This window comes from Streptomyces sp. NBC_00038, from assembly GCF_026343635.1.
Classification (GTDB): domain Bacteria; phylum Actinomycetota; class Actinomycetes; order Streptomycetales; family Streptomycetaceae; genus Streptomyces.
The window spans coordinates 9,507,941-9,618,682 of sequence record NZ_JAPELQ010000001.1 but is presented as its reverse complement, the minus strand read 5'-3'; the positions used below and the strand labels follow the sequence as shown (position 1 = coordinate 9,618,682).

Genomic DNA, 110,742 nt, shown 5'->3' with positions numbered 1-110,742 from the left:
CAACACAGCATCTTCGACGACGACTCGGCGCACCCATAGAGCGTCGTGCTTCACCTTGCGTCGATTTCGAGCCGCGCAGCGGTACGCCTTGCCTCGTGCTTTCGCGGTCTGATGGATCGCGGCCGCACTGTCGCACAGTCCGCAGCGCACGAGTCCGGCAAGGGGGTATACGGGCGCGAGTGCACGTCGCGGCGTTCCGGCCCTAGTGGTGCGCACGTCTAGGAAGTTGTCCCACTCATCACCCGTGACGAGGGACTCGTGTTCGGCGGCGAGGTAGGTGAAGTGGTCGGTCCTTTTGCAGTTGGCTGAATCGCCGCACGACGCTTCCGGGTTATGCACGTACAAGAGGCCGGCGGCGAATCCGCTGTTCATGTAAATCTTGACGCTCTGGTCCTGCCATGGGGTGCCGCGAGTGGTGAAGAACCCGAGGTCGTTCCAGCGTGAAGCGATCGAACCGAACCCGGTTTTCCCCTTGTTGTAGACCTGGAACGCCTCGACGGCGAGTTCAGCCTCGTCGGGCAGCACCTCGTACCGCTCTTCCTGCACGCGCCACCCGCCGAGCCCGTCGGGAATGCGGCGCGGGAACCAGCGGTACCCGTAGCGGCGGCGGCCGGTTGCAGGTAGGCCGAGGCGGCGGCGTAGGTCGTGGGTTTCCTTCCACTGCTCGCCCGCTCGGTCCGACTCGAACGCCGCGACTTCGAGCAGCATGCCGCGGGTGAAGCGGCCGACGGCTGTCTTTGCGTCGACGTCCTCGGTTGCGCTGACGAGTTCGCCGCCGACGTTCTCGATCCGGGCGAGATTGATCGCGACGCCGTGCCGGTTGCGGCCGAACCGGCTGAACTTCCATGACCACAGCTCGCGCTCGGGGCGCTCGTGATCCTCGACGATCTCGATCGCTCGCATGACTTTGCGTTTGAAGTTCCGGCCGGTCGCGTCCTCGTCGATGATCCATTCGGCGACGTATCGGTTTCGGCGGGCTGCAGCGTCCTCGACGACACCCTTTTGAATGTCGATGCTGATCATTTCCTCGCGCCACGTGGAAACGCGGGCGTACCCGATTACGGGAATGAGCTCGGACGCTTTTACGATCGAACGGGCCGGAGGGACGAGAAGTGTCCCGCTTCCGGTTGCCATGAAACCCCCAGATTTACGCGCTGCCGTCTCGGCGCATCTGGTGAGCATGGCGGGCGTGCGGAAGAATGACTATTTCCGCATCGCCCGCCCTCTCAGGAATTTCGGTGCTCAATGCGTCGAGCCGGGCAGCTTTATATCCCATTTCTGCGTACGCCTGCCGTTCTTGGACGGTCAGGCGCGCGACGTGCGCTTGCTGCGCCATGATCACTTGGGTGTTGTGTCGAGAGTTGAGGTGCAGGGACGCGGCCGCCGAGACGACCAAGGTGATCATTCCGATTCGGTAGGTCGCTGCTCGATCTGTGACTGTTCCGTGAAGGGCGCACACAATCCCCACAACTGCGAAAGCCTTGGCCAGAACTGTCACTCTCCGCTGGTCCCGCATCGTTCACCCCTCTGCGGCAGCACCCCCCGCAGCGCTGTCGCCCTTGTCGATACCGTCACGCTTAAGGCGTCGAACCATGGTCGCAAACCACGCTTGATCTTCTTCAGGGACACCTGCAGCCACAGCTACCTCTTCCGGTGTCAAGCGCTTTCCGGACTGTACCCCGAACTGACCGAATTCCTCCTCTGGAAGAGCAAAGTCGGTTTTCGTTGCCTTGCCTGTTCGAATGAGCAGCTCTACGACGGGAATGCCAGTGCTGCGCCCGAGCGCGAGCAGCGTCTCGTACGAGACAGATTGACCAGACATTAGGCGCGCGATGATTGACGCCGATAGTCCGGTATCCCGCGCGAGCTGTGCGCGGCCGCCGCTGCGCTCCGACGACAGGTCGTACCCCTTGTCAGTCAGGACGCCAACTAGCCAGACAAGCCACTCTGGCCGCTCCCCCGTGCTCTCGATCTCGTCATCTCGTCTCCGCATGCGCGCAGGCTACCGCTACTGGAAGGTCGTTATGCCGACATTCCACTAGCGGAAGCGCAGGTCAAGGCGTTCGGCGTACAACCTTCCGCCATCGCCGCACGTCGCTCCCATACTCGAACATCTGTGCGTTTTCCGCAATCGGAAACCGGATGTTGAGAACTTCCAGCATCGGAACTTCCACCATCGGAAGGACCGTGCTACCTTCCTTCCATCAAAGGAACTTCCACTACTGGAAGGAAGCCGATGCACACCATCGTGCTCAAGGTCGACGACTTCCTCGAACTGGCCAAGACCCGCGGCGACATCACGTACGAGCAGCTGTCGGCAACGACCGGGCTCGGCGTCGCGACCCTGCACCGGATGCGCAACGGCGGGCCGGCGAGCTCGACCGCGATCGCCGCGATCTGCAACGCGTACGACGTCGCGTTCGAGGACGCGTTCACGTTCGGCACGGTCACCCCGAAGCGAGTTCCCGCTCAGCGACCGGCCCGACGCGTGAAGGCTGCCGCCGCATGAGCACCGCCGAGACTCCGTCGCTGGTCCGCACGCGGGCCGTACAGGCGGCCGCCGCCGCCCTCGTTGACGCCGTCGCCGAGCGCGCCGCACGCACCCCTCGCGAGGCGGCCGAAGCGGCGTACTACCCCGGTCACCGGCTCGGCTCGGTCGAGGCGATCGAGGCCGAGATCATCCGACGCCGCGACGCCGAGGCGGCCGAGCAGCCGCTCGCCGCGTAGCTCCCCGCACAGAACAGAGGGGCCGTCCCGCAACGGCCAAGGAGCGGAACGACCCCGGGGCGCACGCCCCACTCAATCCAGCTAGGAAGAAAGCGAGGCGACGCCGTGAGCGTCCAGCCTATCCCGCTGCACCGTAAGCCCCGGCCGATGACCGCCGAGCAGCAGCTCGTCGCCGTCGAGTCGACGGTCTCGTACCTCAACCTGCCGACGGCGCGGCCGCCGATCGTCCGCGACGACGCCGTGCACGTGGTCGTCGTCGACGGCGAGCAGTTCGCCGCGTGGGTGTTCGCCCTCGGCGGCGACGTGAACCGTGCGCCGCAGATCGACGGGGCGTCGCTGTGGTCGCTGCGCACCGAGACGCCCGCCCGCGGCGACGGCTCGAAGGTGGCGATCCGCGTGCACGTCCCGCTCGTGCACGACGAGTTCGTGCCCGCCGAGTTCCGCGGGGCGGTGTCGGCATGACGAACCCGAAGATCGAACGGGCAGCCCGCACGATCGCGGCCGCCGTCGTGCACGGCACCTCGGGCGACCCCGCCCTCGAAGCGGCGCAGGCGCTCGACGAGTTGGGACTGCTCGCCCCGTCGACCGACCCGTTCTCGGTGCCCGGCAAAAACCGGCCCGCGCCGAGCCCGGCCGCCGTCGCCGCCCTCGACCAGTGCCGCAGGGCGAAGAGCGTCGCCGACAGCGCGCGGGCGCAGGCCGACGGCATGCCGGGCAAGCCCGACGTGTCGGCCGCCGGCGGCGAGGTCAAGTTCGTCGTTCATCCGCGATCGCTCGCTGACTGGCGGCAGTGGATGCATGCGCTCGGCGTCGGCGACGCCCGAGCCGACTCGACCGGGGTGTCGATGACCGTCCGCTGCACGGTCGGCGGCGTCCGCGCCCGCCTCGTCGGCATCGGCGTGCCCGCCCTGTACGGCGAGCAGCTCGCCGACCTCGGCCGCCGGACGGCGGTCCGCCCGTGATCGAGAACGCACTCGTCGCTGTCGTGCTGCTGCTCATCGCCGCGGCGCTCGTACTCGCTTCTTCCGGGGGGTCCCGATGACCAAGCCGAACACGCCCGTCGACGGGCCGTACCGCATCACCGTCGAGCCGCTGCCGACCGGCGTAACCCTCGACGTCGAGGCGTTCGTGCAGGGCGTCGTGCACGACGTCGTCGAGGCGCTGCTCACCGACAAGTACGCCGACCGCTTCGACGCCCTGCACGAGCTGCAGCCGCGCGACCCGCACGTGATCGAGCGCCCCGCCGACCTGCCGTTCGAGCAACTCGTCGAGGACCTCGTGAGCGAGGTGCGCACGAAGCTGCCGGTCTACGGGCTGCAGACGCTCAGGCTCGCCGGCCGGATCGAGCAGCTCGCGACGCCCGCGATCGCCGCCCTGCAGGCGCAGGCCGCGGTGCACGCCGTCGCCGTCGACTCGATTGTGCGCGGCGAAGGGAGTGCGGCCGCATGATCTCGCTTCCCAACGCCCGCCGCGCGGCCGCCGACGTGCTGCGCGAGTACGACCTCGACGGGCTGCCCGAGTGGCGGCTCGCCGCCGACGACGACACCGGCCGGACCGAGCCGCAGTGCATCGCGCCCGTCTGCCCCGACTCCGAACACGAGCGGGTCGACGCGAGCGTGTACTCGTGCTGCCCCGGTCCGGTCGTCGAGGTCGGCGACCGGCTGCTCGCCGAGTACCTCGTCGCGCTGCTCAACGACGACCGCGGGGCGGGTGAGTCCGCGTGACCAACTACATCAGCGAGTGCGGGTACTGCCGCGAGACGCAGTTCACGGGGTGGTATAGCAAGAGCGCCCCGCACGACATGTACGGGCGTGTCGACCGCGATTACTGCGACGGGCGGCCGGTCGCGTACTGCTCGGAAGAGCACCGCGACGCCGCCGACGCGCTGCGCGAGTCGTCCGCGGCCGCCGCGGCGGCGCTCGCCGAGCTGCTGACCGCGCCGCCCGCGTGGCTGCCGCCGGTCGACCATTGGGAGATCGCCGAGGACGACGGCGCGTGGCTGTTGTCGGCGTCGCTGCGGGGCGCCGACGACCTCGGCGAGAGTCGCCGGTATCACCTGATCGAGCGGATCGCCGCGGCGTCGAAGCTGCCCGTCGAGGACGACGGCCGGATCGTGAAGGCGCGGTTCGTCGTCGACGGCGTACAGGCGCAGGTGTGGTACCTGCGCCCGATCGAACGGTGGATCGTCCCCGAGCAGTGCGCGACGTGCCCGACCGAACTCGGGGCGCCCGACGTCAAGTTCGTGCGCCTCGGCGAGGGGCGCGACGCCCCGGTCGTCTGTGTCGCCTGCCGCGACCGCATGTACGCCGCATGGATCCGGGCTGCACGGAACGAGACGCTCGTGAAGGCACGCGAGGCGGCCGCCGGCATGTTCGAGGTCGAGGCCGGCGAGCGCCGCCCGATGTGGCGGGTCATCATCACCGACAGCGAGTCGCCGACCGGGGTCGCCCTGGTCTGCACCGCCGAGGGCGACGACGACTTGCACCTGTGGGCCAACTTCGGGAACGGGATCGAGCGTGTCGTCGACGGCGTGTGGGACTGCTGCCCCGACACGCAGTTCGACACGTACTCGACTGTCCTCGCCGAGTACCTCGTCGAGCTGCTCAACGCGGACACCGAGGCGGGTGAGCAGCAGTGAGCGCCCGGACCGTGATCGAGCACGCGTTGCGCGTCTACTACGCCGACAGCCGCGACCCGAACGGGCTCGTCGAGACGCTGCTCGCGAAGTACGACGCCGAGCGCGCCGCGATCCCGCCGCTGTGGGTCGCCGACTACGACGGCGCCCCGCTCACCCTGCACCTGACCCGCGAGGCTGCCCGAGACGCTTGTGACGACGTCGCCAAGGTAGACGCGCACGGTCAGTGCTGGGACTGGCGTACCGAGGACGGCGACGTCGACCGGCAGTTCTGGACGCACGCCGACGACGACCGGCCGACCGGTTACACCGGTGGCTCTGTCTGGCAGGTAACCGTCGAGGGGGGTGAGCAGGACACCCGCGGCGGATCGCCGCAACAGGGCGAGTCCACTCACCGGCACCCGCGCCCGTGCGAGTTCCCGACCGTGCTGCCCTGCAGGTGCCCGCGCCCGTCGGCGCTGCCCGAGGCATCGTTCATCCGCGCCCGGCATCGCGGCCGCATCGCCGCGTTCTTCCGCGGCGCTGCCGAGGGGCACGCCGCTCGGTCGGGGGCGGCGGCATGACCGACCCGAAGTGGGCTAAGTCGACCGAGCGGGGTCGGTACTACACCGACCCCGCCGGGGGGCCGGACCTGATCAGCGTGACGAACGCGCTCGGCAGCATCGCGAAACCGGCGCTCGTGCCGTGGGCGGCCGGGATGGCAGCCGACGCCGTCATCGCCGACCCGATCGCGACTGCCCGGCGGGCGCGTACCGAGCCGACCGAGCTGCGGAAGGAACTCGTCGCCGCCTCACGGGAGTACAGCGAGCGGGCGATGGATCTCGGGACGCGCGTGCATGTGCGGGCCGTGTCGCTCGTGCTGAACACCCCGCACCCGTACGACCCCGAGGTCGAGGCGTACGCCGTGCAGCTCGCCGCATGGTTCCGGCTGTGGCGCGTGCAGTTCGACCGCGACGTGCTCGCGATCGAGACGACCGTGATGCACCGCAAGGCGGGTTACGCCGGCACGGGCGATCTGTGGATATGGCTTCCGACCGGCCGGTACCGGCGGCGGCAGTTGTGGCTCGTCGACTACAAGACGAGCGGGCCGAAACCCGACGGCACGGTGAAACCGGACGACACGGTGTACGACGAGCAGCCGCTGCAGCTCGCGGCACTGCGGCACGCGCCCGAGTGGCTGCTGCCTGACGACACGAGCGAGCCCGCGCCGCGGGTGCACCGTACGGCGCTGCTGAACCTGCGGCCGCGGTCGCACCGGTTCATCGAAGTGCCGTCCGGCCGGGCGGAGTTCCGAGGCTTCCTCGGCGCGATGCGCACCCGTCAGTACCTCAACGACGCGCCCTCGGCGTACCCGACGGTTGTACCGCCGTGGGCGCCGGGCGCCGACCGAAAGGCAGCGTGACCCATGGGATCGCGCATTATGACCATGAAGCGGCAGGCGGCCGAGCTCGGCCGTATCCGCACCGGTTACAGCCGGCCGAACCCGAAGCCGAACGGGCGGCCGATCCCGGTCAAGTCCAAGACGTTCATTCTCACCTCGCACTCGCGCGAGTACATCGCGGCCGCGGCCGAGCTGTACGGCGGCCGGGTCGAGCAGTGGACGCCGCAGGGGCAGCCCGTCGCGCAATGGCGGGTGGTCACGGAGGCGACCGAGCTGCGGGCGATCCTGCCCGCCGGCGACCCGCTCGACCAGGCCAACGAGAAGTGGACCGCGGGCGGGTGTGAGCGGCGCTGCGACGGCGTCACCGAGAAGCTCTCGGGCCGTCCGTGCATCTGCCTCGCGCAGTACGGCGACGAGTGGCATGAGCGCAAGCCCGAAGAGGTGTGCCGGCCGACGTCACGCGTCGGCGTGTTCCTGCCCGACCTGCCCGACCTCGGCGTGTGGCGGCTGGAGACGAAGTCGTATTACGCGGCCGACGCGCTCGCCGGCGGGCTCGACACGGTGCTGCAGGCGACCGGCGGTAAGGGCATGTTGCCCGTCCGCATGTGGATCGAGCAGCGCAAGGCGGTGCGCGCGGGTAAGACGAAGCAGTTTCAGGTGATCGTCGTCGTGCCGTCGCTGCCGAAACTTCGGCACGCGCTGTCGGGCCCGATCTCGACCGCGGCCGCCCTCGACCCGGCGAGCCTCAACCGTGCTGCGATCGAGGCGGCGCCCGCCGAGGCGGTCGACTACCGCGCCGAGGCGGTCAACTGCCGTACCGCCGAGCAGGTGTTGCAGGTCTGGCAACGGGCGCGGGCCGAGGGGCACGCCGACGACCTCGTGCTGCGCGACGACCTCAAGAAGATCGCCGAAGACATCGCGGCCGGCGTCGACCCGCGTACGGGCGAGCTCGGCGACCAGGACGGCGACGCCGAGGCGGACGACGAGGGCGTCGTCGACGGCGAGTTCGTCGACGAGGGCGGCGAGGACGACGAGGACGGCGGCGAGGAACCGCCGGCCGCGCACCCCGAGGCCGCGTGGCCCGAGGCAGCGACGCCCGGCTCGAAGGGTGCCGCGCGATGACATGGCACCTCGGCCGATGGGCCGCGTTCGACCTTGAGACGACCGGCGTCGACGTCGAGAACGACCGGATCGTGACCGCCGCCGTACACGCCCGCGGCGGCGGCATCGAGCCCGAGGCCGGTGAGTGGCTCGCCGACCCCGGTGTCGAGATCCCGGCCGAGGCGTACGACGTCCACAAGATCAGCACCGAGCACGCTCGCGAACACGGCGCCCCGGCCGAGCAGGTCGTGCGGGAAGTCGCGGCCGAACTCGCCGCGCAGGTCACCCTCGGCGGGGCGGCGATCGTCGGGCATAACGTCCCGTTCGACCTCACGCTGCTCGACCGCGAGTGCCGCCGGTATGGGCTGCCGACGCTGCTCGATCTGCTCGACGGGCGGCCGCTGTACGTGATCGACACGCGTGTGCTCGATCAGCGGGCCGTGCCGTTCCGCAAGCGCGTGAGCGAGAAGCAAGGGGCGCGGCAGCTCATCACCCTCGCGCAGTTCTACGGCGTGCCGTGGGACGAGGAGAAAGCGCACGGCTGCTCGTTCGACGCGATCGCCGCCGCATCCATCGCGTACCGGATCGCGCTGCTCGCGCACATGCGGCGGGCGGACTGGCCCGACCACGTGCGGGCCGAGCGCCGCGTGTCGTTCATGCCGTTCCGCGACCTCACGGTCGCCGAGCTGCACGAGCAGCAAATCGAGTGGGCTGCCGAGCAGGCGGCCGGGCTGCAAAAGCACTTCCAGAAGACCGACCCGAACGCCGTCGTCGACGGCGCGTGGCCGCTGCGCCCGTGGGTCGAACCGACTGCCGCCGAGGGGGCACTCGCATGACCGACCGGTACATCATCGGGTTCGACGGCGCCAACAACGGCGACGCCGCGATCGTGGTCGCGGTCGAGCGCGACGGCTCGTACAACGTCAGAACCAAGGGCGTGTGCGATCACCTCGCCGCCGATCTGCTGCGCGGTATCGCCGACCGACTCGACGCGCGACACGGCCCGTTCCCCTGCACCCCGCCGCCCGAGCAGCACGACCGGCCGGCCGACGACGAGCCGATCGAGTACGAGCACGCCGACCCGCACGGCGGCCGCCTCGACCGCGAGCGGGGCGTGTGGCGCGACCCGCGCGGCGACGCGTTCGATCTGTCGCTCAGGTGGGCCGACTGGTTCGAGCGCGCGTGGCAGTGGGACGGCGCGACCGGGCAGTTCGGCGAGCCGATCCTGCGGGCCGAGGACGACGGCGAGCAGCAGCCGCTCAGTCTGCTGCGCACCCTGTACGGGCCGATCAGTCCGCTGTCGGGCGGTGCGGCATGACCGACATCATCCCCGGACTGATCGCGGCCGACGACGTGCCGGTCGACGACCGCACCGCCGCCCCGACCGAGCTGCAGGTGATCGGGTTCGATCTGTCGATCACCTCGACCGGCGTCTGCCGTACCGACGGCTCGACGTTCCGGATCCGGACCCGGCAGAAGGACGGGCCGCGCCGACTCACGATCATTCGCGACGTGCTGACGGTCGAGGTCGCCGAGCAGCGGCCGCACCTCGCCATGATCGAAGATCTGCCGACCAAGATGCACCCGCGGTCACTCAAGCCAGTCGCCGCACTGCACGGCGTCGTGCAGGCGCTGCTCGTCGACGCCGGCGTGCCATGGGCGTACGTGTCGCCGGCGACGTTGAAGAAGTTCGCCACCGACAACGGCGGCGCCTCGAAACGAGACATGACCGCGGCCGCATTCCTCGCAGATGGCGCGACGTTCGAGGACGACGAGGGCGCCGATCAGGTCGACGCATGGTGGCTGCGCGCCGCCGGGTTCGACTGGCTCGGGCTACCGCTGTTCACCATGCCCGAGGCGCAGCGCGAGTGCCTGAGCAAGGCGGATTGGCCGGACACGTACGCGCAGCGGTACGTGATGGGGGCAGCAGCATGAAGCCACCGTTCCCCTACTACGGCGCGAAGGGGCGACTCGCCCCGTGGATCGTCGGGCTCATGCCGCGCGAACACCGCGTGTACGTCGAGCCGTTCGCCGGCTCGGCCGCGGTGCTCTTCGCTCGACCGAGGCCGGCGGCGCACGAGGTACTCAACGACCTCGACGGCAACGTGACCACGTTCTTCCGCGTGCTGCGCGACCGCGAGCAGGACCTCGTGCGGGCGCTGTCGTTGACGCCGTACAGCCGCGAGGAGTATCGGGCGGCCGACCTCGAGGCCTCGCCCGATATCGACGAGATCGAACGCGCCCGCCGGTTCTTCGTGCGCACAACGCAGTCGTACAACGCGGCCGGCGCCGCAGCGAGTAAGCGCGCCTCGTGGTCGAACGGGATGCGCCGCGGCTCGTCGCAGGCGACGACCGTCGCCGACCTCGTCGACCGGCTGTACGCCGCGGCGAGCCGGCTGCGGAAGGTTGTGATCGAGAACCGGCCGGCCGCCGAGATCGTGCGGCTGTACAGCGCTCCCGACGTCGTTCTGTACTGCGACCCGCCGTATCTGGACTCGACCCGATCAGGGTTGAAGGCGCACAAGCGGGGCGACTACGCGCACGACACGAACACCGAGTCGGATCACCGCGAGCTCGCCGAGGTCCTGCACACGTCCCGCGCCGCGGTGCTGCTCTCGGGCTACCCGTCGCCGCTGTACGACGAGTTGTACGGCGATTGGGAACAGGTCGAGGTCGCCGTGCAGCGGCCGACGACGAACCGGCGCGGCAGCACCGGATCGGCAGGCATCGAAGTCGTGTGGTCGAACCGGCCGCTGTCGAGGCAGCCGGCGCTCTTCGGCGACGCACTCGACGAGGCGGTACCGGCATGAGTGCCGCGGTCACGCCGACGATCGGCGGTCGTCACCCCGGATTCGGTCTGCGGGTCCGGAAGGACGGTAACCGGGCGCTCGCCGTGGCCGATGCCGACTGCCCGTGCGGGAAGTTCAGCGAGGCGGCGAGCGGCGACGTTGACGTCGAGGCGCTCGTGATCCGGTACGGCCGGCACCGCCGCGACCAGTGTTCGAACCCCGTGATCCGTGCAGTTGCTGCTCGGCAGTACGCGGCGCTGCAGCAGTCCCTCAACAAGCGAAGGAAGTGATCACCCATGCCCAGGTTGGAAGAAGACGCAGAGGTCGAGGTCAAGCTCGACAGCGCAGCCGCATCGCTGGAAGGTGCGATTCCCGCGATCCTGCGCCGCGGATTGTTCGAGGCGCCCGGCGCCCGGATCGTCGCGGTCGTCGAGTTCGCGAGCACGCAGTACACCGGGCACGCGTCGGGCGAGGACAAGTCGCCGCAGGTGAAGCTACGGATCAAACTCGCCGAGGTCGCCACCGAGGGCGACCAGATCAGGCAGCTGCGCGAGGTCATGCGCGCCATGTACCGGCAGCGCAAGATGAACGGCACTCTCGACGAGCTCGGACCCGGCTCGCACGACGTCGACGCCGCGGTCGAGCTGCTGCTCGCCGAGCACCCGACCGAGGGCGAGTTCGAGGCGCACGAGGCGCAGCAGCGCGCCGCGAAGCAGGGTCACGGCCGAGTCGAGCAGTACGGGTGACCAGGCAGCCCAAGAGCAGCGGTGGCGCGCGCCGAACGCGCTGCCGCTGCGGGCGCCCCGTATATCGGCAGATCGTCGGCGCCCTCGACGTGACCGCGGACGCCGACGGGCTCACCCTCGCCGAGGCGCGGCAGCGCACCACTCCGAACCGGCTCGCATGGTGCCTGTACCAGCGGGGGGAGTGGTCGCCGCAGAACCTGCGGAGCGCGCACCCGAGCAGCCACCCCGCGGACTGCCCGCACCCGCACGTCGTCGACCACGTGTGCACCGGCCCGCCGCCTGCCGCGCCGCCCGCCGGCCGCAGAACCCGAAAGACGTCGCCGTCTGTCCACCCCGGACAGCAGCAACTCGCGCTCTGATCACAGGAGTTCACCCGATGGCATGGCTCGCCGTTGACGACAGCGCCGACACCCACCCGAAGATGATCGCCGCCGGTAACGCGGCGCTCGGGCTGTGGCTCAAGGCGGGCGCGTACGCCGCGCGTCATCTGACCGACGGCATCGTGCCCGGCGCCGTCGCCCGGATGTACAGCAACGGGTCGAAGACACAGATTGCGAAGTTGGTCGCGGCCGGTCTGTGGCACGAGCACGGGCACGCCTGCAGGCACCCGAAGTGCAAGCAGCCGGCCGCCGGCGACTACGCGATTCACGACTACCTCGTTTACAACCCCTCGCGCGCCGAGGTCGAGCGCAAGCGCGAGCGAGCCGCAGAGAAGAAGCGGAAGCAGCGCGCGGTGCAGTCCAGTGATCAGCCGTTGCCTGATCCCGACGAGGAGCGGCACGGCGACGACGGCGACCAGGACGCCCCGCCCCGGCCGGCGCGGCGCGACATGCACGAGCAGCGCCCGATCGCCGAGGACTGGCAGCCGAGCGACGCGGACGTGCAGGCGGCGCAGCTCGCTCGCGCCGACGCCGGCCGGCCGCAGCTCACCGCGCAGCAGCTCGACGCCGTGACCCGCAAGTTCGTGCGCCGCATGGCAGACGAGGGCAAGCGGGCGGCCGCGTGGGGCGGTCGCTGGCAGCAGTGGGCCGAGACCGAGCGCACCGAGCAGCCGGCCGTCGGAAGCAACGTCGTGCAGCTCGGATCCATGACCAAGGGAGCGCAGCAGCGAGCCGGGCTCGACGCGCTGCGGCAGCAGATGAACGGAGGGCACTCCGCATGAACCTCGACGAGACCCTCGACCTACTCGGGCAGATCTCGCTCGTCGACGACCGAGTCGTCAAGGTCGACCACATCGAGCAGCGGGCGCAGGTCACCATGTGGGCCGCGGTGCTGCGCGACGTGCCGCTGCAGTTCGCCGGCGAGGCGGCCGGCCGCCACTACGCCGAGCAGCCGTGGCCGATCAAGCCGAGCGATATCGCGACCCGTTGGCGGGATGCCGTACGCGACCGGCTCGGCCGGGCGACGGGCACGTTCGAGCCGACCCATCACCCGCACCTCGACCCCGACGACGTCGGCGGGTACGTGCAGGCGCTGCGCGCCGACCGCGGCGCCGTGGCCGGCGGCGACTCGCAGCCGGTCGCAGTCGCCGAGTTGATGCCTGCGGTCGGCGACAGGTTCGGCAGCCGGCTCGCCGAACTCGTGCCTGCGAACGCCGAGTTCACCGAGGCCAAACAGCAGCGTTACCCGCGCCGCGAGCAGCCGAAGGGGCCGCCCGAGCGGGCCGTGCACTGCCCGGCGTGCGGCGCCTCGGCGGGCCGACCGTGCAAGACGACGAGCCGAGGCCGGCAGATGACCGGCACGCATCCATCGCGCCGCGATGTGTACGAGGCGGCGCAGGCCACCGACAGCAAGGGGGACCAGTCGTGAAGGTGTACACCGACCCGCTACTCGCCGAGACCGTGCCCGACGGCACGTTCGGCGGCGCCCGCCCTCGCCGCGGCCGCGTTCGCGAGCAGCAGCGCACCAACCCGGCCGAGGGGCGCCGGCGCCTCGCTGAACTCACATCCGAGATCGCTGCCGCGAGCGCATCCCGTCGCGCCCGCCTCGCCTCGACCCCGACCGCCCGCCGCGCCGCATGACGCGTGCACACCTCGAAGGGACACCCGCGATGACCGAAGATCGACAGCCGCTCACCGCCGTCGAGGCGCTCGCCGCGTTCGCCGGCCGCCACACCGACCCGGCCGCCGTGCAGGCGCTGATCGCCGAGGCGACCCGCGAACTCACCGGCCGCACCGTCGTGTGGCCCGAGGACAACGTGACACCGCTGCGGCTGTACTTCCGGCGTCACGAGGACGTGAGCGGGGTGAGCGGCGAGGGGCGCATCGCCGACGGCGTGCAGTGGCCCGACGGCTCGCTGTCGATCCGGTGGCGCGGGCCGCACCCGAAGATCGATTTCTGCGATCGCGGGGTCGACACCGCCGAGTTCGTGCACGGACACGACGGGCTCACCGAGCTCGTGTTCATCGACCAGCCCGGCGAGACGCCCGCGCCGGCCCCGGCCGCAGCCGGCTCGGCGGCCGCCCCGCTCGTCGTCCGGCGGGTACTCGAACACGCCCTGAAGAAGCCCGTTCCCTGCCCGAAGTGCTCGCGCACCGCGCAGTGCAGGTGCATCGCCGACCGCACCGAGGGGCGTATCGACGCCGTGCTCGGCGCGCTCGCCCCGTGGCTCAACTCCGGTACAGGCGGGGCGGAATGAGCGCGTTCGATCACGACGACGTCGCCGACCTCGACGTCGCCGACCTCGACGTCGCCGACCTCGACGTCGCCGACCTCGACGTCGCCGACCTTGACCTCGACCCCGAGGACGTCGAGCAGCTCGCCGAGCTGACCGACGAGGACCTCGCGGCCGCCCTCGACTGGCTGCACGAGCGGAACCCGCTCGACGGTTACGGCACCCCCGTGACCAGGCCCCGCAAGCCGAACGCAGCCGGCCGCCGCATGGAAGACCTACCGCCCCTCTAACTCGCCCGCCATCCACAACCTGTGAGGTAACCCGTGGAAAACTCCAGTGCTCTCAACGGCCCGACCCAAGAGGCGTACGACGCCGCGTGCGCTGCGCTGTGGGCACACCGCGACCGCGCCAATGCCCTTGAGGCCGCCCTCGACGCGATCCGCGTGTGGCGGCACGGTGTGCCGACCATTCACCCGGCCGAGTTCGCCGGTCTCGACGCGGTGCTCGACGCCGCGGTCGACGGCGTCGCGACGCCCCTGCAGCGGCTGCGGCCGCCGAGCAGCCTGCAGGAAGCGGTCGCCGCTCACCGCGCCGTGATGCGCGAGCGGAACACGTCGCTCGCAGCGACGCGCGTCGTGTGGGATCAGATCGAGGCGGCCGCGCTGCGCGACATCGACCGGCACATGCACCCCGAGGTCGGGTGAGTGCCGATGCCCGCCTCGCAGGCAGCGTTCGAGGCGCTCGCCGTCCGGCTGCGGTTCGCGAGCGATCCCGGCTCGGTCGACATGCTGCTCGACACGTGGCTCGACTACCGCGACCGGGCGACCGAATGGGACGCGAAGCGGTGGGGGTTCGAGGACCCCGACCGATGGTGCGAACGCGAGCGCGCCGAGCTGAACCGAAGAGCCCGCCTGTACGTCGGGCCGCCACCCATGGATCACGAAGGGGAACGACTGTGAACATCCCGTTCCGCGTACGCATCGCGTGCGAGCAAGCCTCGAACCGCACCCTCGACACCCTCGCCGTGCTGCTCGGCTACTGCAACGACCGCTCTGTGAACAGTGGCGTACCGGGCGACGGCGGCGGTTACCTGCACTGGCGGTGCGCGTTGCGCCGCGGGCACGAGGGTCTGCACCGGTACCGCAACTACGTGTGGAACGAGCAGCGCGACGTCGAGTACGCGCCGGTCGCGCTGGCCGACCGGATGCCGTCGCAGCCGTGGGATCGCAGGTGCATCGGCACCCGTCGACAGTTCCGGCAGGCGATTGAGTGGCACAAGATCCAGGACGAGAAGCGGGCCGCGCTCCGCGCCGAACGGCGCCGCGCCCGCTGACACGACGGCGGGGCGCCCCGAGCCGGCAAGCATCGGGCGCCCCGTCCCCCTTCGCGGTGTGATCAGCCTACGCCCCACGCACCACAGGAGCGCTCACCATGCAGCACGCCGCCCGCCGCAGCACTGCCGACGACCTGCAGGTCGTCATTGACCACTGGACACACATGCGCGACCTGATCGACACCTCGCAGACCGCCGACACGTGGCCGCCCGCCATGGGTAAGGGCGAGTACCTGCACGACCTCGACCGCGCCCGCCGCGAGTTCGAGATCGCGATCGAGCACGCGCAGCACCTCATTACCAAGACCGACGAGCACGGCCGGCCGCAGTACGAGTGCGTGCACTGCGACTACGTCGGCGAGGGCGGGCCGCACACCCCGCGCGCCGACCGCGACGGGCTCGTGCTCGGCGAGCGCCCGGTGCCGTTGCGCCTGCACGTCGTCGACGCGTGCCGCGCCGTCGAGAATGCGCTGTGCGCGCTCGCCGACGAGGTCGCCGCCGCGGTGCAGCTCGGCCCTATGTCGCCGATGCGGCCGGTCAAGCACGGCGGGTACGCCACGCTGCGCGAGGCGCAGGTCGCGGCCGCCGACCGCGCTCGCCGCGATCTGCTCTCGGCCGCGGACGCCGCGAGCCCGGCTCGCTGGTCGTACACCGGCGGCCGCAGTGCAGTGCGCGCCGCCGAGTGGCTGCTCGCCCGGATCGAGGGGCAGCCCGGCCCGTTCCTTCCGCTGCGCGGGCTACACCGGGCGCACATCGCGGTCGTGGCGGCCGAGGCGGCGCGGCGGGTCGAGCGGACGATCGGCGGCAGCGTCGACCGGTACTCGGTGCCCATGGATGAGCCGTGCCCGTACTGCGGCGGCCGGCTCACGATGCACGCGGGCGGCGGCGAGAACGACGCCGTGACGTGCTCGGGTCCGGACTGCGAGGCGCCGGTCGGGCTCGACGGCGGCCGGCGTACCTGGTCGACGGCCGAGCAACTCGCCGCCCTGCAGCGCGAGGTCGAGGCGGCGGCGCGGCGCCGTAAGCGCGCGACGGATCGGGCACGGCAGCGAGCAGCAGCTCGCGCTCGGCGCTCGGCCGCGTAGTCGTACGACAGGACGCAAACGACCCCGCCGCGGATCACGGCGGGGTCGTCGTCGTTGGCCTACTGCTCGTCGTCCTGCAGGTCGGTTCGGGCGCCGGGGCGCAGGTCGCGGTTGTCCCAGTAGGTACGTACCTCGTCGAGGTCCCACTCGTCACGGGTACTGCCGGGGCGGCGTCGAGCCGGCGGGAAGTCGTCGTGCGTGCGACGCCAGTTGTGCAGCGCCTGCCGCGTTACGCCGAGTTCGGTCGCGAGGGTCGACATGTTCACGAGCCTCGGTTCCCCCTCGGCCGCATCCGTCGACTGCGGCTCTTCCCGCTCTGGCATGTCGCTCATCCTGCCCTAACCTCGTTGACACTGTAAAGCAGGTTCACGTACCGTCGAACCCGCACAACGGAATGCCTCGGCCGGCGCTGGCACGCCATACGGCCGGGGCGGACCGTGCCCGCAACCGTCACGAAGAGGGCTGATCCGCGTGGCCGATGGTAACGGCGAGCTCAACAGCTCGCCCACCAGCACAGACCGACCCAAGTTCACCGACCTGCAGCGCCGACTCATCGCCGGCGTTGCGACCGGTGCCGCCCTGATCGCAGTGATCGGGTTCGTCGGCTCGTACGCCGCCGTTCGCCGCCTCGCGGAAGCGAAGCACTTCGGCGCGTTCGCAATGATCTTCCCGGTCGGCGTCGACGCCGGGATTCTCGTGCTGCTCGCCCTCGATCTGCTGCTCACGTGGCTGCGCATGCCGCTCGGCATGCTGCGTCATACGGCATGGCTGCTGACCGCGGCGACGATCGCGTTCAACGGGGCGGCCGCATGGCCCGACGCGATCGGCGTCGGCATGCACGCCGTGATCCCGATTCTGTTCGTGGTCGTCGTCGAGGCGGCACGGCACGCGATCGGGATCGCCGCGGATATCAGCGCCGCCAAGCACATGGAATCGGTACGGCTGTCACGGTGGCTGCTCGCTCCGATCGGGACGTTCCGGCTGTGGCGGCGTATGAAGCTGTGGGAGCTGCGGTCGTACGACGAGGTGATCGCCCTCGAACAAGAGCGGCTGATCGAGCGGACTCGGCTGCGCCGGCGGTACGGGTGGCGGTGGCGGTCTAAGGCTCCGATCGAGGCGGTGCTCGCGCTGCGCCTCACGCGGTATGGGCGCCCTCTCGCCCCGGTCGAGGTCGCCCTCGACGTCGACGACGCCCCGGCCGACGAGACCGCCCTCGCCCCGCAGGGCGCCCCCGAACTGCCGCCCCCGCCCCCGGTCGCCCCCGAGCCGAGCGCCCCGCGGCGCCCCGCCCTCGACGACCAGGGCGCCCCGAAGGATCCCGCCCCGGACGACGAGGGCGCCCCCGAGCGCCCCGCCGACGAGGGCGCCCCCGACAGCGAGGCGCCCCGCGACGAGACGAACCCGCCCTCGCGCACCGAGGCGAAGCGCAAGGTTCGCGCCCTGTACGACACGCTCAACGCCCGCCCGAAAGAGGGGCAGATCGTCGATCTGCTCAAGAGCCTCGACGGCTACCCGCACACCTCGCGCCGCCACGCGCAGAAGCTGCGCGACGAGATCGAGCGGAAAGAGCCGACGCTCGCCGCACGCGGCTCGGACAACGTCACTGCGCTAACCGGAACCTGATCAGGAAGGCACGCGCCATGACCACTCCCAAGCGAGCATCACGCGTCCGTATCAACCTCACCGGCGCCCCGCAGCAGCCGGCCCAACCGCCGCCCGACGAGCCCGTCGGCAAGCCTGCGTCGCGCGTCCGTATCAATCTCACCGGCAAGCGCACGACGGAGTGACAGCACCGTGACTGTGACTGCGACTGCAGTCACAGCTCGACCTCACCCCCCTCTCACCCGCCCGAATGCACGCGGACACACACCCCCGCAGCACCACGACCGCAGTCGCAGTGAAGGAGCAACCCCGGTGTCAGACACCACAGCACCGCCCGCGCCGACCGCGGCCGCGCCCGCACCGCCCGACTCGGCGACCGCCGCGCCGCCGATACCTGCGCCCGCACCCGCCGTCGAGCCGGCCGCCGAGACCGAGCCGCGCACCCGCCGCCGTCGTGGCGGCATACCGATCGAGCCACTCGTGATCGGCGTCCTAAACGGAACCGCGACGGCGACGACCGCCGCCTACCAGGCAGCCGGCCCGATGGGGATCGCGGCCGCGGCGGGCACGGCTGTCGTCCTCGCGGCCGGCGGCGTCGTGCAGCGGCGCCGTACTGTCCGACGTCGCGCGACGACCGCCGCGGGGCGCACCCGGGGCGGGGCGTCCGGATCGCCCCGAGGGCGTACTCGGGGCGGGGCGTCGAGCGGCTCGTCGGGGCGGGGCGCCGCCTCGGGGCGGGGCGGGGCGTCTCGCCGGGGCGGCAGCTCCGGGGCGTCCGGGGCGGGTTCCGGGGCGCGGGGCGGGGCGGGGCGTACCCGTCGGGGCGCCCTCGGCTCGCTCGGCGGGCGGGGCGCGGGGCGCCTGAAGACGCCCCGGCTCAACTCGCCCAAGAACGGCGGGAAGCACAAGCGCCCCGGCAAGGGCGGCACGTCGCCCTCGAAGCAGAAGCGCACGCCCCGCACCCGCAGCCGGCTCGGCATGGTGCGCCCCGCCGCGAGCGCTGCCCGCCGCGGCATGGCGGGCGTCGGCCGCGGGCTGCGCGCCACGGGGCGCGGCATCCGTGGCACGGGGCGAGGTATCGCTGCGGGTGCCCGCGGTGTCGGCCGCGCGGCGCGCTGGACTGCCGCCCCGGCTCGCGCACTGTGGCGCGGTACCGCCGCCGCGCGCCGAGGTGCCGGCCGCCGGATCGCCCGAGCCGCGGGCGCGGTGTGGGACGGCGCACTTGCCGGGCTCGGCGGGCTCGCCGCCGCGGTGTGGCGCTGGAGTGGCCGAGCCGGTCTCGACACGCTGCGCGCCATCTGGCAGCGCCGCCGCCGCAACCGCGCCGCCCGTCAAGCGGCGAACGGACCCGCCATGACCGGTCCGACGATCGCGGCGACCCCGCCGCCGGTCGCCCCCTACGTACGCCGCCCGGCGACCGCCGGCGGATCCCCCTCGACCCTTGGAGGACGCATGTCCGGCGGACACCACTTCCTTGCACCCGCAATGGAGCTCGAACGCATCGCGACGACCTACACGCCCGACGGCATGATGCAGGTCGGCCGCGACTTCGGGGCGCTGCCCGACGCCCTCGAACACATCGCGAACGCCATGAAGATCACGACGGCGCGCGCCGACGCCGAGCAGCCGCTCGACCCGAACATCGTCGAAATCATGAAGCAGATCTATCTACTGCAGATGAAGGCGTCGACCCTCGCGCGCGACCTCGCGCCCGCATTCAAGCGGCTGCACCACGTCGACATCACGCGCCTGCAGAACCCGCGCAAGGGCGCCAAGGCCGAGGCCGAGTGGGACGTGCGCGCGAACGCCGACACGAGCCTCTGAAAGGGCAGACAGTGCAGATCGATTGGGAATCGGGGCACGGTCCCTTCACCGCCCCGATCAGCGCCGCCGGTTCGATGCTCGCCGCCTCGTACGCGGCGAACTCGGCCGGCGTCACCCCCTGGTGGGGCGCCGGGATCGCAGGCGCCGGGCTCGTCGGCTCGCACATCGCGGGCCGGCAGTCCGGCGCCGGCCGGGGCAGCCTCGTACTCCGGGCGGCCGCATGGGTCGGCGCGGGCGCATGGTGCTCGTGGGCGCTCAACGTCGGCCCGTGGACGATGAATTGCCTCAGCGCGCTCGCCGCGGGCGCGGTCGGGCTCGGCGCAGCCATGGCGGGCAACCGTGCCGCGCAGCGCCGCGCCGAGGAAGCGCAGGCGGCCGCGTACGCGGCCGCCGCGCACGCCGCGGTGCAGCACGAACACCGGGCGCTCGCCGGCGAGTGGTCGGCCCGTTTCTCCCGCGTGTCCGGCATCGAGGGCGTACAGGTCGTCGGCGTCGAGATGTGGGATCAGGGCGGGTTCACCCTCGAAGGGCGGTTTCCCGAGGGCGGGTACACGTGGCGCGACATGCAGCGCTGCGCCGACGGGCTCGCCGGCGACGCCCGCCTGCCGAACGGCTGCAGCGTCGAGATCACCGAGGGAATCGACCGCGGCTCGTTCCTGGCCAACGTCGAGACCGTCAATCTCGTCTCGGGCAACCCGAAGACGTACCCCGCCGACTACTCGCCCCGCTCGTACAACGACGGGCTGCAGATGGGAACGCACCGCGACGGGTCCGAGTGCGCGCCGGTCTGCAGGCAGTTGACCGGCATCGGCACCGGTCGCCGAGGCTCCGGTAAGTCGAACCTGATGCACGTGTGGATCGCCGGGCAGGTGCGCATGGTCGACGCGCTCGTGTGGGTCGTCGACCTCAACGGCGGCGGGCTCGCGCTGCCGTGGCTGCGAGCCTGGCACCGCGCCGGGCGCCCCGGCCGGCCGCCGATCGATTGGGTCGCCGACACCCCCGAGAAGGTGCGCGACATGGCGGGCGCGCTGCTGCGGATCGCCAAGGCTCGCAAGCCCGGATACGCCGACCTGATGATCGAGGCCAACGACGACAAGCTGCCTGTGTCGCCCGAGGTGCCCGCGATCATCACGAACGCCGACGAGATCGCCGAGCTGTACTCGAACAAGGCACGCCGGAACCCGGTCCTGCGGCAGGCGGGCGACTGGTTGATTCACGTCGTCGAACTGGCTCGCGCCGTCGCCTGCAACCTGATGATGAGCGCGCTCCGGGCTACGCAGGATGTGCTCGAAGAGCCGCAGCTCGTCGTGCAGTCCGGTCTCAAGGTCGGCATGCAGAGCGACGAGCGAGAGATCAACTACCTGATGGGGTGGAACGACAAGATCTCGCCCGAGGACATGCCCGAGCCCGGAACGGGCGTCGTGAAGGAACTCGACGCACCCGCGCGCCCCTTCCAGGCGTACCGGATCACCCCGGCCGAGATCGCGAAGATCGTCGTCGCGGTCGCCGAGATACGGCCCGAACTCGACGAGCTGTCGCGGCTCGCGGCCGGCGAGGCGTACGAGCGTAGGTGGGAGAACACCGACCACCTGTTCGGCATCGCCCCGCAGCCGGCCGCGGTCGCGGTGGCCGAGCGCGAGCAGCCGGTACGCGAGGGATGGGCCGACCCGACAGCCGATTGGGACTCGCCCGGCGCGCAGTCTGCGGCCGACGTGCCGATCTCGTCCGGCGACGAGGCGCTCGCCGACGCCGACGCCGCCATGCGCCGGATTCACGAGCGGATCGACGACGCGACCGCCCGCGGCGGCGACGCCGACCTCGACGCCGAGGTGCGCGGCATCTTCGAGGCGAGCGGGCTCGGTTCCACCCCGCCCGAGCTCGGCGCCGCGGCCGCCGACGTACAGAACGGCGAACGCGACGACCCGCGCAAGCAGATCGTGTTCGAGATCGTGCTCAAGGCCGGCCCCGCCGGTATCGGACCCGAGGCGATCCGCGACGTGTTCGCCCGCCTGTACCCCGCCCTCGAAGCACCGCACGCCGCCACGATCGGCCGATGGCTCGGCGCCGACCCGCGCGTGCACCGCCCCAAGTTCGGCCGCTACGCCGTGCGCCCCTCGAATGGAGACAGCCCGTCATGAACCGACACCTCGTCCGCCTCATGAACCGCCGTACCGCCCGACGCGTCGCCGGCGTCGTGATTCTCAACGTCGGCGACGTGATCCGCGTGTGCGCGCTGCTCGCGATCGTCGTCGTCATCGCCGCGTACATCGACCCCGTGAGCGCGTGGAAGATCGACGCCCCGGTGTGGGGAGTCGTCGTGATCGCGTTCGCGCTGCTCGGCGTCGAGCGCGTCGGGCTCGCGCTGTACACCCTCGGCGACCGGCTCGCGCCCGCCCGCCCGAAGCGCACCGCGCACTGACCACAGCAAGGACGCCTGCCATGCAGCCCGAGCCGTACACACGCCCCGCCGCCCCGCCCGCCCGCATCGCCCGCGTGACCGAGGTCGTTCCCGCGGGCGAGCAGCAGCTCGCGCCCGCCCCGCCGCCCGGCATGCGCGTGATCGGGTACGTGCTGATCGACGGCATGATGCACCCGCAGTACGGGCCCCGGTACGAGCCGGCCGCGCCCGTTGCGCCGCCCGCGCCGTCCGGGCTCGACCCGCAGGCACAACGCACCGCCGCGCGCGGCGTGTTCGCGGTTGGGGTAGGCGCCGGCTCGTACTTCGGCATGCTCGGGCTGCAGATACTCGTCGACAGCCTCGTGCGGCTGCTCGCCGCCGCGGCAGTCGTGGGCGTCGTGTGGGTCGCGGCCGGCGGCCGACGCCGCGGCGGGTCGACGTACGTTACGAACAACCGCGGTTTCCTGGCAGGCTGGAAGTCGCAGAACGGCCCGCGCCGATGAACACCGGAGGAAACGCCTTGACCGAGCACACCGCCGACCAGGACGACCAGGAACCGCGCGTACGGCGCCCGTTCGGCTACCGGCCGCGCCTCGTGCCCAACGGCAAGGGGCGGGCGCTCGGCGAGCTGCTCACGATGTACGCCGACGGCGAGGTCGACCTCGAAGAGATCGCCCGGATCATGAATTCAGCCGACGCCGCCGCCCCCACTGCGAAAGATCTCACCCTCAACGTGCTCGACACGCTGCGCACCGACGGTGACCTCGACGCCGAGACGTACGACCGGCTGCGCGGCGCCGTCGAGCGGGCAGGCGCCGAGCAGCACGACGAGGCCGGCACGTACGTCATGAGCACCCGCGACCGGACAGACGAGCCGGTCGTCGAGGGCGGGTTCGTCGACGACTTCACCTCGCCCAAGGCAGACTGACCCGCCATGCCCCAACTGACGCCCGAGGACGCCGCCGACCGGCTCGGCATCGCCGACGAGAACGTCGAGGTGTTCGTGCGCCTCGTCGACGCGCTGCGTACGCCCGAGGCGCGCGACGCCGAGGTCGACCGGCTGCGCGCCGAGCTCGCCGCCGTCGACGAGGCGCTCGTGCAGGCCGGGATCACGTACCCGCTCGGCGCCCGCGGCGTGCGCGACCTCGGCGGCGCGCTGCGCATGGCTCGGGAAGACGAGGAAGGGGCGGACGATGCCTAAGAAGATCGAGCACGTGCCCGCGGGCAAGTTCATGACCCTCGACGAGATTGCACAGTTCGTCGCTGACGCATTCGCCGCCGGCGCGAACGGCGCCGACGTCCCCACGGGCCGGCTGTCGTTCGGCGGGAAGCTGCAGCAGCTCGTCGTCACCGTGGCAGACACCGACCAGTAGTACGCCCCGCCTCGCTACGCCCCGTTCGGCACCTCGCCGGGCGGGGCGTTTCGCTGTCTCCGCATGGTTTTTCACTGAGAATCGCGAGCATTTTCAACGGAAAACGCATGGAAAACGCTCGCGAATCCCTCGCGATTATTTCGCGTTCCCGCAGGTCAACGCGTTGTGTCCCTGGGGGACTCCATCGGGACTCGCGCGCGCGCGTTCCCCTCCCCTCCCATATATGGGGGGGGTGGCCGTAGAGAGAGCACCTACCGGTAGTAGGCAGCGCGCACGCGAGCGCTCTCTCTCCACACCCCCGATGTCACAGGGGAGAGGCATCATGGCGCCATGACCGCCGTACACAAGATCACCAGCCTTGACGACACATGGCACCCCGGCGACATCGTGCTCGACGCCGCCGGCAATCTTCGGGTGCGCTCCGAGCATCCCCGGTGGGTGTGGGACTACCCGAACGAGGGCGGCACGCGAGACGCGCTCGGCCGGCTCGCCGTCCCCGAGGGCGGGCTCGAAGAGCACGACGTACGGCGCCCGTTGACGCTGCTCGTACGCGACGGGCAGGCAGTCGCCGGACGCGTGATCGAAGAGCCCGAGCACCCCGCGACTTGACTGTCGGCGATCACGTGTCGCATTCTTGGCCGCAAGTCCGCCATGCCCGGACACACAAACTCCCCGAACGCCCCGCCCCTCCGCGGGGCGTTCGCCATTTCCCCCCCAATGCCGGTCGGGCACCCCACCCTCGACCGGTACGGCGCCGCCTCGACACCCCCAGAGAGGCGGCGCCGCCCCCACTCGCGCGGGGCGGGATCACTACGGACCATGGCGGGTTTGCTGACCGCCCCGCGCGTGCCACCCCCCGTCGAGAGGACCTCGCCCCATGCGCGTACGCCTCACCGACGGGCAGCACGAGGTCGAGATCAGAGCGAAGGGGTACAGCCGACGCCGGCTCGACGACGCCGAGAACGCGGCGCTGCGCATGCTCGACGCGCTGCGCAGCGAGCAGCCGACCGAGCGAGGCACGACGTTCGGGTTCGCCCCCGACGCCGCCCTCGACAGCAGCACCGAACGAGCCGAGCCGTACGACGACGGCCGCGACCAGGACGACGAGGACGACGACGCATGAGCGGCGGTTGGGCAGGCAGCAACCGGCGGCACGAGCTGCCGGCCGACTGGTACACCGTCATACGCCCGGCCGTGCTGCAGCGCGACGAGTACCGGTGCCGCAACCGCATCGAAGGGCGCGTGTGCGGACGCCACGCGAATCAGGTCGACCACATCGGCGACAAGCACGATCACCGGATCGAGATGCTGCAGGCGATGTGCGCCGACTGTCACGCGGTCAAGAGCAGCAGACAGGGTAACGACGCACGGTGGGCCGAGCGCATGCGACGCCCCCCGGAGAGACACCCCGGTCTGATCTGACCCCCGGCAGCAACTGCACCCCCCGCCCCTAAATCGGTACCCCCCGCCCCGAGTTGCACCCCCCTGACCTGCACGTATGCGCAGCCGCGTACATCGCTGCAGGTCAGAGCAGTGCACACCGAGGCGAGCCCGACATGCTGCTCGATCAGCACGTGCACCACACGATCGAGGCACGAGAGACATGCACAAAGCTGCAGGTCAAAGGCTCGCAACTCGCCGACGAGGCGCACGATTTGAGGACCGAGGACACAAGTACCGGACCGTCGGGCAAATCGAGCAGCCTGCACGACGATCGCAACGCTCTGACCTGCACGTTTATGCATCGTTGAGCCGCACGTGCAGGCACGACGAGCACGTACGACGAGGCATGCGCGGCGTATCCGCCTGCACCTCTCTGACCTGCACGTTTACGAGCACATGCACATATGTGCAGGTCAGGGGCTTGCAACTGTCGTGTGTGCGCTGCGATTTGAGGACCGACCCGGAAGTGCGCAGCCATGGACGCGAGCCGCTGTATGGCGATCTCGCGGCCGATCTCGCCCCCTGGGGGGTGACTCCCCTCCCCGCCCCGTCTGGGGCTCGGGAGGTGCTGTGGCTGTCCGTCTGTACGGGTCTGGGGAAAACGGCCGCGCTGCGGGGCGCGGGCGGCTCGCTGGCGGGCGAGCAGGAGGTCGGCCGGCTGATTTGATGGCGCGCGGTTGAGGGGCCGCAGATCGCCTCTCAGCCGGCCGCACTTCCGATACGAACCTGATACATGCAGGTCAGAGCGCTAAAAGCGTACGCGGCTGTATCATGGACACATGACGACGAGCCGCGACTGCGAGCACTGCGAGGGACCGATGCCGATCACGGCTCGGTCGCACGCGCGGTTCTGTCGGCCGGCGTGCCGCGCGGCCGCGCACCGAGCAGCGCGCACGATCCCGGCCGAGCTGACCAGCCGGCCGCGATGGATCCGGCGCACCTCGCGGAAGGTTCCCGTCGCCGTCGACGGCTCGGTCGCGAGCAGCACCGACCCGGCAACGTGGTCGCGGTACCGGAACGCCGCGGCGAGCGACGCCGGCGCCGGGCTCGGGTTCGTCCTCGACGGCGACGGGATCGTTTGCCTCGACCTCGATCACTGCCTCGACGACGAGGGCGCCGTCGCGGGTTGGGCGCAGGGCGTGCTCGACGCCGCCGGCGACACATGGGTCGAGGTGTCGGCGAGCGGCGACGGGCTGCACGTTTGGGGGCACGGCCGGCTGCCGGGCGCGGGGCGCCGACTGCAGCTCGGCGAGGGCTCGGTCGAGGTGTACGCGACCGGCCGGTACATCGCGGTCACGGGGCGGACGTTCGGCGGCACGCCGCAGCGCCTCGGCGACCTGCAGCACGTAATCGACTCGCTGCTGTAGCGCCCGACACGGGTGTGCGGCGGCGCACCCGACACGGGAGGTACAGCCATGGCAGGCAACGGGCCGGCGCCGAAGGATCCGAACCGCAGGCAGCGCCGGAACAAGGAAGCGGTACCGCAGACCGTACTCAGGTGGGAGCGCGCCGAGGCGCCCGAGCTGCCCGACTTCCGGATCGAGCAAGACGGCGACCTCGTCGAGTTCGTGTGGCCCGAGCGCACCCGTGAGTGGTGGCAGTCATGGATCGACTCGCCGCAGGCCGAGCACTTCGGCTCGGCTGACTGGCAGTACCTGCTCGACACCGCGCTGATTCACGCCCGGCACTGGAAGGGCGACAAGACTGCGGCGGCCGAACTGCGGCTGCGAGTCTCCGAGTTCGGATCGACGCCGTCGTCGCGGGCGCGGCTGCGCATGGTGTTCGCCGAGGCGGACGACGCCGACCAGGGGCGCGGCAGCTCGGGCGTGCCGTCGGCGCGTGAGCGGTACGGCAACCTGCGCTCGATCAACGGCGGGCGGACCGAGCCGGGCAAGAGCACGTAGCAGGGGGGCGTCATGCCGTGGCGCGGCCCGGAGTACGAGGGCGAGCGGCCGACGCTCGGGTACTACGTCCTCGACTGGATGATGCAGAACCTCGCGCAGCCCGGCCGCGACGTCGACGACCCCGCCCCGTTCCTGCCGACCGCCGAGCAGGCCGAGTTCTTGCTGCAGTTCTACGAGGTAGACCCGGTTACCGGCCGGCGGGTGATTCACCGCGGGCTGCTGTCGCGGCCGCGCGGTTGGGGGAAGTCACCGTTCGTCGGGGCGATCGCGCTCGCCGAGGCCTGCGCCGATGTGGTCGGCGCCGGGTTCGACGCGTACGGCGAGCCGATCGGCCGGCCGTGGCACTCGATCCGTACGCCGCTCGTGCGTATCGCCGCCGTGACCGAGGCGCAGACCGACAACACGTGGCTGCCGTTGCTGGAGATGGCGCGCGGCGGGTCGGTCGCCGCCGACTACGGGCTCGAATGCCTCGACACCGTGATCTATCTGCCACGCGGCGAGATCTCCCCGATCACGTCGAGCGCGACGTCGACGAAGGGTGACCCCGCCTGTTTCGCGTCGCTCGACCAGACCGAGACATGGACCGCTTCGAACGGCGGCGTACGCCTCGCGAAGGTGATGCGCCTCAACGCCGCCAAACTCGGCGGGTCGCTGATCGAGACGCCGAACGCGTACACGCCCGGCGAGGAATCCGTCGCCGAGACATCGGCGGCCGCCTATCAGGCGATCATCGACGGGCGGTCGCGGGCGCGCGGCATCCTCGTCGACCACCGTGAGGCGCCGCCCGAGACCGATCTGACCGACGAGCAGTCCCTCGTCGACGGGCTGCGGTACGCGTACGGCGACAGCAGCGATCACCCCGACGGGTGCGTGCTGCACGACCCGCCGTGCGAGCCGGGTTGGTCGCCGATCGAGCGGCTCGTGTCTGAGTTCTGGGACACGTCGAACGAGCCGCAGGATCTGCGGGGCGACCTGTTGAATCAGGTCACGCACGCGGCCGACGCGTGGCTGTCCGAGCCCGAGGTGCGGGCGACGTCCGACCTCAACCGCGCCGTGCAGCCCGGCGATCGCATCGTGATCGGGTTCGACGGCTCGCGGAAGCGCAACCGCAAGGTGACCGACGCGACCGCGCTGATCGGCTGCCGGCTGTCCGACGGGCACCTGTTCACGCTCGGCGTGTGGGAGCAGCCCGAGGGTAAGGCCGGCGAGGGTTGGCAGGTGCCGGTCGTCGAGGTCCTCGCCGCGGTGCACGAGGCGTTCGCGACATACGACGTCGTCGGCATGTACGCCGACCCCGCCAAGTGGGAAAGCCACGTCGCCGATTGGGAAGCTGCGTACGGGCCGCGCCTGCAGGTGCAGGCGACCCGGAATCACCCGATCGAGTGGTGGATGACGGGCGGCCGCAGCGTGCTGATCGTGCGGGCGCTGGAGAAGTTCCACACAGCGTTGACCGAGGGCGAGCTGACGCACGATGCCTCGTCGGCGATCGTGCGGCATCTGTGCAACGCGCGCCGCCGGCCCGGTCGTTCGGGCATGCAGATCGCTAAGGCGCACCCCGACAGCCCGAAGAAGATCGACGCCGCGGTCGCCGCCGTGCTCGCGTGGCAGTGCCGCCTCGACGCGATCGCGAAGGGTGTCGCGGCCGAAGAAGAAGAGATGTTCGGCGGCACGTTCTGACAGAGAGGGGGCGACATGCTCGACGAGACGCCCGAGCTCGACAATCCCGATTTCATGCTGCTGCGCCTCGGGCGTCGGCTGCGCAAGCGGCAGGGTGTGCTCGAAGGGTGGTGGATGTACTACCGAGGCCGCCCGCCCCTGCCCGAGCTGCCGAAGAACGCCGAGGCCGCGTTCCTCGACTTCCAGCGCAAGGCGCGCACGAACTTCTGCGGACTGATCGCGAACGCCTCGGTTCACCGGCTGCTCGCGCTCGGCGTGACCGGACCGGACGGCACGCCGGACGACAACGCGTCGCGCTGGTGGCAGGCGAACCGCCTCGACTCGCGGCAGAAACTCGTATGGCGATGCGGCATGGCGCAGTCGGTCGGGTACATGCTCGTCGGGCCGCACCCGACCCGCACCGAGGACAGCGGCCGGCCGAGCCCGCTGATCACGCCCGAGCACCCGAGCGAGTGCATCGTCGAGCATCACCCCGAGACCGGCGAGCCGTACGTCGGGCTCAAGGCGTTCACGAACGACATTGACGGGTACGGCTACGCGCGCGTCATGTACGACGACCGCTCGTTCCCGTACCGCACGAAGGAACCATGCGGTCACCGGCTGCCGTGGGGGCCGGACTCGTGGGAGTACGTCGGCGACCAGGACGACGGCGAGCCGCACGACCTCGGCGGGCTGCCGCTCGTCGAGTTCGCCCGCATGCCCGATCTCGGCGAGCACCCCGAGCCCGAGTTCGCGTGCGTCATGGACACCCAAGACCGTGTGAACCTCGGAGTGTTGAACCGCATGGCGGCGAGCCGGTACTCGGGATTCCGGCAGAAGTGGGTGCGCGGGCACAAGTTCGCGCGCAAGGTGGACCAGGCAACCGGTATCAAGGTCGTCGAGCAGCCGTTCACGCCCGGACCCAACACGGTGTGGGTATCCGAGGGTGAGAACGCACAGTTCGGGCAGCTCGACGCGACCGATCTGACGGGTTTCCTCAAAGAGCACGAGTCCGACGTGCGCGACATGCTGATCTTGTCGCAGACACCCGCGTACTACTACGCGAGCGACCTGATCAATATCAGCGCCGACACGGTCGCCGCCCTCGACCTCATGCACGTCGCGAAGTGCCGCGAGCACATCGCGTCGTTCGGCGAGGGACTCGAAGAGGTGATGAGCCTCGCCGCGGCGCAGGCCGGCGTGACCGACGACTACACCGAAGCAACGGTGCGGTGGGCCGACCCGCAGTACCTGAGTCCGGCCGTGATGGCGGACGCCGCGACCAAGCTGAAGAGCATCGGCTATCCGCTCGACGTCATCGCCGAGCAGCTCGGCGAGACGCCGCAACAGGTACGCCGCATCACGGCGGGCGCCGCCTCGCAGGCACTGCTCGCCGCCTCGCTGCTGCCGGCGAACCCGGCGCCGACGGCGGGCAACCTGCCCGACGAGGGGGCAACCGGTGGGTGAGGCGCTGCAGGCGGCGCTCACCGAGCGGTACGACGCACTGTCGACGTCGCTGCGCGACCGCGTGATCTCGTTCGTGCTCGCCGCGTTCGACAGTCTCGGCAACTACCGCGACAGCGACGCAGCGACGTTCCTCGAACGCGTGCTGCCGACCGTGCTCGCCACACAGCAACGCATGGGGCAGATCACCGACGCGTACCTCTCGGCGATGATCTCCGACATGCTCGGCACCGCGACGGCGGCGGCGGGCGTCGAGCTGCCCGAGGCGCTGCGCGGCGTCGAGCCGGCCGAGGTGTATCACCGCCCGTTCGTCACCGCGTACACCGCGCTCAGCCAAGGGAAGTCGTACGCGGAGGCGCTCAGCGAGGCGCGCACGCGGCTGCTGTCGATCACCGAGACCGACATGCAGCTCGCCCGCACGCACGCCGCGCGACAGTCGATGGAGCGGGGCGGCGTGAAGTTCTTCCGGCGAGCGCTGCGCGGGCCGGGCAACTGCGCGCTGTGCACGATCGCCTCGACGCAGCGGTACCGGGTCCAGAACCTGATGCCGATTCATCCGGGCTGCAACTGCAAGCCCGAGCCGATCATCGGCAACAAGGATCCGGGACAGGTGATCGACGAGGCGCTGCTGCGCGAGGCGCACGCCGCCGTCGCGAAGGAAGTCGGCGCCTCGGACGCCGGCGGCCGCGCCCCTGACTATCGCGAGGTGATCATCACTCGCGAACACGGCGAGTACGGGCCGCTGCTCGCGGTTCGTCGACACGAGTTCACCGGACCGGACGACGTTCCGAGCCCGTGATTCCCGCGCCGACACGGCGCACCCCACGCTCACCCAACCCGACACGGGAGACACCACCATGCGCACGCGCACTCTGCCCAACCTGCCCGGTATCGAGTCGGCGGCCGGCTGGTCGCACCCGTACCCGTCCGGCCCGTTCTCGCCGTACTGGTACGCCGACGGCGGCGACGGAGACGGCGGAGACGGAGACGGCGACGGCGACCAGGACGGCGACGGCGACGGGTCCGGCAAGGGCGACCAGGACGGCGACGGCGACGGGTCCGACAAGGGCGACGGCGACGGTACCGACTGGAAGACCGAGGCCGAGAAGTGGAAGACGCAGGCGCGTAAGCACGAGGGCCGCGCGAAGGAGAACGCGAACGCCGCGAAGGAACTCGCGAAGATCAAGCGCGACGGCATGCCCGAGCAAGAGCGCGCGGTCGCCGAGGCGGTCGCAAAGGCGCTCGCCGAGGCCAACGCGAAGAACGGCGCGAAGCTCGCGCGGCAGGCGTTCCTCGCCGCCGCGAAGGGACTCATCCCGAACCCCGGCGACGTCGCCGACGACGTGAACCTGCAGAGGTACGTCAACGACGACGGCGAGGTCGACGAGGAAGGGCTCGCCGAGCTCGTAAAGCGGCTCGCGCCGAAGCAGTCCGACAAGGACGAGAACGACGAGGACGACGACCGCGAGGGCGGGCGCGACACGCGCCGGCGCCGCCGCGGCGGCGGATTCGACCAGGGCACCCGCCGAGGCAAGAGCGGCGGTAAGGGCGGCGTCGAGGCAGGCGCCGAGCTGTACCGCAAGTACCTCGGCGCGGGCGCCGACAAGAGCTGACAACACGGAGGAATCGACCATGATTCTGGCTCAGACGACTGAGTCGTTCGGGTCCGATGATCAGTCGTGGCTCGGGTCCGCGCATGGCACGGACGCGACCGAGACGATCTCGCTCGACACGAGCCTGTTCACCGCAGGCACCCACTACCCCGACGGGTATTTCAAGTCGGGCATTCCGCTCGGCGCCATCACGGCGACGCCGGGCAAGTTCGGCCCGTACGACAACGCCGCGGCCGACGGCCGGCAGACCCTCGTCGGGTTCCTGTACGCCGCCGTCAAGGCACCGACCGTCAACACGATCGACCCGTCGGCGGCGATGCTCACGCACGGCAAGGTGCGCGAGTCGCGCCTGCCCGTCGCTGTCGACGCCGCCGGTAAGACCGACGTCGCCGGCTCGATCCGGTTCGTCTGAGAGGGGATGATCTGAGATGAGCTGGACTCTCGACACCGAGTTCATTGAGCCGACCGAACTCACCGGACTGATCCGGGCGGCGCTCGCCGACCTGCAGGTGAACCGCTTCACGCTGTCACGGTGGCTGCCGAACGTGTCCGTCGACGACATCGCGTACGAGTTCACCAAGGGCGGCGGCGGGCTCGCCGAGACCGCCTCGTTCCGCTCGTGGGACGCCGAGTCGAAGATCGGCCGCCGCGAGGGGATCGCGAAGGTCATGGGCGAACTGCCCCCGATCTCCGAAAAGATCCCGCTGAACGAGTACGACCGGCTGCGGCTGCGGAAGCTGGACACGAACGACGAGCGCGTGCTCGCGCTGCTCGCGCGGGATGCGCAGCGGATCGCCCGCAACATCGGCGCGCGGTTTGAGGTCGTGCGCGGGCAGGTGCTCGTCAACGCGCAGGCACCGATCACCGAGCTGCAGCAGACCGTCGACTTCGGCCGGCTCGGCGCGCACTCGGTCGTCGCCGCCGTGCTGTGGAGCGATCACACGAACGCGGCGCCGCTCACCGACCTGCGGTCGTGGGTGAACACCTACGAGGACACGAACGGCGAGACGCCGGCCGTGATCCTGGCACCGGTCGGCGTCGTGACGCACTTCGGCATGTGTCAGCAGGTGATCAGGCAGGTCTACCCGCTCGCTCCGGCCGGCACGGCGCCGATGCTGAACACGGATCAGGTGAACTCGGTTCTGCGTTCGCTCGATCTGCCGACGTTCGAGGTGTACGACGCGCGGGTCAAGGTCGACGGCGTGTCGACCCGGATCACTCCGGCGAACGCGATCGCGCTGCTGCCCGCGGCCGGCGCAACGACCGCGGCGCAGCCGACCGACCTCGGCGCGACGCTGCTCGGCACGACCGCCGAGGCGCTCGAATCCGAGTACAGCCTCGTCGCGAGCGAGCAGCCCGGCGTCGTCGCGGCGACGTACAAGTCGAAGGATCCGATCCGGCTGTGGACGCACGCCGCGGCGGTCGGTCTGCCGATCCTGCGCGAGCCGAACCTCACGTTCAAGGCGCAGGTGATCGCATGACCCGGCGACTGATCGCGTATGTGCACGTCGACGGCGTCGCGTACGGACCCGACAGCAAGGTACCGGCGGGCGTCGCGAAGAAGATCGGCGATCACGCATGGACCGACGGCGACGAGCCGGCCGTCGACGAGCAGTCGACCGGCGGCGGGCAGTCGACCGGCGACGAGGCGCCGCCCCGTTCGGGCCGCGGCTCGGGCGTCGACGCGTGGCGGGCGTTCGCCGAGCAGCACGAGCTCGACGTCGCCGCCGACGCGAGCCGCGAGGACATCATCGCGGCCGCCGAGTCGGCCGAGCTGATCGAGCGAGAGGAGTAGGGCGGTGGCGGCGTACGCAACGGTCGAGGACTACGAGGCGCGCGCCGCCGTCACCCTCGCCGAGGGCAGCCCGAAGCGGGCGCAGGTCGCGGCGTACCTCGACGACGCGACCGCGCTTATGCAGCGGCACATACCGACGGGCTACACGCCCGACGAGTCGACGCTGCGCGCGGTGTGCGTCGCGGTCGTCCGTAGGGTCATGGCCAATCCGGGCGGCCGCCGGCAGCGCACGATCGGGCAGTACAGCGAGACGCTCGGCGAGGACGGCGGTCTATACCTCACCGAGGACGAAAAGGCGCAGCTGCAGCCCGAGGACACGACCGACCCGGACGCCGACGCCGCGTACTCGATCGGCGTCGCCGACGAGGGGCTGCCAGGGTGGCGGCGGGATCCGTACCCGTACAGCCACTGCGACCCGACGCCCGGACTATGGGCGGAAGGTGTGTGGTGATCCCCGACGATCTGCTGCTGCACCTCGTCGACGTCGAGCACCCCGGTACGACGACCGACCGGTACGACAACCCGGTCGCCGACTGGTCGACGTCGACGCACGCCGCCGTCGACGCATGGCTGCAGCAGAACACCGGAGCCGAGGACACCGACCAGCGCGACGCGCAGATCGGCGAATGGCTCATGATCTGCAACCCATGGACGACCGCCGGCGACCCGCTCACGGTGTACGGCAACGATCGCGTGCACTGGTCCGGACTCGACTTCGAGGTGATCGGCCCGCCCGGTCCCGCGTACACGCCCGACGGGCTGCACCACTACGAGATCAGGCTCAAGACAGTCGAGGGGTGATCGGCCGTGGCAGGTTCGAGGTTCGTCCCCAACCGGCAGAACATCGCCGGGTTCTTGCGCACCCCGGAAGTGCGGGCGCTGATCGAGCGCAAGCTGCGGGCCGTCGAGGCGGCCGCGAGCAGCGCCGCACGCGCCGAGGGGGCGGGCGGACTGTTCCGGGTCGACGTCGAGACCGGCGAGCATCGCGTACGCGGCGCCGTGATCGGCGACTATTCGACCAGCGACCCCGAGGTGTCGCGGCGGGCGCTGCTGCGCGCCCTCGACGCCGCGCGAGGGGCCGACTGATGGCGGCGCCGGTCGAGTTCCCCGACGCCGTCGACGTCGTACGCGGATACCTGCGCGAGGCGCTGCTCGCGCGCGGGCTCGACGTACCGGTGCGTACTCGCGTGCCGGATCCGCGGCCGGCGCAGTTGGTGCGGATCGAGCGGGTCGGCGGCAGCCGGCTCGACCGGATCACGGACCGGCCGCGCCTCAACTTCGAGTGCTGGGGGCCCGACGAGGGCGCCGTCGCCGACCTCGTCAAGGTCGTGCGGGCGCTCGTGTTCGCGATCCCCGGATGGCGCGGCGCCGTGGCGTACGACGTCGTCGACGTCGGCGGGCCGAACACCGCGCCCGACCCGGTCTCCGGGCAGGAACGCAGCTCGTTCGCCGTCGAGGTGTCACTGCGCGGCAAGGCGCTCGCCGCCCCCTGATCGGCTCACCCGCCACCAGACATCGCACCCCCGGACCGCTCGGCGGCCGGGGGTTTCCCATGGAGGAACCCGAGCATGAGCACACCCCTTGAGACCGGTCTGCACAACGAGTACATCCGCAAGCAGCTCGTGCAGGCCGTGTTCGCCGCGGACTACGCGACCGCGGCAGTCACGGCACCGTTCAGCGCGATCGACGGCACACTGTCGGCGATCCCCGCCGGGTACGTGCCGGTCGGCTACACCACCGACGACGGCATCACTTTCACGTCCGATCTGTCGATGTCCGATGTCACCTCGTCGCAGTCGGTCGAGCCGACCCGATCCGACGTCGAGTCGGACGTGTTGAGCGCGCAGTTCGCGCCGCAGGAGACGAACGCTGCGACCGTCGCCCTGTTCGAGGGCATCGCGCTGTCGGGCACGGGCGCGCTGCCCGCGATCGGTACCGCGTGGCAGTGGGACCGGCCGTCGACCCCGGTCAACCCCTTCCGCAGGCTGCTGTTCATCGGGCTCGACTACGGCGACGACGGCGGAGAGATCTACGTCGTCAAGTTCTTCCCGCGCGCCCGGCTCACCTCGAAGGACGACGAGCAGTGGGCGCGCAGCTCGGAGACACAGCGGCCGGTCACGTTCAACGCCTACCGCGACTCGGTGCTCAACACCTCGTGCCGCAACTGGGTCGACGGTCCGGGTTGGCGCACCCTCGCGTAGCGCCGCCCCCCTGATCGGGCGAGGGGCGGCGGTTCTGGGTGAGCCCCGACCGCCCCTCGCCCTCACATGCTCACCCGCAGCTCACCCAAGAAAGGCACACGATCATGAGCAAGCCCGGCAAGGCGCGGTACCGGCTGGAGACCGTCAAGCGGTCGTACGTCGACGCGGTCGGCGGCGAGCGCGTCGAGTTCGAGGTCGGTCCCGAGGATGACCCGCAGGTGTTCAGCTTCCCGCACCCGATCTTCACGCCCGACGACATGCAGAGCGACCTCAACGACGCGCAGGGCAAGGGCGACGAGGCCGGCGCGCGCATTCTGCTCGGCGACCAGTACCCCGAGTTCATCGCCGCGGGCGGCGACCCGACCTCGGTCATGCTGCTGTACGTCGGCGTCCGTAACGAGGCGCAAGACACGGTGCAGAAGGTGCGCCCTACGAGGGGGTAGGCGACGGCGACGACGTCGTCGACACCTACACGTACGACGCCCTCGACGTCCTCGGCGAGCATCCCGAGGCGGTCGAGGCGGACCTCGCGCACCACTACCCCGGTTACGGACCGGGCGGGCCGCTCGCCGCTTACTGGCGAGGCGAGATCTCACTTCGGCTGCTGCGCGTCATGGTCGAGCACCTGCCGCCGGACGGGGCGACCGCCCGCGCCGAGAACGGCCACGCGTGGCAGCAGGGCGACTACGCGGCCGCCGACAGCCGAGATCTGCTCTCGCTGCTGCTGACCGCGTTCGTCAACGCGAACCGCGACCCGAAGAAACCGGCGATGCCCTACCCCAAACCGTCGTGGCGGCCGGGCGATCCGGTGCCCGACGAGGCGAAGAACGACGCCGACAAGGCGCGGGCGAAAGCGGCGTACGAGCACATCGTCGCGCAGGTGAAAGGGAGTTGAGCGATGTCGGTCGAGGTCGGCGTCGGGTACGTGTCCGTCGTGCCCGAGGCACGCGGGTTCGGCCGGCTGCTCAATCAGCAGATCAGCGGCGAGTCGGCGCGGGTCGGCACGAGCGCCGGGCAGGATGCCGGCGACGGGTTCCTCGGCGGGCTCGGCGGGAAGTTGAAGGCGGGTGTCGCCGGCGTCGCGGTCGCAGGCGGCGCCCTGTTCGCTGCCGGGTTCGCCGAGGCGGTCGAGCAGGACAAGGCAACGGCCAAGCTCGGCGCATCGCTCGGGCTCAGTGAGAAGGACACGGCACGCGCCGGCAAGATCGCGGGTTCGATCTATGCCAAGGGGTACGGCGAGTCGATCGATCAGGTCGACGACTCGCTCAAGGCGCTGCAGCAGAACGGCGTCGCCGCACTCAGCGCCCCGAAGAAGGAACTCACCGGGCTGTCGTCGGCGGCGCTCAACTTGGCCGAGGTGTTCGACGCCGACGTCGGCGAGTCGACGAAGGCTGTCGGGCAGCTCATTCGTACGGGCCTGGTCAAGAACGGCAAAGAGGGTTTCGACCTGTTGACGGCAGGGTTCCAGTCGGGCGCCGACAAGGCGGGCGACTTGATCGACACGGTCAACGAGTACAGCACCCAATGGAGGAAAGCCGGTCTCGACGGCGCGACCGCGATCGGTCTGATCAATCAGGGTCTGCAGGCGGGCGCCCGCGACGGCGACGTCGTCGCGGACTCGATCAAAGAGTTCACGATCCGTGCCGTCGACGGCAGCAAGACGACCGCCGACGGGTGGAAGGCGCTCGGGCTCAACGCCGACGACATGGCGGCGAAGTTCGCCAAGGGTGGCAAGGCGGCGAACGGTGTACTCGCGCTCACCCTCGACCGGCTGCGCGGCATCAAAGACCCGGTCAAGCAGTCGCAGGCCGCGGTCGCCCTGTTCGGTACGCAGGCCGAGGACCTCGGGCAGGCGCTGTACTCGCTCGACCCGACGACCGCAGCGAAGGGGATCGGCAAGGTCGGCGGTGCGGCCGGCAAGATGGGCAAGACGCTGCACAACACTGCCTCGAATGACATCGAGGTGTTCAAGCGGCAGGCGCTGCAGGGGCTCGCGAATTTCGCGAGCAAGTACGCGTTGCCTGCGCTGCGCGACTTCGGCTCGTTCCTGACCACGTACGTACTGCCGCCCGCGCAGACCGTCGGCGGCGCGCTGCTCGACTACCTCGTGCCCGCGGTGCGGGGTGTCGGCGACGCGCTCGCCGGCGGTGTGCAGTGGGTGAAGGACTACGGGGCGTGGCTGCTGCCGCTCGGCGTCGCGATCGGCGGTATCGCCGTCGTGGCGGGCGCCTCGGCTATCGGCACGTGGGCGATGACTGCAGCGTTCACGGTGTACCGCGGCGTGATCCTCGCGACGACCGCCGTCACCCGCGGGTGGGCGATCGCGCAGGGCGTGCTCAACGCCGTGATGAGCGCGAACCCGATCGGTTTGATCATCGTCGGGATTCTCGCCCTCGGCACGGCGCTCGTCGTCGCGTACAAGAAGAGCGAGACGTTCCGGGCGATCGTGCAAGGCGCGTGGGCCGGCATCCAAGCGGCCGCGATGACCGCGTGGAACGGGTTCATCAAGCCTGCGTTGTCGGGCATTTGGACGGCGATTCAGGCGGTCGGCACGGCCGCTACGTGGCTGTGGTCGAGCGTGCTGTCGCCTGTGTTCTCGGCGATCGCCCTCGCCGCGAAGGTGCTGTTTACGGTCGTCGCGGTGCTCGTGATCGCCCCGATCGTGATCGCGTTCAGGACACTCGGCGCGGTCGGCTCGTGGCTGTGGACAAACGCCCTGCAGCCGGCGTTCAGCGCGATCGGCGCGGGCGCAACGTGGCTGTGGAACAACGCGATCGGGCCGGCGTTCCGCGGGATCGGCGCGCTGATCTCGCTTTGGTGGACCGGCGTAAAGGTGATCTTCGGGTACTTCAAGGCCGGCGTGCAGGCGCTCGGCGCCGTCGGCATGTGGCTGTGGCACAACGCCCTGCAGCCGGCGTTCCAAGGGATCGTGACCGTCGTCGGCTGGTTCTGGGGCGGCGTGAAGGTCACGTTCGGGTACGTCAAGGCCGGCATACAGGCGCTCGGCGCGGCCGGCTCGTGGCTGTGGCACAACGCCCTGCAGCCGGCGTTCACCGGGATCAGTTCGGCCGCCTCGGTGCTGTGGTCGAAGGGGCTGAAGCCTGCGTTCGACGCTGCGAAGACCGGCGTAAAGCTCGTCGGCGACGCGTTCGGTACCGCGAAAGACGCGATCGGCACGGCGTTCGGCAAGATCCAGGACATCACGAAAAAGCCTGTGAACTTCGTGATCGATTCGGTGTACTCGCATGGGATTAAAGCCGTTTGGGATAAGGTGGCCGGTTTTGTCGGGCTCGGCAAGCTGCCGGCCGCGCCGAAGCTGCTCGCCGACGGCGGCCGCACGCACGGCGGCGTGCCCGGTAAGGACTCGATCCCGGCGCTCATGATGGCCGACGAGTTCGTCGTCAAGCGGTCGTCCGCCCGGAAGCTCGGGTTCGGCACGCTCAACTACATCAACCAGTACGGCGAGTTGCCCGTACAGCGGTTCGCCGGCGGCGGCATCGTCGGCGACGTCGCGGGGTGGATCGGCGACAAGGCGAGCAAGATCGGCGGCGCCGTGATGGATGGCGTCGACTTCCTCGCCAACCCCGGCAAGCTGTGGGACAAGGCGACCAAGTTCATCCGCGACAAGATCGCGCAGATCGGACAGAACAGGTTCGCACAGATGATCGGGAAGGTTCCGATCAAGATGCTGTCGAGCCTGAAAGACAAGGTCGTCAACTCCGCGACGAGCATGTTCGGCGGCTCGTCGGGCGACATCGGCGGGTCGGGCGTCAAGCGCTGGTCGTCGGTCGTGCTGCAGGCGCTCAAGTTGGTCGGGCAGCCGGCGAGTCTGCTGCCGACCGTGTTGCGCAGGATGAACCAAGAGTCGGGCGGGAACCCTCGCGCGATCAACAATTGGGACATCAACGCCCGCAACGGCACGCCCTCGAAGGGCCTGATGCAGGTCATCGACCCGACGTTCAACGCGTACGCCGGCAAGCTGCGCGGCCGCGGCGTGTGGGATCCGCTCGCCAACATCTACGCGAGCATGCGGTACGCGATGTCGAGGTACGGCTCGCTCGCCTCGGCGTACAACCGCGCGGGCGGGTACGCGAACGGCGGCCGGCCCCGGCCGGGCGAGGTCGCGTGGGTGGGCGAGAACGGGCCCGAGCTGCTGCAGTTCGGCGGCGGGCAGACCGTGCTCGACAGCGACTCGTCGATCTCCGCAGTCGGCGCCGCAGTGGTGCGCGGCATGGCACGGAGCATGCCGCAGTCGGTACCGGCCGCCGCGGCGGTACGGGCTGCACTCGGCTCGGCGGGCGGGCAGCAGTCGGCGGCGCCGGCCGGCAACACGTACAACCTGTATCCGCGCACGCTCGACATGACCGTGCGCGACCTTGAGGTGCTGCAGCGCCGACAGGATGCTCTCGCTCGGGTGGGGAGGCCGCGTTAAATGCCGCTGATTACCGCGCCGGTCACCACCCCGCCCGACACCGGGGGAGGCACCCCGACACCGGTACCGTTCCCCGAGATCGGGTTCGCCGTCGCGAGCTACACCGACCCCACGGGCAAGGTGTGGCCGCTCACCGACGAGGCGGCGGGTTGGTTCACCCTGGCCGACGGAGTATCCGGGCTCGGCGCCGCACCGTACGCGCTCACCAGTGACGCGCACCCGCGGGGCGGCGCGCGGCTGCGGTACGTGCAGCCGCAGGCGCGGGCGATCGTGTGGCCGCTGTACGTGTACGGCGAGACGCACGACGAGTTCGTCGGCCGATGGCGGGCGCTCGCGACGGCGTTCACGCGGACGCTGCGCGAGAACCCCGACGGCACCCGCACGCCGGGCGTGCTGGAGATCGCCCGGCCGGACGGCACGCGCAGGCACGTGCGGGTGTTCTATCAGGAAGGGTTCGAGGGGCGCGGCACCAAAGGGTCGGGCATTGTGTCGGATGCCGCGGCGCTCACGCTGTGGTGTGAAGACCCGTATTGGTTCGACCCCGTCGACGTGTCGGTGCACCAGGAGACCGGCGCACTGTCGAGCTTCTTCACCCCTTACCCGACGGTCTCGTCGTCGCAGGTGCTCGGCGCGACAACGGTCAAGAACCCCGGCGACGTGACCGTATGGCCACAGTGGACCGTCACCGGTCCCGCGAGCCTGATCACGTTCACGCACGAGGGAACCGGCGAGTCGTTCACCGTCGACCCGACGGCGGTCGGGCACGGCAACTTGCTCGCCGGGCAACAGGTCACGATCACGACCGACCCGCCCTCGGTGCGCTATCAGGACGGCTCGAACTGGGTCGGCGCGCTCGACTGGCCGAGCGCCGTTCTGTGGGGACTCGCGCCCGGCGACAACCCCGTGACGTTCCAACTCGACGGATCCGGCCCCGGCAGCGCCGTCGATCTGACGTACAACCCGCGGTACGAGACCGCCTGATCGGAAGGGGGCGGCGGTCGGGTGGCCGTGCAACTGCTCATCACCGACAAGAACCTCGACGTGCAGGGCGACCCGCTCGACGGCTGGACGAACCTCGACGCGACGAAACGCTTCAACGAGCCCGGCTCGGGCACGGTCGACATACCGGCGCGGCCGGACGTCATGGCGCAACTGCAGCCCGGAAACCGGCTGATGATCATTCGCGACGGCGCGGTATGGATGGCTGGCCCGCTGGAGATCCCGAGCGATTTCTCGTGGTCGGTCACCGAAGAGCCGGGTTGGGGAAAGGTCACGGTCAGTTTCTCCGACGACCTCGCGGTCGTGGCGGGCTACATCACGTGGCCGAGCCCGGCGAACGCGTGGACGGCGCAGCTCGCCAACACGTACCGGCAGCTCACGAGCACGAACGCGGAAACCATCATCCGCACCCTCGTGAACGAGAACTGCGGACCGGGCGCCCGGTCCGAGCGCCGCATGCCGAATCTCGCGCTCGGCGCCGTGGCGGGCGTCGGCTCGGCGACGACCATGAAGACACGGTTCGAGCCGCTGCTCGACGTGTGCAGGCGGGTTGCGCAGAACGGCGGGGCGATCGGGTTCCGCACGCGGCAGACCGCCGGGCAGATCGTGCTCGACTGCTACGCGCCCGCCGATCTCACGGCGACCGCACGGTTCAGCATCGGGCTCGGCAACCTGCGCTCAGTGCAGGCCAAGCTATCGGCGCCGACGGTCACGCACGCTCTGGTCGCCGGAACCGAGCCGGACACCGGCACGTCGGGGCGCACGTACGTGCAAGTCGCCAACGCCGGCGCGGCGTCGTCATGGTGGCGGGTCGAGAAGTACATCGACGGCTCGGCCGCCAACGATACGAACGGCGAACTCACGCAGGGCGGGAACGAGGAACTCGCGAGCGGCGCCGCCCCGGTCGAACTCGCCACGGTCACCGTTGACACCGAGGACCTCAAGGCGGGCAGAGACTTCGATCTCGGCGACAGGGTGACTGTCGCGCTCCCGACCGGTGTCGAGGTCGCCGACCTCGTGCGCTCGATTCACCTGCAGGCGACGCCCGATTCCGGCGAGTACGTGTCGACGCTGATCGGCTCGCCCGAAGCCACTTCCGACCCCGAGATGGTCAAGGCCATACGCACGCTCGGCCGCCGACTCGGCCGGCTCGAAACGCGATAAGGAGGCGCCCGCGTGGCTCAAGATTCCTGGCCGAGTCCGGCACACAACGGCAGGGCGGTCACTGACACCGAGTACGAGAAGATCGCCGCGAGATTCAGTGGCGACGGCGTGTACGGCGACCCCGTGAGTAGTACGCCAGTGGTCACCGCGGGTATCGGATGGTCGGTCAACGTCAAGGCGAACGCCTACGCCTCGGTGCGCGGGCACGCTTGGTACTCCGGGTCATCCGTCGAGAACCTACCGATCACCGCGAACGTCTCGGGCTCGACTCGCGTCGACCGCGTTGTGCTGCGGCTCGACCGCGCCACATGGACCGTACGGGCCGCAGTCCGGCAAGGCACCCCCGGCGGCGGCGCCCCTGCTCTCGTGCAGGACACCGGCGACACCGGTCTGTACGAGGTCCCCCTCGCTCAGGTGACGATCCGCAATGCCGCATCGTCCGTGACAGTCAGCCGCGAAGAGCTGTACGTCGGCGTTCGCATCCGGCCGTGCACCTCGACGACCCGGAACCCGAACCCGACGCCGGGCGAGATGTGTTTCGAGACGAACACCGGACGCGTGCGGGTGTGGACCGGCGACACGTGGGCCGGACTGTTCGACGACTCGGGCGTGATCGGTATCAACTCCCCGCTGTCCGCGTGGACGATCGGCACCGAGAGCGTGCTGCAGAAGCGCAACGGCAACGTTCATCTACGCCTCGGATCCTTCCAGCGCGCCGCGGGCACTCTTCAAGGCGCCGACGAGTCGCGACTGCCCGTACTGATCCCGTCCGCCTACCGGCACCCCAACCGCGACCAGTACGCCATTTGCTACACAACGGGCCTGCAGGTGAGCCGCGCAGTCATCTACTCGGCCGGCTCGGATCGCCCCGGTCAGGTGTGGCTGACCAACCATCCCAGCATCGAAAAGGGTGAGAACGTGCTTCCCGGATCCGGCGTCAGTTGGGTGGTGGACTGATCATGGCTCGCCACGAGTTCGGCTCAGGAATCGGCGACTTCGTTGTGCGCCCGTCCGACGGGCTGTGGGGCGTCGCCTCGGGCGCGGTCGTCACCTTCTACGACCAGTCAAGCGGCGGCACGCAGTACACCGACCTACTTGACGCAGGCAGCGCCGCGATCACGTCCGTGACCGCCGACGAGTACGGGGCGCTGCCTCGATTCTTCGGGCCCGACAACGTCGAGGGCATGTGGGCCGACGCCGGCGGCAGTTCCCGCGCGTGGATCGAGGCGCACAACGTCGGCGACAGCGAGACGGCGGCCGGCTCCGTACGTGACTGGCTCAACGTCCTCGACTTCGGCGCGAAGGGTGACAACGTCACCGACGACACCGCGGCGATTCAGGCAGCGCTCGCCGCGGCGCCGATGGGCGGCATCGTGTACCTGCCGGCGGGCGCGTACCGCACGTCGGCGCCGCTCACGATCCCGCCGGCGGTCACCCTGCAGGGCACGCACACGAACCTCATGACCGTGCCCGGACTGACCGACCCGCCGTGCTACCTCAAACCGCTGCCGTCGTTCGTGGGCACCTCGGTGATCTCGCTCGTCGACGCCGCGACGGGCGGGTACTCGACGATCAGCGCCGAGCACCGGATCTTGAACGTGATGATCGACGGGTCGGGCGTGATAGCGCCGGGACTCGACGGCATCCGAGCCGCAGGCAACATTCAGAACGTGGGATTGAGGGACGTCACCGTTCGGCGGGTGAGCGGCGCCGGCGTGCACACCGAGTTCAACGCCGGGTTTCATCCGTACAGTTGGCGCTGTCACCGCGTCATGATCGACAACTGCGGGTGGCACGGGTTCGCCATGCAGGTGATGACCGACCTCACCCTGATCGACTGCCAGGCGATCGGCAACGGGGCGAACGGGTTCGAGATCGACAACGCGGCGAACTCGCACGCGATCGGCTGCCGCGCCGAGTGGAACGTCGGCAACGGCTATCACCTGACAGGCGATTGGGCGACCGGCACCGGCTCGGGCGGGATGCTGCTGTCGGGCTGCTCGACGGACCGCAACGGGCAAAACGGGGTGCTGATCGACGCGGTCGGTAACCCGCCGCTGCAGATCGAGAACCTGCTGACCCGGCGCGACGGCCGCAACAACGGCGCGGGCGGCGGCGGGTATGCCGGGCTCAAGGTCGACGGCGCCGAGGTACCCGTGATCGTCGGCATGATCACGTGTTACCCCGGCGTCGACGACGACGGCACACAGACACTCTCGCCGCAGTACGGGGTGCGCGTCGAGGATTCCGAGTACGTGTCGGTCGCGTCCGGGTTCCTGCACGCTGCTGCTGCAGGCTGGTCGGACGGCGGCGGGAACAACGTGCTCCGGCGCGGGCTCAACATCGCCGAGCGCACCGGCCCGACGGCGGCGCCCGTCGACGCGTTCGCCGGCCCGACCGACGTCGCCGGAAACCTCAACGTCGGCGGGTACCTCGCCGCATCGTCCGGGCAGTCCGGCGGCGTGTGGAACATCTGGGACGGCACCCCCAAGGCGCTGAACATCGGCTCGCCCGGCGGCGGCGTCGCGATCAAGGAAGGCGCCAACGCACGCATGGGCGTCGCCACCCTCGCCGCGGGCACGGTCACCGTGCCCAACACGTCGATCACGGCGAACACGCGCGTCGCCGTGATCCGGCAGACGCTCGGCGGTGCGCCCGGACACCTGTCCGTGACCAAGAATGCGGGCGTCGGGTTCACCGTCAACTCGAACAGCGGCACGGAAACCTCGACCGTGCTGTACGTCCTGTTCGAGCCCGCGTAGCAGCACGCCGACGCACCTCACGCTCGCCCCTCGCCGACCGGCCGGGGGCGTTTTTCATGCCCGACAGGAGGGGCTCACCCATGGGTGACACAGAACGGCCGATCCCCGAGCGGCTCGGCGACCAGGAAGAGCAGGCGCAGCACCTCGTGCGCACCGGCAACGGGCCGACCGTCGACGACGAGGCCGAGCTGCTCGCCGAGCAGTACGGGCCGGCAGACATGGCCGGGTTCTACAGCGGCGCCGCGGTCGCCGACGAGGACGCCGAGGCGCCCGTCGACGAGCCGGCCGACGAGCCGGCCGACGAGCCGGCCGACGAGGGCGACGCCCCGACCGCGGACACCCCCGAGGGGGGCGAGTCCGCATGAGCCTCGAAGCCATGGTCAAGGCGGTCGAACGCTGGATCGGCACCGCCGAGCCGAACGAGATACAGGCCTGGTACCGGCAGCGCAACGGCTCGCTGTACAACGGCAACTTCGCATGGTGCGACGCCACGATCACGCTCGCCGCCGTCGAGGCCGGCGAGTACGACGCGGTGTGCTTCGGGACCGACTTCGCGTACACCGTGGCGCACGCCGCCCGCTTCAAGGCGGCCGGTCAGTGGACCGCGATGACCAACGGGATCAAGGCGAGCGGGATCCGTCGCGGCGACATCGTGTTCTTCGACTGGGCCGGTACGAGCGAGATCGGCAAGATCGATCACGTCGGCATCGTCACGGGAGTCTCGGCCGACTACAAGTACGTGTACACCGTCGAGGGCAACACCCTCAACGTCTGCGCGAGGCGCGTGCGCGTCGTGCAAGACATCGCCGGGTTCGGCCGGCCCAAGTACAAGCCGGCGCCGAGGCCTGCGACGAGCAGCGGCTCGTCGGGCTCGAAGCGGCCGCAGGTGTCCCTCAAGGCACTCGTGCAGGCATTCAAGGTCGACGCCCCGAAGAAGGGCACGCCAGTCTCGTACGCGCCGACGAAGTACGTCGAGCAGGCACTCGTCGCCGAGAAGCTGCTCGCCGCGCAGTACGCCGACGGTCACGCGGGCACGGCCACGCGCAGCGCGTACGCGCTGCTGCAGCACCGGTACGGCTACAGCGGCAAGGACGCCGACGGCATGCCGGGTAAGGCGTCGCTCACGCGGCTCGGTAAGGCGCACGGATTCGACGTCGTCGCCTGATCTCCACTCACCGACCGGCCGCTGCCGGTCTCTCACCACAAGGAAGGGGGCCGGTTATGCCTGCCCTGTTCGTCAGTTACATGCGTACGGTCGTGCCGCTCGTCGCCGGGTATCTGCTCACCCTCGCCGTGCGCGCCGGGTTCGAGATCAACTCGGCGACCGTCACCAGCGCCGTGACCATCGCGCTCGCGGCCGCGTACTACGTCCTGTTCCGGCTGCTCGAATGGATCGGCGAGCGGCTGCGCGGCAGCGCCCTGCAGAACCTCGCGGGCGTGCTGCTCGGGTGGGCGCGGCCGCCGGCGTACCCGCGGTTCGAGGCGCTCGAACCGGTCGACCCGAGCGGGTACACGAGCGGCTCGTCGACAAGCGGGTGACGTCGGCCCTACGGCCGCTCTTACCTGCCACTGCACAACCGGAGGTAGCGCGTGGACGCTGCGACGCTCGGCGCCGTCGGAACCATCGTCGTCGGGCTCGCGGCGGCCGCCGCCGCACTGGTCGGGCACCGCGGCGCGAACGCCGCCTCGCAGTCCGGCGTCGTGATCACAGGATCCCTCGGGCTCGTCAACGAGCTGCAGGAAGAGCGCGACAAGTTGCGCGACCGGATCGTCGAGAACGAGCGGCTGCTCGCCGCGGCGTACGCCGAACTCGCCAGTGAACGGGCCGATAAGGCAGGCCTGCACGAGCAGATCGCGGCACTCACGAACGAGAACCGGCAGCTGCGCGACCGGATCGCCGAGCTTGGAGGACAGACCACGTGACGCGACGTCATGCTCAGCCGATCCTCGCGCAGCGGTGGCGGTCGCTCGCGGTCGCCGCCGTGCTGCTCGTACTGTCGGGCGCCGTCGTCCTGGTGTGGCTGCGGATCGACGCCGAGTCGTCCGCCCGTAAGGAAGCGATCGCCGAGGCAAACCTGCGCGGCGACGCGGTAACGACGCTCGCCGGCGACGTGCGCGTGCTGCGCGAGCAGATCAAGGCAGAGGGGAAGACACCGGCCGCGCCGGACCCGGCGCGGGCGGTCGAGAACCTACCCGCGCGAGCCGAGGTGCCCGTACCGATCCCCGGTCCTGCAGGACCCCGCGGACCGCAGGGCGAGCCGGGCAGTCCGGGGCCGGCCGCGACAGGGTCGCCCGGACCGTCCGGCGCGCAGGGCGAGCCCGGCGCCACAGTGACCGGCCCGCCGGGTCCGGCCGGTCCGGCCGGTCCGACCGGACCCGCCGGCCCGCCCGGTCCTGCAGGCCAGGACGGTAAGGACGGCACCGACGGCCGCGACGGGCAGACATGCCCGGATGGGTACAGCCTGCAGGCGCCGTCATGGGACCCCGACGCCCTCGTCTGCAGGCGCGACGGCGCCCCGCAGCCGAGCGACCCGTCGCCGAGCCCGACCTCGTCGCCGCTGCTCGGGCTGCCTGCCGAGCGCCGCCGCATCGCATAACAGAACTGCGCCCCTGTCTGGCCTCACGGCCGGGCAGGGGCGCCTTTCTCGTTCCTCGACGTGACTGCGCCCCCCACAACTTCAGCCGCGGGGGGCGCATTCGGCGTACCGTTCTAAGTGCGACCAGAGAACGGAGCACCAGTATGCCTCTAAGCACAGATGAGCACATCGGCACCCGCGTGAAAATCGCCCGACAAGCGGCAGACCTGACACAAGCCGAAATGGCTGGGCTACTTGCTCGCACCGAGTCATGGCTCGCCAACGTCGAGGCCGGCAGGATGCCGCTCGATCGCTATTCACTGATCACCGCGATCGCCGATCTGTGCGACGTCGACGTCGTATGGCTGCTCGGACAGCCCTACCGACTGCAGCGCAGCGGCGGCAACCTCGCTCACGCCCACATCCCGGCAATGCGCACCGGGCTGCGCCGGACCGGGCTCATCCTGTCCGGGCACCCTGGGCTCGCTCCGCAGGGCGCCCCGGTCGACCTGGCCGACTTGCGCAACCGCTCGCGGAAGGCGAACCAGGCACGGCAGGCGGCCGATCTGCCCGCCGTCGCGACACTGCTGCCCGGAATGATCGAGGATCTCAATACGGCGCTGCTGCAGCACGCCGACGCCCGCGACGATGCGCTGCGCCTCATGGTGGACACCGCTCGCACGGCCCGTATGTGCCTCAACCAACTTGGATACCCCGACCTCGCATGGGTCGCCGCCGAGGTCGGGGCGGGCGCCGCAACCGAACTCGACGACCCCCTCGTCAAAGCCGCTGTCGCCTGGGACCGGTGCGGCGCATTGCTGCATCAAGCGTCGCTGCCGGAAACCGTGGCTGTCGCCGAGGCCGCGCTGCGCGATCTCGAACCGCTCGCCGAAGCGAGCAACCCGCAGCGCGAGGCACTGTCGCTACGGGGCGCGCTGCACCTGCGGGCGGCGATCGCACACGCCCGCGGGAATCAGGGCACCGACGCGTGGTCGCGGATCACCGCCGCATTGGAGGACGCCGACCGGCTCGGAGAAGGGTTCTACGACCTCGACAATCACACCGTGTTCGGCCGCGGAACCGTCGCCGTGCACGCCGCCGAGGCAGGTGTCGAGGTCGACCAACCCGACACCGGTCTGAAGAAGGTCAAGGGCACGTCCGTCGACGAGGTGCCGAGCAAGGAACGCCAGACTCATTACAAGATCGACAAGGCGCGGGCGTACGAACGCATGGGTCGACGGCCGGCCGCCGTGGCGACGCTGCGGCAGGCGGCGAGCGATGCCCCGTACTACGTGCACGCCGACCCCATGGCTCGCGCATTGGTCTCGAACCTCGCGAGGGTCGGCGTTCCCTCGCAGGCGGCGGCGCTGTCGTCGCTGATTCGGAACATGGAACTCGTCCACTGACGGTCGCTCAACTCCCCCTGAAAAGCGCCCCCTAGGAAACCTAGGGGGCGCAGTCCTTCGTGCGGTGCACGCTCAATGGACAACGCTCCGTATGCGACAGATCACATGGGGGAAGTCAGATGGAACCCATCGACGCCCGACGCCCCGTCGACGCCGCACGCATCTACCTGCGCATGCTCGACTGGCCGATCGCGTTAGGGCACCGACACCGGCCCCGAGCCGGCTGTACCTGCGGCAACGTCAAGTGCCCTACGCCCGGCGCTCACCCTCTCCCCGGACCCTTCACCCCGATCCCGGCCGACAGCATCGAGGCGACCCTCGAAACCGCGCCCGGCGCCGGGCTCATCGCGCCGTGCGCCGCATTCGACGCCCTCGTGATGCCGCGGTGGCTCGGTCTGGCAACCATGGTCCCGCTCGACCGCGTGAGCCCGGTCCCGTTCATCGACTGCGGCACGTACTGCGCGCTGCTCGTGCTGCCGTCGACCGGCCGCTATGCGCTCGGCGAGCGGCCGCCGACGGTCGTCAAGTTGCGTACCTCCCCGCAGCAGTGGGTCGCGCTGCCGCCGACGCACGGCACCCGTTGGGATCCTCCGCCCTGGCAGGAGCAGACCGGCGCACGGCTGCCCCTGCTGCATGGCGGAGACGTGGGCCGGCACTTGCACGCTGCGCTGAACCATGTGGGGGCGCTGTGAGCACTGCCGAAAATGCCGCCCTCGGCTGGATCGGCGGCAGCATCGACGCCGCACTGACGATGTGGGGCAGAGGCGATCTCGCCGAGCTGCCCGTCGGCACCGCATGGGACGTCGTCCGCATGCCGCGTGCGCTCGGCTGGAAAGCCGTGCAGCAGATGCGCAGGAGCGATATCACCGTCGGCCCGGCGCAGCACAGCCCGAACGGCGTTGACGTCCTCGTGCCGGTCGGCTCGGCCGCCGCATGGGATCTGCCCGACTCGCAGGTTCTGACCGCCGACGCCCTCGTGCGGGTACCGCACCCGTCATTCGTCGCCCCCCGGACACAGCGGGGGCACACGTGGATCGTCTCGCCGCAGGACTGCGGGCCGCTCACCGACGCCGACATGCTGCACGAGGCGTACGCCGCAGCGCTCGCGGCATCACATATGGACGCCGCGAGGTGATCGTGATGGAGCAGGAGACAGGGACAGACAGAGTCGAGAGTCTGATCGGCGAGGCGTTCGACGCCGGACGCCAGCACGTCCCGCACGAGCGGTTCGTCGACCTCGACAAGCTGCTGCGCGAGGAGATCGACCGGCTCGTGCCGATGGTCGAGCAGCTCGCCGGATCGAGCAGCGTCAAATACCGGTCGCGCGAGTGGTACGCCTGCGATCACGCCTTGTTCAGCGCCGACTATCAGAAGTCGTTGCGACTGCCCGACTTCGGCCCGCTCGCTTGCGCGCTGCAGGTCGCAGAACTCGCCCGGCGTATCCGCGAACTGCAGAAGGTGCTACGGGAAGTAGGGGGCGTGCAGCCGTGAAACTGTGCACCATCTGCGACGAGCCGATCAGGCCTGACGAGCCGCACAAGCGGCACACCAGCAGCAAGCCGTCGGGGGGCATGCTGCCCACCTTCTTCACGCACGACCGCTGTCGACAGCGCCCGACGACCGTGCCGTTCATCGCAACGTGGTCGGCCGAGAACACCCTCGCCCCACCGACGATCGTCTCGCGGCTGGCAGGCGGGATCGGCTACGTCGGCGAGGTTCCCGACGACCGCGACCGCGGCGTGCTGTGGCGGCGCTCGATCGACCTGCGCGGCCGCGGCCGCCCGCTGTACGGCGACGTGCACCCCGGCCGGCAGCGCCTCGCCATGCGGCACGAGTTGTGCCAGGTGTGCGGCGAGCCCGCCAACTTTGACCCCCGCGGCACGCTGTGGCTGCTCGAAGACCGGCGCACGGACTACCCGGCGTGGCCGAACGATCTGATGACCACGCACCCGCCGATCTGCCGGCCGTGCGTACGCATTGCGCGGGCGCAGTGCCCGCACCTGTGGGCCGGCGCCGTGGCGGTGCTGGTCGGCCGCTCCGAGGTGTGCGGCGTCGTCGGGCAGCAGTACGCCGTCGGCCCGTTCGGGCCGCGCCACGTACGCGACGACACGGTTCTGTTCGAGGAACCGGCGATCGACTGGACGATCGCGTCACAGCTCATCCGGGCGTTGTACGACTGCACGTTCGTGAGCCTCGCCGAGCTAGCGGCGGCTCGCCCATGACCGAGGGGTGCCCGGCGGTCGAACGCTCCCCCCGTATCCCGCCGGGCACTCCTCACTCAGCGTTAAACCGGTCGTGCGGGATGTAACAGTCCCGTGTTGAAATATGCCCCCTGCACTTACTTCGCGTAGGTCCGGGGGATGATGACCCCGCTCCCTCTCTTGCATAAATGCACGGGAGCGGCTCGCCGTCGCCGCTCCGTGCCCCACACTGGAGAGGTGACAGCTGACGCCCCGACCCCCTCGTCTCCGCAAAGACAAGGGTCGGGGCGTCGGTGTTTCTGCAGGTCAACCCCTGGTGTGTTATTGAGTGTCAGACAAGTGACAGCTACGACACCTTCGCCACCTGGAGCGCCCCGAAGGCGCTGCCGGTCGTCTCCGGCACCGCCCGCCACTTCACCGTGATCAGGGAGACGGTCTCCGGCGGCGTGACCCTGCCGACCGGCGTCACCCGCTCCTTCCGGTCGGGCAACTACACCACCCGCCACTGGCAGGAGCAGTCCGCCCTGCTCAACCTCCCCGTGGTGACCAGCTCCAGCACGACCGCGGAGAAGCAGGCGTCCACCTTCACCATCGTGGCGGGCCTCGCCGACGCGAACGGCTACTCCTTCCGGGACGCGGCCGGCAACTACCTGCGCCACTGGGACTTCCGCGCCCGCTTCGACGCTAACGACGGAACCTCGACGTTCGCCAAGGACGCCACGTTCATCGCCCGGGCCAGTGCGACGACCGGCGCCGTCCGCCTGGAGTCGTACAACTACCCGGGCTACTTCCTGCGCCACTACAACTACCAGCTCCGTGTGGACCTGACGGCCGGCACCGATCTGTTCCGCCAGGACAGTTCCTTCGTCCCCGTCACCGCCTGGGCATGACCGACACCGCGAGAGAGAAGACCAGGATGAGCAACGGCTCGAACCCGTCCCGCCGCGGTGTACTCGGCGCGATGGCCGCCCTCACCGCCGGGATGACCATCGGTGGTGCCCCGTCCGCACGCGCCGCGGACGCAACTGCCTACGTGATGGGCTACTTCACCGAGTCCCCGGACTTCAGCGGCGCCGACTACGGCCTCCATCTGGCCGTCAGCACCGACTCCCTCCAGTGGACCCCGCTCAACCAGAACAATCCCGTCGTGACCCCGACGGGCGGCACCGGCGGCCTGCGCGACCCGTTCATCATGCGCAAGCAGGACGGCACCTTCGTGGTGATCGCCACCGACCTCAAGGGCACCGACTGGAGCCTGCAGAGCCAGTACATCCATGTCTGGGACTCCGCCGACCTGCGCACCTTCACCGGTTACCGCCGGCTGAAGCTGCACGAGATGGCCACCCACAGCTGGGCGCCCGAGGCGTACTGGGACGCGGGCCGCGGCCAGTACGGAATCATCTACTCGGCCGTCAACTCCAGTGGCCACAACGTCATCATGGTGAACTACACGACCGACTTCGTGACGGCGTCGGCCACGCAGGTCTTCTTCGACCCCGGCTACGACGTGATCGACGGCGACCTGGCCGTCGGTGTGAACGGCGTGAACTACCTGTACTTCAAGAAGGATCAGACGCTGGTCGGCGCCAGGTCCACGTCCCTGAACCCGGGCAGCTTCACCGTGTTCAGCACGCCGGTCGCCCATGGCGGCACCGAGGCCCCGACGCTCGTGAAGTCGCTGACGTCCAGCGCCTGGTACCTCTGGGGCGACACCTACACGCCCAACGGCGTCTTCTACGCCTGGCAGTCCACCGACCTGGCCGCCGGCACCTGGACCGCGGTCGACCAGCGGCTCTACACCCAGCCGCTCAACTCCAAGCACTGCACGATCCAGTCGATCACCACGGCCGAGTACAACAACCTCGTGGCGAGGTACGGGACTCCGTCCTGGAACCGGATCAAGTCCTACAACTACCCGGCCCGTTACGTCCGCCACTCCGACTACACCGGCAGGATCGACGAGTACCCGTTCGACCCGTTCGCCGACTCGCAGTGGAAGCTCGTGCCGGGTCTCGCCGACGCCGCGGGAGTGTCCTTCCAGTCGGTCAACTACCCGACCCGCTACCTGCGGCACTACAACTACCAACTGCGGCTGGACGCCACCGACAGCACGACGGCGTTCGCGCAGGACGCCACGTTCTACCGGACCGCGGGCCTGGCCGACACCTCATGGTCATCTTTCCGCTCGTACAACAACCCGGACCGTTACATCAGGCACGCAAACTACGTGCTGCGCATCGATCCCATCTCCACCGCCACCGCCAGGGCCGACGCCACGTTCTCCGTCGGCTACTGACCCTCTCGCCCCCAGGAGACACCCCCATGTCACCCCACCGCAGACTTCTCGCCTGTCTGGCAGCGGCAGCCGCCACCCTGGGCGGACTCACGGCGGCCGCTCCCGCCGCGGCGGCCGCCGACTCGGGCACCTTCAACGTGCTCTCCTACAACGTCGCCGGACTCCCCGAGGCCATCTCCAGCGCCCCCACGCCGCGCGAGTCCGCCACCACGACGATCGGCCAGCGGATAGCCCCGTACGACGTCGTCCAGGTACAGGAGGACTTCAACTACCACGCCTACCTCTACGCCGCCGACACCGCGCACGCCTACCGCACCGCGACCAGCGGCGGCGCGGGCATAGGCAGCGGTCTCAACACCCTGTCGAAGATCTCCTACGACGCCGACGACTTCGAGCGGGGCGACTGGAACTCCTGCCAGCTCGACTCGGGCGACTGCCTCACCCCCAAGGGCTTCACGTTCATGCGGGAGCGCCTCGCCGAGGGCGTCTACGTCGACTTCTACAACCTGCACACCAACGCCGGTACCAGTGACGGCGATCTGGCCTCGCGCGCGGACAACCTCAACCAGCTCACCGCCTTCATCCAGAGCCACTCGGCGGGCAACGCCGTCGTGGTCATGGGCGACACCAACACCCGCTACACCCGCTCCGGCGACACGATCCGCGAGTTCAACGCGGCCAACGGTCTGACCGACGCCTGGGTGCAGCTCATCCGCGGCGGAACTCCGCCCGCCAAGGGCAGCGACGCGCTGGTCTGCGACCAGACGGGCACGACCGTGCCCAACACCTGCGAGGTCGTCGACAAGATCCTCTACCGCGGCAGCAAGCTGGTCTCCCTCAACGCCACCTCGTACAACAACGAGCACGCCAAGTTCCTGGAATCCGGCACCAACCTCATGCTCTCCGACCACGACCCGATCACGGCCGGCTTCACCTGGTCGCGCAACTCCGCCTTCCAGCTGAGCGACCAGTTCGGCGGCCCGCACGGGAACTACTTCACCGACATCGACAGCGTGCCGGCCGGCGCCCGCGCCACCACCGTCTCGCTGCGCGCCGGTTCACGCGTCGACCAGATGGCGCTGACGCTGAGCAACGGCACGACGCTGGCGCACGGCGGCACGGGCGGCACCGCCTCCTCGCTCACCCTCGGCAGCGGCGAGTACATCACCTCTACTCAGCTGTGCCAGGGCGTGAAGGACAGTCAGACGCGGATCTTCTACACGAAGTTCACCACCAACCTCGGCCGCACCCTGGCCGGCGGCACGACCACCTCCGACTGCGTGACCCGCACCGCGCCGTCCGGCTGGCAGATCGCCGGCTTCCACGGCCGCACGGGCGACGAAGTCGACAAGATCGGGTTCATCTACACACAGCGCTGACCGGTTCCCCGCCACGCCTCGATGGGCGTGGCGGGGTCCCCGCTAGCTCACGAAGCTCATGAGGAGAGCCACTCGGTGGCGTTCAGGGCGAGGGCGGCGTTCGTCGCGCCGGTGTCGTTCCAGCCGTCGTAGAGCGTGTTGCCCGACTGCCCTGTGCCGTCGTCGATCGGCGAACTGTCGCCCCAGAAGGCGACCTTGCCGCTGCCGAAGGTGCTGGTCGCGAAGAACGCGCCGGTGTTGCCCGAGTAACCGCTGCGGTAGAGAAGCCCCTTGGCGGCCGAGTTGTCGCCCGGCTTGAGCGTGGCGGTCGTACCGCTGGCGATCAGGCTCTTGGTGACCGTGCCGAACGAGCCGTGCAGGACAGGGTCGGTGCTGTCGGAGATCGCGGCCGGGTAGCCGGAGCTGATGCTCAGCGAGTCGATGGAGAAGCCGAACGGGTCGGTGCTGTCGACACTGTTGCTGCTCATCAGGTCGTTGAGGACCTCGACCGCGTCCTCGCCGTCGTTGTTGCGGTCGGCGCCGGTGTGGTCGGAGATCAGGAAGAGGCCGCCGCCGTTCTTGACGAACGACATGATCGCGGTCTTCTCGGCTGTGGTGAAGAGGGTGTTGGGCTCGGGCAGCACCAGCGTGTCGAAGTTCGACAGGTCGGTCGCGGCGGAGCCGCCGTAGGTGAGCCCTGAGCCCGAGGGCAGCGTGTCCAGGGAGTAGTCGCCGGTCTTCTGCAACGCCACACCCCAGGAGGAGAGGGCACCCGTCCAGTCGGTCTCCGCGGACGGCGAAGCGTCCTCGCCCAGCGGGTCCGGCTGGCTGGTGGAGACGACCCAGTCGGCGTTGCCGGCCGTCTCGGCATGGGCGTTGTCGAACAGAACGCGGTGGGGGGTCGCCGCGTGGGCGGGTGCGACGGTGGCCGCCTGGAGGGCGGCGCCCGTGGTCAGGAGGGCCAGCACCGTGAGAGCGGTGGTGAGTCTGTTCCGGGGCTTTGCGAGGCCGAGCATCCTGCGTTCCTCCATGAGTGGGGGGATATGGGGGGAGGGCAGTGCGGGTGCCAATCTGCGCGCGTAGAACGGCAGTTGGGGAAGCGCCGTTCGACACGAGGGTGGACGGTACACACAAGATCCGGACCTCCGGCAGGCCTCGCCGCGAGTTCACGTAGATCTCTTACCTACACACCCGGTCTCTCCGCCCCGGCCCACGGATCCGTCACGAAGCGTCCACGAGCCAGGGCCTGACCTGCTTGCGCGCCTCGTGCAGGCGGGACTTGAGCGTGCCCAGCGGGATACCGACGCGCTCGGCGACCTCGGCGTAGTCCAGCTGGCAGATGTCCCGGTAGACCAACGGCGCCACCAGATGCGGGTGTTCACGCTCCAGGCGCTCCAGTGCCTCCAGGAGGTCGACCCTGGACCCCGCGATCACACTCGTGGTGCGCGGGTCGACATGCTGCGACGCGTCGATCTCGGCCGGCTGCTCGGCCGCCCGGCGCTTCAGCTCGCGGTACTTCTGGCGGGCGCAGTTGGCGACCACCGTGTACAGCCAGGTGCTGAAGCGGCTGCGGCCCTCGAACGTGGTGATCTTCCGCGCCACTTGAAGAAGCACGTCCTGCGCCGCTTCCTCGGCGTCCTCCCGGCAGGGCAGGAAGCGCCCGCAGCGCCGCAGGACTTCGGGCCGGATCTTGTGGAGCAGCACGTCAAGGGCCGCCCCGTCACCGGCGGCCGCACGCAGAGCGAGCTGCTCGGTCTCCGCCGCGTCCTGCACCGCGTGCTCCCCTCGGGGTCGATCAGAGCCAGGTCAGAGGCCAGGCATGATAGTCGCATGCATTCCCTGCAGCGGATCGGCCGCTACCGTCTTGACCGGCGGCTGGGCTCCGGCGGCTTCGGCGTCGTCTGGCTCGCCCACGACGACGTGCTGGAGGCAGCCGTCGCCGTGAAGGTGCTGTCCGAGAACTGGGTCGACCACCTCGACATCCGGGAGCGCTTCCTCTCCGAGGCCCGGCTGCTGCGCCGCGCCGACTCCAATCGGGTCGTCCAGGTCTACGACATCGGTGAACTCCCCGACGGCAGGCCGTACTTCGTGATGGAGTACGCCGACGGCGGCACCCTCGCCGAGCGGGTCGCCGCCGGACCGCTGCCCGTCGCCGAGGCCCTGCGTCTGACGGCGCTCGCGGCCCGGGGAGCGGCCGCACTGCACGAGGCCGGCATCGTGCACCGGGACATCAAGCCGTCCAACGTGCTGCTGCGCACCTCGCCCGGCGGCTCCGACCGCGTCCTGCTCGCGGACCTCGGCCTGGCCAAGAGCCTGGCCCAGGCGTCCGGGCTCACCATGGCGGCGGGTTCGGCGGGTTACACGCCGCCCGAGCAGGCCGAGCCCGGGTCCGGGATCGACGCGCGGGCCGATGTGTACAGCCTGGGCGCCCTCGGCTACCACCTCGTCACGGGCTCGGTCCCCGGGCCGCCCGGCAAGGTCGTACGGCCGGACCGGCTCCGTACGGATCTGGCCCCGGACGTCCAGCGGGCGTTGCTGCGCGCCATGGAGCCCGACCGCGAGCGGCGCTGGCCCACCGCGCTGGGGTTCGCGGCGGAACTCGACCGGCTGGCCGTGCAGGTGTCGCCCGGAGCGGCACCCGGGCCGCGCCGCCGTCGCCGGACCGTGGTCACGGCCCTGGCCGCCACGGTCGTCGTCGGCGCGGTCGGGGTCACCGCTGCGATCGTGCTCCGCGAGCCCGCCGACAAGACCGTTCAGGTGGCGGACAGTTCCGGCCGGGTCACGGCCGAGGTGCCCCGTGCGTGGGGCCGTCAGCTGCGTGACTCCGGATGGAATCCGAAGACCCTGGGCCTGCGGGACGGGACGGAACCCGGTCTCGCCGTCGCGGACGATCTGGCGAAGTGGCAGGACCTCCGATCCGGCGTCAACGGAGCGTTCATCGGTCTCAGCGAGCACGGCGACGTCACCACCGAGGTCGGCGCGATCACGCACACCGGATGCCACTACGACGGCAGCCGCACTTACACCGGCACGCGCTGGCACGGGCTGATACGGACCTGGATCGACTGCCCGGGCAGCGGCGGCTCCCTCACGGAGGCAGGGCTCACACCGACGGGCGGCGCCGAACAGCCGCAGGTGTACGTGCAGATCCGGCAGGACGACGGCAGTGACGCGATCGACAGTGTGCTCGGCTCGGTGCGGGTCGGGGCCTGATCCGCCTCTGGGCAGGTACGTGACCCGCTTCCGTGCGGTGAAGGGCCTGGCTCGAAACTCCGTCCGATGAAGGCCTGGCTCGAAATCCCCGCCGAACCCGTGAACTTTTCCGTGGCCCGGTGCATCGGACCTTGATGACGGGGCATTTGGCGCCGTGCGTACGCGTCAGGACGCGTGCGGTGATCCTCGAAGAGATTCTCAAGGAGTGGTGAGATGGCGACCTTCCGGCATGGCACGGCGGACCGGTACCGGCCCGGCGCGGTTCCCGCACGCCGTACCTCGACCCCGGCTCGCCTGGCGGCGCTGGTCGCGGGCATCGCGATGGTGGGCCTGCTCTCGGGCTGCGGTTCCGACAACGGCGCGAGCAGTGCGCCGCAGACGCTGCCGGGCACCGCCCAGCCCGCCTCCGGCGACGGGAGCACGGAAACCGGCGGGAGCACCGCCGCCGACCCGACCAGCACAGCGACGGAGAGCGCCATCGTGCCCGGTTCCGGCACGACCACCCCGGCCTCTTCCACGACCGGCTCCTCCAGCACCCGCTGCCACACCTCCGAACTGAGCGCGTCGGTCGGCGACAACGACCCCGGCGCCGGGCAGGAGAACTTCCCCATCGTCCTGACGAACACCTCTCAGCGCACCTGCACCCTGCGCGGCTTCCCCGGAGCGGCGTTCGTCGACGCCTCCGGCAAGCAACTGGGGCCCGACCCCGAGCGTTCCTCGGAGTCACCCGCGACGGTGAAGCTCGCTCCGGGACAGCAGGCGTGGGCCGGCCTCACCTTCTCCAACCCGGAGATCAGCGGGGCTCGTACGGCCACTCCCGCCGCGCTGCTCGTCACACCGCCCGACGAGAAGGACTCGCTCAAGGTGAAGTGGACGCAGGGCAAGGTGCCCGTCTCGGGCAATGCCTCGACGGTGTCCCTGACGGTCGTGCGCCCGGGCACTGATTCCTGACCCCCACCCGGGCCGGTGGAGTGGCTGGAGGCTCAGGATCCGCTCACCGGCGGTCTCCGCCGCTTCCGTCGTGTCCGTCTCCGTAGCCGTCTCCGTATCCGTCGCCGGACCCATCGTGCTGCCCGTCCCCGGAGCAGTAGTAGTTGTAGGGGTAGTAGCAGGAGCCGTACGTCGGTGACGCGGACGACGGGGTCGTCTCCGGGGTCGAAACTGTCGCCGAGGGCTTGGGGGTGGTGGTGGGCGACGGGGTATTCGAGGGAGTGGCAGCGGGGTCGGCCACGGGCGCCCTGGACTCACTGGCGGCACCCCAGTTGACCACCTCGAGCTGGAGCGAGGGCGAGGTGGTGTCGAGCGTCCAGCGCTGGGCCGGCTCGTCCTCGCGGACCTTGAGGACGAGGGCCGCTTCTTCCTCGGCTGAGGCGGGGGTGAGGGCCAGGTCCTGGTTCCAGCGCGGCACCAGGGCGCCCTGAAGCGTGAAGTCGTAGCGCACGTTCTTGGTGTCCGGCTGCGAATCGCCCGTACACGGGGCCAGTTGGACCGAGTAGCCGAGGTGGGAGTCGAGGCAGAGGTCGGGTTCGGCCACGTTGCGCAGCTGTCCGTCCTCCTCGTACGACCACTGCTGGACCGACTTCGAGGTGCACGAGGTGAGTTGGGTCTCCGCGCCCTTCACGGGCTTGTCGCCGACGACGCCGATGCACAGCCCGTTGCCGGCGTTGCGCAGCCGGCCCCCCGTGGTGATCGGCTGGTCACCGGATCCGATCCAGGACGGGTTCGCGCCGGGCGCCTTGTCCGGGCCGGAACTGGGCGCCCCGGAGGTCCCGTCGGCCACGCTGTCCTCGCCGGAGCCGAGACCGGCCCACACGACGAGCGGGACCACGATCAGCGCGCTCACGGTCAGCACGGCGAGGGCGACGTTCCGGCGGCGGGAGGCGCGCCGGGGGGCCTTGTGCGTCGGCGGGCGGGAGTCGGTGTGCGCGTGACCGCGCGGCGTGGGCCGCGGGGGGAAGCTCGGGGGGCGCGGGGCGTCGGCCGGAAGGTGGGGGTGTTCGGTCTGGGCGGTTTCCGCGGGCGCGGGGGGTTCGGTCACTTCGACGATGGCGGTGGTGCGTCCCCGCCGGGTGTCGAGGTAGGTGTGCGCGCCCCAGCCGAGTACGGCTTCGGCAAGCGGGCGGGCGAGTCTGCCGTTGAACTTGTTCAACTGGTCGGCGGCGTGACGGCAGTGCGCACATCTGGTCATGTGGCGCCGCAGGTCGGGGTCGAGGTCGGCGCCGCCGCGCCGGAGGGACACGTCGAGCATGCGGTTGTAGCGGCGGCACACCTCCGCGGGGGCCAGTTCGCGATGGATTTCCAGGCAGCCCTCGCGCAGGCGCTCGCGGGCCCGCCGCAGTTCCACGGCGGCGTCGTCCTCGTCGAGGCCCAACAGGGCGGCGGGCACCTGCAGTTGCTCCGCCTCGGCCTCGGTGTGCCAGAGCAGGCAGCGGGCCGGCTCCGGCAGCCGCTGGAACGCCCTGGCCAGCAGGCGTCTGCTCTCGGGCGGAAGGAGCCGCGCCGCTGCCCGCTCCTCACCGTCCGGGCCGGACCGCAGTTCGGGATGGAGCTGTTCGCTGCGCCGGTCCGTGAGCCACTCGGCGGCTATTCGGCGCACCGCGACCAGCAGTTGTGGGCGCCATGCGGCCGTCGGCCCGGTCTGCCGAAGCGATTCCCCGAACAGTCTGGTGAATGCGGCAGTGGTGAGCATTCCGGCGGGGCGCACACCGTCGGTGCACAGTCGCGCGTAAGAGAAGACCGCTTCCCAGTGCCTGTCCAGGAGTTCACCGACGGGATAGTTCGCCGGAGCGTTCCCCGGACTCTTCTTCAGGTCGGCCGCGAGCCGCTCATCCGAGACCTCGAACAGACGAGCGGGGGTTGGAGAATTGGACAGAGCTGTGTCATTCACGTCCGCTTTCCTCCCAAAGGTAACGCAGGAATAAGTCCATACCAATGGGTATGTAGTCCACCCGACGAAGCGGAGGGACTACCCATGGGGGGTTGCACCACGCACGACCACCTCAGGCGGCTCTGGTGAAGCGAGGGGCGGACGAGTGCACCGTATGCGTACAGAAGGAAGCGAATATTGTCTGCACGCCGACAACGCACACCTTTGCACAGAGTGACGAGTCGGAACAAGCGCTCTCGCGATTTTCCCTTTTCCTTCGAGAGCGTGAATATTGACGGAAGGTCAGGACGGGTGCCCGTGCAAATGAAATTCGGATTCCCGCGGCAGCCGGAGCCGGGTCCGCTCCATCGAACTCACGACCCCACCCACCAGGCGAACACCCATCCGCCCAAAAGTCGCCCAGCCGTCAATGGCACCCCTGGCATGCCCATGCAATGCAGGACATTGGGAGCGCTCCCGATGCCGTTTTCCATTCACCGCGTCACGGGGCAGCCGGCCCATCGGCCGCGGGTTGCCGCATCCCGCGGTCAGTGGCCCCTGATCGCCCGGGGCGCGTAGGGCTGCTCCAGTTCCTCGATCTCCTTCTCCGTCAGTTCCACGGCGACCGCGGCGACCGCGTCCTCGACGTGGTGCGGCCTGGTCGCGCCGACGATCGGGGCAGTCACCGTGTTCTGGTGCAGCAGCCAGGCGAGGGCGATCCGGGCGCGCGGGACCTCACGCGCGGCGGCGATCCGGGCGACGGCGTCGACGATCTCGCGGTCGCCCTCCCGGTAGAGCCTCTTGCCGTACTCGTCGGTCCGGCTGCGCGCGGTGACCGCGTCCCAGTCGCGGGTGAGCCGGCCTCGGGCCAGCGGGCTCCAGGGCAGTACGCCGACGCCCTGGTCCGCGCAGAGCGGGAGCATCTCGCGCTCCTCCTCCCGGTAGAGGAGGTTGTAGTGGTTCTGCATGGACACGAACCGCGTCCAGCCGTTCAGCCGCGCCGTGTACTGGGCCTTGGAGAACTGCCAGGCGTACATCGAACTCGCCCCGATGTACCGGGCCTTGCCCGCCTTCACCACGTCGTGCAGGGCTTCCATCGTCTCCTCGACGGGAGTCGCGGGGTCGAACCGGTGGATCTGGTAGAGGTCCACATAGTCGGTGCCCAGTCGGCGGAGGCTGTTGTCGATCTCCGTCATGATCGCCTTGCGGGACAGACCACGCGCGTTGGGGCCCTCGTACATCGCGCCGTTCACCTTGGTGGCGATGACGATCTCTTCACGGCGCGCAAGGTCCGCGAGGACCCGGCCGACGATCTCCTCGCTGGTGCCGTCGGAGTAGACGTTCGCGCTGTCGAAGAAGTTGATGCCGGCTTCCAGCGCCTGGCGGATCAACGGGCGCGTCGCCGACTCGTCGAGGGTCCACTCGTGGACGCCACGGTCGGGAATCCCAAAACTCATGCAGCCCAGGCATATCCGGGACACGTCCAGGCCCGTCGAACCGAGCTTCACGTCCTGCATGCTCACTCCTGCTCTCGGCGGCGGTGGGGGTGAGGCTCGGCACGGCGGCCGTGGCAGGCCGCGGTCAAGACCTTCGGGGGAGCCATTCCCGATCGGGGACGCCTTAGTCGCGCGGCCGCCGCCGACGGAACCGGCGGGGCTGCCCCCAGCCATGACGGACACGCTCTCAGCCGCCGCGCCCCCGTGCCATGGCCCGGAACTCCAGTGGCGTACGCCCGTCCCTCTTACGGAAGAACTTGCTGAAGTCGCCCGGGTCGGTGAAGCCGAGTCGGGTGCCGACGGCTGCTGCGGAGGCGTCGGTGTGGACGAGGAGGCGCTTGGCCTCCAGCAGGATGCGGGCGTCCAGGTGCTGCTTGGCGGTGTGGCCGGTGGCGGCGAGGGTGGCGCGGGTGAGGGTGCGCACGCTGTAGCCGAGGGAGGCGGCGTGGTCGGCGACGCGGTGGGTGCGGGCGAAGTCGCGTTCGACGGCGGCGTGGTAGCGGCGGAAGGTGTCGTCGGCGAGCACGGGGGACGCGGGCGCCGGGCCGGCGTGCGCGAGGCGGAGCAGCAGTACCGCCAGCAGGTGGCGCACTGCCTCGATGTGCGCGTCGAGCGGGATGGACGCCAGGTCGGCGTACTCCTGGGTGAGATGCCGCAGCGCGAGTTGTACGGCGCGGGCGTGCGGGCCCGTCGGCAGCAGCGGTGACTGGTCGTACGGCGGCTCGGCGGCGACGAAGCCGGGCTGCCAGATGACGAAGGTGCCGCGTGCGGTGGCGAGGTCGGCCGGGGTGTACCGGTGGACCTGCCCCGGCCTGATCCAGATCCAGCTGCCCGCCGGGAGTTCGTGGTCGGTGAAGTCCACGGAGTGGTGGAGCGTGCCGGCCCGTACGTGGATCAGGTGGTGGAAGGCGGGCCGCATCGGAGCCCCGAGGTCGATGCCCCGGCGGCGGCCCCGGGCGCGCAGCTCCGTGAAGTCCAGGACGTCCATGCCGATGGGCGCGCCCAGCTCCGGCCGGTAGGCGACGTCCGTGATGGAAGTCTGTCCGTTTTTCACCATGATCAGTCCCCAGCGTACCCCTGGACCTGCGTAAACGCTCTTAGCGTCGAAAGGGACGGACGAGCGAAGGGGTTGAGCGGTATGCGGCTGACCGTGGGGATGACCGGGGCGACGGGCGCCGTGTTCGGCATCCGTCTGCTGGAGAACCTGCGTGAACTGCCCGGGGTGGAGACCCATCTCGTGCTGTCCCGCTGGGCGCGTACGACGATCGAGCTGGAGACCGGCCGCAGCGTCCGCGAGGTGGCGGAACTTGCCGATGTCGTGCACCGGCCGGACGACCAGGGCGCCACGATCTCCTCGGGGTCGTTCCGGACCGACGGCATGGTCGTCGTGCCCTGCTCGATGAAGACCCTCGCCGGGATCCGGCTCGGCTACGCCGACGGGCTCATCGGCCGGGCCGCCGACGTGGTCCTCAAGGAGCGCCGCCGGCTGGTGCTCGTCCCGCGGGAGACCCCGCTGAGCGAGATCCACCTGGAGAACATGCTCGACCTGGCGCGCAAGGGCGTGCAGATCGTGCCGCCGATGCCGGCCTTCTACAACCACCCGGCCTCGGTCGACGACATCGTCGATCACATCACCGCCCGGATCCTCGACCAGTTCGAGCTGCCGGCGCCCGCGGCCAGACGCTGGGAGGGCATGCGCGCCGCCCGGACCGTCCGCCCCGTCGCCTGAGAGAACACCTGCCTGAGAGATGGAGCCACCCATGGCATACGACGACCTCCGTTCGTTCCTGGACACCCTTGACAAGGAGGGCCAGCTGCTGCGGATCACCGACGAGGTGCTGCCCGAGCCCGACCTCGCGGCCGCGGCCAACGCCGCGGGGCGGATCGGCGAGGGTGCCCCGGCGCTGTACTTCGACAACGTGTCGGGCTTCACCGATGCCCGGATCGCGATGAACGTGCACGGTTCGTGGCGCAATCACGCGCTCGCCCTGAACCTGCCGTCCGCCACCTCCGTCAAGGACCAGGTGGAGGAGTTCGCGCGCCGGTGGGACGCCTTTCCGGTGACGCCGGAGCGCCGCGAGGACGCGCCCTGGCGCGAGAACACCGTGGCGGGCGAGGACGTCGACCTTTTCCGGATCCTTCCGCTGTTCCGGCTGAACGACGGCGACGGCGGGTTCTACCTGGACAAGGCGGCCGTGGTCTCCCGCGATCCCGAGGACCCGGAGGACTTCGGCAAGCAGAACGTCGGCACCTACCGGATCGAGGTCATCGGCCGGAACAGGCTCGCCTTCCAGCCCGTCCCGATGCACGACGTGGCCCAGCATCTGCGCAAGGCCGAGGAGCGCGGCGAGGACCTGCCGATCGCGATCACCCTGGGCAACGACCCGGTGATGACCATCGTGGCGGGCATGCCCATGGCCTACGACCAGTCCGAGTACGAGATGGCCGGCGCCCTGCGCGGCGCGCCCGCGCCGATCGCCACCGCGCCGGAGACCGGCTTCGACGTGCCGTGGGGCTCGGAGGTGGTCATCGAAGGCGTCATCGAGAGCCGCAAGCGGCAGATCGAGGGCCCGTTCGGCGAGTTCACCGGGCACTACTCGGGAGGCCGCCGGATGCCGGTGATCCGTATCGACCGGGTCTCCTACCGCACCGACCCCGTCTTCGAGTCCCTCTACCTCGGCATGCCGTGGACCGAGGTGGACTACCTGGTCGGCCCCAACACCTGCGTCCCGCTGCTGAAGCAGCTGCGCGCCGAGTTCCCCGAGGTGCAGGCCGTCAACGCCATGTACACCCACGGGCTCGCCGTGATCATCTCCACGAAGAAGCGGTACGGGGGGTTCGCCAAGGCGGTCGGTATGCGTGCGATGACCACGCCGCACGGGCTCGGTTACGTCGCTCAGGTGATCCTGGTCGACGAGGACGTGGACCCCTTCAACCTGCCGCAGGTGATGTGGGCGATGTCGGCGAAGGTGAACCCGAAGGACGACGTCGTGATCATCCCGAACCTGTCGGTCCTCGAGCTGGCTCCGGCCGCCGATCCCGCGGGTATCACCAGCAAGATGATCATCGATGCGACCACGCCCGTCGCCCCTGACGTACGCGGCAACTTCAGCACTCCGGCGAAGGACCTGCCGGAAACCGCCGAGTGGGCCGTCCGCCTCCAGTCGCTGCTCGCCGCCCGCTGACCGTCGTAGGAATCGAGGAACCCCCGGATGATCTGCCCCCGTTGCGCCCACGACACCATCGAGACCGTCACCACCTCACCGGTCCCCGGCGTCTGGGACGTCCTCCAGTGCGCCCGCTGCCTCTACATGTGGCGCACCACCGAGCCCGCCCGCCGCTCCACCCGCGAGGCCTACCCGGCCGAGTTCCGCATGACCCGGTCCGACATCGACAACGCGATCGAAGTCCCGGCCGTTCCGCCGCTGCTGCCGCGCTAGCAGACGGACCCTCCCCCTTTAACGCCGAAGTATCGGATTAACACCGACGTATCGGATCCCACCCTTATTACGTAAGGGTGGGTTTCGGCAATACGGCGTAAAACTTGTTGCAAGTTCAATTTACCTGACCGAAAACTGTCCTTGTTCAAGCAGTCTGTGAGTACTAGTTTCTGACGATCCGTCAAGTCAGTTTCCTGTCAGACTAGTTGGGACGAAGGTGGACAGGTGTGAACGACTCCCAAGCTCTGTGTGTGCTCCCGGTGGGAGTCTGGTTACCAGCTGGTAAGTCAGGCCCTCGAAGCTGTGTCGGCGACGTTAAATCCCGCACGCCAACCGCCCTTTGAGAGTTTGACTTTCACATGTGTGCGCAATGACTATGAGCGGGCCGCGCACCGAAGTCGCTGCGCGTTCCAGCGCTCTCCCCCACCTTTCCTCACACTTGTGTGATTTGGAGCGTTCGCGTGCCTGTGCCGAATTTTGATACTTCCGGGCTGTTTGCCGTAGAAGACATCGTCATCGCCGTGAACCCGTTCGCCGTCCCGTCGGCACGGCTCACCGCGGCCGCCGTACGGGCCGGTGGTCTGGGGGTGCTCGACCTCACCTCGGGTGGGCGCCGTGCCGCGGCTCAACTCGCGCTCGCCGAGGAGTGGTCGGCCGCCGGATTCGGCGTACGTGTGGCTGACAACGATGCCTTTCCCGCGCGGGATCTCCCCGCCTGCGTGCACACGGTCCTGCTGACCACCGACGCCGCGTGCACGCCCGCCGACTTCCCCGGCCGCCGCGTGCTCGTCGAGGTGACCGGCCGTGAACAGGCTCTGCGGGCCGCGTCGGCCGGGGCTCACGGACTGATCGCCCGGGGCCACGAGGCCGGCGGTCCCGTGGGCGAACTGAGCACCTTCGTACTGGTGCAACAGCTGCTCGCCGACGCGGAGTTCCACCTGCCGGTCTGGGCCTGCGGCGGTGCCGGACCGCACACCGCGGCGGCCGTCGTCGCCGGTGGCGGCGCCGGTGTCGTGCTCGACACCCAGCTCGCGCTGCTCACCGAGACCGAGGCCGAACTGCCCGCCGGGACCACCGCACTGCTCGCCGGGCTGGACGGCTCCGAGACCACCGTGGAGGACGGCCGACGCGTCGTACGGCGCCGCAGACCCGGCGCCGTCCCGGCCGAGGACGGCTCCCCGGCCCCCGAGATCGGCCAGGACGGTTTCCTCGCGGCCCGCTTCCAGGAACAGTGGGGCACCGTCCACGCGGCGGTACGCGGAGTATGCGACGCGGTACTCGACACCCTCAAGAACGCGGGCCCCGCTCTCGCCCCAGGTGGCGCGGGCAGCCGCGCTCTCGGAACCCGACTGCCGGTCGCCCAGGGGCCGATGACCCGCGTGAGCGACCAGGCCGCGTTCGCCGCCGAGGTGAGCGGCGCGGGCGCGCTGCCCTTCATCGCCCTCGCGCTCTCCGGCGCCGACCAGACCCGCGCCATCCTTGAGGAGACCCGGGACGCGCTGGGCGACAGGCCGTGGGGTGTCGGCGTCCTCGGATTCGCCGACGAGGAGATCAAGGCCGCCCAGTTGGAGGTCGTACGGGAGATCCGCCCCTCGCACGCGATCATCGCGGGCGGCCGTCCCGCGCAGGCCGCCGCGCTGGAGGAAGTGGGCATCTCAACGTTCCTGCACGTGCCCTCCCCCGGTCTGCTGAAGCAGTTCTTGGAGGCGGGCGCACGCAAGTTCATCTTCGAGGGCGCCGAATGCGGCGGCCATGTCGGCCCGCGCAACAGCTTCCCGCTGTGGGAGGCGCAGCTCGGCGTGCTCGACGACTTCCTCACAGGGGCGAAGAAGGGCACGGCCGCCGAGCTGCAACTGCTGTTCGCCGGCGGCGTGCACGACGAGCGGTCCGCCGCCATGGTCACCGCCCTCGCCGCGCCGCTCAGCGCGCGGGGTGCCGCAGTGGGCGTGCTGATGGGCACGGCGTACCTGTTCACCGAGGAGGCCGTGACCGCGGGCGCGGTGCTGCCCCTGTTCCAGCGGCAGGTGATCGACGCCGAGCGCACCGATCTCCTGGAGACCGCTCCGGGACACGCCACCCGCTGCGTGCGCAGCCCGTTCACCGACGAGTTCGCCGCCGTCAAGGAGGAGCTGGCCACCCGCGAGATACCCGGCCGCGAGGCCTGGGAGCAGTTGGAACAGCTCAACGTCGGGCGGCTGCGGCTGGCCAGCAAGGGCATCGAGCGGACCGACGGCGGGTTGAGTGCGGTAGGCGAGGAACGGCAGCTCGCCGAGGGCATGTTCATGGCCGGCGAGGTCGCCGTGCTGCGCTCGGAGGTCACCACCGTCGCCGCGCTGCACACCGCGGTCACCACCGGCGCGGCGCACTTCCTCACGGCACGGCTGCGCAGCCTGGGCATCGAGGAACCGGCCGCCCCGCCCGCCCCCGAGCCGCTGGACATCGCCATCGTCGGCATGGCCTGCATGTTCCCCGGCGCCCCCGACCTCGCCACCTTCTGGGCGAACGTCCTCGCCGGAGGGGACGCGGTCACCGAAATACCCGCGACCCGCTGGGACGCGGACCTGTACCACGACCCGGACGGCGCGGGCGAGAAGACGCCGTCCCGCTGGGGCGGATTCCTCCCCGAGATCCCCTTCGAGCCGCTGCGGTACGGGATTCCGCCCGCCTCCCTGCCCGCCATCGAGCCCGTGCAGCTGCTGGCCCTCGAAGCCGCCCGCCGTGCTCTGGAGGACTCCGGCTACGGAAGCCGGGCCTTCGACCGGGCCCGCGCATCCGTCGTGTTCGGCGCGGAGGCCGGCAGCGACCTGTCGAACGCCATGACGCTGCGTTCCGTACTGCCGTCCTACCTCGGAAGCCTGCCGCCCGCGCTCGACGAGCAGCTGCCGCGCCTGACCGAGGACTCCTTCCCCGGCATCCTGGCCAACGTCATCTCCGGCCGGATCGCCAACCGCCTCGACCTCGGCGGCGCCAACTACACCGTCGACGCGGCCTGCGCCTCCTCCCTCACCGCGGTCGACGTGGCGTGCAAGGAACTGGTGAGCGGGACCAGCGACCTGGTGCTGTGCGGCGGCGCCGATCTGCACAACGGCATCAACGACTACCTGCTCTTCGCCTCCGCCCACGCCCTCTCGCCCTCCGGCCGTTCGGCCCCCTTCGACAGCGCGGCCGACGGCATCGCGCTCGGCGAGGGCGTCGGCTGTGTCGTGCTCAAGCGGCTCGCGGACGCCGAGCGGGACGGCGACCGGGTGTACGCGGTCATCAAGGGCGTCGGCAGCGCCAGCGACGGCCGGGCGCTCGGCCTCACCGCGCCCCGTCCTGAGGGCCAGTACAACGCGCTGGCCCGGGCCTACCGCAACGCCGGTGTCTCCCCCGCCGAGGTGGGCCTCGTCGAGGCGCACGGCACCGGAACCGTCGTCGGCGACCGCACCGAACTCGGCTCCCTCACCCGGGTGTTCGAGGACGCCGGTGCGCTGCCCGGCAGTTGCGCGCTCGGCTCGGTCAAGTCGCAGATCGGGCACACCAAGTGCGCCGCCGGACTCGCCGGGCTCATCAAGACCTCGCTCGCCCTGCACACCGGCGTCAAGCCGCCGACCCTGCACCTCACCGAGCCGAACCCGGCCTGGGACGCGCAGAGCAGCCCGTTCGCCTTCCACACCGAGGCCCGCCCCTGGGCGGCGGCTCCGGCCGAACGGTTCGCGGGAGTCAGCGCCTTCGGCTTCGGCGGCACCAACTTCCATGTCGTGCTGCGCGCTTACGAGGACGGTCCGCCACCCGTCACCTCGGCCCAGCAGTGGCCTGCCGAGCTGTTCACCTTCCGGGGCACGGACTGCGCCACGGCCGTACGTGCCGTCGCCGACCTGCTCGCGCTCGTGGAGGCCGATCCCGGCCCGTACGAGCCATGGCGGCTGCGGGACTTCGCACTCGCCGCGTCCCGGCGCGCCGAATCCGTCGCCGCTCGTGGCGCGCGGACCTGGATCGCACTCGTGGCCGGTTCGACCGAGGAACTGACGGCGCTGCTGCGCCGTGCCGTGGCGGGTGAACATGCCCCGAAGGAGGGCCTGTTCGCGGCCGACGACACCGAACCCGGCGATCTGGCGCTGCTCTTCCCCGGACAGGGCAGCCAGCGGCCCGGGATGTTCGCCGAGTTGTTCGTGGCCTTCCCCGAACTCCAGCGCCATCTGCGGCTCGACGAGGAGACGGCCCGCATACTCTTCCCGCCGACCGCCTTCGACGACAAGAGCCGCAAGGAGCAGCAGGAGCGGATCACCGACACCACCGTCGCGCAGCCCGCCCTCGGCCTCACCGCACTCGCCGCGCACCAGCTCCTCACGCGGGCCGGTGTGCGTCCCGCGATGGCAGCGGGACACAGCTACGGAGAGCTGGCCGCCCTCGCCGCAGCGGGCGCCTTCGCACCCGACGCACTACTGCAGGCCAGCCGCGACCGGGCCGCCGCGATCCTGGGCGCGACCGGCGACGGCGACCCTGGCACCATGGCCGCCGTCGCCGGGGGCGAGCCGGAGGTCGCGGCGGCGCTCGCGGAGGCGGGACTCGCGGGATCGGTGGTGACGGCGAACCGCAACTCGCCTCGCCAGACGGTGATTTCGGGCCCCACGGAAGACGTACTCACCGCCGTGGAGCGCTTGCGGGCCAAGGGGCTGAGCGCGAAGCGGATCCCGGTGGCCTGCGCGTTCCACAGCCCGCTGGTCGCCGCGGCGGGCGAGACGTTCGCCGAGGTGCTCGCCGGCGTCCCGGTCGGCGCCACCGACTTCCCCGTGTGGTCGAACCGCACGGCCGAGCGCTACCCCGAGACCCCCGACACGATCCGGGCCGAACTGGCCGCCCAGATCGGCGCACCGGTCCGGTTCGCCGACCAGATCGAGGCCATGTACGAGGCCGGGGCCAGGCTCTTCGTCGAGGCCGGCCCCGGCTCGGTGCTGACACGGCTGGTGGGCAAGGTGCTCGGCGACCGGCCGCACCGGACGGTCGCGCTGGAGGACGGCCCGCGCACCGGGCTGACCGGATTCCTCGGCGCGCTCGCCCAACTGGCCGTCGCCGGCGCGGACATCAGGACCGCCTGGCTCTTCCAGGGCCGGGACGCGATCGCGGCCGACGCCCGCGCTCCGCGCCGCAAACGCGCCGCCTGGACCGTCGACGGCCATCTGCTCCGCACGGCGGACGGCACGCTCCCCGCCACCGCTCTCCATCCCGCCCAGCGTGTCCCGGAGGCCCTGGTGACCCACAGCACGTCAGCCGCACCGGTGGCCGCCACCGGATCCGAGGCCCTGATCAGCGAGTTCCTGCGGACCAGCCGGGAGATGATCGCCGCTCAGCGGGATGTGATGCTGGGGTATCTGGGGGCGGATCCTTCGGTGCACCCCGCGGCTGCGGCCCCGGTCACGTACACGGAGGCTCCCGTCGCGGTCACCGCGCTCCCCGCCGTCCCGGCACCACGGCCTGCCTCGGAGCAGATGACGGTCGCGACGGCGGTGCCCGCCGGTGGCTCGGTGCTGTCGGTCGTACTCGACGTGATCGGTGAGCGGACGGGCTATCCCGTCGACATGATCGAACCCGACCTCGACCTGGAAGCAGACCTCAGCGTCGACTCCATCAAACGAGCCGAAATCGCCGGGGAGTTGGCGGGACGATTGGGCCTGACCGCCACGAGCGACACCGACATCGAGGAACTGGCCAAGGCACGCACCGCCGCCGCCATCACCGCGCTGGTCGAGCGGGTCACCGGGCCCGGATCGGCTCCCGCCCCGGCTCCGGCTGACTCGGCCGCCGCCGGCGCCGTACCGACCGCCGAGTCCGTCCTGGCGCTGGTGCTCGAAGTGATCGGCGAACGCACCGGCTACCCGGTCGACATGATCGAACCCGACCTCGACCTGGAAGCCGACCTCAGCGTCGACTCCATCAAACGGGCTGAGATCGCCGGGGAGTTGGCGGGGAGACTGGGTCTGACCGCGACGGGTGATACCGACGTGGAGGAGCTCGCGAAGGCGCGTACCGCTGCGGGTATCGCCGCGCTGGTGACGGGCGTTCGGGGTGAAACGGCCGGGACGGCCGGGGCCCTGGCCACTGGTGGCGGAACGACATCCCGTGCGGCGGCCGGCGCCGGTGCGGCAACCGAGCCTCAGGCCCAGGAATCCGCCCCCGTCGTCGCAGCCCCCAAGCGTCTCGTCATGCAGGAGTTCGACCTCGCCCCGGCAGCCCCCGCGCCCACCGACGGCGAACTGACCGGCCGCACCTTCCTGGTGCTCGGCGACGGTCCGGTGGCCGAAGCCCTGGCCGCCCGCCTCTCCACGCTCGGAGCCGAGACGCTGACCGCCGACGAGCCCCCGGCCGACCGGACCTTCGACGGACTCGTCCACGTCGTCGCACCGGATGCCCCGCCCGTCCTGCCGGCCGTCTTCCCCGCGTACCAGCATGTTCTGGCGGGCAACCCGCGCTGGGTGCTGGCCGCCGGTGTCTCGGCCGGGCTCCGTGGCTTCTTCCGGTCGATCGCACGCGAGTACCCCGACACGGTCGCCCGGGTCGTCGAGCACTCCCTGGGCACCGCGCCCGAGGACATCGCCGCCGATCTCGTCGCCGAACTCGCCGCGCCCGACCGCGAACCGGTCGTCCTGCGCTCCCCCGGCACCCGGCGCGGACTGCGCATGGCCGAGGAGGGCCTGGGCCTGCTCGGCAGCACGGGCGCGGGCCCGGCCGGCGACGGTGCCGCCGAGGCCGCCGCGCTCGGCCTCGACCCGGAGTCCGTCGTGCTCCTGGTGGGCGGCGCACGCGGGATCACCGCCCGCTTCGCCGCCACCCTCGCCGGGGCGAGCCGCTGCCGGATCGAGCTGTTCGGCCGTACCGCCCTGCCCGAGGGCGAGGAGGACCCCGCTCTCGCGGCCGCGGGCACCGCGGGCGAACTGCGGGCCGCGCTCATCGCGGGCGGGCTGCGGGTGCCGGCCGAGATCGAGCGGGCGATCGGCCGGGTCCAGGCCGAACGCGAGGTACGCGGCACCCTGCGCAAGCTCGCCGGGCTCGGCTCCCAGGTGCGGTACCGCACCGTCGACGCGCTGGACGGCGACGCCGTACGCCGGGCGGTGAAGGAGATCCACGCCGAGCACGGCAGGCTCGACGGCGTCGTGTACGCGGCGGGTGTGATCGAGGACAAGCTGATCGCGGAGAAGAGCCCGGAGTCGTACGACCGGGTGTTCCGTACGAAGGTGGACGGTGCGCTCGAACTGCTCGACGCGGTGGGTGAGTTGCCGGACGGACCCCGGTTCGCGGTGCTGTTCGGCAGCATCGCGGCCACCCTCGGCAACCGCGGCCAGTCCGACTACGCCGCCGCCAACGACGCCCTGGAGACCCTCGGTACCCGCTGGGCGCGCGCGGGCGCCGACCGCCGCGGGCTCACCGTCCACTGGGGCCCGTGGGCGCCGACGGGCGACGACAACCACGGCATGGTCTCGCCCGAGCTGATGCGGCACTACGCGGGTCGCGGCATCCAGCTCATCGACCCCGACGAGGGCACGATGAGCCTGCTGCGCGAACTGGCCTGGGGTCCCGAGGGCGACACCGCCGTCGTCTACACCGCCTCCGGCTGGTGACACACGTGACAGGAACGCGCGCCGAGCCCATCGCCATCGTCGGTATGTCGGTGCTCTTCCCCGGCGCCCCCGACCTCGCCACGTACTGGCAGAACCTGGTCTCCGGCGTGGACGCCATCACCGAGGTGCCGCCGGGCCGTTGGGACGCCGACGATCACTACGCACCCGGCGCCGAGCCCCGCGCGGACCGGGTCTACTGCCGGCGCGGCGGCTTCGTGGACGAGCTGGCCGAGGTGGACGTCACCGAGTTCGGCATCATGCCGGCCGCGGTGCCGGCCACCGAGCCCGACCAGCTCATCGCGCTGAAGGTGGCCGCGCAGGCCATCGCCGACGCGGGTGGCGCGGACCGGCTGCCCGCCGACCGGCACCGGGTCGGCGTGGTGCTCGGCCGGGGCGGCTATCTGACCCCCGGTCTGGTCAGGCTCGACCAGCGGGTCCGCACCGCGAGCCAGCTCGTACGGACCCTCGGCGAGCTGCTGCCCGACCTGGGCTCCGACCAACTGGAGGCGGTACGGCAGGCGTTCACCGACCGGCTCGGGCCGGAGGCGCCTGAGTCCTCGATCGGGCTTGTGCCGAACCTCGCCGCGTCGCGGCTGGCCGGCCGGCTCGACCTGCGCGGTCCCGCGTACACCGTGGACGCCGCCTGCGCCTCCTCGCTCATCGCCGTCGACCACGCGGTGCGCGAACTCGCCAGTGGGCGTTGCGACTTGATGCTCGCGGGCGGGGTGCACCACTGCCACGACATCACCTTCTGGAGTGTGTTCAGCCAGCTCGGGGCGCTCTCGCCGAGCGAGCGCATCCGGCCGTTCCACAAGGGTGCGGACGGGGTGCTGATCGGTGAGGGCACCGGCGTCGTCGTCCTCAAGCGCCTCGCCGACGCCGAGCGGGACGGCGACCGGATCTACGCCGCGATCACCGGGACCGGCGTGGCCTCCGACGGACGTACGACCAGTCTGATGGCCCCCGACTCGGGCGGCCAGGTCCGCGCGGTCCGGCAGGCCTGGGAGGCCGCCGGGCTCGACCCCGCCGCGCCCGGCTCGATCGGGCTCCTGGAGGCGCACGGCACCGCCACCCCGGCCGGTGACGGCACCGAACTCACCACGCTGGCCGAGGTGTTCGGGCCGCCACCAGAGGAAGCCACCGCGGACCGGCCCGCCGCCGTCATCGGCTCGGTGAAGTCGATGATCGGCCACACCATGCCCGCCGCGGGCGTCGCCGGGCTCGTCAAGGCCGCGCTCGCCGTCCACCACGGGGTGCTGCCGCCGACGTTGCACTGCGACGACCCGCATCCGGCGCTGGCCCGGACCCGGTTCACCCCGATCGGCACCGCCCGCCCCTGGCACACCGACGTCCGGCAGCCCGTACGCCGCGCCGCCGTGAACGCCTTCGGGTTCGGCGGCATCAACGCGCATGTGGTGCTCGAACAGGTCGCGGCCAGGGCAAAGGTGGAGGTGTACGAGCCTGAGCGGGTGCTCCGGCTGACCGCGCCGACGACCGAGGCGATGGCCGCACTCCTCGACCGCGACGACGCGACGCTCCTCGCCGTCGGTCTCGACGAGCGGGCGGCCACGACGGGCGCGGACCCGGTGCGGCTCGCCGTCGTCGGGCCCACGGCGAAGCGGCTGGCACTGGCCCGGAAGGCGGTCGCGAAGGGCAAGGGCTGGCGAGGACGCAACGACGTGTGGTTCGTGCCGCGCCCGCTCCTTGGCCCCGGCGGCGGGAAGCTCGCGTTCGTCTTCCCCGGCCTGGAGGCCGAGTTCACCCCCAACTCCACGGATGTCGCACGGCACTTCGGACTGCCCGACGTCGCCGACGCCACCGTGGGTGACGTGGGCCGACAGGGCACCGGCGTTTTCGAACTCGGCCGGCTCCTGGATGCCACGCTGCGGCGGCTCGGTGTCGTACCGGACGCGCTCGCCGGACACAGTCTCGGCGAGTGGACGGCGATGGCCGCCGCCGGGATCCACGCACCGGACGAGGTCGACGCCTTCCTCGCCGGTTTCGACCCCGACGCGCTGAGCGTTCCCGGCCTTGCCTTCGCCGCGATCGGCGCGCCCGCGGAGCAGGTGCTGCGGGAACTGTCCGGCCGCGGCGACGTGGTGCTCTCGCACGACAACTCCCCCAACCAGTCGATGATCTGCGGCCCGGAGCCCGCCGTCGGAGAACTCGTCGACCTGTTCCGGTCCCGGGCGGTGATCTCGCAGATCCTGCCGTTCCGCTCCGGCTTCCACACGCCGATGCTGGAGCCGTATCTCGATCCGATCAGGAAGGCGGCGGAGGCCTACTCCCTGCACCCGGCGCGGCTGCCGCTCTGGTCCGCGACGACCATCGCCCCGTACCCCGCCGAACCCGCCGCGATCCGCGCCCTGTTCACCCGCCATCTACTCGAACCGGTCCGCTTCCGACCGCTGGTCGACACCATGTACGCGGCGGGCTTCCGCGCCTTCGTCCAGCTCGGCGCCGGACAGCTCGGCTCGCTCATTGCCGACACACTCCACGGGCGCGAGCACCTCGTCGTCCCCGCGCACTCGCCCCATCGGGCGGGGCTTCCCCAACTGCACCGAGTGGCAAGCGCGTTGTGGGCGGACGGAGCGGCGCCGGAGCTCGCGCCGCTGCTGGGCATCCCTGAGACCGCGGCTCCTGTGGTGCGGCGCCGTCCGATCAAGCTGGACCTCGGGAGCGCGACGGTCTCCCTGGACGCAAAGACGCGCAGCCAGGTGGGCGCCGCGCTGACCCGGCACCGTACGCCCGACCCGGAAGCGAGCCTGAACACGGCCGAACTCGGCGAACAGGGCGCACTGGGAGCGGAGTTGTCCGCTCTGCTGCGTGACGCGACCGCACTCGCCTCGGACGTGGTGACGGCGAGCCGCCTCAGGCGTCGCCCGGGCCCGCCGAGCATCACCGCCTCGCGAACCCCCACCGAACCGGATACGCGGCCCCGTCCACTCCGCCCCCTGGAAGCCACCCTCCAGGTCTCCGTCGACACCATGCCGTACCTCCTGGACCACTGCTTCTTCAAGCAGCCCGCCCAGGCCGAACCGGCCGACAGCTGGCCCGTCGTCCCCGGCACCACGGTGATCGCCCACCTCATGGACTTCGCGGAGCGGGCCGCACCCGGTCGGCACGCGGTGGCCGTCCACGACGTAGGGCTGCATCAGTGGGTGACCGCCACTCCGGCGGTCGAGATCCCGGTACGGATCGTGCCCGAGGGCCCGGACCACCCGGACCGGGTCACCGCCTCGCTCGGCTCACACGCGCGGGCCGTCGTCGAACTCGCCGCCGAACACGGGCAGTTCGCGCCGGCCGCTCCCTGGACCTTCCCCGCCGCGCTGGAGCGGAAGCCCGACCTGACCGCGGCGGAGCTGTACACCCGCCGCTGGATGTTCCACGGCCCGCGGTTCCAGGGCGTGAGCGAGCTGACGGCGATCGGGGACCGGCATGTGCGTGGCGTTCTCGTCACCCCGCCGGCGCCGGGCGCGCTGCTCGACAACGTGGGGCAGCTGCTCGGCTACTGGATCATGTCCAGTCTCCCGGTCCGCACCACCGTGTTCCCCGTCGGTATGAAGGAGATCCGCTTCCACGGACCGCAGCCCGCCCCCGGCGAACCGCTGGAATGCCTGATCAAGATCACGTCCGTCACCGACGCCATGCTCGAAGCGGATATGCAACTGGTCCAACGGGGGCGGGTGTGGGCGGAGTTCACCGGCTGGCAGGACCGGCGCTTCGACAGCAATCCGCGTATCCGCGCGATGGACCGGGAGCCCGAACTGCACACCCTGTCCCTGATGCAGCCCGGCGGCTGGGCGCTGGTCCACGAGGAGTGGCCCGATCTGGCCACCCGTGAACTGATCATGCGGAACATCCTGGCGGGCGAGGAGCGCGAACAGTACGCGGCGCACGCCCCCCGCGGCCGACGGCAGTGGCTGCTCGGGCGGATCGCCGTCAAGGACACGGTGCGCCATCTGATGTGGGACGGCGGTGCGGGTCCGGTCTTCCCCGCCGAGGTGCGGGTGGGCAACGACCCGGCGGGCCGCCCCTTCGTCACCGGCGGCTACGGCAGGACCCTGCCCGCGCTGCACGTCTCCCTCGCCCACCGCGGCGAGACCGCCGTGGCGATGGCCAGGACCGACGGGCCCTGCGGCATCGACATCGAGGAGATCACCGACCGCCCCGAGGGCACGCTCGCCGTCGCCCTCACCCCGCGCGAACGCGAACTGCTCCGCGCGCTCACGGGAGAGACCGCCGAAACGCTCTGGTTCACCCGGTTCTGGGCCGCCAAGGAAGCCGTCGCGAAGGCGCGCGGCACCGGACTCGGCGGCGAGCCAAAGCAGTTCGAGATCACCGCGGCCGACGGCACCCTGCTGACCGTCCGTGCCGCGGGCGAGGAGTACCGCGTCCGGCACTGTGAGCTGACCGCCCCCCAGCCGTCCGGCCACCCCGGCAAGGAGTACGTCGTGGCCTGGACGGCCGTCAACGATCAGGAGAACGAAGATGACCACTGAACTCGAAGGCGCCGCACCCCGGTCGGCCCCGGACGAGGCGACCGTACTCGCGGAGATCTCGGCCATCCTGCGCACGGTCCTGGAGGAGTACGGGCTCGACGACTCCGAGATCGGCCTGGAGACGTCGTTCCACGACGACCTGGAGCTGGAGAGCATCGACCTCGTCACGCTCTCGGCGCAGCTGCGCGAGTACTACGGCGAGCGCGTCAACTTCGCCGCGTTCATAGCCGACCGCGGCCTTGAGGAGATCATCGCGCTGACCGTCGGCGACCTCGTCGGCTACGTGGTGGGCTCGCTCGCCGTCGCGGAGGTGGGCTGACCGTGGCGACGATCCGGGTGAACGGACTCGACGTCCACGTCCAGCGCCTCGGCCACACCGGTGACGCGCCGCGCCCCGTCGTCGTCCTCATCCACGGCCTGCTCATCGACAGCCTCGCCAGCTACTACTTCAGCCTGGCCCCGCGGCTCGCCGAGGAGGGCATGGACGTCGTCATGTACGACCTGCGCGGGCACGGCAAGACCTCCCGGCCGCCGACCGGCTACCTCATGGAGGACTTCGTCACCGACCTCGACGAACTGCTCGACGCGCTGGCGGTCGACCGTCCGGTGCACCTGGTCGGCAACTCCTTCGGCTGTGCCGTCGCGTACGCCATGGCAGCCGCGCACCCCGAGCGGGTCGCCAGTGTCGTCGCCATCGAGGGCGAACCGCCGGCGCGGTCCTGGCAGGAGAGCATGTACGCGGGCCTGGTGGAGGGCGACCTGGTGATCGAGCGGGTCACCGAGTGGCTGCGGGAGAACCCGGGCGAGCGCAACACCCGGCCGTTCCGGGCGGCCGGAAAGATGCTCGACGAGACCACCGTCGCCCAGGAGATCCCGCAGAGCCGCCTCATCGACGAGGACCTGTCCGCGATCCGCTGCCCCGTCTTCGCCCTCTTCGGCGGCGCGTCGGTGCTCGCCGCACAGGCCGGCCCGCTGGAAGCCCGGCTGGCGGACTGCCACACGGTCGTCCTGCCCGACCGGGGCCACTCCGTCATGGTGGAGGCCACCAAGGAGACGTACGACCTGGTGCGCGACTGGCTGTTCGGCCAGGAGACGCGCGCCCTGCGGGAGGCCCGCTAGATGGGCAGATTCCTGTTCGTGGTGCCTCCGCTCGTCGGGCACGTCAACCCGGCGGTGGGCACCGCGGCGACCCTCGCGGCCCGCGGGCACGACATCGCCTGGGCCGGGCACCCCGAGCTCGTCCGGAGCCTCGCGGGCCCCGACGCCGTCGTCTTCCCGTGCGGGCTGCCCGAGGGCGCGCCGTCCCGGCCCGCCGAGCTCAAGGGCCCTGCCGCCTTCCAGTTCCTCTGGGAGAGCTTCCTGATACCGCTCGCGGACGCGATGGCGCCCGGGGGGCGCGCGGCGATCGAGGCGTACGGTCCCGATCTCGTCGTCACCGACCAGCAGGCGGTGGCGGGCGCGCTGATCGCCGAGTCCCTCGGGCTGACCTGGGTGACCTCGGCCACCACCTCCGCCGAACTGGTCGACCCGCTGGCCGGCATGCCCAAGGTCGCGGCCTGGCTGGACGGACTGCTGGCGGAACTGCGCGGACGGATCGCGGGCGGCGCGGGCGAGTCCGATCCCCGTTTCTCGCCGCACGGTGTGCTCGCGTACACCACGCGCGCACTGCTCGGTCCGGCCGAACTCCCGGACCGGGTCTGGCTGGTGGGCCCGTCCGTGGCCGCCCGCCCGGCGCGTCCCGACGACTTTCCGTGGGCCTGGCTGGACGCGTCCGCGCTGCCCACCGTCCTCGTCAGCCTGGGCACCGCCAACACGGACGCGGGAGCCCGCTTCCTCAACACGGCCGTCGCGGCGCTCGCCGGGATGGCGGACCGGGTGCGCGCCGTGCTCGTCGATCCCGGCGGGGTCGTCGAAGGCCCGGTCGCCGAGAACATCCTCGTACGCCCACACGTGCCTCAACTCGCCCTGCTGGAACGGCTCGACGCCGTCGTCTGCCACGCGGGCCACAACACCGTCTGCGAGGCGCTGTGGCACGGCGTCCCCCTCGTCGTCGCCCCCATCCGGGACGACCAGCCGATCGTGGCCGCTCAGGTCGTCGAGGCGGGCGCCGGGGTGCGGCTGCGCTTCGGGCGGGCCGACGCGGCGAAGATCGCTGCCGCGGTCGAGGCCGTGCTCGATCCGGCGGGCGGGTACCGCAAGGCGGCCGAGGCGATCGGGGAGTCCTTCCGGGCGGCGGGCGGCAGCACGGCCGCCGCGACCCGGCTCGAAACCGTACCGGCCGTGTCGGCCTCGACCGGAGTACGAGGCGCATGACCGAGAACAGCACGGCCGCCGCCCGACCGAGCACGCCCGTCTCCCAACCAGACGCCCCCGTCGGCACGTTGGCCGCCCTGATCGGCTACGCCAGGCCGCATTGGCGGGTGTTGCTCCTCTCACTCGTCCTCACTCTCCTATCCAGCGTCGCGGGCCTGGTCCAGCCGAAGTTCGCCCAGGCGATCCTGGACCGCCTCGACAAGGGCGCCGATGTGTCCGCACCGGTCGCACTGCTCGCCGCCTTCCTGGCGGCCGGCGCCCTGCTCACCGGGGTCAACGCCTGGCTCCAGCAGAGGACTTCGGAGCGGGTGGTCCGTCAGGTCAGGACGGGCCTGGTGCACCGGCTGATCCGGCTGCGGGTCTCCGAGCTCGACCAGCGGGCGCCCGGCGACCTCATCGCCCGCGTCACCTCCGACAGCACGCTGCTCAAGAGCGCCGCCACCGAGGGCCTCATCATGACCGTCAACGGCGTACTGACCTTCGCCGGGACCCTGATCATGATGGCGACGCTGGACGCCCGTCTCCTGGGCATCACCATGCTGGTCCTGGCCCTGGTGGGCATCGTGATCACGATGATCCTGCCCCGGATCAAGGCGGCGGTGGCCCGTTCCCAGACGTCCGTCGGCGCGGTCGGCGCCGTTCTCGACCGCACCCTCGGCGCGGCCCGCACGGTCAAGGCCAACGGCGCCGAGGGCCGCGAGACGCGTGCCGCCGAGGCTGCGGTCGACGAGGCGTACGCGGCCGGGCTCGTCGGCGCCCGCTACAGCGCCCTGGTCGCCATGGTCGGCGGCGCCTCCATCCAGACCGCGTTCCTCGTGGTGCTCGGTGTCGGCGGCGCCTTCGTCGCGAACGGCACCATGTCCGTCTCCGAGCTGATCGCCTTCCTGCTGTACGTGTTCTTCCTGGCGATCCCGGTCTCCCAGCTCGTCGGCGGCGCCGCCCAGCTCCAGCAGGGACTGGGCGCGGTGGGCAGGATCCAGGAGGCCGCCGGACTGCCGGTCGAGGACGACATCGACTCCCCGGCCGTCTCCGGCTCCCCGGCCGCCACCGTCTCCGGCCCACCCCCGGACATCGAGCTGACCGGGGTCGAGTTCACCTACCCCGGCCGCGCCCCCGCCCTGCGGGGCGTGAGCTTCACCGTCCCCGGCGGCACCCAGACCGCGCTGGTCGGCCTGTCCGGCGCGGGCAAGACAACCCTCTTCTCCCTCCTCCAGCGCTTCTACGAGCCGACCGCCGGCACCATCAGGATCGGCGGCCAGGACATCTCCACCCTTCCCCGGGGCGAGGTGCGACGCCGTATCGCGTACGTCGAGCAGGACTCCCCGGTGATGGCCGGCACCTTCCGCGAGAACCTGCTGTACGCCGCGCCCTCGGCCACCGCCGAGCAGCTGGCCGAGGCCCTGGCGGTCACCCGCCTCGACGGCCTGGTCGCCCGCCTGCCCATGGGCCTGGACACGGCGGTGGGCCCGCGCGGCGTCACGCTGTCCGGCGGTGAGCGGCAGCGCCTCGCCATCGCCCGCGCCCTGCTGCGCCGCCCTGAGGTGCTGCTGCTCGACGAGGCGACGGCCCAGCTCGACGCCCGCAACGAGCAGGCACTGAGCGAACTGATCGGCCGCACCGCCGGACGGTGCACGGTCCTCCTGATCGCGCACCGGCTGTCCACGGTGACCGAGGCCGACCAGATCGTGGTCCTGGAACACGGCGACGTCCGCGCGATCGGCACCCACCACTCCCTCGTCGACGACGACGAGCTCTACCGGGAACTCGCGTCGACGCAGCTCCTGGCAGCCGAGCCCCGGCCCTGACCGCCGCGGGACCGGGGACGGGACCGGGGAAGCACCGGAGGAGATCCGTGGTTGACGGTGGAGACGACAGCGACCGATCTCCACCGGAGCACCCATGCCGAGCCCGCACCAGCAGGCCCCCTCACCGGGGCCCCACGCCGAAGCCGTCCGCTTCTCCGTGCTCGACCGCTCCCGTACCCGCGAGGGCCACGACGCTCCCGAGGCTCTGCGCGACACCGTGCGGCTGGCCCAGGACCTGGAGGCGCTCGGCTACCACCGCCTCTGGGTGTCGGAACACCACGGCGTCCCCGGAGTCGCCGGGTCCGCGCCGACCGTGCTGGCCGCCGCGGTCGCCGCCGCCACCCGCAGGATCCGGGTCGGCACCGGCGGTGTGATGCTGCCGAACCACCAACCGCTGGTCGTGGCCGAGCAGTTCGGAGTCCTGGAGTCCTTGTTCCCCGGCCGGATCGACATGGGACTCGGCCGTTCCGTCGGCTTCACGGACGGCGTGCGCAAGGCGCTCGGCCGGGACAAGGACGACGCCGATGACTTCGCGGCGCAGCTCGCCGAACTGCTCGGCTGGTTCCGCGGGACGTCGTCGACCGGGGCGCACGCCCGCCCCTCCGAAGGCCTGACCGTGCCGCCCTTCGTCCTCGCCATGGGAGAGGGCGCCACGATCGCGGCGCGGGCAGGCCTGCCCATGGTCATCGGCGACCTCCGGAACCGGGACAGGATGCGGCGCGGTATCGATCACTACCGCGAGACGTTCCGCCCCTCCGTCTGGGCCCGGGAGCCGTACGTCGTCATCTCCGGCACGGTCGCGGTGGCCGCGACCCCGGAGGACGCCCGCCGCCTGCTCCTCCCCGAGGCCTGGTCGATGGCGTACTCCCGCACCCACGGCACGTTCCCGCCGCTGCCGCCCGCCGAGCGCGTCGAGGGCCTCACCATGACCACCAAGGAGCGGGGCTTCTACGAGTCCGGCCTGACCGGGCACATCGCGGGCACCGAGGAGCAGGTCGCCCATGAACTGGAGACGGTGATCAAGGAGACCGGCGCGCAGGAGGTGCTGGTCACGACCAGTACGTACGACCGGGACGCCCTCCTGGACTCCTACCGGAGGCTCGCCCGGGTCGCGGGACTCGCCTCGACCTAGAATCGTGGGGTTTGCCGCAACGCTCACGGGAGTCCCGCCGATGTCCACACCGAACGGCCTTCACGACTCCTACGTCCGCGTCCGGGGCGCCCGCGAGCACAACCTCCAGGGCGTGGACGTCGACATCCCGCGCGACGTCCTGGCGGTCTTCACGGGCGTCTCCGGCTCCGGCAAGTCCTCGCTGGCCTTCGGGACGATCTACGCGGAGGCCCAGCGCCGGTACTTCGAGTCGGTCGCCCCGTACGCCCGCCGCCTGATCCACCAGGTCGGAGCGCCGAAGGTCGGGGACATCACCGGTCTGCCGCCCGCGGTCTCGCTCCAGCAGCGCCGCTCGGCGCCCACCTCACGCTCGTCCGTCGGCACGGTCACCAACCTCTCCAACTCCCTGCGGATGCTGTTCTCGCGCGCGGGCGACTACCCGGACGGTGCGGAACACCTCGACTCGGACGCCTTCTCGCCGAACACTGCGGCCGGTGCGTGCCCGGAGTGCCACGGACTCGGTCGAGTCCACCGTACGACCGAGGAGTCGCTGGTCCCGGATCCCTCGCTGTCGATCCGTGAGGGCGCGATCGCCGCGTGGCCGGGCGCCTGGCAGGGCAAGAACCTGCGCGATGTCCTGGACACGCTGGGGCACGACGTGGACCTGCCGTGGCGCGAACTGCCCGCCGAGGAACGGGAGTGGATCCTGTTCACGGACGAGCAGCCGGTCGTCACCGTGCATCCGGTACGGGACGCGGGACGGATCCAACGCCCCTACCAGGGCACGTACATGAGCGCCCGACGCTATGTCATGAAGACGTTCTCCGATTCGAAGAGCCAGACCTTGCGGGCCAGGGCCGAGCGCTTCCTCACCAGCGAGCCCTGCCCGGTGTGCGGTGGCAGCCGGCTGCGTCCCGAGGCGCTGGCCGTGACGTTCGCCGGGCGGACGATCGCCGAACTGGCCGCGCTTCCGCTGACCGAGCTGGCCAGGTCACTCACGGCCGACTCCGAACCCGCCCACGTCCTCACCGAGGATCTGAAGGCCCGTATCGCGCCCGTCCTCGAACTCGGCCTCGGCTATCTCAGTCTCGACCGCGCCACCCCCACCCTCTCCGCGGGCGAGCTGCAACGGCTGCGGCTGGCAACGCAGTTGCGGTCCGGTCTCTTCGGAGTCGTGTATGTCCTCGACGAGCCGTCCGCCGGGCTGCACCCGGCGGACACGGAGGCCCTCCTCACGGTCCTGGACCGGCTGAAGTCGGCCGGCAACTCGGTGTTCGTCGTGGAGCACCATCTCGATGTCGTCCGCGGCGCCGACTGGATCGTCGACGTGGGCCCGCACGCGGGCGAGCACGGCGGACAGGTGCTGCACAGCGGTCCGGTGGCCGGTCTGGCCGAGGTCGAGGAGTCGGCGACCGCCCGTTTCCTCTTCGACCGCTCACCCGCGCCGGTGCGTGAAGTGCGGGCGCCGCGCGGCCAGTTGAAGGTCGGTCCGGTCACCCGGCACAACCTGCGCGGGGTCACGGCCGAGTTCCCGCTCGGTGTGTTCACCGCGGTCACCGGTGTGTCCGGCTCCGGCAAGTCCACGCTCATCGGCGAGGTGACGGAGGATCTGGCGGGCGTCGGCCGGCTCGTGTCCGTCGACCAGAAGCCCATCGGCCGTACCCCGCGCTCGAATCTGGCGACGTACACGGGTCTCTTCGACGTCGTACGCAAGGTGTTCGCCGCGACGGAGGAGTCGCAGAGGCGTGGTTACGGTGTGGGGCGCTTCTCCTTCAATGTCGCGGGCGGGCGCTGCGAGACCTGCCAGGGCGAGGGGTTCGTCAGCGTGGAGCTGCTCTTCCTGCCGAGCACGTACACGCCGTGCCCGGACTGCGGCGGGGCGCGCTACAACCCCGAGACGCTCGAAGTGACGTATCGCGGACGGAACATCGGCCAGGTGTTGGACCTGACGGTGGAGGCCGCGGCGGAGTTCTTCGCGGACACGGACACGCCCGCCGTCGCGCGCAGCCTGGCCACGCTCCTCGATGTCGGGCTCGGCTATCTGCGACTGGGCCAGCCCGCGACCGAGTTGTCGGGCGGCGAGGCCCAACGGATCAAGCTGGCCAGCGAGTTGCAGCGGGTGCGCCGTGGTCACACGCTCTATCTCCTCGACGAGCCGACGAGCGGGCTGCATCCGGCCGATGTCGAGGTGCTGCTGCGCCAGTTGCACGGTCTGGTCGACGCGGGCCACACCGTCGTGGTCGTCGAACACGACATGGCGGTGGTCGCGGGCGCGGACTGGGTGATCGATCTGGGTCCGGGTGGTGGTGACGCGGGCGGCCGGATCGTCGCGGCGGGGCCGCCGGCCGAGGTGGCACGGGCGGAGGGGAGCACGACGGCTCCCTATCTCGCCCGCGCGCTGCCTCAGGCCCCGTAAGGGTGTGCGTGCGGGCCCGGTGACCGCAGCCCTCCTTGCGCGGCGTGGGCCAGGTCGCGGCGGTCGGCGTGGTCGCCCGGTGCGAGTACGGGCCGCACGTCCAGCTCCGCGACCAGGGAGCGGGCCGACACGACCCGCCACACCGAGGTGAGCAGGGAATCGCTTCCGACGAACGCGGGCGCGGTGCTCGCCGCTCCCCCGTCCTGCCGGTAGTGGATGCGTACCGGCTGGACCGGCACGCCGGCGTCGAGGGCGGCCTGGAAGACGGCCCGGCGGAAGTACCCCTGTGCCCGTCCGCACCATGTGCTGCCCTCTGGGAACACCACCATCGTGGACCCGTCGCGGAGGGTGTCCGCGATCCGCGCGACCGTCTGCGGCAGTGCGCGCAGCCGGTCGCGTTCGATGAACAGCGCGCCGCTGCTCGCGGTCAGCGCGCCTGCCACTGGCCACTGCCGGATCTCGGCCTTGGCGATCATGCGGCCGGGACGGACGGCGGCGAGCAGCGGGATGTCCATCCAGGAGATGTGGTTGGCGACCACCAGCAGGCCGCCGGCGGGCGGGGCGGCGCCGGTGATCCGCAGGCGCACGCCCGCGGCACGCACGATGGTCCGGCACCACGTCCTGATGAGGCGGTCGCGCGGCGCGGCCGGAATCCGTCCGACGACCGGGATCAGCACGATCCCGAAGGCGAGCACGAACAGGAGGGTGGCCAGCCGCAGTACGGCGCGCGGCACGCCGGCCATGGACCCCGTGGACTCCAGGCAGAGGCGCGGGGTGCACGGTGCGCTGGGCAGCCAGGCGCTGGTGGACGTCTGGACGGGCCGGAACGCGACCGGCCGCACGCCGACGCGGCGCGGCGACGGCACCTTTGTGGTGGCGGTCGGGAAGGACGCCGTGGCGACACCCGGGTTGACGAGCGCCGCCGTGTCGCGGCGAGGGCGCAGTATCACGCCCACGCGGGACGCGCGGATGACCCCGTTGCGAGTGGCGCCCAGGACGCCGGTGCGGGAGGCGTTCATCAGGCCGGTACGAGCGAGAGGAAGTGCCGCAGATAGCGCAGGTTGACGTTGCGCATCGACAGCAGCACGTACAGGTCGGCGACGCCGAAGTCGGCGTCGTGCGCGGGCTCCGCGCACACCCAGGCGCCGAGCCGCAGATAGCCGCGCAGCAGCGGGGGGAGCTCCGTGCGCGCGGGACGGGCGATGCCCTCGGCGCTCCAGGGCAGCAGCGGCCGTACGCGGTACTCCTCGGGCGCCAGGTGCTTGGCCTGGACGCGGTCCCAGGTGCCCGCGGCGAGCGCGCCGCCGTCGGCGAGCGGGATGGAGCAGCAGCCCGCCAGCCACTCGTGGCCGCCCTCGACCATGTAGCGCGCTATCCCGGCCCAGATGAGACCGATGACGGCGCCGTCGCGGTGGTCGGGGTGCACGCAGGAGCGGCCGACCTCGACGAGCCCGGAGCGGATTCCGGCCAGCGGGCCGAGGTCGAACTCGTTCTCCGAGTACAGGCGTCCGGCGACCGCGGCCCGCTCGGGCGGCAGCAGCCGGTAGGTTCCGACGACCTGACCGGTCACCGTGTCACGGACCATGAGGTGATCGCAGTACGCGTCGAAGGCGTCGATGTCGAGACCCGGCTGGGGGGTGGTCAGCAGGGCGCCCATCTCTCCCGCGAACACGTCGTGGCGCAGTCGCTGTGCGGCGCGGACGTCGTCCTCGTCGCGGGCGAGGGTCACGGTGTAGCGGGTGGGGGCGGTCGACAGTGGGGGGCTGTCGAGGGTGGAAACGCCGGTCATGGCACTCTCCTGGTCACGGGCCGGTTCGGCGGAGCGGTGGCAGGCCGGATCTGTTCGGCCTGCGCGCTCCTGTTCTTCCGACGCCGGTTGGCGTACGCGTGACCTGTGCCGAGAGCCAGGATGTGAGGATGTTGAATGCCAGGGGACGGCCGGAACGAGCCCTTCTACGGAATCCGTCGCTCCGGATACGCGAGACGGGACCGGGGCTGAGCACCACCCCCGGTCCCGCCCGTCCGCACATTGACGGCGAACGACGTACGGCTACCGCTTGCCCGACTTCCGGGTCGCGCGGAGCCACTCCTTGTTCATGCTGGTGATGGAAACCAGCGGGATGCCCTTCGGGCAGGCGGTCGCGCATTCTCCGGCGAGGGTGCAGCCGCCGAAGCCCTCGTCGTCCATCTGCGCCACCATGTCGAGGACTCGGGTCTCACGCTCGGGCGCGCCCTGCGGCAGCACGTTGAGGTGGTTGATCTTCGCCGAGGTGAACAGCATCACGGCGCCGTTCGGGCAGGCCGCGACACAGGCGCCGCAGCCGATGCACTCGGCGTGTTCGAAGGCGAAGTCGGCGTCCGGCTTGGGGACGGCCGTCGCGTGGGCCTCTGGCGCGGCGCCGGTCGGGGCGGTGATGTAGCCGCCGGCCTGGATGATCCGGTCGAAGGCCGTCCGGTCGACGACGAGGTCCTTCACGACCGGGAACGCCGAGGCGCGCCACGGTTCGACGTCGATCGTGTCGCCGTCCCGGAAGGACCGCATGTGCAACTGGCAGGAGGTCGTGCGCTCGGGGCCGTGCGCGTCGCCGTTGATGACGAGCGAGCAGGCGCCGCAGATGCCCTCGCGGCAGTCGTGGTCGAAGGCGACGGGGTCCTCGCCCTTGAGGATGAGTTCCTCGTTGAGGGTGTCGAGCATCTCCAGGAAGGACATGTCGGCCGAGATGTCGTCCACCTCGTAGGTGGACATCGCTCCGTCGGCGTCGGCGTTCCGCTGCCGCCAGACGCGCAGGGTGAGCTTCATGCGTAGCTCCGCTGAGTGGGGTGGACGTACTCGAAGACCAGGTCTTCCTTGTGCAGGACGGGCGCGTCGCCGGTGGTCGTGAACTCCCAGGCGGCGGCGTACGAGAACTCCTCGTCCTTGCGGGCCGCTTCGCCGTCCGGCGTCTGGGACTCCTCACGGAAGTGCCCGCCGCAGGACTCGGACCGGTTCAGGGCGTCGAGGCACATGAGCTCGGCGAGCTCGATGTAGTCGATGATCCTGTTGGCCTTCTCCAGTGACTGGTTGAACTCCTCGCCGGTGCCGGGCACCTTGATGCGCCGCCAGAACTCCTCGCGGATCTGCGGGATGCGCTCAAGTGCCTTGCGCAGCCCGGTCTCGGTGCGGGCCATGCCGCAGAACTCCCACATGAGTTCGCCGAGTTCGCGGTGGAAGGAGTCGGGGGTGCGGTCGCCGTCGACGGCGAGGAGCAGCCGCAGCCGGTCCTCGGTCTCGGCCAGCACCTCCTGGACCTGGGGGTGTTCGTCGGTGACCTGCTCGTGGTGCGGGTTGCGGGCGAGGTAGTCGTTGATCGTCGACGGGAGTACGAAGTAGCCGTCGGCGAGGCCCTGCATCAGGGCCGAGGCACCGAGCCGGTTCGCGCCGTGGTCCGAGAAGTTGGCCTCGCCGATCGCGAACAGGCCGGGGATCGTGGTCTGGAGGTCGTAGTCGACCCAGAGTCCGCCCATCGTGTAGTGCACGGCGGGGTAGATCCGCATCGGCACGGTGTACGGGTCCTCGGCGGTGATGCGGGCGTACATGTCGAAGAGGTTGCCGTACTTCTCCTCGACCTTCGCCTTGCCCATCCGCTGGATGGCGTCGGCGAAGTCGAGGTAGACGCCCTGGCCGCCGGGGCCGACACCGCGCCCTTCGTCGCACACGTTCTTGGCGGCCCGGGAGGCGATGTCGCGGGGCACGAGGTTGCCGAAGGCCGGGTAGATGCGCTCCAGGTAGTAGTCGCGCTCGTCCTCGGGGATCTCGTTCGCGGGACGGGTGTCGCCCTGCGCCTTCGGCACCCAGATCCGGCCGTCGTTGCGCAGCGACTCACTCATCAGCGTGAGCTTCGACTGGTGTTCGCCGGTACGCGGGATGCAGGTGGGGTGGATCTGGGTGAAGCAGGGGTTGGCGAAGTAGGCGCCGCGCCGGTGCGCCCGCCAGATCGCGGTCGCGTTGGAGTTCATCGCGTTCGTGGAGAGGTAGAAGACGTTGCCGTAGCCACCGCTCGCCAGAACGACGGCGTCCGCGAAGTACGTGTCGATCTTCCCCGTGATCAGATCGCGGGCGACGATTCCGCGCGCCCGGCCGTCGACGACGATCACGTCGAGCATCTCGGTCCGCGCGTGCATTTCGATGTTGCCGGCGGCGATCTGCCGCGACAGCGCCTGGTAGGCGCCGAGAAGGAGCTGCTGGCCCGTCTGCCCGCGGGCGTAGAAGGTCCGGGACACCTGGACGCCGCCGAAGGAACGGGTGTCGAGGAGGCCGCCGTACTCGCGGGCGAACGGCACGCCCTGCGCGACGCACTGGTCGATGATCTCGACCGAGATCTGCGCAAGGCGGTGGACGTTGGACTCCCGCGCCCTGAAGTCCCCGCCCTTGACGGTGTCGTAGAACAGCCGGTGGACGGAGTCGCCGTCGTTGCGGTAGTTCTTCGCGGCGTTGATGCCGCCCTGTGCGGCGATCGAGTGGGCGCGGCGGGGCGAGTCCTGGTAGCAGAACTGCACGACGTGGTAGCCCTGTTCGGCGAGCGTGGCGCCGGCGGAGCCGCCCGCGAGGCCGGTGCCGACGACGATCACCGTGTGCTTGCGCCGGTTGGCGGGGTTGACGAGCTTGGCCTCGAAACGGCGGGTGTCCCAGCGTTCGTTGACCGGGCCCTGCGGGGCCTTGCCGTCGACGACCGGCTCACCGGTCGCGAAGTCTGCGTAGGAGGTCATGGTCAGCTCACCAATCCGGTCATGACGCCGACGGGTACGGAGAGGAAGCCCACCGTCAGCACCAGCGCGAGAACGTTGGCGATGGTCTTGAGGGCGCGGTCGCGGGAGCGGCTGCCGGCGCCGAGCGTCTGTGCGGCGCTCCAGAAGCCGTGCCGGATGTGCAGGCCGAGCGCGAGCATCGCGACGATGTAGATCGTGTCGCCGTACCAGGTCGAGAAGGTGTCGATGACGTTCTGGTACGGGTGTCCGGACTGGAAGCCGTCCGGGTGCACGGTGCCGGTCGTCAGGTCGAGGATGTGCCAGACGATGAACAGGCCGAGGATGATCCCGCCCCAGCGCATGGTGCGGGTGGCGTAGCTGGCCCGTGCCTTCTTGTGCACGTACTTGCTGGGGCGCGCCCTGATGTCGCGGCGGCTCAGCTGGTAGGCGGCGGTGGCGTGCGCGACGACGGCCACGACGAGGACGACGCGGATGATCCACAGCGCCCACTCGTAGTGCAGGAAGGGCTCACCGAGGGTGCGCAGCCAGTGCGCGTAGTGGTTGAACTCGTCCGACCCGAAGAAGATCTTCAGGTTGCCGAGCATATGGACGACCAGGTACATCAGCATGATCAGGCCGCTGACGGCCATCACGGTCTTCTTGCCGACGGACGAGTCCCACACGGTGCGCGTCAAGGACGGTTTTCGGTCCGTCCGCGTTGCCAGAGCCATGGAACAGCACGCTAGGTCCCGAGAGGCCGATCGGTCCAAGACATGGTCCGGCTCGATTCCATAGCCATGGCCTATCGTGGCTGCTGTGCACTTCCAACAGCTCCAGTACTTCGTGGCGGTCGCCGAGACCCGGCACTTCACCCGGGCCGCCGACCTGGTCCATGTCGCGCAGCCGTCGCTCTCCCAGCAGATCAAGGCGCTGGAACGGGAGTTGGGGGCGGATCTGTTCCTGCGGGCGCGCGGCAACATCACGCTCACGGACGCCGGAGAGGCGCTCCTCCCGCTGGCCCGGCGCATCCTCGCCGACGCGGACACGGCCCGGCAGGAGGTGCAGGAGCTGGCCCAGCTGCGCAGTGGCCGGGTCCGTCTCGGCGCGACCCCGAGCCTGTGCACGGGACTGCTCCCGGACGTGCTGCGCGCCTTCCACGACCGCTATCCGGGCATCCGGCTGCTGATCGAGGAAGGCGGTTCGCATGACCTCGTACGGGAACTCGCACGCGGCGCCCTCGACCTCGCCCTGGTCGTCCTGCCCCTGCCCACTCCGTCGCCCGCGCTGACCACGGTGGAGGTACTGCGCGAGGACCTGGTGGTGGTGTCCTCGCCGGACGCGCCCGCGCCCGGAGGAGGCCGGCGCAACGTCCGGATCTCCGATCTGGAGGTCGAACGCCTGGTGATGTTCCGGCACGGCTACGACCTGCGCGAACTGACGGTCGCCGCGTGCCGGGCCGAGGGCTTCGAGCCCGACTTCGCCGTCGAGGGCGGCGAGATGGACGCGGTCCTGGGCTTCGTCCGCGCCGGGCTCGGCGTGGCCGTCGTGCCCCGCATGGTCGCCACCCGGTCCGGGCGCGGGCTGCGGGTGACTCCGCTGGCGCGGCCCGGACTGCACCGGACGATCGCGCTGGCGCACCGCAGCGATGTGGCTCCGCCTCGGGCGGCTCGGGAGCTTCAGCGGATGTTGCTGGAACGGTGACCCTCCGCTGGGTGCGCCGTACACTTCAGCGCCGTCCAGGTCTGCGGGTTGTCTGTGGCTGGTCGCGCAGTTCCTCGCGCCCCTTGCGGGGCCCGTCACCAGGTGGGGATCAGGCCGCCGTCGATGATGAAGTCGCTGCCCGTGATGTTGCTTGCTCGGTCGCCTGCGAGGAAGAGGACCAGGTCGGCGATCTCGGACGGCTTGGAGAAGCGGCCTGTGACGGTCGCGCCGGACGCCTGGGCGACCACCTCGTCGGGGGTGAGCCCGGCGGCGGCAGAGACCGACGCCGCCACTCCCCCGCCGCCGAGCCACAACTCGGTCTCCACCGGGCCCGGGCTCACGGTGTTGACCCGGATGCCCTTCGGGCCGACCTCCTTCGACAGCGCCTTGGAGAACGCGACCAGGGCGGCCTTGCCCGCGCTGTAGTCGATGACGAGGGGGTCGGGCAGAGTCGCGTTGACCGAGGCGATCGTCACGATCGAGCCATGCCCGGCGGCCAGCATCGACGGCAGCGCCGCACGGGTGACCCGTACGGCCGTGAGCAGGTTCAGGTCGACGGTGCGCCGCCACTCCTCGTCGGTCACCGACAGGAAGCCGCCGGTGCGGGCGGGGGCCGTACCCACGTTGTTGACCAGGACGTCGATCCGCCCGCCCGCCGCCTCGACCAGCCGCCCTGCGGCACCGGGTTCGGCGAGGTCGACCGGCACCCAGGTGACGTGTCCCTTGTCGACCAGCGCGTCGAGGCCCGGGGACGTGCCGCGGGAGCCGGCGATCACCGTCGCGCCCGCTTCGGCCAGCGCCTCGGTGATCGCGAAACCGATGCCCTTGCTGGCTCCGGTGACGACGGCGGTCCTGCCCTGAAGTTCCGTGCTCATCCGGTCCTCGGCTCCATCTGAGAGAGGTGCGTTCTACCAGTGAGACACACGAAGGGCCGGGCGCGCGAGGCGTTCCGGCAACGGGCGCCCCGTCCGCCGGGCGGGTGACGAGGTCCGGCCCGGTCCGGCGGGGCCTCCCTTCCGGGAGGCCCCGCCGCGTGGGAGCGCTCAGCCGACCGCGTCCACCAACGCCAGGTCGTGCAGCCGCTCCGGCGGGCCCGGGCGGGCGTAGTACCAGCCCTGGGCCGTGTCGCAGCCCAGTATCCGCAGCTGTTCGGCCTGGGCGCCGGTTTCCACGCCCTCGACCGTGACCGCGAGGTTGAGGCTGTGGGCGAGGGTGACGATGCCTTCGACGATCTTCAGGTCGACCGGGTCCGCGGGGAACTGCTGCATGCTCTGGGTGAAGGACCGGTCGAGCTTGAGGATGCTGACCGGGAGGCGGCGCAGGTTGGCGAGGTTGGAGTAGCCCGTACCGAAGTCGTCGAGGGCGATGTCGACGCCCATCTCGGCCAGGCGGCGCAGCGGCTTGAGGAGGTCGTCGTCTGCGCCGATCAGCGCGGACTCGGTGACCTCCAGGCACAGCGCGTCCGCGGCGAGCCCGGACCGCTCCAGGATGTCGACCGTGTCCTGGACGAGGCCCGGGTGGGTCAGCTGGCACGGCGACAGGTTGACGTTGATGCGCAGTGGCCCGGCGTCGGCGTGTCGTTCCTGCCAGAGGCGGGCCTGGCGGACCGACTGCTCCAGGACCCAGCGGCCGAGCGGCACGATCAGTCCGGTGTGCTCGGCGAGCGGGATGAACCGGTCGGGGCCGAGGACGCCGTGCTGCGGGTGCAGCCAGCGCACCAGCGCCTCGGCGCCGCGGACGCTGCCGTCGCCGAGGTGGACGAGGGGCTGGTACTCGATGAAGAACTCGCCCCGGTCCAGTGCGGCCGGGAGCGCGGTGGTGAGCCCGTGCCGGGTGATGGCGCGCGCGTCGGCCTCGGGGTCGGCGAGCTCGAAGCGGTTGCCGCCCGCGGACTTGGCCCGGTACATGGTGATGTCCGCACTCCGCAGCACCTCCGCGGGGCCGCGTTCCCCCGCGGGACCCTCGACGACGCCGATGCTGCCGCGCACGGTCAGGTCACGCCCGTCGATGCTGATCGGCGTGACCAGCGCGTTCATGATGCGCCCGGCGAGTTCGTCGACCTCGCGCTCGGTGTCGGTGCCGGTGGTCAGCGCCACGAACTCGTCGCCGCCGAGCCGGGCGACCATCTCGCCGGGAGCCGTCGCGCAGGACTGCAGGCGGTCGGCGACCTCGACGAGCAGCCGGTCGCCGGCCGCGTGCCCGAGGCTGTCGTTGATGGTCTTGAAGCCGTCGAGGTCGAGATAGCAGAGCCCGAAACGCTGGCCCTCGCCGGCGGACAGCGCCTTCTCCAGCCGCTCGAAGAACAGGGTCCGGTTGGGCAGTCCGGTGAGCGCGTCGTGCGTGGCCTCGTAGCGCAGCCGCAGATTGAGCAGCCGCCGCTCGGTGGTGTCCTCCATGAGCGCGAGCTGGTACTGCGGCCGCCCGTCCGCGTCACGCAGCAGAGAGACCGTCAGGTTGGTCCACAGGGCTGTGCCGTCGGGACGGTAGAAGGCTTTTTCGACGTGGTAGTGCTCGCGCTCGCCGCGTACCAACTCCTCGTACAGCGGCCACACTTGCGGAGCGTCGTCGGGGTGCGTCCACTCCTGGACCCTGCGGCCGCGCATCGACTGCTCGGAGCCGCCGAACATCCGCAGCAACGCGCCGTTGACCTGAAGGATGTTGCCCTCGAGGTCGGCGATGCCGATTCCTATGGCCGCGCCTTCGAACACCGCGCGGAAGCGGGCCTCACTCGCGTGCAGCGCCTCCGCCACCAGGCTGCGCGCGCTCATGGCGGCCCGGGAGATGGCCTCCTGCTCGGCCAGCGTCCGCTCCCGCAGCGCCTGTGCGAACCCGGCAGCCATGGCGTGCTGCAACCGCGCTGAGCGGGTCCGCAGCGCCTCCTGGGGTCCGTCCTCGCCGCAGTAGAGCACCAGATAGGCGTCGACGCAGTCGAGGGTGCGGCTGAGCGCCTCAGGGTCGGTGCAGTGCGCCTCGATGAGCGCGGCACCGACTGCCTGGCCCTCGGCGGCCTCGAAGGTCCTCGCCAGCAGCGCCCTGCTCAACCGCCGGGCGAGCGGCATGAGTTGATCCTCGAACTCCGGCCTGGTCAGCGACGTCGAGGTGACCGGAAAGACCGCCCGGCTCCAGATCGTCGCGAATCTGCGGAGTCTGTCCTCCGGCCCGTCCGGCTCGGCGGTCACGCCGTGCGCCCCACGCCGGCGAACCCGGAGAAGGAGAACGGATCCTCGTCCTCGGGTGCCGTGTCCGGCCGCCAGTCCGGCATCGGCACCAGTCCCGGTTCCACCATGTCGTACCCCTCGAAGAACCGCGCGATGTCCTCGCGCGAGCGCATGATCAGCGGGTTGCGGATGTTCTTGTACACGTCGACCGTGCCCTCGGCCTGTTCCCGAGGTAGCGGGATTCCCTCGTACGAGGCGTGCGTGAGGACGAGCAGGCTGCCCGGCGCGAGCGCGTCGCGCAGCTCGGCCACCGCCTCGTACGGGTCGTCCGCGTCCTCCACGAAGTGAAGTATGGCAACGAGCAGCAGGGCGACCGGCCGGTTCAGGTCGATCAGCCGCTGAACCTGGGAACTCGCCAGGATCTCCCGGGGCTTGAGCAGGTCGGCGGCGAGGACGTCGGCGTGCTCGTTGCCTTCCAGGACGGCCTGGCTGTGCGCGACGGCCACGGGATCGTTGTCGACGTACACGACGTGCGCGCCGGGCCTGGACGCCTGGGCGATCTCATGGACGTTGCCGAAGGTCGGGATGCCCGAGCCGATGTCGAGGAACTGGGTGATGCCCTCGTCGGCCGCGAAGCGCACCGCGCGGCGCATGAACGCCCGGTTCGCCTGCATGATCTTGGGAAGTCCCGGCATGAACTCCATGGCCTTGCGGGCCGCTTCCCTGTCGACCTCGAAGTTGTGCGAACCGCCCAGGTAGTAGTCGTAGATCCGGGACACGCTCGGCACTGAGATGTCAATGCTCCGAGGGGCCCAGGCGGGACGCTCCATCTATCTCTCCAAGGCGTAGTCGACGGCGTAGGCGATCCGGTGTTCGAGCTGAGGCTACTGATCGCCCGCCAAAGGAGCGAGCCAAAACGGAAATTGACCGTCCGTTCCCGGTCACTGCCTCCGGCAAGTGCCGAATTGGCTCCCTGTGAACGGCCTTGGAACAACGCCCTCCGCTGTAACCGTGAAATCGCTCCGAAGCATTGCAAAAAGCTCCCGGAGGTTACGAAGAGTCGCCGAGGATTCCCCCGCCCGGGTACGCCAAGGGGCCCGCTCCCTCCGTGCGGTGCGGAGGGAGCGGACCTGGGTCGCGCGCGCTTTTTCGTTGGTCCGGCACACTGGCCTGTCTGTGTCCACTCCCTTCCGCGTTCGTTGCCGTCCGGGTGAGGCGATCAACCCTGGGGAGGTGATCTATCTACTGCTTCGGCGCGCCGACCAGCTTTCCGTCGGGCGAGACGGCGTACCAAGTGCCGCCCACACCCTGACCGTTGGTGTCTCCGGGAGCCTCGTCACCGGTGAAGGTGTAGATCGGCCAGCAGTCGAGGGCCATCTGCTTGATGCCGTCGTCCCGAGTGAAGGGCATGAGGCCGTCCGAGTCGATGTTGAGGCCCTTGATGTCGGCCTCCTCGACCGGCGCGATCGCAGGCCACTTCTCCAGGCAGGCGCCGGTGCAGGCGGAGATCGAGTCGGGCCAGGCCGTGTCCTTGGTGAACCGGTAGACCGTCATGCCGTTCTTGTCGACGACGATCTCGCCGAGCTTGGCGTCCTTGCGTGTCGACAGGCCGGGCAGGTCGGCCAGGGTCGCCTTCTTGCCATCGGGCGCCGACGCGTACCAAGTGCCGCCCACGGCCTGGCCAAGAGTGTCACCGGCCTTCGTGTCCTTCGCGTACCGGTACATCGGCCAGCCACCGACGGTCAGCTGCTTGCTGCCGTCAGGCCTGGTGACCTCGCCGAGCAGCGCCGCGTCCACACCGGTGGCGGCCGCGGCCCCGTCGGCCGGAACCGGCGGCCACGCCGTGGCGCAGTCGCCCTCACAGGTCGACTTCGGCGGCTCGGCCGTGTCCTTGTCGAAGCGGTAAAGGGTCATCCCGGCGCTGTCGGTGAGGAGTTCGCCGAGCTTCGCGTTCTCAGCAACGGCGAGCGCACCGGCGGATTTCCCCTGGGTAGCGGCCTCGGCGCCGACCCCGGCAGGGCTTGGAGTGGACAGTCCGTAGTCCCCCGCAGCCGCGGTGGCGCCCACGTTCTGGCCCACGGTCGAGGTGCCCTGTTCCTGACCGCACGCCGTCGTGAGCGCCAGCATGGCCGCAGCTGTCGCTACGAGCGAGGCGCTCCGCCAGGAGGTCTTCATTTGGTAACTCCCGCTGTTGGCAAAGATGTTGCAGCGCTCTGCTGCGCCGCGCATGGCCTTAGGTACGGGCGGGAGTGGCGGGAGTGTTCAACCACCTCACAAAAATCTTTCCGAATCCTGTGACCCGAGGGCCGCCACACGGATCGCACGCCCGTTCCCTTCCAGTGGCGTTTCCCGCTCAGCCCGTCAAACGGCCCGGACACAAACGTCCTCCGTTCGGGGCAACCGCCTGTCACTACCGCGTACGCGGGCGCGGGACGACCGATGATCACCGTCGTGCATAGACCCAAACGGACCCGATCGCCCCTCGTCATACGGGTAGTGGCGCTGATGACGCTGGCCTGGATCCTCGGCGGAGCCTCGGGGGGACCGGCGGTCGCCGACGCCTGCGCGTACGCCTCCGTCGGCCCGGACGGCACCGAGGCAGTGGCGGTCGCCGGCGACGGCTACTGCAGCCCGAGCCCGACGCCTCCCCCGCCGACGCCCACCCCGACACCGACCCCCAAGCCCACGCCTCCCCCCAAGCCCACGCCGACGCCCACGCCCACGCCGGCACCTGAACCGCCGCCACCTCCGCCCCCACCCCCGCCTCCCCCGGCACCGGCGCCACGGCCCGTCGCGCCGAAGCCCGTGCCGAAGCCTGAGCCGACACCTACGCCGACGCCTACGCCGACGCCCACTCCGAGTGCGCGCCCCAAGCCGTCGCCGTCCCCGGTGAGTTATCCGGCGTACCACGCCCGGGCGCGGCGGCATCCGCCCCGCGACGGACCGTCCCTGGTCTCTCTCACCCTGCTGATCACCGCGCCCGCGGTGCTCGCCGTCGCGGCGCTGCGCCCGCGCTGATTTCTGGAGGCATCCTTGTCGGAATGGCTTGTTCTCGCCCTCGCGATGGGGGCGGCGTGTGTCGTCGTCCTCATCGTGGCCCTCGTACGTCATCGCACGGCCCGCGCGGACGAGGATCCGTCCGAGACTCCGGACGTGATCGAGTACATGACGATGATGATCGGCGTGGTTTACGCCATCGTCCTCGGCCTGGCCATCGCCGGAGTCTGGGAGGCCCGCGGCGTCGCACAGGACCATGTGCAGACCGAGGCCCAGGCCCTGCACGAGATCTCGGAGCGGGTCCGCGTCTACCCGCCCGATGTGCAGGAGCGGATCCGCGGCGACATCGACTCGTACGTCGGCTACGTCGTCACCACCGAGTGGAAGACCATGTCGGACCAGGGCCGAGTGACCGTCAAGGGCGGCCGGCTCTTCGAGCGCATCCGCGCGGACGTCACCGACTACGAGCCGACGACGGACTTCGAGGCCCAGGCGTACCAGCCCCTGGTCGACCAGGTCACCGTGGCCGCCGCCGCGCGGAGCTCGCGCGCCGACTCGACGGGGGCGACCATGCCGGGCGTGGTGTGGTTCGGGCTGATCAGCGGGGGCGTGGTCACCGTGGGGATGGTCTTCGCGCTGCAGATCCGGCGCACCACGCGTGAACTGATCCTCGCCGGGCTCTTCTCCTCGCTGATCGCCTTCCTGCTCTTCCTGATCTGGGACTTCGACGCGCCCTACAGCAGGGGGATCACGGCCTCGGCGGAACCGTTCACGGCGCTGTTCCCCAACCTTCCCGGTTGACGGACCCTCAACAGGCGCTCCGGGACAGGGCTCCCCGGCCGGGGGACGGGTGCCACGCCGCGTCCGTCCCCCGACTGCACGCACTCCGTCCCCTGTGCGGCCCACACGGTTGCCCCATTCGCGCGACTGCGATCGCGCCCGCGCTCAGCCTTTCCTAGCGTTTCGATCATCGAGGTGCATTTCTGGCGCAAGCGGAAAAGGTCCGCAGCAAGGCTCCTCGGGGACCTGGAGGCTCACCATGCGCGCGATATGCGTCGCTTCGGCCGCTCTGCTGGGCTTGACCGCCCTGACCTTCACCGCACCCGCCGCCTTCGCCGGCGACGAGAACAACAACATCACCCCGTTCGGCTTCAGCGTGCAGCCGTCGACCATCGCCGCCGGCGGCCAGGTCTCACTGCTGCTCAAGAGAGACGGGGGCTGCCAGGGGCGCGCCACGGTCACCTCGGGCGTCTTCGACACCGTCAACATCCCGAAGGGTCAGTCCTCGGCCACGGCCACGGTCGACTGGGACGCCAAACCGGGGGCCGTGTACGAGGTCACGTTCACGTGTGACGGCGTGAGCGGTCACACGGATCTCACCATCGCCACCGGCCGGCCCGGCAATCAGACGGACTACCCCGTCCCCGTGCAGCGGGGCGTCAGGGCCGGTGTCGGCGGCACCATCGGCGGCTTCGACCTCAAGGAGATCGGGCTGGGGGCCGCGCTCATCGCGGGTTCCGTCGGAGCGGCGTGGCACATGTCGCGCCGCCGTGGCGCGACCGACGACTCCTGACGGCACCGCAGGGCACGCCGCACAGCCCTTCGCCCCGGACCCTCCAGAGAGGGTCCGGGGCGAAGGGCTGTCACGTGCGGTCTCCGAAGTCTCCGGAACGGAGGGCCGGTCAGATCCTCTTCTCTGACCGGCGCCGCATCCAGAACACCCCGCCACCGACGGCTGCGGCGGCCACAAGACCGCCGCCGATCGCCATGTCGGTGGGTGTGGCACCGCTGGAGCTGCTGCCGCCGAGACCACCGCGGACACCACCGATGACGGTGAAGGCCGCGGGACGGGTCAGGGTGCCCGTCCCGTTGCAGTTGACCGAGATGTCGTACGAGCCGGGGCGGGCGTTCCGGTCGATGGTCGCCGTCCCGCTCGATGTCTCGTTGCTGCCGGTGATCCGGGAGAGGGTCGCCTGCCGGAAGGCGGGCGAGGTCATGGTGCCGCCGGTGGGGCAGCCGTCGACGGTCACGGTCAGTTGACCGCCGCTGGCGATGACGCTGGGCATCGCGACGATGTTGCTCGGGTTGTTCCACGCCGCGGCCATCGGCGCGGCGAGCCCCACCGCGGCGACCGCGGCGGCACTGACCGCCAGAGCACGAGAAGTACGCATGTGATCCTCCGCGGAAGACGCCCCGGGAACCGTCCCCGGTCGATCGGCGAGAAAGCGCCTCCCAGACAGACCCTCAGATGCCGTGCACAGGGCCGCATTTCGAGAATGGTCCGTACTGGTGAGAAGACACGCCGAGAGAATTCCACACAATCGGATATTGCCGCAGGTCACGGACCGTCAGAAAATTCCTGGCCTCGGCAACTCGGATGGCTCACGAAGGGCGTACTCCACCACCCGTTCGCCTTTGCCCCGTCGCCCGCCGGGCGTGCTGCACTTAGCGTTCTCGTATGCGCGACGGACGCGGTGACGGCCGCGTCGAGAGGGGATTGCAAATGTCTGCGTCCGAGCTGGCCGAAGAGGAGGAGCGGCGGAAGAAGCGCGCCCCGTGGGGCGTGATAGCGCTTGTTCTGCTGACCGGCCTCGCGCTCATTCGGAATGGTTCCGGTGAGTTCGACGTGGGCCCGCCGCAGCCCGCTTCGGCGGCGGCGGCCGACAGCAGCCGCGCGCCGGGCGGCACCTTCTCGAATCTGCCGACCCCGCTGCCGTACTCGGTGGCCGACCGGGTCAGGATCCCGGCGATCCGGGTCGACGCTCCGGTCCTGCCGGTGGGCCTGGACATGGACGGGTGGGTCGACGCACCACCGCCGGACGACCCGAATCTCGCGGGCTGGTTCACCGGCGCCGTCTCACCCGGCGAGAAGGGCACGGCCGTGATCGACGGCCATGTGGACAACATGCACGGACCCGCCGTCTTCTACGGGCTCGGGGCGCTCAAAAAGGGAAACCGGATCGAGGTGCAGCGCAAGGACGGGAAGACCGCCGTATTCGAGATCTACGGCATCGAGGTCTTCGAGAAGAACAACTTCCCCGGAGACCGCGTGTACGGCAGCAAGGGAGCCCCCGAATTGCGGGTCATCACCTGCGGGGGCGGTTTCTCCAAGCAGCACGGCTACGACGGAAACGTCGTCGTGTTCGCCCGCCTGGCCGAGGTTCGCTGAGCGCTTCCCGGCCGGGCGGGCGAAAGCCCGTGAGATCTAAGCGAACTGCCGTCGCGGCACGGTGATGTGGTAGCCGGAATCGAGCAGTTGGGGCAGATAGTCGCGCAGCGCCCGAACGCTCTGGGAGCGGTCGCCGCCCGCGTCGTGGGACAGCACCACGACGCCCGGAGCGGCACCGTCCTCGACCCGGTCGACGATGGTGCGGGTGCCCGGGGACGTCCAGTCGAGCGTGTCGACCGTCCAGGCCAGCGGTTCCATCCCCAGTTCGGCGCCGAGCTGGAAGGCCGCCCGGTTCCAGGCCCCGTAGGGCGCGCGGAACCAGCCGGGCGGCTCACCGAAGGCGTCGTCGATGACCTCGCAGGTGCGCTCCATCTCGGCGTGGATCGCCGAGCGCGAGAGCTTGGTCAGCAGCGGATGGGACCAGGTGTGGTTGCCGACGGTGTGTCCGTCGTCGGCCATCTCGCGCAGCAGGTCCTTGTTGTCGACGGCCATCTCCCCGCACACGAAGAACATCGCGTGCACGTCGTACTCGCGCAGGGTGCTCAGGATGTCCGGGGTGTAGCGCGGATCGGGGCCGTCGTCGAAGGTCAGCACCATCCGGCGGCCACGCCCGGACATGCGCAGGAACGGCTCGTGGCGGACGAGGGTCCGCGCGGACGCGGCGCGCGGCGGGCCGTATCCCGTCATGGGCTGGAGACGGTAGGCGGAGGGCTTGAGGGCACGGCGTGCCTGCGGACCCGCGGCGGGCGGGGCACTGCGTACCGGGTGTGTGGCCGGTTCGGTGCTGAGGACGTGGGCCGTGCCCGCGGCACCGGCCGCCCCCAGGACGGCGGCACCGGCGATCAACGCCCGGCGCCGATTAAGCAGCTGATCCTTTTTCATGATTCATCAGTCACCCAGTTGAGGGGCGTCGCAGCTCAGCAACACCGGTGCGGGCCCACGAAAGCACCCACCTGGACCAAATCGGCGGCGGCACACCAACAGACCCGGGAATTCGGGGCATCCCGGCCGACCGTGCCCGTGCGCCTCCCGGACCTGGGGGTTCCGATAGCCTCACAGGTGTGACGGAACAGCAGCACTCGCATCAGTTCGAGCGAGGAACGGACGGCCCCAAGGTCATCGTCGTCGGCGTGGACGGCTCCGACTCCTCGATGCGCGCGGCATCGTACGCGGGGGGTCTGGCCCGACGGCAGCACGCACTGCTCGCCATCGTCTATGTCCAGCCCGTGATGGCGGCGGGCGCGGCGCTCGGAGTGCCGATCGCCGAGACGACGGACGAGATCGCCGAGGACCTGGTCGCCCAGATCCGGGACGCCGCCGAGAAGCTCAAGGGCATATTCGAGGTGCGCTGGGAGTTCCACACCTTCCGCGGCGACCCGTACAACGGACTGGTGGCGGCGGCGGACCAGCTCAAGGCGGACGCCGTGGTGGTCGGCGCCTCCGAGCAGGCGGGGCACCGGATCATCGGGTCCGTGGCGATCCGGCTGGTCAAGGCGGGGCGCTGGCCGGTCACGGTAGTGCCGTAGCGGTTACGGCGTGTCGGACGCCCCGGGCCGGAGTGCGCGGGGCTACTCCCCCATGACGAGGCCGTCCTTGGCCGCGCCGCGGCTGAGGACGACGGAGCGGATCCGGTCGCGTACACCGGCGAGGTCGGCCCCCTGCGCCAGGGCGGCGTTGAGGTTGACCACGCGACCGGCGTCGAGGTCGAAGGCCTGCGGGATGAACTCGGCCTTCTTCACCTCCCACCGGGCGCCCTGGCGCGCGGGAGGGGCGAAGGTGAAGCGGCCGATGGTGCCTTCGTTGCCCCGCGGATCCCGGACGCCCTGGTAGTTGGTCATCTCGCCGGCGATCTGGTCCCCCATGCCGTAGACGACCCAGGTGCCGTTGACCTTCTCGTACGCCTGCGGAACATGGGCGTGCGTGCCGAGGATGAGGTCGATGTCGGGCCGCCCCTCGGTGCGGGAGGCGGTCAGCTGCTTGCTCAGCGTCAGTTGCCGCTCGTCCGGCTCGTCCTGCCATTCGGTGCCCCAGTGCAGGGACACGACGACCACGTCGGCGCCCGCCTTCCGTGCCGCCCGGGCGTCCGCAACGATCCTGTCGGGGTCGATGAGGTTGACGGCCCAGGGCTGTCCCTGCGGAAGTGGAATGCCGTTCGTGTCGTACGTGTACGCGAGATGTGCGACCTCGGCGCTGCCCGCCCGCATCATCGTGGCGCCGCTCTCGGCCTCCGTACGCGCCGATCCGGCGTGCCGCACACCCGCGCGGTCGAGCGCGTCCAGGGTGCGCTGGATCCCTGCGGCTCCGTCGTCCAGGGTGTGGTTGGAGGCGGTGGAGCAGGCGTCGTAGCCGGTCGCGGCGAGCCCCTCGGCCACCTGCGGCGGGGACTTGAAGGTCGGGTAGCCCGTGTAGTCGCCGTCCGCGCCGTACACGGTCTCCATGTGACAGATCGCCAGACCCGCGCCGGACACGACGGGCTCAACGCCCGCGAGCATCGGCCGGAAGTCGTATCCGTTGCCGCCCGCGTCCGCCTGCGCCCGCTCGATGATCGAGGTGTGCGGCAGTACGTCACCGGAGGCGACGAGGGTGAATCCGAGGGGGTCGGAGGGTGCCGCGGGCCGGCCGCTCGGCCGGGGGGTCGGCGGGTTCTGGGCGGCCTGACAGCCCGTTACGACGAGGACGGCCGCGAGGGCCAGGGTGGTCTGTCGCCGGCGTGGGATCATACCCAACCTCGCTTTAGTCATATTTACCTATGAAGTGACAGAATCCACGTACACGAGCAGCCAGGAGTCAAGGAGCGACGCACACCTTCAGCCCGTCCGGCGTTCGAGGACGAGCCCTTCGGGCGAACAGGGGGTCCGGGGCAGAGCCCCCGGCAACGGACAGCACCCACGACCCCGATGAACCGCTCACCGCACCGTTCACCGACGGCTTCGACCGCCCACCGCAGAACCGTGCGCCGACCCTGTCCCCGCGGAGCGGCACCGGCTGGCATACACGCCATGACGGCCGGAACCACCACCATCACCCGCGGGACGACCGCCGAGCACGAGCTGGCCGCGTTGCAGCGCGATCACGGCCGGCCCCTCTTCGCGCTGCTGCTGCGACTCTCCGACGGCGACCGGCAGCGCGCCGAGGATCTGGTGCAGGAGACGTTCGTACGCGCCTGGCAGCACCCCGAGGCGCTGCGTGCCGACGACTTCGACTCGGTACGGCCCTGGCTGCTCACCGTGGCGCGGCGGCTGGCGATAGACGCGCGGCGGGCCCGTCAGGCGCGGCCCGCGGAGGTCGGGGACGCGGTGTTGGAAAGTGCGCGTGTCTGTGCCGATCACGCCGAACGGTCCGCGGCGATGCTCGATGTGCGGGAGGCTGTGAAGACACTCACTCCCGAGCACCGTGAAGTCCTGGTGCAGGTGTACTTCCAGGGGGCGAGTGTGGCGGAGGCCGCCGCAGCGCTCGGGATTCCGCCCGGTACGGTGAAGTCTCGCGCGTATTACGCGCTGCGCGCCCTGCGCCGGGTACTGCCGGGCTATGCGGCCGACCTGCGGTGAAACCAAAGGTCGAGTCAAGCCTCGGCAAAGCGCCTGCCGAGGACCATGGTTGAGCAATCTGCTGTCTTCATCCGTGTTCCGGACGGGAACCCGGGGTCGGGCGACGCGCACGCACCGGAGGAAGGCGGAAGGGATGCTGCACAGAGGTCAAGAGAGCACGGACGGCACCGGCGGTGGTGAACTCACCGTCCCCATGGCTTGGTTGTACGCCGAGTACATCGCCGACGAACTGCTGCGGACCGGCGACCTGATGCCGCCCACATCCTTCGAGTTCCGCGCCGGGCGGGATGCCCTGGCGCTGACCATCTTCCTGTCCGACGCCGGCGGTGAGCTCTCCGGCATCAGGGTCATCACACAGTTGGAGACCTGGCTTTCGCTGACGGCGTACGACCAGCCGTGGCGGGACTGGGTGCGCGAGCACATGGCGCGACTCGCGGCCGCGGCCGTCGAATCGGGCGCCCCGGACCCGGACTTGGAGCTGGCCTCGGCGGCCTGGCGCTGGCTGGAGGAGACCGAGCTGCTCGCCCCCGATCTGGACGCCGTGCCTGGTGGCGGGCCCGTTCCGGGCGAGGACGACGGTCCGAAGGTGTGGACGCCGGCCTGGCGGCTGGGACTGCCGCTGGGGCATCTGGCGATCCATCTTTTCTGACCCTCCGTCCAGAGCTCCAAACTTTTTCCGGCCCGCACCAATCCGCGGGCCCTCTCACTCCGAATGTCCTGGCCGCTCTTCCGAAACGGTTCTTGAACGATCCGGCGGTCTGGTGCGTATCGGTGGGCAACAGCAACACCACCCCACCCCGCACCATCACCACCATCGCCACGAGGATTCGGTAATCGGTATGAGGTCCCTGGAACGGCATCGCGACGTCGGCGCATACGCGCTCGGCGTGCTGAATGAGGCGGACGCCTTCCGCTTCGAGGATCACCTCATGGAGTGTCCTCAGTGTTCCGCCCATGTGAGTGAATTCCGGCCTGCGGCACGGCAGTTGATGCTGTACCGCCGGGCCACTCCGCGCTCCGTGCACCCCTTCGCCGCCCCCGGACCCCGGCTTCTGGACCGGCTGCTCGGCGAGGTCGCGAACCGGCACCGGGCCGGACGCAGGCGGTGGCTGTACGCGGTGGCCGCTTCCGTGGTGTTCGCGGCGGGCGGTCCGGCGATCGCGATCGTGACGGCGGACGGCTCACCGAGCACCCTGATCGCCACGACCGACACGGAGACCGGCGTCTGGGCCCAGGTCACGTCCGAGGACCGGGTCTGGGGCAGTGAGGTCGACGTACAGGTCAAGGACGTGGGAGGCCCGCGCGCCTGTCAGCTCGTCGTGATCGGCAAGGACGGTTCCGAGCAGACGGTGACGAGCTGGATGGCGCAGGGGGACACCAACGGCGAGGCCGCCAGCATGCAGGGCGGCGCCGCGTTGCAGTCCGAGGAGATCAGCCGGTACGAGGTGCGCACGACGGAGGGCGAGCGCCTCGTGACACTCAAGGCCGGCACCGGAAGCTGACGCCGAGTCCACTCGGCGGACGGCTACTTGAGGAACTTCGACATCCGGCGGTCCGCGAGCGGCTTCCCGCCCGTCTGGCAGGTCGGGCAGTACTGCAGCGAGGAGTCACTGAAGGACACCTCCCGGATGGTGTCGCCGCACACCGGGCAGGGCTCGCCCGCTCTGCCGTGCACCCGCAGTCCGCTCTTCTTCTCCGCCTTCAGGCGCCCGGCCGCCACTCCGTGGGAGCGCTCGACGGCCTCGGTGAGCGTGGAGCGCAGCGCCTCGTACAGGCGCCGTGTCTCCTCGGGGCTCAGCGAGGCGGCGAGCTTGAAGGGCGACATCCGGGCGGCGTGCAGGATCTCGTCGCTGTACGCGTTGCCCACACCCGCGATCAGGCTCTGGTCGCGCAGCGCGCCCTTCAGTTGGCGCCGCTCGCCCTCCAGCAGCTTGGCGAACCGCACCTCGTCGAAGTCCGCGGCGAGCGGGTCGGGGCCGAGCCGGGCGACGCCGGGGATCTCCGCCGGGTCCCGTACGACGTACACGGCGAGCTTCTTCTGGGTGCCGGCCTCGGTGAGGTCGAAGCCCTCGCCGGTCTCCAGGGCGACGCGCAGTGCGAGCGGGCCCTTGCCGGGGCGGGGCCGGCCGTCGGGCAGCGTGTCCTTCCAGTGCAGCCAGCCCGCGCGGGCCAGGTGCGTCACGAAGTGCAGCCCGTCCGCCTCGATGTCGAGGAACTTGCCGTGCCGGTGCACGGCCGTGACCTCGCGGCCCTCGAAGGCGGTGACGGGAGGGTCGTACGTCTTCAGGACACTGATGGCGACGGGCAGCACGCGCACGACCTGACGGCCGACGAGGTGGTCGGCCAGGAAGTCCTTCAGCGCTTCGACCTCGGGCAGTTCCGGCATACGTCCAGAGTGCCACCCGGGACCGGCGACACGATGTGGACCGGTGGTCAGTCCCGTTCCGGAACGATGAACTCGCACCACACGACTTTGCCGCCGCCGCGAGCCTCCACGCCCCAGACGTCGGTGAGCCGGTCGACGAGGAGGAGGCCGCGGCCCGAGACGCCGGACTCCCCGGCCTCGCGGCGGCGCGGCAGGGCGCTGGAGGAGTCCTCGACCTCGGCGCGCAGTCTGCGGTCGGTGCCCGTCAGGACGCGCAGGGTGACGACGGCGGAGCCCTCGGTGTGCAGCAGGGCGTTGGTGATCAGTTCGTCGGCGACCAGCTCGATCTCGTCGGCGCGCTCTCCGGCACCCCAGGCGGCGACGGCGGCTCGGATCATGCGCCGGGCCTCGGCGAGCGCCTCGGGGTCGCCGGCCGCGACATGCTGCTGGAGCCTGCTGCCGGTCTGCTGCGTGGCGAGGCCGCGGCGGCGCAGGAGCAGCAGCGCGACGTCGTCGTCGCCCCCGCGTTCCTCGGCCACCTCGATGAGCCGGTCGGCCAGGTCGTGGACGTCGTCCGGGCCCGTGCTGACGAGTTCCTTGAGGGTGTGCATGCCTTCGCCGAGGGAGATGCCGGGCTGCTCGACCAGGCCGTCGGTGTACAGCAGCAGGGTCTGGCCGGGGTCGAGCTCGAAGGTGCTGACCGGGTATTCGAGGCGGCCGAACTCGGCGGACAGGCCGAGCGGCAGGCCTCCTTCGACGGGCTGTCGGCGACAGGTGCCGTCGGGCTCCCGGACCAGGGGGTCGATATGGCCTGCCCGGACCAGCTGGACGACGCCGGTGGACGGGTCGGCCTCCGCGTAGAGGCAGGTCGCGAAGCGTTCGGTGTCGAGTTCCTTGAGGAAGACCGAGGCGCGGGCCATCACGGTGGCCGGGGTGTGGCCCTCGGCGGCGTAGGCGCGCAGCACGATGCGCAGCTGGCCCATGACCGCGGCGGCGTGCGTGTCGTGCCCCTGGACGTCGCCGATGACGGCGCCGACGCGGCCGCCGGGCAGCGGGATCACGTCGTACCAGTCGCCGCCGATGTCCCTGCCGAGGGAGGCGGAGCGGTAGCGGACGGCGATGTCGGCGCCGGGCACGCTGGGGATGGAGCGCGGCAGCATGGCCTGCTGGAGGCCCTTGGCGAGGTCCTTCTCCTGCTCGTAGAACATCGCCCGCTGGAGGCTCTGCGCGATGCTGCTGCCGAGCGCGAGGATGACGTTGCGGTCCTCCTCGGAGAAGCCGTGCCGGTCGTTGTAGAGCAGGCCGATCGCGCCGATGGGCCGAGCCTGCACGATGAGCGGCAGGTATGCGGCCGAGGTGATCTTCAGGTCGGTGATGTGCGGCCACAGCAGGGGGTACGCCTCGGCGAACTCCTCCGGCGACTCGATGAAGTGCGGCACGAGGGTCCGTACGACCTCGTTCATCGGGTACTGGGCGTCGATGCGCGTGATCCGGGTGCCCGGCACATAGCTGTCCTCGGGGCCCGCGGCGACCATGTTGATGCGGCCGGCCTCCACCAGGCCCATGACCAGGCTCGTCGCGCCGAGGTGGGTGAGGCCGTGGGTGTCCTCCAGGACGTCGATGACGTCCTGGACGGTGCGGGCGTGGGCGAGTGCCGCGGTGGTGAGCTGCACGACGCTCGTCTGCTGGCGCCTGGCCTGGAAATGGGCGGCCTGCTCACGGCGTGCCGCCCGCTCGCTCAGCTCCTGCGTCGCGTCGCGCACGATGCCGATGATCCTGCGGGGCCTGCCGGTCTCGTCGCGGCGGATGTAGCCCTGGGTGTGGGTCCAGCGCAGGGAGCCGTCTCTGCAGCGGATGCGGAAGTAGGCGCCGTAGTTCTCGCTGCCGTCCTTGAGTGCCTGGGAGACCAGGGTGTCGAGGCGTATGGCCTCGGGCGGGGGCACGCGCATGGCCAGGGTCTCCGGGTGCCCGTTGTATTCCTCGGGGAGCACGTCGAAGACCTCGTGGGCCTGGGCGTCCATCTGGAACAGACCGGAGTCCAGGTCCCAGTCGAAGCTGCCCATGCGGTTGAGCGCCAGGATCGGATCCGGGTGGGCGGGCCAGTCGTCCGGGAGTGACAGGGCGCTCGCTCCCCGATCAACCATGGAGCCACCTTGTCAGGATTTGCCCGATTATTCGACTCCGGCCTCCATGGAGCCCGGTGCCGGGCTCCACGGCCGAGCGTGCTCTCAACTGCCTGACATGTCGGTCGCGGCGTCGAAGATGCTGTCCGACATGGTCGGATCGTCGGGAATCAGGCCGCCGCCGTCCGGCAGGTCGGGGCTTTCCGGGACGGTGTCGGGGCCGACCTCCTCGGTCGATGTGGTCGATGTGGTCGAGTCGAGCGGGGACGAGGGTTCGTCGAGGGTGGAGGGCTCCTCGGGCGTGGAGAAGTCTTCCGTTGCCGAGGGGATCTCGGGTGTGGACTGATCGGGCGTGATCGTGCCCGTCTCCGACTCCGGGGTGGTGCTCTCGTCCGAGGGGGTCGGCGTGCTCCCGGGATCCGTCGTGGGCGGGGCGGTGACGGTGGCCGTGGCGCAGTCCGCGGGCTCGTCCGGTGCCCGGTCGGACGGATCGCCCGGAGCGCTCTCGGTCTCTTCCGGCGCCCCGGTCTCCCCCGGTGTCACGGTCACGGTCGGCGTCACGCAGTCGGACGCCGACTCGTCCGGCCAGGTGCCGTCCTCCCTCGGACGGGCGCCCGAGGAGGAGTCCTCCGGCTCCGGGGACCGCGTCCAGTCGTCCGGCGGCCGTACGACGTGGTCGTGGCGGTGGCCGTCGTCCCCGATGCGTCGCTCGATCCAGGCGTTGTCGACGATGTTGATGATCGTGATGTTGGTGATCACCGTGGTCGCCGGGGTCACGAAGACGACCTCGCCGGGGCGGTACCCGGACCAGACCTGCCCATGGGTGCCCGGGGCTCCCTTGGACTCGACGGGCGGCCTCAGCGGGTTTCCGCAGGCGCAGCGGACGCGGGGCACTCCACGGTTGTCGACGAGGACGGCGGTACCCGCCTGCAGGACCGACTGTCGGCCGGTCGCCCGACCGTCGCTGAACTCGTGGTTCGTGACCTGGGTGTCCGCGCGCAGCACGACCGAGGTGAGACCCCGCAGAAAGTTCGGGACCGAGGCCTGCGAAACGCCGGTGACCTGCGCGAACGCCCGGGCTTTGGCCCGGTCCGCGGTGAGCAGGCCGATCTGCTTCTCGACGTCGCAGCTCCCGGCGGAGTGGACGCCGCCGTAGAGACCGGGCGTGGAGCCCGAGAGCTTGCGCGCACCCTGTGTCGCGGAGGCGCCGCCCTTGGGTGTCGGTTGCTGCGTTCGGGTGACGGGGGGCGGGGTCGCGGTGGAGGCGGCGGTGGAGTCCGTGAAGGGGCCGGAGCCCTGAGCCGCGACGGGCTCGAGGAAC

General features: G+C 70.7%; 119 protein-coding genes and 1 pseudogene (1 of these 120 running past the window's edge). 96 read left to right on the top strand and 24 right to left on the bottom strand.

Annotated features, from left to right (window positions below):
- From OG219_RS43050 to OG219_RS43040, 3 genes are all read right to left on the bottom strand, one after another.
- On the bottom strand, positions 1-1,134 hold a 1,134-nt coding region (locus tag OG219_RS43050), incomplete at its 3' end, for a recombinase family protein (RefSeq protein ID WP_266835949.1).
- Positions 1,135-1,147: 13 nt separating this feature from the next.
- Positions 1,148-1,405 (bottom strand): hypothetical protein, encoded by a 258-nt coding sequence (locus OG219_RS43045; protein WP_266835948.1) that lies wholly within the window; start codon positions 1,403-1,405, stop codon positions 1,148-1,150.
- A gap of 114 nt (positions 1,406-1,519) precedes the next feature.
- On the bottom strand, positions 1,520-1,993 hold the full coding sequence (locus tag OG219_RS43040) for a helix-turn-helix domain-containing protein (protein WP_266835947.1): 474 nt from the start codon (positions 1,991-1,993) through the stop codon (positions 1,520-1,522).
- A 243-nt stretch (positions 1,994-2,236) separates the two neighbouring features.
- Here OG219_RS43040 and OG219_RS43035 point away from each other — a divergent pair, with 243 nt between their 5' ends.
- The 26 genes from OG219_RS43035 (at position 2,237) to OG219_RS42910 (ending at position 16,411) form a co-directional block, all read left to right on the top strand.
- A complete protein-coding gene (locus OG219_RS43035; protein ID WP_266835946.1) occupies positions 2,237-2,509 on the top strand; it encodes a helix-turn-helix transcriptional regulator in 273 nt (90 codons plus the stop codon).
- A complete protein-coding gene (locus OG219_RS43030; RefSeq protein ID WP_266835945.1) occupies positions 2,506-2,727 on the top strand; it encodes a hypothetical protein in 222 nt (73 codons plus the stop codon). Before OG219_RS43035 ends, OG219_RS43030 begins: the two co-directional genes overlap by 4 nt.
- A gap of 105 nt (positions 2,728-2,832) precedes the next feature.
- The gene (locus OG219_RS43025; RefSeq protein ID WP_266835944.1) at positions 2,833-3,189 is read left to right on the top strand and encodes a hypothetical protein; all 357 of its coding nucleotides are present in this window, start codon (positions 2,833-2,835) and stop codon (positions 3,187-3,189) included.
- The gene (locus OG219_RS43020; RefSeq protein WP_266835943.1) at positions 3,186-3,689 is read left to right on the top strand and encodes a hypothetical protein; all 504 of its coding nucleotides are present in this window, start codon (positions 3,186-3,188) and stop codon (positions 3,687-3,689) included. The genes OG219_RS43025 and OG219_RS43020 overlap by 4 nt, the downstream gene beginning before the upstream one ends.
- Positions 3,690-3,765: 76 nt before the next feature.
- Positions 3,766-4,176, top strand: coding sequence for a hypothetical protein (locus tag OG219_RS43015; RefSeq protein WP_266835942.1), 411 nt, complete (start codon positions 3,766-3,768; stop codon positions 4,174-4,176).
- A complete protein-coding gene (locus OG219_RS43010; RefSeq protein WP_266835941.1) occupies positions 4,173-4,451 on the top strand; it encodes a hypothetical protein in 279 nt (92 codons plus the stop codon). Before OG219_RS43015 ends, OG219_RS43010 begins: the two co-directional genes overlap by 4 nt.
- A complete protein-coding gene (locus OG219_RS43005) occupies positions 4,448-5,365 on the top strand; it encodes a hypothetical protein (protein ID WP_266835940.1) in 918 nt (305 codons plus the stop codon). Before OG219_RS43010 ends, OG219_RS43005 begins: the two co-directional genes overlap by 4 nt.
- Complete coding sequence (locus OG219_RS43000; protein ID WP_266835939.1) at positions 5,362-5,925, top strand: hypothetical protein; 564 nt, start codon at positions 5,362-5,364, stop codon at positions 5,923-5,925. Before OG219_RS43005 ends, OG219_RS43000 begins: the two co-directional genes overlap by 4 nt.
- Entirely contained in the window at positions 5,922-6,764 is an 843-nt protein-coding gene (locus OG219_RS42995; RefSeq protein WP_266835938.1) for a hypothetical protein, read from the top strand. Before OG219_RS43000 ends, OG219_RS42995 begins: the two co-directional genes overlap by 4 nt.
- Before the next feature lie 3 nt (positions 6,765-6,767).
- Positions 6,768-7,865: a hypothetical protein gene (locus OG219_RS42990; RefSeq protein ID WP_266835937.1), complete on the top strand. Its 1,098-nt coding sequence runs from the start codon at positions 6,768-6,770 to the stop codon at positions 7,863-7,865.
- Entirely contained in the window at positions 7,862-8,680 is an 819-nt protein-coding gene (locus OG219_RS42985; protein ID WP_266835936.1) for an exonuclease domain-containing protein, read from the top strand. The genes OG219_RS42990 and OG219_RS42985 overlap by 4 nt, the downstream gene beginning before the upstream one ends.
- On the top strand, positions 8,677-9,162 hold the full coding sequence (locus OG219_RS42980) for a phiSA1p31-related protein (RefSeq protein ID WP_266835935.1): 486 nt from the start codon (positions 8,677-8,679) through the stop codon (positions 9,160-9,162). The genes OG219_RS42985 and OG219_RS42980 overlap by 4 nt, the downstream gene beginning before the upstream one ends.
- On the top strand, positions 9,159-9,779 hold the full coding sequence (locus OG219_RS42975; RefSeq protein WP_266835934.1) for a hypothetical protein: 621 nt from the start codon (positions 9,159-9,161) through the stop codon (positions 9,777-9,779). Before OG219_RS42980 ends, OG219_RS42975 begins: the two co-directional genes overlap by 4 nt.
- Entirely contained in the window at positions 9,776-10,654 is an 879-nt protein-coding gene (locus OG219_RS42970; RefSeq protein WP_266835933.1) for a DNA adenine methylase, read from the top strand. Before OG219_RS42975 ends, OG219_RS42970 begins: the two co-directional genes overlap by 4 nt.
- On the top strand, positions 10,651-10,923 hold the full coding sequence (locus OG219_RS42965; protein WP_266835932.1) for a hypothetical protein: 273 nt from the start codon (positions 10,651-10,653) through the stop codon (positions 10,921-10,923). Before OG219_RS42970 ends, OG219_RS42965 begins: the two co-directional genes overlap by 4 nt.
- Positions 10,924-10,929: 6 nt before the next feature.
- Entirely contained in the window at positions 10,930-11,379 is a 450-nt protein-coding gene (locus tag OG219_RS42960; protein ID WP_266835931.1) for a hypothetical protein, read from the top strand.
- A complete protein-coding gene (locus OG219_RS42955; protein WP_266835930.1) occupies positions 11,376-11,738 on the top strand; it encodes a hypothetical protein in 363 nt (120 codons plus the stop codon). The genes OG219_RS42960 and OG219_RS42955 overlap by 4 nt, the downstream gene beginning before the upstream one ends.
- 17 nt (positions 11,739-11,755) lie before the next feature.
- Complete coding sequence (locus OG219_RS42950) at positions 11,756-12,541, top strand: hypothetical protein (RefSeq protein ID WP_266835929.1); 786 nt, start codon at positions 11,756-11,758, stop codon at positions 12,539-12,541.
- On the top strand, positions 12,538-13,188 hold the full coding sequence (locus OG219_RS42945) for a hypothetical protein (RefSeq protein ID WP_266835928.1): 651 nt from the start codon (positions 12,538-12,540) through the stop codon (positions 13,186-13,188). Before OG219_RS42950 ends, OG219_RS42945 begins: the two co-directional genes overlap by 4 nt.
- Complete coding sequence (locus OG219_RS42940) at positions 13,185-13,400, top strand: hypothetical protein (protein WP_266835927.1); 216 nt, start codon at positions 13,185-13,187, stop codon at positions 13,398-13,400. Before OG219_RS42945 ends, OG219_RS42940 begins: the two co-directional genes overlap by 4 nt.
- A gap of 29 nt (positions 13,401-13,429) precedes the next feature.
- A complete protein-coding gene (locus OG219_RS42935) occupies positions 13,430-14,017 on the top strand; it encodes a hypothetical protein (protein WP_266835926.1) in 588 nt (195 codons plus the stop codon).
- Positions 14,014-14,283, top strand: coding sequence for a hypothetical protein (locus OG219_RS42930; RefSeq protein WP_266835925.1), 270 nt, complete (start codon positions 14,014-14,016; stop codon positions 14,281-14,283). The genes OG219_RS42935 and OG219_RS42930 overlap by 4 nt, the downstream gene beginning before the upstream one ends.
- Positions 14,284-14,316: 33 nt before the next feature.
- Positions 14,317-14,697, top strand: a complete 381-nt coding sequence (locus OG219_RS42925) for a hypothetical protein (protein ID WP_266835924.1) — start codon at positions 14,317-14,319, stop codon at positions 14,695-14,697.
- Between the two features lie 6 nt (positions 14,698-14,703).
- Positions 14,704-14,952, top strand: coding sequence for a hypothetical protein (locus OG219_RS42920; RefSeq protein WP_266835923.1), 249 nt, complete (start codon positions 14,704-14,706; stop codon positions 14,950-14,952).
- Positions 14,949-15,326 (top strand): hypothetical protein, encoded by a 378-nt coding sequence (locus OG219_RS42915; protein WP_266835922.1) that lies wholly within the window; start codon positions 14,949-14,951, stop codon positions 15,324-15,326. Before OG219_RS42920 ends, OG219_RS42915 begins: the two co-directional genes overlap by 4 nt.
- Positions 15,327-15,424: 98 nt before the next feature.
- Positions 15,425-16,411, top strand: coding sequence for a hypothetical protein (locus OG219_RS42910; RefSeq protein ID WP_266835921.1), 987 nt, complete (start codon positions 15,425-15,427; stop codon positions 16,409-16,411).
- Between the two features lie 59 nt (positions 16,412-16,470).
- Here OG219_RS42910 and OG219_RS42905 read toward each other — a convergent pair whose 3' ends face one another.
- Positions 16,471-16,734, bottom strand: a complete 264-nt coding sequence (locus tag OG219_RS42905; RefSeq protein WP_266835920.1) for a hypothetical protein — start codon at positions 16,732-16,734, stop codon at positions 16,471-16,473.
- A gap of 148 nt (positions 16,735-16,882) precedes the next feature.
- Here OG219_RS42905 and OG219_RS42900 point away from each other — a divergent pair, with 148 nt between their 5' ends.
- From OG219_RS42900 to OG219_RS42665, 48 genes and pseudogenes are all read left to right on the top strand, one after another.
- Complete coding sequence (locus tag OG219_RS42900; protein ID WP_323183339.1) at positions 16,883-18,034, top strand: DUF2637 domain-containing protein; 1,152 nt, start codon at positions 16,883-16,885, stop codon at positions 18,032-18,034.
- A 17-nt stretch (positions 18,035-18,051) separates the two neighbouring features.
- Positions 18,052-18,198, top strand: coding sequence for a hypothetical protein (locus tag OG219_RS42895; protein ID WP_266835919.1), 147 nt, complete (start codon positions 18,052-18,054; stop codon positions 18,196-18,198).
- 127 nt (positions 18,199-18,325) lie between these two features.
- A complete protein-coding gene (locus tag OG219_RS42890) occupies positions 18,326-19,837 on the top strand; it encodes a hypothetical protein (protein WP_266835918.1) in 1,512 nt (503 codons plus the stop codon).
- A gap of 11 nt (positions 19,838-19,848) precedes the next feature.
- The gene (locus tag OG219_RS42885) at positions 19,849-21,975 is read left to right on the top strand and encodes a hypothetical protein (protein WP_266835917.1); all 2,127 of its coding nucleotides are present in this window, start codon (positions 19,849-19,851) and stop codon (positions 21,973-21,975) included.
- The gene (locus tag OG219_RS42880) at positions 21,972-22,256 is read left to right on the top strand and encodes a hypothetical protein (protein ID WP_266835916.1); all 285 of its coding nucleotides are present in this window, start codon (positions 21,972-21,974) and stop codon (positions 22,254-22,256) included. The genes OG219_RS42885 and OG219_RS42880 overlap by 4 nt, the downstream gene beginning before the upstream one ends.
- 20 nt (positions 22,257-22,276) lie before the next feature.
- Entirely contained in the window at positions 22,277-22,738 is a 462-nt protein-coding gene (locus OG219_RS42875) for a hypothetical protein (protein WP_266835915.1), read from the top strand.
- A 17-nt stretch (positions 22,739-22,755) separates the two neighbouring features.
- Positions 22,756-23,163, top strand: a complete 408-nt coding sequence (locus OG219_RS42870) for a hypothetical protein (RefSeq protein ID WP_266835914.1) — start codon at positions 22,756-22,758, stop codon at positions 23,161-23,163.
- A 6-nt stretch (positions 23,164-23,169) separates the two neighbouring features.
- Positions 23,170-23,436 carry a hypothetical protein gene (locus tag OG219_RS42865; RefSeq protein WP_266835913.1) on the top strand — a complete coding sequence of 89 codons (267 nt, stop codon included), beginning with the start codon at positions 23,170-23,172 and terminating at the stop codon, positions 23,434-23,436.
- Complete coding sequence (locus tag OG219_RS42860; RefSeq protein WP_266835912.1) at positions 23,429-23,608, top strand: hypothetical protein; 180 nt, start codon at positions 23,429-23,431, stop codon at positions 23,606-23,608. Before OG219_RS42865 ends, OG219_RS42860 begins: the two co-directional genes overlap by 8 nt.
- A 330-nt stretch (positions 23,609-23,938) precedes the next feature.
- Entirely contained in the window at positions 23,939-24,217 is a 279-nt protein-coding gene (locus OG219_RS42855; RefSeq protein WP_266835911.1) for a hypothetical protein, read from the top strand.
- Positions 24,218-24,485: 268 nt separating this feature from the next.
- Entirely contained in the window at positions 24,486-24,731 is a 246-nt protein-coding gene (locus OG219_RS42850; RefSeq protein ID WP_266835910.1) for a hypothetical protein, read from the top strand.
- Positions 24,728-25,030 (top strand): HNH endonuclease, encoded by a 303-nt coding sequence (locus OG219_RS42845; protein ID WP_266835909.1) that lies wholly within the window; start codon positions 24,728-24,730, stop codon positions 25,028-25,030. Before OG219_RS42850 ends, OG219_RS42845 begins: the two co-directional genes overlap by 4 nt.
- 134 nt (positions 25,031-25,164) lie before the next feature.
- Positions 25,165-25,359, top strand: coding sequence for a hypothetical protein (locus OG219_RS42840; RefSeq protein ID WP_266835908.1), 195 nt, complete (start codon positions 25,165-25,167; stop codon positions 25,357-25,359).
- 158 nt (positions 25,360-25,517) lie between these two features.
- Complete coding sequence (locus tag OG219_RS42835; protein ID WP_266835907.1) at positions 25,518-25,718, top strand: hypothetical protein; 201 nt, start codon at positions 25,518-25,520, stop codon at positions 25,716-25,718.
- 112 nt (positions 25,719-25,830) lie between these two features.
- Positions 25,831-26,418: a bifunctional DNA primase/polymerase gene (locus OG219_RS42830; protein ID WP_266835906.1), complete on the top strand. Its 588-nt coding sequence runs from the start codon at positions 25,831-25,833 to the stop codon at positions 26,416-26,418.
- 48 nt (positions 26,419-26,466) lie between these two features.
- Positions 26,467-26,955, top strand: coding sequence for a hypothetical protein (locus tag OG219_RS42825; RefSeq protein WP_266835905.1), 489 nt, complete (start codon positions 26,467-26,469; stop codon positions 26,953-26,955).
- A gap of 81 nt (positions 26,956-27,036) precedes the next feature.
- Positions 27,037-28,632 (top strand): terminase, encoded by a 1,596-nt coding sequence (locus tag OG219_RS42820; protein WP_266835904.1) that lies wholly within the window; start codon positions 27,037-27,039, stop codon positions 28,630-28,632.
- Positions 28,633-28,647: 15 nt separating this feature from the next.
- A complete protein-coding gene (locus OG219_RS42815; protein WP_266835903.1) occupies positions 28,648-30,078 on the top strand; it encodes a phage portal protein in 1,431 nt (476 codons plus the stop codon).
- Positions 30,071-30,874: a hypothetical protein gene (locus OG219_RS42810; protein WP_266835902.1), complete on the top strand. Its 804-nt coding sequence runs from the start codon at positions 30,071-30,073 to the stop codon at positions 30,872-30,874. Before OG219_RS42815 ends, OG219_RS42810 begins: the two co-directional genes overlap by 8 nt.
- Before the next feature lie 58 nt (positions 30,875-30,932).
- A complete protein-coding gene (locus OG219_RS42805; protein WP_266835901.1) occupies positions 30,933-31,688 on the top strand; it encodes a hypothetical protein in 756 nt (251 codons plus the stop codon).
- Positions 31,689-31,707: 19 nt separating this feature from the next.
- Positions 31,708-32,100, top strand: coding sequence for a head decoration protein (locus OG219_RS42800; RefSeq protein ID WP_266835900.1), 393 nt, complete (start codon positions 31,708-31,710; stop codon positions 32,098-32,100).
- 16 nt (positions 32,101-32,116) lie between these two features.
- Positions 32,117-33,169 carry a major capsid protein gene (locus OG219_RS42795; protein ID WP_266835899.1) on the top strand — a complete coding sequence of 351 codons (1,053 nt, stop codon included), beginning with the start codon at positions 32,117-32,119 and terminating at the stop codon, positions 33,167-33,169.
- Positions 33,166-33,483: a hypothetical protein gene (locus OG219_RS42790; protein WP_266835898.1), complete on the top strand. Its 318-nt coding sequence runs from the start codon at positions 33,166-33,168 to the stop codon at positions 33,481-33,483. The genes OG219_RS42795 and OG219_RS42790 overlap by 4 nt, the downstream gene beginning before the upstream one ends.
- Before the next feature lie 4 nt (positions 33,484-33,487).
- Positions 33,488-33,934 (top strand): hypothetical protein, encoded by a 447-nt coding sequence (locus OG219_RS42785; RefSeq protein WP_266835897.1) that lies wholly within the window; start codon positions 33,488-33,490, stop codon positions 33,932-33,934.
- On the top strand, positions 33,931-34,284 hold the full coding sequence (locus OG219_RS42780) for a hypothetical protein (protein WP_266835896.1): 354 nt from the start codon (positions 33,931-33,933) through the stop codon (positions 34,282-34,284). Before OG219_RS42785 ends, OG219_RS42780 begins: the two co-directional genes overlap by 4 nt.
- A gap of 6 nt (positions 34,285-34,290) precedes the next feature.
- Complete coding sequence (locus OG219_RS42775; protein WP_266835895.1) at positions 34,291-34,569, top strand: hypothetical protein; 279 nt, start codon at positions 34,291-34,293, stop codon at positions 34,567-34,569.
- Positions 34,569-34,976: a hypothetical protein gene (locus tag OG219_RS42770; RefSeq protein WP_266835894.1), complete on the top strand. Its 408-nt coding sequence runs from the start codon at positions 34,569-34,571 to the stop codon at positions 34,974-34,976. Before OG219_RS42775 ends, OG219_RS42770 begins: the two co-directional genes overlap by 1 nt.
- A gap of 75 nt (positions 34,977-35,051) precedes the next feature.
- A complete protein-coding gene (locus OG219_RS42765) occupies positions 35,052-35,684 on the top strand; it encodes a phage tail protein (protein WP_266835893.1) in 633 nt (210 codons plus the stop codon).
- A gap of 104 nt (positions 35,685-35,788) precedes the next feature.
- Positions 35,789-36,127, top strand: coding sequence for a hypothetical protein (locus OG219_RS42760; protein ID WP_266835892.1), 339 nt, complete (start codon positions 35,789-35,791; stop codon positions 36,125-36,127).
- A gap of 170 nt (positions 36,128-36,297) precedes the next feature.
- Entirely contained in the window at positions 36,298-36,579 is a 282-nt protein-coding gene (locus OG219_RS42755; protein WP_266835891.1) for a hypothetical protein, read from the top strand.
- A 3-nt stretch (positions 36,580-36,582) separates the two neighbouring features.
- Positions 36,583-40,116, top strand: a complete 3,534-nt coding sequence (locus tag OG219_RS42750; protein WP_266835890.1) for a phage tail tape measure protein — start codon at positions 36,583-36,585, stop codon at positions 40,114-40,116.
- Positions 40,117-41,097 carry a phage tail protein gene (locus OG219_RS42745; RefSeq protein WP_266835889.1) on the top strand — a complete coding sequence of 327 codons (981 nt, stop codon included), beginning with the start codon at positions 40,117-40,119 and terminating at the stop codon, positions 41,095-41,097.
- 60 nt (positions 41,098-41,157) lie between these two features.
- On the top strand, positions 41,158-42,279 hold the full coding sequence (locus tag OG219_RS42740) for a siphovirus ReqiPepy6 Gp37-like family protein (RefSeq protein ID WP_323183337.1): 1,122 nt from the start codon (positions 41,158-41,160) through the stop codon (positions 42,277-42,279).
- A gap of 12 nt (positions 42,280-42,291) precedes the next feature.
- A complete protein-coding gene (locus tag OG219_RS42735; RefSeq protein WP_266835887.1) occupies positions 42,292-43,236 on the top strand; it encodes a hypothetical protein in 945 nt (314 codons plus the stop codon).
- A gap of 2 nt (positions 43,237-43,238) precedes the next feature.
- Complete coding sequence (locus OG219_RS42730) at positions 43,239-45,041, top strand: right-handed parallel beta-helix repeat-containing protein (RefSeq protein ID WP_266835886.1); 1,803 nt, start codon at positions 43,239-43,241, stop codon at positions 45,039-45,041.
- A gap of 80 nt (positions 45,042-45,121) precedes the next feature.
- Complete coding sequence (locus OG219_RS42725) at positions 45,122-45,406, top strand: hypothetical protein (protein WP_266835885.1); 285 nt, start codon at positions 45,122-45,124, stop codon at positions 45,404-45,406.
- Positions 45,403-46,206: a CHAP domain-containing protein gene (locus tag OG219_RS42720; RefSeq protein ID WP_266835884.1), complete on the top strand. Its 804-nt coding sequence runs from the start codon at positions 45,403-45,405 to the stop codon at positions 46,204-46,206. Before OG219_RS42725 ends, OG219_RS42720 begins: the two co-directional genes overlap by 4 nt.
- Positions 46,207-46,262: 56 nt before the next feature.
- Entirely contained in the window at positions 46,263-46,580 is a 318-nt protein-coding gene (locus OG219_RS42715; RefSeq protein ID WP_266835883.1) for a hypothetical protein, read from the top strand.
- A gap of 51 nt (positions 46,581-46,631) precedes the next feature.
- Positions 46,632-46,964, top strand: a complete 333-nt coding sequence (locus OG219_RS42710) for a hypothetical protein (RefSeq protein ID WP_266835882.1) — start codon at positions 46,632-46,634, stop codon at positions 46,962-46,964.
- Entirely contained in the window at positions 46,961-47,638 is a 678-nt protein-coding gene (locus OG219_RS42705) for a collagen-like protein (RefSeq protein ID WP_266835881.1), read from the top strand. Before OG219_RS42710 ends, OG219_RS42705 begins: the two co-directional genes overlap by 4 nt.
- Positions 47,639-47,781: 143 nt before the next feature.
- On the top strand, positions 47,782-49,023 hold the full coding sequence (locus OG219_RS42700; RefSeq protein ID WP_266835880.1) for a helix-turn-helix domain-containing protein: 1,242 nt from the start codon (positions 47,782-47,784) through the stop codon (positions 49,021-49,023).
- Between the two features lie 119 nt (positions 49,024-49,142).
- Positions 49,143-49,715: a hypothetical protein gene (locus OG219_RS42695; protein WP_266835879.1), complete on the top strand. Its 573-nt coding sequence runs from the start codon at positions 49,143-49,145 to the stop codon at positions 49,713-49,715.
- Positions 49,712-50,158: a hypothetical protein gene (locus tag OG219_RS42690; protein WP_266835878.1), complete on the top strand. Its 447-nt coding sequence runs from the start codon at positions 49,712-49,714 to the stop codon at positions 50,156-50,158. Before OG219_RS42695 ends, OG219_RS42690 begins: the two co-directional genes overlap by 4 nt.
- A gap of 5 nt (positions 50,159-50,163) precedes the next feature.
- A complete protein-coding gene (locus OG219_RS42685; RefSeq protein WP_266835877.1) occupies positions 50,164-50,514 on the top strand; it encodes a DUF6415 family natural product biosynthesis protein in 351 nt (116 codons plus the stop codon).
- Positions 50,511-51,245 carry a hypothetical protein gene (locus OG219_RS42680; RefSeq protein WP_266835876.1) on the top strand — a complete coding sequence of 245 codons (735 nt, stop codon included), beginning with the start codon at positions 50,511-50,513 and terminating at the stop codon, positions 51,243-51,245. The genes OG219_RS42685 and OG219_RS42680 overlap by 4 nt, the downstream gene beginning before the upstream one ends.
- Positions 51,246-51,562: 317 nt before the next feature.
- A pseudogene (locus OG219_RS42675) lies at positions 51,563-52,114 on the top strand (AbfB domain-containing protein); the annotation flags it as partial.
- Between the two features lie 26 nt (positions 52,115-52,140).
- Positions 52,141-53,520 (top strand): glycoside hydrolase family 43 protein, encoded by a 1,380-nt coding sequence (locus OG219_RS42670; RefSeq protein ID WP_266836427.1) that lies wholly within the window; start codon positions 52,141-52,143, stop codon positions 53,518-53,520.
- 26 nt (positions 53,521-53,546) lie between these two features.
- Positions 53,547-54,899 carry a jacalin-like lectin gene (locus OG219_RS42665; protein ID WP_266835875.1) on the top strand — a complete coding sequence of 451 codons (1,353 nt, stop codon included), beginning with the start codon at positions 53,547-53,549 and terminating at the stop codon, positions 54,897-54,899.
- A gap of 56 nt (positions 54,900-54,955) precedes the next feature.
- On the opposite strand, the gene OG219_RS42660 is transcribed toward OG219_RS42665, so the two are convergent.
- Both OG219_RS42660 and OG219_RS42655 read right to left on the bottom strand, forming a co-directional pair.
- Positions 54,956-55,909, bottom strand: a complete 954-nt coding sequence (locus OG219_RS42660; protein WP_266835874.1) for a hydrolase — start codon at positions 55,907-55,909, stop codon at positions 54,956-54,958.
- A gap of 190 nt (positions 55,910-56,099) precedes the next feature.
- Positions 56,100-56,651 carry an RNA polymerase sigma factor gene (locus OG219_RS42655; protein WP_266835873.1) on the bottom strand — a complete coding sequence of 184 codons (552 nt, stop codon included), beginning with the start codon at positions 56,649-56,651 and terminating at the stop codon, positions 56,100-56,102.
- A gap of 57 nt (positions 56,652-56,708) precedes the next feature.
- On the opposite strand from OG219_RS42655, the gene OG219_RS42650 reads away from it, so the two are divergent.
- Together OG219_RS42650 and OG219_RS42645 are read left to right on the top strand one after the other, a co-directional pair.
- Positions 56,709-58,091, top strand: a complete 1,383-nt coding sequence (locus OG219_RS42650) for a serine/threonine-protein kinase (RefSeq protein WP_266835872.1) — start codon at positions 56,709-56,711, stop codon at positions 58,089-58,091.
- A gap of 321 nt (positions 58,092-58,412) precedes the next feature.
- The gene (locus OG219_RS42645) at positions 58,413-59,042 is read left to right on the top strand and encodes a DUF4232 domain-containing protein (protein ID WP_266836426.1); all 630 of its coding nucleotides are present in this window, start codon (positions 58,413-58,415) and stop codon (positions 59,040-59,042) included.
- A gap of 43 nt (positions 59,043-59,085) precedes the next feature.
- Here the strand turns inward: OG219_RS42645 and OG219_RS42640 are convergent, their stop codons facing one another.
- From OG219_RS42640 to OG219_RS42630, 3 genes are all read right to left on the bottom strand, one after another.
- Positions 59,086-60,978, bottom strand: a complete 1,893-nt coding sequence (locus tag OG219_RS42640) for an RICIN domain-containing protein (protein WP_266835871.1) — start codon at positions 60,976-60,978, stop codon at positions 59,086-59,088.
- Positions 60,979-61,505: 527 nt separating this feature from the next.
- Entirely contained in the window at positions 61,506-62,474 is a 969-nt protein-coding gene (locus tag OG219_RS42635) for an aldo/keto reductase (RefSeq protein ID WP_266835870.1), read from the bottom strand.
- A gap of 166 nt (positions 62,475-62,640) precedes the next feature.
- Positions 62,641-63,510 carry an AraC family transcriptional regulator gene (locus tag OG219_RS42630; protein WP_266835869.1) on the bottom strand — a complete coding sequence of 290 codons (870 nt, stop codon included), beginning with the start codon at positions 63,508-63,510 and terminating at the stop codon, positions 62,641-62,643.
- A gap of 81 nt (positions 63,511-63,591) precedes the next feature.
- Here OG219_RS42630 and OG219_RS42625 point away from each other — a divergent pair, with 81 nt between their 5' ends.
- The 11 genes from OG219_RS42625 to OG219_RS42575 all read left to right on the top strand — a co-directional run bounded on the left by OG219_RS42625 (position 63,592) and on the right by OG219_RS42575 (position 85,635).
- Positions 63,592-64,182, top strand: coding sequence for a non-oxidative hydroxyarylic acid decarboxylases subunit B (locus OG219_RS42625; RefSeq protein WP_266835868.1), 591 nt, complete (start codon positions 63,592-63,594; stop codon positions 64,180-64,182).
- A 31-nt stretch (positions 64,183-64,213) separates the two neighbouring features.
- Complete coding sequence (locus OG219_RS42620) at positions 64,214-65,638, top strand: non-oxidative hydroxyarylic acid decarboxylases subunit C (protein WP_266835867.1); 1,425 nt, start codon at positions 64,214-64,216, stop codon at positions 65,636-65,638.
- Positions 65,639-65,665: 27 nt separating this feature from the next.
- The gene (locus OG219_RS42615) at positions 65,666-65,893 is read left to right on the top strand and encodes a non-oxidative hydroxyarylic acid decarboxylases subunit D (protein ID WP_266835866.1); all 228 of its coding nucleotides are present in this window, start codon (positions 65,666-65,668) and stop codon (positions 65,891-65,893) included.
- A 521-nt stretch (positions 65,894-66,414) separates the two neighbouring features.
- Positions 66,415-73,488 carry a type I polyketide synthase gene (locus OG219_RS42610; RefSeq protein WP_266835865.1) on the top strand — a complete coding sequence of 2,358 codons (7,074 nt, stop codon included), beginning with the start codon at positions 66,415-66,417 and terminating at the stop codon, positions 73,486-73,488.
- A gap of 5 nt (positions 73,489-73,493) precedes the next feature.
- Positions 73,494-77,990, top strand: a complete 4,497-nt coding sequence (locus tag OG219_RS42605) for a beta-ketoacyl synthase N-terminal-like domain-containing protein (protein WP_266835864.1) — start codon at positions 73,494-73,496, stop codon at positions 77,988-77,990.
- Positions 77,980-78,309: an acyl carrier protein gene (locus OG219_RS42600; protein ID WP_266835863.1), complete on the top strand. Its 330-nt coding sequence runs from the start codon at positions 77,980-77,982 to the stop codon at positions 78,307-78,309. The genes OG219_RS42605 and OG219_RS42600 overlap by 11 nt, the downstream gene beginning before the upstream one ends.
- A gap of 2 nt (positions 78,310-78,311) precedes the next feature.
- Complete coding sequence (locus OG219_RS42595) at positions 78,312-79,109, top strand: alpha/beta fold hydrolase (RefSeq protein ID WP_266835862.1); 798 nt, start codon at positions 78,312-78,314, stop codon at positions 79,107-79,109.
- On the top strand, positions 79,110-80,303 hold the full coding sequence (locus OG219_RS42590) for a glycosyltransferase (RefSeq protein WP_266835861.1): 1,194 nt from the start codon (positions 79,110-79,112) through the stop codon (positions 80,301-80,303). It begins immediately after the preceding gene.
- Positions 80,300-82,108, top strand: a complete 1,809-nt coding sequence (locus tag OG219_RS42585; RefSeq protein ID WP_266835860.1) for an ABC transporter ATP-binding protein — start codon at positions 80,300-80,302, stop codon at positions 82,106-82,108. Before OG219_RS42590 ends, OG219_RS42585 begins: the two co-directional genes overlap by 4 nt.
- A 94-nt stretch (positions 82,109-82,202) precedes the next feature.
- On the top strand, positions 82,203-83,240 hold the full coding sequence (locus tag OG219_RS42580) for an LLM class flavin-dependent oxidoreductase (RefSeq protein ID WP_266835859.1): 1,038 nt from the start codon (positions 82,203-82,205) through the stop codon (positions 83,238-83,240).
- A gap of 40 nt (positions 83,241-83,280) precedes the next feature.
- Entirely contained in the window at positions 83,281-85,635 is a 2,355-nt protein-coding gene (locus tag OG219_RS42575) for an excinuclease ABC subunit UvrA (RefSeq protein WP_266835858.1), read from the top strand.
- Here OG219_RS42575 and OG219_RS42570 read toward each other — a convergent pair.
- From OG219_RS42570 to OG219_RS42550, 5 genes are all read right to left on the bottom strand, one after another.
- Positions 85,623-86,654, bottom strand: coding sequence for a 1-acyl-sn-glycerol-3-phosphate acyltransferase (locus tag OG219_RS42570; RefSeq protein ID WP_266835857.1), 1,032 nt, complete (start codon positions 86,652-86,654; stop codon positions 85,623-85,625). The two genes, OG219_RS42575 and OG219_RS42570, sit on opposite strands and share 13 nt — an antisense overlap.
- Positions 86,654-87,424 carry a GNAT family N-acetyltransferase gene (locus tag OG219_RS42565; RefSeq protein ID WP_266835856.1) on the bottom strand — a complete coding sequence of 257 codons (771 nt, stop codon included), beginning with the start codon at positions 87,422-87,424 and terminating at the stop codon, positions 86,654-86,656. The genes OG219_RS42570 and OG219_RS42565 overlap by 1 nt, the downstream gene beginning before the upstream one ends.
- A gap of 261 nt (positions 87,425-87,685) precedes the next feature.
- On the bottom strand, positions 87,686-88,435 hold the full coding sequence (locus tag OG219_RS42560; RefSeq protein ID WP_266835855.1) for a succinate dehydrogenase/fumarate reductase iron-sulfur subunit: 750 nt from the start codon (positions 88,433-88,435) through the stop codon (positions 87,686-87,688).
- A complete protein-coding gene (locus OG219_RS42555; RefSeq protein ID WP_266835854.1) occupies positions 88,432-90,381 on the bottom strand; it encodes a fumarate reductase/succinate dehydrogenase flavoprotein subunit in 1,950 nt (649 codons plus the stop codon). The genes OG219_RS42560 and OG219_RS42555 overlap by 4 nt, the downstream gene beginning before the upstream one ends.
- 2 nt (positions 90,382-90,383) lie before the next feature.
- Positions 90,384-91,055 carry a succinate dehydrogenase gene (locus OG219_RS42550; protein ID WP_266836425.1) on the bottom strand — a complete coding sequence of 224 codons (672 nt, stop codon included), beginning with the start codon at positions 91,053-91,055 and terminating at the stop codon, positions 90,384-90,386.
- Between the two features lie 121 nt (positions 91,056-91,176).
- Between OG219_RS42550 and OG219_RS42545 the strand changes: the two genes are divergently transcribed.
- Complete coding sequence (locus OG219_RS42545) at positions 91,177-92,061, top strand: LysR family transcriptional regulator (protein WP_266835853.1); 885 nt, start codon at positions 91,177-91,179, stop codon at positions 92,059-92,061.
- A 95-nt stretch (positions 92,062-92,156) separates the two neighbouring features.
- On the opposite strand, the gene OG219_RS42540 is transcribed toward OG219_RS42545, so the two are convergent.
- From OG219_RS42540 to OG219_RS42525, 4 genes are all read right to left on the bottom strand, one after another.
- A complete protein-coding gene (locus OG219_RS42540) occupies positions 92,157-92,936 on the bottom strand; it encodes an SDR family NAD(P)-dependent oxidoreductase (RefSeq protein ID WP_266835852.1) in 780 nt (259 codons plus the stop codon).
- Between the two features lie 168 nt (positions 92,937-93,104).
- Positions 93,105-95,240: a bifunctional diguanylate cyclase/phosphodiesterase gene (locus OG219_RS42535; RefSeq protein WP_266835851.1), complete on the bottom strand. Its 2,136-nt coding sequence runs from the start codon at positions 95,238-95,240 to the stop codon at positions 93,105-93,107.
- The gene (locus OG219_RS42530) at positions 95,237-96,049 is read right to left on the bottom strand and encodes an SAM-dependent methyltransferase (RefSeq protein WP_266835850.1); all 813 of its coding nucleotides are present in this window, start codon (positions 96,047-96,049) and stop codon (positions 95,237-95,239) included. Before OG219_RS42530 ends, OG219_RS42535 begins: the two co-directional genes overlap by 4 nt.
- Positions 96,050-96,461: 412 nt before the next feature.
- Positions 96,462-97,394 carry an SCO0930 family lipoprotein gene (locus tag OG219_RS42525; protein ID WP_266835849.1) on the bottom strand — a complete coding sequence of 311 codons (933 nt, stop codon included), beginning with the start codon at positions 97,392-97,394 and terminating at the stop codon, positions 96,462-96,464.
- Between the two features lie 276 nt (positions 97,395-97,670).
- On the opposite strand from OG219_RS42525, the gene OG219_RS42520 reads away from it, so the two are divergent.
- The 3 genes from OG219_RS42520 to OG219_RS42510 all read left to right on the top strand — a co-directional run bounded on the left by OG219_RS42520 (position 97,671) and on the right by OG219_RS42510 (position 99,789).
- Positions 97,671-98,237 carry a hypothetical protein gene (locus OG219_RS42520; protein WP_266835848.1) on the top strand — a complete coding sequence of 189 codons (567 nt, stop codon included), beginning with the start codon at positions 97,671-97,673 and terminating at the stop codon, positions 98,235-98,237.
- A gap of 15 nt (positions 98,238-98,252) precedes the next feature.
- On the top strand, positions 98,253-99,017 hold the full coding sequence (locus OG219_RS42515; RefSeq protein WP_266835847.1) for a DUF4239 domain-containing protein: 765 nt from the start codon (positions 98,253-98,255) through the stop codon (positions 99,015-99,017).
- A 238-nt stretch (positions 99,018-99,255) separates the two neighbouring features.
- Positions 99,256-99,789 (top strand): hypothetical protein, encoded by a 534-nt coding sequence (locus OG219_RS42510; RefSeq protein ID WP_266835846.1) that lies wholly within the window; start codon positions 99,256-99,258, stop codon positions 99,787-99,789.
- A gap of 109 nt (positions 99,790-99,898) precedes the next feature.
- On the opposite strand, the gene OG219_RS42505 is transcribed toward OG219_RS42510, so the two are convergent.
- Positions 99,899-100,387, bottom strand: a complete 489-nt coding sequence (locus OG219_RS42505; protein ID WP_266472355.1) for a hypothetical protein — start codon at positions 100,385-100,387, stop codon at positions 99,899-99,901.
- Positions 100,388-100,719: 332 nt separating this feature from the next.
- Here OG219_RS42505 and OG219_RS42500 point away from each other — a divergent pair, with 332 nt between their 5' ends.
- Positions 100,720-101,385 (top strand): class F sortase, encoded by a 666-nt coding sequence (locus OG219_RS42500; RefSeq protein ID WP_266835845.1) that lies wholly within the window; start codon positions 100,720-100,722, stop codon positions 101,383-101,385.
- Between the two features lie 36 nt (positions 101,386-101,421).
- Here OG219_RS42500 and OG219_RS42495 read toward each other — a convergent pair whose 3' ends face one another.
- Positions 101,422-102,267: a polysaccharide deacetylase family protein gene (locus OG219_RS42495; RefSeq protein ID WP_266835844.1), complete on the bottom strand. Its 846-nt coding sequence runs from the start codon at positions 102,265-102,267 to the stop codon at positions 101,422-101,424.
- Between the two features lie 179 nt (positions 102,268-102,446).
- Between OG219_RS42495 and OG219_RS42490 the strand changes: the two genes are divergently transcribed.
- On the top strand, positions 102,447-102,911 hold the full coding sequence (locus tag OG219_RS42490) for a universal stress protein (RefSeq protein ID WP_266835843.1): 465 nt from the start codon (positions 102,447-102,449) through the stop codon (positions 102,909-102,911).
- Between the two features lie 42 nt (positions 102,912-102,953).
- On the opposite strand, the gene OG219_RS42485 is transcribed toward OG219_RS42490, so the two are convergent.
- Positions 102,954-104,105, bottom strand: coding sequence for a CapA family protein (locus OG219_RS42485; RefSeq protein ID WP_266835842.1), 1,152 nt, complete (start codon positions 104,103-104,105; stop codon positions 102,954-102,956).
- Positions 104,106-104,384: 279 nt separating this feature from the next.
- Here OG219_RS42485 and OG219_RS42480 point away from each other — a divergent pair, with 279 nt between their 5' ends.
- The 3 genes from OG219_RS42480 (at position 104,385) to OG219_RS42470 (ending at position 106,435) form a co-directional block, all read left to right on the top strand.
- A complete protein-coding gene (locus OG219_RS42480; RefSeq protein WP_266835841.1) occupies positions 104,385-104,933 on the top strand; it encodes a sigma-70 family RNA polymerase sigma factor in 549 nt (182 codons plus the stop codon).
- 133 nt (positions 104,934-105,066) lie between these two features.
- Positions 105,067-105,582: a hypothetical protein gene (locus tag OG219_RS42475; protein WP_266835840.1), complete on the top strand. Its 516-nt coding sequence runs from the start codon at positions 105,067-105,069 to the stop codon at positions 105,580-105,582.
- Positions 105,583-105,772: 190 nt separating this feature from the next.
- Complete coding sequence (locus tag OG219_RS42470; RefSeq protein ID WP_266835839.1) at positions 105,773-106,435, top strand: anti-sigma factor; 663 nt, start codon at positions 105,773-105,775, stop codon at positions 106,433-106,435.
- A 23-nt stretch (positions 106,436-106,458) separates the two neighbouring features.
- Here the strand turns inward: OG219_RS42470 and OG219_RS42465 are convergent, their stop codons facing one another.
- The 3 genes from OG219_RS42465 to OG219_RS42455 form a co-directional block, all read right to left on the bottom strand.
- Positions 106,459-107,319: an Fpg/Nei family DNA glycosylase gene (locus OG219_RS42465; protein ID WP_266835838.1), complete on the bottom strand. Its 861-nt coding sequence runs from the start codon at positions 107,317-107,319 to the stop codon at positions 106,459-106,461.
- A 47-nt stretch (positions 107,320-107,366) separates the two neighbouring features.
- Entirely contained in the window at positions 107,367-109,442 is a 2,076-nt protein-coding gene (locus tag OG219_RS42460) for a SpoIIE family protein phosphatase (protein ID WP_266835837.1), read from the bottom strand.
- Between the two features lie 84 nt (positions 109,443-109,526).
- Positions 109,527-110,742, bottom strand: partial view of a DUF6777 domain-containing protein gene (locus OG219_RS42455; protein WP_266835836.1) — the 3' portion only. Its footprint extends 122 nt past the window's final position; only the last 1,216 of its 1,338 coding nucleotides appear in the window; its start codon lies off the right edge, out of view; its stop codon occupies positions 109,527-109,529.

Bases quoted from the DNA above. Each gene is read 5' to 3' on its own strand.
- OG219_RS42505 (WP_266472355.1), bottom strand. From the start codon at position 100,387: ATGCGTACTTCTCGTGCTCTGGCGGTCAGTGCCGCCGCGGTCGCCGCG.
- OG219_RS42580 (WP_266835859.1), top strand. From the start codon at position 82,203: ATGCCGAGCCCGCACCAGCAGGCCCCCTCACCGGGGCCCCACGCCGAA.
- OG219_RS42460 (WP_266835837.1), bottom strand. From the start codon at position 109,442: ATGGTTGATCGGGGAGCGAGCGCCCTGTCACTCCCGGACGACTGGCCC.
- OG219_RS42700 (WP_266835880.1), top strand. From the start codon at position 47,782: ATGCCTCTAAGCACAGATGAGCACATCGGCACCCGCGTGAAAATCGCC.
- OG219_RS42985 (WP_266835936.1), top strand. From the start codon at position 7,862: ATGACATGGCACCTCGGCCGATGGGCCGCGTTCGACCTTGAGACGACC.
- OG219_RS42960 (WP_266835931.1), top strand. From the start codon at position 10,930: ATGCCCAGGTTGGAAGAAGACGCAGAGGTCGAGGTCAAGCTCGACAGC.
- OG219_RS42565 (WP_266835856.1), bottom strand. From the start codon at position 87,424: ATGACCGGCGTTTCCACCCTCGACAGCCCCCCACTGTCGACCGCCCCC.
- OG219_RS42695 (WP_266835879.1), top strand. From the start codon at position 49,143: ATGGAACCCATCGACGCCCGACGCCCCGTCGACGCCGCACGCATCTAC.
- OG219_RS42995 (WP_266835938.1), top strand. From the start codon at position 5,922: ATGACCGACCCGAAGTGGGCTAAGTCGACCGAGCGGGGTCGGTACTAC.
- OG219_RS42930 (WP_266835925.1), top strand. From the start codon at position 14,014: ATGAGCGCGTTCGATCACGACGACGTCGCCGACCTCGACGTCGCCGAC.
- OG219_RS42880 (WP_266835916.1), top strand. From the start codon at position 21,972: ATGAACCGACACCTCGTCCGCCTCATGAACCGCCGTACCGCCCGACGC.
- OG219_RS42685 (WP_266835877.1), top strand. From the start codon at position 50,164: ATGGAGCAGGAGACAGGGACAGACAGAGTCGAGAGTCTGATCGGCGAG.
- OG219_RS42715 (WP_266835883.1), top strand. From the start codon at position 46,263: ATGCCTGCCCTGTTCGTCAGTTACATGCGTACGGTCGTGCCGCTCGTC.
- OG219_RS42525 (WP_266835849.1), bottom strand. From the start codon at position 97,394: ATGAAGACCTCCTGGCGGAGCGCCTCGCTCGTAGCGACAGCTGCGGCC.
- OG219_RS42575 (WP_266835858.1), top strand. From the start codon at position 83,281: ATGTCCACACCGAACGGCCTTCACGACTCCTACGTCCGCGTCCGGGGC.
- OG219_RS42665 (WP_266835875.1), top strand. From the start codon at position 53,547: ATGTCACCCCACCGCAGACTTCTCGCCTGTCTGGCAGCGGCAGCCGCC.
- OG219_RS42975 (WP_266835934.1), top strand. From the start codon at position 9,159: ATGACCGACATCATCCCCGGACTGATCGCGGCCGACGACGTGCCGGTC.
- OG219_RS42790 (WP_266835898.1), top strand. From the start codon at position 33,166: ATGACCCGGCGACTGATCGCGTATGTGCACGTCGACGGCGTCGCGTAC.
- OG219_RS42645 (WP_266836426.1), top strand. From the start codon at position 58,413: ATGGTGGGCCTGCTCTCGGGCTGCGGTTCCGACAACGGCGCGAGCAGT.
- OG219_RS43030 (WP_266835945.1), top strand. From the start codon at position 2,506: ATGAGCACCGCCGAGACTCCGTCGCTGGTCCGCACGCGGGCCGTACAG.
- OG219_RS42730 (WP_266835886.1), top strand. From the start codon at position 43,239: ATGGCTCGCCACGAGTTCGGCTCAGGAATCGGCGACTTCGTTGTGCGC.
- OG219_RS43020 (WP_266835943.1), top strand. From the start codon at position 3,186: ATGACGAACCCGAAGATCGAACGGGCAGCCCGCACGATCGCGGCCGCC.
- OG219_RS43010 (WP_266835941.1), top strand. From the start codon at position 4,173: ATGATCTCGCTTCCCAACGCCCGCCGCGCGGCCGCCGACGTGCTGCGC.
- OG219_RS42950 (WP_266835929.1), top strand. From the start codon at position 11,756: ATGGCATGGCTCGCCGTTGACGACAGCGCCGACACCCACCCGAAGATG.
- OG219_RS42485 (WP_266835842.1), bottom strand. From the start codon at position 104,105: ATGATCCCACGCCGGCGACAGACCACCCTGGCCCTCGCGGCCGTCCTC.
- OG219_RS42895 (WP_266835919.1), top strand. From the start codon at position 18,052: ATGACCACTCCCAAGCGAGCATCACGCGTCCGTATCAACCTCACCGGC.
- OG219_RS42820 (WP_266835904.1), top strand. From the start codon at position 27,037: ATGCAGAACCTCGCGCAGCCCGGCCGCGACGTCGACGACCCCGCCCCG.
- OG219_RS43040 (WP_266835947.1), bottom strand. From the start codon at position 1,993: ATGCGGAGACGAGATGACGAGATCGAGAGCACGGGGGAGCGGCCAGAG.
- OG219_RS42590 (WP_266835861.1), top strand. From the start codon at position 79,110: ATGGGCAGATTCCTGTTCGTGGTGCCTCCGCTCGTCGGGCACGTCAAC.
- OG219_RS42615 (WP_266835866.1), top strand. From the start codon at position 65,666: ATGATCTGCCCCCGTTGCGCCCACGACACCATCGAGACCGTCACCACC.
- OG219_RS42480 (WP_266835841.1), top strand. From the start codon at position 104,385: ATGACGGCCGGAACCACCACCATCACCCGCGGGACGACCGCCGAGCAC.
- OG219_RS42570 (WP_266835857.1), bottom strand. From the start codon at position 86,654: ATGAACGCCTCCCGCACCGGCGTCCTGGGCGCCACTCGCAACGGGGTC.
- OG219_RS43015 (WP_266835942.1), top strand. From the start codon at position 3,766: ATGACCAAGCCGAACACGCCCGTCGACGGGCCGTACCGCATCACCGTC.
- OG219_RS42800 (WP_266835900.1), top strand. From the start codon at position 31,708: ATGATTCTGGCTCAGACGACTGAGTCGTTCGGGTCCGATGATCAGTCG.
- OG219_RS42965 (WP_266835932.1), top strand. From the start codon at position 10,651: ATGAGTGCCGCGGTCACGCCGACGATCGGCGGTCGTCACCCCGGATTC.
- OG219_RS42920 (WP_266835923.1), top strand. From the start codon at position 14,704: ATGCCCGCCTCGCAGGCAGCGTTCGAGGCGCTCGCCGTCCGGCTGCGG.
- OG219_RS42825 (WP_266835905.1), top strand. From the start codon at position 26,467: ATGGCAGGCAACGGGCCGGCGCCGAAGGATCCGAACCGCAGGCAGCGC.
- OG219_RS42815 (WP_266835903.1), top strand. From the start codon at position 28,648: ATGCTCGACGAGACGCCCGAGCTCGACAATCCCGATTTCATGCTGCTG.
- OG219_RS42670 (WP_266836427.1), top strand. From the start codon at position 52,141: ATGAGCAACGGCTCGAACCCGTCCCGCCGCGGTGTACTCGGCGCGATG.
- OG219_RS42530 (WP_266835850.1), bottom strand. From the start codon at position 96,049: ATGGAGCGTCCCGCCTGGGCCCCTCGGAGCATTGACATCTCAGTGCCG.
- OG219_RS42910 (WP_266835921.1), top strand. From the start codon at position 15,425: ATGCAGCACGCCGCCCGCCGCAGCACTGCCGACGACCTGCAGGTCGTC.
- OG219_RS42840 (WP_266835908.1), top strand. From the start codon at position 25,165: ATGCTGCTCGATCAGCACGTGCACCACACGATCGAGGCACGAGAGACA.
- OG219_RS42540 (WP_266835852.1), bottom strand. From the start codon at position 92,936: ATGAGCACGGAACTTCAGGGCAGGACCGCCGTCGTCACCGGAGCCAGC.
- OG219_RS42725 (WP_266835885.1), top strand. From the start codon at position 45,122: ATGGGTGACACAGAACGGCCGATCCCCGAGCGGCTCGGCGACCAGGAA.
- OG219_RS42805 (WP_266835901.1), top strand. From the start codon at position 30,933: ATGCGCACGCGCACTCTGCCCAACCTGCCCGGTATCGAGTCGGCGGCC.
- OG219_RS43045 (WP_266835948.1), bottom strand. From the start codon at position 1,405: ATGATCACCTTGGTCGTCTCGGCGGCCGCGTCCCTGCACCTCAACTCT.
- OG219_RS42500 (WP_266835845.1), top strand. From the start codon at position 100,720: ATGTCTGCGTCCGAGCTGGCCGAAGAGGAGGAGCGGCGGAAGAAGCGC.
- OG219_RS42980 (WP_266835935.1), top strand. From the start codon at position 8,677: ATGACCGACCGGTACATCATCGGGTTCGACGGCGCCAACAACGGCGAC.
- OG219_RS42905 (WP_266835920.1), bottom strand. From the start codon at position 16,734: ATGCCAGAGCGGGAAGAGCCGCAGTCGACGGATGCGGCCGAGGGGGAA.
- OG219_RS42755 (WP_266835891.1), top strand. From the start codon at position 36,298: ATGGTCGAGCACCTGCCGCCGGACGGGGCGACCGCCCGCGCCGAGAAC.
- OG219_RS42765 (WP_266835893.1), top strand. From the start codon at position 35,052: ATGAGCACACCCCTTGAGACCGGTCTGCACAACGAGTACATCCGCAAG.
- OG219_RS42470 (WP_266835839.1), top strand. From the start codon at position 105,773: ATGAGGTCCCTGGAACGGCATCGCGACGTCGGCGCATACGCGCTCGGC.
- OG219_RS42760 (WP_266835892.1), top strand. From the start codon at position 35,789: ATGAGCAAGCCCGGCAAGGCGCGGTACCGGCTGGAGACCGTCAAGCGG.
- OG219_RS42555 (WP_266835854.1), bottom strand. From the start codon at position 90,381: ATGACCTCCTACGCAGACTTCGCGACCGGTGAGCCGGTCGTCGACGGC.
- OG219_RS42795 (WP_266835899.1), top strand. From the start codon at position 32,117: ATGAGCTGGACTCTCGACACCGAGTTCATTGAGCCGACCGAACTCACC.
- OG219_RS42935 (WP_266835926.1), top strand. From the start codon at position 13,430: ATGACCGAAGATCGACAGCCGCTCACCGCCGTCGAGGCGCTCGCCGCG.
- OG219_RS42660 (WP_266835874.1), bottom strand. From the start codon at position 55,909: ATGGAGGAACGCAGGATGCTCGGCCTCGCAAAGCCCCGGAACAGACTC.
- OG219_RS43035 (WP_266835946.1), top strand. From the start codon at position 2,237: ATGCACACCATCGTGCTCAAGGTCGACGACTTCCTCGAACTGGCCAAG.
- OG219_RS42600 (WP_266835863.1), top strand. From the start codon at position 77,980: ATGACCACTGAACTCGAAGGCGCCGCACCCCGGTCGGCCCCGGACGAG.
- OG219_RS42720 (WP_266835884.1), top strand. From the start codon at position 45,403: ATGAGCCTCGAAGCCATGGTCAAGGCGGTCGAACGCTGGATCGGCACC.
- OG219_RS42625 (WP_266835868.1), top strand. From the start codon at position 63,592: ATGCGGCTGACCGTGGGGATGACCGGGGCGACGGGCGCCGTGTTCGGC.
- OG219_RS42650 (WP_266835872.1), top strand. From the start codon at position 56,709: ATGCATTCCCTGCAGCGGATCGGCCGCTACCGTCTTGACCGGCGGCTG.
- OG219_RS42750 (WP_266835890.1), top strand. From the start codon at position 36,583: ATGTCGGTCGAGGTCGGCGTCGGGTACGTGTCCGTCGTGCCCGAGGCA.
- OG219_RS42830 (WP_266835906.1), top strand. From the start codon at position 25,831: ATGACGACGAGCCGCGACTGCGAGCACTGCGAGGGACCGATGCCGATC.
- OG219_RS42745 (WP_266835889.1), top strand. From the start codon at position 40,117: ATGCCGCTGATTACCGCGCCGGTCACCACCCCGCCCGACACCGGGGGA.
- OG219_RS42630 (WP_266835869.1), bottom strand. From the start codon at position 63,510: ATGGTGAAAAACGGACAGACTTCCATCACGGACGTCGCCTACCGGCCG.
- OG219_RS42465 (WP_266835838.1), bottom strand. From the start codon at position 107,319: ATGCCGGAACTGCCCGAGGTCGAAGCGCTGAAGGACTTCCTGGCCGAC.
- OG219_RS42635 (WP_266835870.1), bottom strand. From the start codon at position 62,474: ATGCAGGACGTGAAGCTCGGTTCGACGGGCCTGGACGTGTCCCGGATA.
- OG219_RS42560 (WP_266835855.1), bottom strand. From the start codon at position 88,435: ATGAAGCTCACCCTGCGCGTCTGGCGGCAGCGGAACGCCGACGCCGAC.
- OG219_RS42855 (WP_266835911.1), top strand. From the start codon at position 23,939: ATGACCGCCGTACACAAGATCACCAGCCTTGACGACACATGGCACCCC.
- OG219_RS42585 (WP_266835860.1), top strand. From the start codon at position 80,300: ATGACCGAGAACAGCACGGCCGCCGCCCGACCGAGCACGCCCGTCTCC.
- OG219_RS42875 (WP_266835915.1), top strand. From the start codon at position 22,277: ATGCAGCCCGAGCCGTACACACGCCCCGCCGCCCCGCCCGCCCGCATC.
- OG219_RS42850 (WP_266835910.1), top strand. From the start codon at position 24,486: ATGCGCGTACGCCTCACCGACGGGCAGCACGAGGTCGAGATCAGAGCG.
- OG219_RS42990 (WP_266835937.1), top strand. From the start codon at position 6,768: ATGGGATCGCGCATTATGACCATGAAGCGGCAGGCGGCCGAGCTCGGC.
- OG219_RS42510 (WP_266835846.1), top strand. From the start codon at position 99,256: ATGCGCGCGATATGCGTCGCTTCGGCCGCTCTGCTGGGCTTGACCGCC.
- OG219_RS42845 (WP_266835909.1), top strand. From the start codon at position 24,728: ATGAGCGGCGGTTGGGCAGGCAGCAACCGGCGGCACGAGCTGCCGGCC.
- OG219_RS42865 (WP_266835913.1), top strand. From the start codon at position 23,170: ATGCCCCAACTGACGCCCGAGGACGCCGCCGACCGGCTCGGCATCGCC.
- OG219_RS42495 (WP_266835844.1), bottom strand. From the start codon at position 102,267: ATGAAAAAGGATCAGCTGCTTAATCGGCGCCGGGCGTTGATCGCCGGT.
- OG219_RS42860 (WP_266835912.1), top strand. From the start codon at position 23,429: ATGCCTAAGAAGATCGAGCACGTGCCCGCGGGCAAGTTCATGACCCTC.
- OG219_RS42475 (WP_266835840.1), top strand. From the start codon at position 105,067: ATGCTGCACAGAGGTCAAGAGAGCACGGACGGCACCGGCGGTGGTGAA.
- OG219_RS42945 (WP_266835928.1), top strand. From the start codon at position 12,538: ATGAACCTCGACGAGACCCTCGACCTACTCGGGCAGATCTCGCTCGTC.
- OG219_RS42620 (WP_266835867.1), top strand. From the start codon at position 64,214: ATGGCATACGACGACCTCCGTTCGTTCCTGGACACCCTTGACAAGGAG.
- OG219_RS42970 (WP_266835933.1), top strand. From the start codon at position 9,776: ATGAAGCCACCGTTCCCCTACTACGGCGCGAAGGGGCGACTCGCCCCG.
- OG219_RS42770 (WP_266835894.1), top strand. From the start codon at position 34,569: ATGGCGGCGCCGGTCGAGTTCCCCGACGCCGTCGACGTCGTACGCGGA.